Below are 112656 nucleotides of genomic sequence, written 5' to 3'. Positions count from 1 at the left end.
GACAGCCCCAGCCCCTCCGGCGCCGGGGCGACGAGCCGGCGGATCGCCGCGATCACCCGGGAGTAGTTGGCCAGCGGCTCGCCCATGCCCATGAAGACGACGTGCGACAGGCGGGGCGGTGATCCCGCCACCGCGCCGGAGGCGGCCACGCCGGCCAGGTAGACCGCCTGGTCGACGATCTCCGCGGTGGACAGGTTGCGGGTCAGCCCGGCCTGGCCGGTGGCGCAGAACGGGCAGGCCATGCCGCAGCCGGCCTGGCTGGAGATGCAGACGGTGACCCGGTCCGGGTAGCCCATCAGCACGCTCTCCACCAGCGAGCCGTCGTGCAGCCGCCAGAGCGCCTTGCGGGTCGCGCCGTCGTCGCAGGCCAGCTCGCGGACCGGGGTGAGCAGGCGCGGCAGGAGCTGGTCGGCGAGCCTGTCCCGGGCGGCGGCCGGAAGGTCTGTCATCTGCGCCGGATCGCGCACCAGGCGACCGAAGTAGTGGGTGGAGACCTGCTTGGCGCGGAACGCCGGCTCCCCCAGCTCGGCGACCAGCGCGCGGCGGCCGGCGAGGTCGAGGTCGGCGAGGTGACGGGGAGGCATCGCGGGCCGGCGCCCGGGGGCGTCGGGGTCTGCGGGGATCAGGGGCAGGCTCGTCATGGCGGGTCCAGTCTGTCACGCCGGACGGCCGACGCACCTGTCCGGAGGTGCCGAATCGACCCCCACCGCCCGGCCGGGGCCCGCGACGGCCGGTGATTCACGCCTCACTCCAGCACCGGGACGAAGACCGCCAGCAGCAGGTACGCGGTCGGCAGCGCGAAGAGGATCGAGTCGAGCCGGTCCATCAGGCCGCCGTGCCCGGGGAGCAGGTTGCTCATGTCCTTGACCCCGAGGTCCCGCTTGATCATGGATTCGGCGAGGTCGCCGAGGACGGCCGCGCCGGAGACCGCCAGCCCGAAGAGCGCGCCCCACCACGGGGCCACGTCGAAGAGCAGCCAGAGCAGCAGGGCGCTGCCCAGCGCCGCGGCGGTGACCGAGCCGGCGAAGCCCTCCCAGGACTTCTTCGGGCTCACCGAGGGGGCCATCGGGTGCTTGCCGAAGCTGACGCCGGCGGCGTACCCGCCGGTGTCGGAGAGCACCACCGCGACCAGGGTCACCAGCACCCGCAGGTGGCCGTCGTCCGGCGCCGCCGCCAGCAGCGCGGCGAACCCGCCGAGGAACGGCACGTACACGGCGATCAGGGTGGCCGCGGTCAGGTCGCGCTGGAAGCCGCGCGGCCCGTCGCCGAGCCGCCAGACCATCGTCCCGAGCACGGTGACCAGCAGGCCGAGGCTGAGCGCGTCGGGACCGGCGAACCAGGCCAGCCCGATGGTGAGCACCCCGCCGGCGATCAGGGGCACCAGCGGCGGGTGGGCACCGCTGCGGCGCACCGCCCGGGCCATCTCCCAGATACCGACCGCGACCGCGCCGGCCACCACCACCAGGAAGGCGGGCGGGTAGAAGAACAGCGGGACCACGATCAGGGCGCCGAGGGCCACGCCGACCGCGATGGCGGCCGGCAGGTTGCGCCCGGCCCGGCTCGATGCGGGCTGCTGCGTCGGGGGCCGGTCGGCGCTGGCCCGGCGTCGGCCGCGCTGCCGCCGGCCCGGGGCCCGCGCGGGCTCCGGCTCCGGGTCGCGCACCGGTTCCAGTTGGGTCGTCGGATACTCGGAGTCGTCCGGGTGGTGACCGTTCGTCCCGGCCGGGCTGTCGTACGGGGCACCGTCCGCGCTTCCCGGCTCGGAGTGGGCGTCGACCTGCGGGCGGAGGCGGGTGTGCGGCTCGGCGTACATGTCAGGGGCGACGCCGGGCCGGCGGTGCCACTGGCCGGGCTCCGTCTCGGGCTCCGGCCAGGGCAGGGCAGGGGCGGGACGGTCGGGGCGGTCCCAGCCGCGGGGCTCGGCGCTGCCGTAGGGGTCGAGGTGGGACATCACGCACCGAACGGGCCGGGCACGAGATCCACCGCATGACGCACAACCACAAACATTCCCCTACCCGCGCGACTGTTCCGTCCGGTTGACCCGCCCGACGGCCGGCCGATCCCCACGGTTCACCGCAGGGTGGCCGGGAATCGTGCCGAGCCTACTGCACCCGTCGTGTCCCCACGCCGGACCGTGTCCCGCGCCCGTCCCCGGGCGGCGGGCGCAACGACGGTGGCACCGGCCCCCGCCACCCGGGTGCGGGCGGCGGCGCCGGTGCCACGGTGTCGTCGTCGCCGGTGGTGACCGGCGTACGGCCTCAGACCTCGAGAAGCTCGTTCTCCTTGTGCTTCACCAGCTCGTCGACGGCGGCGACGTAGCGCTGGGTCAGGTCGTCGAGCTCCTTCTCCGCCCGCCGGCCGTCGTCCTCGCCGACCTCGCCGTCCTTGACGAGCCGGTCGAGCTCTTCCTTGCCCTTGCGGCGGATGTTGCGGATGGCCACCTTGGCCTCCTCGCCCTTGTGCCGGGCGACCTTGATCATGTCGCGGCGGCGCTCCTCGGTCATCTGCGGGAGCAGGATGCGGAGCTGGTTGCCCTCGTTGTTCGGGTTCGCGCCGAGGTCGGAGTCGCGGATCGCCTTCTCCATGGCGTTGATCTGCGAGTTGTCGTACGGCTTGATGATCACCATGCGCGGCTCGGGCACGCCGATGGACGCCATCTGGGGCAGCGGGGTGGGGCTGCCGTAGTAGTCGATGATGATCTTGGAGAACATGGCGGCGTTGGCGCGACCGGTGCGGATCGCGCCGAACTCCTCCTTGGCGTGCTCGATGGCACGCTCCATCTTCTCCTCGGCCTCGAGGAGGGTGTCGTCGATCACCGGTCTCCTCGCCTCCTTCTTGTGCTCGTCGTGGCTTGTGGTGTCGGAGGAACCGCTGAACGCGGTCGCGAGACCCGCTCAGGCGGTGATCAGGGTGCCGATCTTTTCGCCACCCACGGCCCGGATGATGGTGTCGTCGCCCTGCGCGCCGAAGACCAGCATCGGCAGGCCGTTCTCCATGCACAGGCTGAACGCGGCGGCGTCCGCGACCCGCAGGTTGCGGCGCAGCACCTCGGAGAAGGTGATCGAGTCGAACTTGCTGGCGGTCGGGTCGACCCGCGGGTCGGCGGTGTAGACGCCGTCCACGCCGTTCTTGCTCATCAGCACCACGTCGGCGCGGATCTCCAGGGCGCGCTGGGCGGCCACCGTGTCGGTGGAGAAGTACGGCATCCCGGCGCCCGCGCCGAAGATCACCACGCGCCCCTTCTCCAGGTGCCGGATGGCGCGCAGCGGGATGTAGGGCTCGGCGACCTGGGCCATCGTGATCGCGCTCTGCACGCGGGTCTCGACGCTCTCCTTCTCCAGGAAGTCCTGCAGCGCGAGGCAGTTCATCACGGTGCCGAGCATGCCCATGTAGTCGGCACGGGCCCGGTCCATGCCGCGCTTCTGCAGTTCGGCGCCCCGGAAGAAGTTGCCGCCGCCGACCACCACCGAGACCTGCACACCGCGGCGCACCACGGTGGCGATCTGCCGGGCGACGGCCTGCACCACGTCCGGGTCCACGCCGACCGCGCCCCCGCCGAACACCTCGCCGGAGAGCTTCAGCACCACCCGTCGGGCCCGGCCGGGGGGCGGGGCCGTCGGATCGTCCGCCGCCAGACTCCGGTTACTCACAACCTGCGTCATCCGCCCCGCCCTTCCCCATGCGCACGTCCCGTACGCCGCGTACCGCGAAACTGCCGTAGCCGACCCTATGTGACAAGGAGGCCGCGGTGCCTGTCACGTACACCGGCGGCCTCCTCGTCGACGTTTACCCTTCCCGCGGACGCACGACGCGCCCCGGGGCGGCTCAGGCCTGGCCGACCTCGAACCGCACGAAACGGGTGACCTCGATGCCGGCCTCGGTCAGCATCTGCTTCACCGTCTTCTTGTTGTCGGCGACCGACGCCTGCTCGACCAGGACGTAGTCCTTGAAGAAGGCGTTCACCCGACCCTCGACGATCTTCGGCAGGGCCGCCTCGGGCTTGTTCTCCTCGCGGGCGGTCTGCTCGGCGATGCGCCGCTCGGACTCGACGACGTCGGCCGGCACCTCGTCACGGGTGAGGTACTTCGGCCGCATCGCGGCGATCTGCATGGCGACGGCACGCGCGTCGGCGTCGCCGGCCTCGTCGGTCTTGCCCGCGTACTGCACGAGCACGCCGACCGCCGGGGGCAGGTCCTGGCTCTTGCGGTGCAGGTAGACGGCGGTGGTGCCGTCGAGCTTGGCGAACCGGTTGAGGACCAGCTTCTCGCCGATCTTGGCGGACTGCTCCTGGACCAGGTCGGCGACGGTCTTGCCGTCCAGCTCGGTGGCGAGCAGCTCCTCGGCGGTGCCGACGCCGCTGCGCTCGCCGTGCTCGACCAGCCGCTGGGCCAGCTCGATGAAGGCGTCGGTCTTGGCGACGAAGTCGGTCTCGCAGTTGAGCTCGAGCAGCGCCTGGCCGGAGTGGGCGATCAGACCGTTGGCGGCCGTGCGGCCGGCCCGCTTGCCGACGTCCTTGGCGCCCTTGACGCGCAGGATCTCGACGGCCTTGTCGAAGTCGCCCTCGGCCTCGGTCAGCGCCTTCTTGCAGTCCATCATGCCGGCGCCGGTCAGGTCGCGGAGCTTCTTGACGTCCGCGGCGGTGAAGTTGGACATGGCTCTCTCTTCGGTGTTGAGACTGCGGGTGGGTTGGTCCTGGTGCCGGTTACCCGGATCCGGGCGCGACGTGCCCGGCGTACCGGCCGCTTCCCCGCCGTCCGAAAAAACGGACGGCGGGGAAGCGGCGGCGCGTCACTCCGCGGCGGCGGTCGCCGGCTGCTCGGCCGGCTGCCCCTGCTGCTCGTCGGCCTTCTTCGGCTCCTCGAGCAGCTCGCGCTCCCACTCGGCCAGCGGCTCGTCGGAGGCCACACCCGGCTCCGGCTTCTCGTCGGTGCCCCGACGACGGCCGGAGCGGGCGATCAGGCCGTCGGCGACGGCGGCGGCCACGACCTTGGTCAGCAGCTCCGCCGAGCGGATCGCGTCGTCGTTGCCCGGGATCGGGAAGTCGACCTCGTCCGGGTCGCAGTTGGTGTCGAGCACCGCGATCACCGGGATGCCCAGCTTGCGGGCCTCGTCGACGGCGATGTGCTCCTTCTTGGTGTCGACCACCCAGATCGCGGCCGGGAGCTTCTGCATGTCCCGCAGACCGCCGAGGGTGCGGGTCAGCTTGTCCTTCTCGCGGGAGAGCTGCAGGGTCTCCTTCTTGGTGTACCCGGCGGCCGTGCCGCTCAGGTCACCCAGGGCCTCCAGCTCCTTCATCCGCTGCAGCCGCTTGTACACCGTCTGGAAGTTGGTCAGCATGCCGCCGAGCCAGCGGTGGTTGACGTACGGCTGGCCGACCCGGGTCGCCTGCTCGGCGATGGCCTCCTGGGCCTGCTTCTTGGTGCCGACGAAGAGGATGCTGCCACCCTCGGCGACGGTCCCGCGCACGAAGTCGTAGGCCTTCTCGATGTAGTCGAGGGTCTGGCGCAGGTCGATGATGTAGATACCGTTGCGCTCGGTGAAGATGAAGCGCTTCATCTTCGGGTTCCAGCGCCGGGTCTGGTGCCCGAAGTGGACACCGCTCTCCAGCAGCTGGCGCATGGTCACGACGGCCATGGTGGGGTACTCCTTGCGTCCCTGGTTGTCCCGCCCGGCCGGCGGCCGGGCGTCCTGGCGCCCGGTCGCCGGCCATGACGGGCCCGACCAAGATCGGGACCAGGGAGGCCGTCGCCCCACGACGACTCGTGGAGAGGGCGCGCGAGGTCGACCGCACGAGGCGGTCGCCAGTCGACCAGTGTACGCCCCTTTCCCGCCGCCACCGCCGCGGGTGGCGGGAAGGGGTCAGAACGCCCATTTCCGGCACCCTCATCGCCGGCGCTCGCCGGGCGACCGCGCTCGGGACGGCGGCAGGCCGTGGGGTGGCGGCCCGCCGTACTCGGCGAGACGCTCACCCACGACGGCGTGTCCCGGAGCGTGGATCGCCGGCTCGGGCCGGCGTCAGCCGACCGCGAGGGCGGCGGCGACGAACAGCACCAGGCCCACGGTCAGGTAGGCCGTCGGCGGGCGCAGCCAGCCCCGGCCCCCCTCCGCCAGCGACAACCCGCCGGTACGCAGCCCGTACAGGCCGATCGCGAAGATCGGCAGGCCGCAGACCAGGAAGGTGCCCGCCACGACGTCGGCGGCCGAGAGCGGGTCGCCGGTCACGCCGCTGAGCAGCACCCGCAGCGCGGGGACCTCGAACACCGCGACCAGCAGGGTGAAGAGCGCGGCCAGCGCGGGCCGGCGGGTCCGGTAGACCCCGTCGCCCGCCGGCGGGGACGGGTGCGGGCCGACCACCGGCGGATAGACCGGCACCTCCCCGGGCGGCATGTCGCCACGGGGGCCGATCGGCGGCATCGGGCCGGTCGGCATCTCCAGCGGGTTCGGCGTCCCGACCGCCGACTGGGGCGCGACGACCGGCGACTCCGGCGGGTTCGCGGACTCGGCACCCCGATGGGGCTCGACGATCGGATAGCCGCCCAGCGGGGCCGGGCGGGTCGGCTCGTCGGCCCGCTCGACCGGACCCGCACCGGCCAGCGCGTCGACGCCCGACGTCGAGACCGCCTCCCGCGACTCCCTCGCCTCCCGCGCCGCGCGCCGACCCGGCCGGTCGGCCGGCAGCTCGCCGGAGACCTCCGGGTCCGGCTCGGCGCGCCGGGCGCGGCTCGCCCGGTATCCCTCGGTCTCTGCCCGGTCGTCCCCGAGCGACGGCACCGCGACGAACCGCCCCAAGTCACTCTCGGCGCCGCCGAACCGCCCGGACGCCGGCTCGACCGCCGTGAAACGACCCGAGTCCGGCTCGACCGCCGCGAAGCGACCCGAGTCCGGCTCGACCGCCGCGAAGCGACCCGAATCCGGGTTGGTCACTGCGAAGCGACCCGAGTCCTCCGGGCCACCGAAGCGGGCCCGGTCGGCATCGACGGCGCCGAAGCGTCCGGAGGCGGGCTCATTCGTCGTACCGAAGCGGCCCGGCTCACCGCGCCGGCCGGTCGCGGCCTCGCCGTGGCGGCCGTCCTCCGCGGCGCGGCGCTGCTCGGGGGTGCTCAGGTCGTCGTCCCGGTGCCGGGTCTCGGCCGGTCCGCGCCAGTCCGGCTCCCCGTAGCCACGGTCGCGGTCTGCGGGATACCAGCGCGACTCCTGATCTTCGGCAAAGCTCCGTCGTCCGTCCACGTTCGGCACCGTATGCGACGGGCTCCACGGGCGCCATTCACCCCTCGGGCACCCGCGGCAGCCGAGCGGCCGGGCTCCGCAGGACGACGGTCCAGGGGGCAGTGCGACGGCGCTCAGGGGCGGGAACCCTCAAGCCGGTCCAGCTCCGCGGCGAGTTGCGCGCGCAGCTCGCCGTGTGAGGGCCCGAGGGCGTACGCCGGATCACGCCACACCTGCGTCGGATAGCGGTAGACCGGTCCCTGCCGCAGCTCGGCCGGCTCCCAGTCGTACCGGGGGCGCACGTGCGCGTGCAGGAAGGCGTCGAGGTTGCCGAGGATCTCGTAGTTGATCCGCCGGAAGCCCGGGTCCCGGCGGGCGCAGACCCGGGCCACCGCCTCGCCGAGCAGGTCCATGTCCGCCAGGAACGCCAGTCGCCGGCCCCTGGGCAGGTCGGTCAGCCGGTCGACCGACGGGTCGTCCGTGATCAGCACGCAGTATCCCGGGAGGTGCTGGTTGTCGCCGATCACGGCGAACCCGGCGGAGAGCCGGCGGAGGACGGTGGGATTCTCGCCACGCAGGGCCGCGCGGACCCGGTCACTCCGCCAGTCGACGCCCATCCGGCGCACACTAGCGGACGGCCGGGTGTCCGAGGGTCGGTCCACATAGCACAGCACGGGCATGATCGTCCGCTCGTCCACAACCCGTCCGCCTGTCCACAGGTCGGCGACGCGGGGCGGCGGAAGCCGCCCGGGCCGGGCACGGTGCCGGGCATGACGAAGCGGAACCAGGCGGTCGGCGCGTACGGCGAGCGGTGCGCCGTCCGGCACCTGATCGGGGCGGGGCTGCGCCCCGTCGCCCGGAATTGGCGCTGCCCGGCCGGGGAGATCGACATCATCGCCTGGGACGGGCCGGTGCTCGCCTTCTGCGAGGTGAAGACCCGCCGCTCGGACGAGTTCGGCCCGCCGGCCGAGGCCGTCGTACCGGCCAAGGCCCGCCGGTTGCGCGGGCTCGCCGCCCGGTGGCTGGCCGACACCGGCACCACCGCGGACGAGGTGCGCTTCGACGTGATCTCGGTACGCCTCACCGGCGCCGGCGCCGCCCGGGTCGAGCACCTCAAGGGCGCGTTCTGAGATGGCCGGGCGCAGCGGACGGATCTCCGATGGCCTGGGACGGGTGGCGGCGTGAGCTACGCGAAGGTGCTCTGCGTGGGCCTGGTCGGCGTCACCGGCCACCTGGTGGAGGTCGAGGCCGACCTGGCGGCCGGTCTGCCGGCCGTCGTCATCTCGGGGCTGCCGGACACCGCCCTGCACGAGGCCCGGGACCGGGTCCGCGCGGCGGTGGTCAACTCCGGGCAGCGGTGGCCCAACCGCCGGATCACGCTCAACCTGCTGCCCGCCGACCTGCCCAAGTTCGGCTCGGCGTTCGATCTGGCGATCGCGGTGGCCCTGATGGGCGGCTCGGGTGAGCTGCCGCTGCTGCCGCTGGAGCGCGTGGCGGTCCTCGGCGAGTTGGGCCTCGACGGCACCGTCCGACCGGTGCGCGGCGTACTGCCGATGGTCGCCGCGGCCGCCCGGGCCGGCGTCGAGCGGGTGATCGTCCCGGCCGACAACGCCGCCGAGGCGGCGGTCGTCCCCGGGGTCCGGGTCCGGGCGGTCGACACGCTGCACCGGCTGGTCAGCTTCGTCCGTGACGGCACGCCCCTGATCGAGCCGGAGGCGGGCGGCCCGGCACCGGCCGGCGACGGGCCCGACCTGGCCGAGGTCGCCGGGCAGGGACTGGGCCGGCGGGCGCTGGAGGTGGCCGCGGCGGGCGGGCACCACCTGGCGCTGCTCGGGCCGCCGGGCGCCGGCAAGACCATGCTCGCCGAGCGCCTCCCGTCGATCCTGCCCGAGCTGGACGACGAGGCCGCGCTGGAGGTCACCGCCCTGCACTCGATCGCCGGGCTGCTCCCTTCGGGCGGTCGGTTGCTGCGTCGCCCGCCGTTCCAGGCGCCGCACCACACGGCGACGGTGCCGTCCCTGGTCGGCGGCGGTTCGGGGTTGGCGCGTCCCGGCGCGATCTCGCTCGCCCACCGCGGGGTGCTTTTCCTCGACGAGGCGCCCGAGTTCAGCCGGGGCGCGCTGGAGGCGCTGCGCCAGCCGCTGGAGAACGGCCGGGTCCGGCTGGCCCGCAGCCGCGGCGGTGCCGAATACCCGGCCCGTACGCAACTCGTGCTTGCGGCCAACCCGTGCCCGTGCGCCAAACCGGCCGGGGACGCGTACTGCGAGTGCCCGCCGCAGGCCCGCCGGCGCTATCTCAGCCGGCTCTCCGGTCCCCTGCTGGACCGGATCGACGTGCAGGTGAAGCTGCCACCCGTCCGGGCGGCGGAGCTGATGGAGGCCACCGTGGACAGCGAGTCGTCGGCCACCGTCGCCCGGCGGGTGGCAGCCGCCCGGGAGGCCGCAGCCGCACGCTGGGCGGTCCTCGGCCGCCGGCTCAACGCGGAGATACCCGGGCCGTACCTGCGTCGACCGCCCTGGCGACTGCCCGGGCCCGACACCGCCGAGCTGCGGGCGCGACTGGACTCCGGGTCGCTCTCCGCCCGGGGCTTCGACCGGATCATCCGCCTGGCCTGGACGGTCGCGGACCTCGACGGCCGGGACCGGCCCGACCGGGAGGACGTCCGGGAAGCCATTCAACTGCGAACGGGGGACGGCACGTGAGCACCGACGAGGAGACGCTGGCCCGGGTGGCGCTGACCTGGCTCGCCGAGCCGGGCACCCGGTCGGTGCACCGACTGGTCGACCGGCTCGGCGCGGCGGCCACACTCGACCTGCTGCTCGACGGGGGCGCGCCGGACGAGACGTTGCGGGCGACGGTGGCGGCGCGCACCGCCGCCGGGGACGCCCGGGCGGTCGCGGCCGAGGCGCTGGCCCGCGGGGACCGGCTCGGGGCCCGGATCGTGGTCCCCGGCGACGACGAGTGGCCCGACCGGATCGACCAGTTGCGCGGGCTGCGGCTGCCCGGCGCGTACCGCCGGGTGGACACCGAGACCGCGCCGCCGCTCTGCTTCTGGGTACGCGGCTCGTGGCCGCTCGCGGAGGCGCTCGACCGCTCCGTCGCGGTCGTCGGCGCCCGGGCCGCCACCGGGTACGGCACGCACGTCGCCACCGAACTCGGCTACGGGCTCGCCGACCGGGACTGGACCGTCGTCTCCGGTGGCGCCTTCGGCATCGACGCGGCGGCCCACCGGGGCGCGCTCAACGCCGGGGGCATCACGGTGGCCGTGCTCGCCTGCGGCGTGGACCGCCCCTACCCGATGGGCAACGCGGCGCTGTTCGACCGGATCGCCGACACCGGGCTGCTGGTCAGCGAGTGGATCCCGGGGGCCGACCCGCTGCGTCCCCGGTTCCTCATCCGCAACCGGGTGATCGCGGCGGGGACCCTCGGCACCGTGCTGGTGGAGGCGGCGGCGCGCAGCGGCGCCACCCAGACCACGCACCGGGCACTCGCCCTGACGAAACCGGGGATGGTGGTGCCGGGCCCGGTCACGTCGGCGATGTCGGTGGGCACGCACGAGCTGCTGCGCGAGCACCCGAAGGCCCGGCTGGTGACCGGGGTCGCCCAGGTGCTGGAGGAGGTCGGGCGGATCGGCGAGCTGGCGCCGGTGCCGCGCGGCCCGCAGCGGCCGGTCGACCAGCTCGACGACGACGCCCGGTCGATCGTCGAGGCGCTGCCCCGCCGGGGCGCCGTGGGGGTGGACGTCCTCGCCGCCCGGGCCGGCGTCGCCGTCCGCACCGCCCTGCGGAAACTGTCGATGCTGGAGGAGCTGGCCCTGGTGGTCCACCGCGCGGACGGATACGCCCTCGCGCCGCCGGCCGGCGCGGGTCGGGCCGGCCAGGGGCGGCGCGGTAACGACCAGCCGCCGCGCGCAGGCGGGCGGACCGGCGAGGAGGCCCGACGCTGAGCGGGCCGCCAGCCGGTCAGTCCCCCTCGAAGCGGATCTCCATCTCGCGGTCCGGCCGGCAGTGCCGCGCCAACAGGTCCAGGCGGCGCACGTGCGTCACCTCGGGCGTCGTCCGGGCCACCTCGGCGAGGCAACGCAGTTCGGCGAGGAGCTGCGCTGCCTGGTCGGCGGGGACCACCAGCTGACCGACGGGGTCGACCCGGTCCAGCATCGGGGTACGCCCGGTGCCGCGGACCCGCTCGACGAGATCCAGCAGCACGTCGTCGGGATCGGGCAGCACCTCGGCCGGCACGAGGCGGCGCCGGCCCGAGCCCGCCCCGACCACCCGGTAGAGGACGACGTCGACCCCCATGCCCGGTCCCCCTTCGTCGAGCACCGTCCGTCGCGTCGCGACGACGACGTGCGCTCACCCGTTGGTACGCCAAGTCTGCGCGCACCGGCCGCGGTAATCCATCACCCCGCCCGAACGACTGGGACAGCAGCCGTCCGGCCGCTCGGCCACAGTCGTCATGAGGGCTCCCGTCGGGCCGCGCCGGCTTCCGCCCCGGCGTCGGAGCGGTCCCGGCCCGGTCGGTCCGGCCGGTCGCACACCCGCCTGCGGCCCAGCGCCCGGCCGGGGCGGGTGGCCCGGGCGCGTGGTCGCCGGGTCCCGCCGACCGTAGGCTGGCGCTGTGCCAGAGGATCCACCACCGGCGGCCTGCACGAGGGTCGCGCCCCGCCGCCCACGATGCCGGCGGCCGGCCACGGGGAGCGGAACTGTTCGCCGGGGGCGCCGACGGTGGCGGCGAAGCGGGGCGTCGCGGTGAGCCGAGAGCCGGCCGGCACCAGGGCGACGCACGAGGCGCTCCCGTCGGCGATGCGCGAGGCGGTGGACGAATTCGCCGGGCACCTGGCCGGGGTGCGCAACCGGTCCGCGCACACGGTCCGGGCGTACGTCGGCGACGTGGTGTCGCTGCTGGACCACGCGCGCCGGATGGGCTGCGCCGAACTTGCGGAACTCGACCTGACGGTGCTGCGCAGCTGGCTGGCGAAGCAACGGACGATGGGCGCCGCGCGGACGTCGCTCGCCCGCCGGGCGGCCTCGGCACGGACGTTCAGCGCCTGGGCGCACCGGTCCGGGCGGCTCCCCACCGACGTGGCGGGTGCGCTGGCCAGCCCCCGCGCCCACCGGGACCTGCCGTCCGTTCTCCGTGCCGACCAGGCCGCCGCGCTGGTCGAGGCGCCCGGCCGGTCCGCCCCGGGCGCGCCGACGACGCCGGACACCGTCGCCGGGTCACGGCCCCGAGTCCTGGCGCCGGGCGGACGCCTGACCGCTCCGGGCAGTGCTTCCGGGCCGACGGAGACGGACCCGGCGGACGGAGACGCGGCGGCGCACACGGCGGACGGCACCGCCAAGGCCGGCGCCGCGAGCGGGGCCACGGCGGAAGGTACCGCCGAGGCCGTGGTGCTGCGGGACAGAGCGCTGCTGGAGCTGCTCTACGGCACGGGCGTACGGATCAGCGAGGCGTGCGGCCTCGACATCGCCGACGTCGACCACGCGCGGCGGGTCGTGCGGGTGTTCGGCAAGGGCGGCCGGGAGCGCGCGGTCCCGTACGGGGTGCCGGCGCAGCGGGCGCTCGACGAGTGGCTGCGGCACGGCCGCCCCGCACTGGCCGGGCCGCACTCCCGGGAGGCGCTGCTGCTCGGCGCCCGCGGCGGGCGGCTCAACCCGACGACGGCCCGACGGATCGTCAGCGGGTACGCCGAGGCCGCCGGGCTGCCCCCGGTCAGCCCGCACGGGCTGCGGCACTCGGCGGCGACCCACCTGCTCGAGGGCGGTGCGGACCTGCGGGCGGTGCAGGAGCTGCTGGGGCACTCGTCCCTCGCGAGCACGCAGATCTACACCCACGTGTCGGTGGAGCGGCTCCGCGCCGCCTACCGCCAGGCCCACCCCCGCGCCTGACCGGTGGGAGGGAGCCGGACGGCCATGCCCGACCGTCGCGGTCATGGCCCGGCCGTTGGGGCCGCCGAGATGCTGGCCGGTGTGATCGCCTGGCGGATGCGGGTCGCCGGCGTCGACTCTCAGGAGCGGCGCGGCGACGAGCCCGGGCCGTCCGGGGCAGAGCCGCGGAGCAGCACATGCGGCGGCCGGCCCAGGTCCAGACACATCCGCACGTCGTCGTAGCGCTCGTCGCCCACCTCGATGACGTTCGGCAGCCGGCCCCATTCGCGGAACCCGAGCCGCTCGTAGAGCTCGATGGCTCCGTGGTTGTTGCCGCGTACGCCCAGCGCGAGGGTCTCGATGCCGGCCTTGCGGGCGTCGTCGACGAGCGCCCCGGTGACCAGCCTGCCGATGCCTCGGCCGCGGGCAGCCGGGTGCGCGGTGATCTTCTCCAGGTCGGCGTAGTGGGCGAAGATCGGCTTCGGGCCGCGCCGCCACAGCCCGGTGCCCACGACCCGGGAGTCGAGCACGGCGAGGACCAGCGCGGCGTCGCCGGCCCCGACCAGGCTCAGCACCCCGTCCAGCCAGGCGTCGGTCTCGGCGCGGCCGGGCGGGACCGCGTACCCGATCGCGCCACCATGCTCGGCCACCGCGTGCAGCACCCGGTGCACGTCGGCGCGGAGCTGTCGGTCGGCGGCGGTCGGCCAGCGCAGTTCGACGTGGGTGTCCACGATCCGCAATTCTGCGGGATCGAGCGGGGTCGACCGGCACGGGTACCCGGCGGAACGCCGGCCGGAGATCCACCGGCCGCTACGATCACCGGGTGAGCGTCCCGCAGCCGCCAGAGCCGATCGCGGCAGCCCGCCTGCTCTTCTCGCTGGACCCGGCGGTCAGCCACCTCAACCACGGGTCGTTCGGCGCGGTCCCGGTCCCGGTGCAGCGGGCCCAACAGCGGCTGCGCGACGAGATGGAGGCCAACCCACTGCGCTTCTTCACGCAGGGGCTGGTCGACCGGATCACGCACACCCGCCGCCACTTGGCCGGATTCCTGGGCGCCGACCCGGACGGCACCGCCCTGGTGCCGAATGCCACCACCGGCGTGGCGGTGGTGCTCCAGTCGCTCGGCCTACGCCCCGGCGGCGAGGTGCTCACGACCGACCACGGCTACGGCGCGGTCGGCCTCTCCATCGCCCGCGAGTGCCGCCGTACGGGGGCGGTCACCCGGGCGCTGCGGGTGCCGCTGGCCGCCACCGACGAGGAGGTCGTCGAGATCGTCCGCGCGGGGCTGCGCCCCGGCCGGACCCGGCTGCTCGTGGTGGACCAGCTCACCTCGGCCACCGCCCGGCTCTTCCCCGTCGCCGCGATCGTCGGGGTGGCCCGGGAGCACGGGATACCGGTCCTGGTCGACGCCGCGCACGCCCCGGGCATGCTGCCGACCCCGGTCGGTGGCATCGGCGCCGACTTCTGGGTGGGCAACCTGCACAAGTGGGCGTACGCGCCGCGCGGCAGCGCCGTGCTGGTGGTCGCGCCGCCGTGGCGGGAGCGCATCGAGCCGCTGGTCGTCTCGTGGGAGCAGGAGTCGGGGTTCCCTGGTCGGGTCGAGTGGGCGGCGACGCAGGACTACACCGGCTGGCTGGCCGCGCCGGTGGGCCTGTTCACGCTGCGCAGCCTCGACGTCGACCGGGTACGGGCGCACAACGCCGCGCTGGTGGCGTACGGCCAGCGGGTGGTCGGGGACGCGTTGGGGGTGGCCCCCGCCGACCTGCCGGGCCCCGGCGGGCCCGGGGTCGCCATGCGGATCATCCCGCTGCCGGCGGGCCTGGGCGCCACGTTCGACGCGGCGCGGGCGCTGCGGGAACGCATCGCCGAGCGGCTCGCCACGGAGGTGGCCGTCATGGCCTGGAACGGGCGGGGCTGGCTGCGGCTGTGCGCGCAGGTCTACAACACCGCCGACGAGTACGAGCGCCTCTCGGTGCGGCTTCCCCCGCTGCTCGCCCAGCGCTGAGCCACCGCCGTCCCACCGCTGCCCGCCCGACACCGGCTGTCCAGGTCCGCCGGTTGCCGGCGGGTCGGTGCTGGCGCCCGCGAGCGGCAGCAGCCGCACCGGGCCGAGGCCGAGCAGCGCCAGCGGGTCGAGGTAGTCCGTGCCGCGCCGCAGCCCCCAGTGCAGGCAGGCCGGGGCGGGGCAGCCGGGGTGGCCGGCGAGCAGCGCGCCCAGCGGCGCCCCGGCGGCGAGCCGGGCGCCCGGGCGGACCGCCGGTGACACCGGCTCGTAGGTGGTCCGTAGTCCGTCGGCGTGCCCGACACTGACGACCGGGCGGCCGGCGACCATGCCGGCGAAGAGGACCGTGCCGGCACCGGCGGACCGCACGGTGGCGCCCGGCGCGGCGGCCAGGTCGACGCCCCGGTGGCCGGGCAGCCACGGCTGCGGCGGCGGGTCGAACCGGCGGACCGGGCGGGGTAAGCCGTCGAGCGGCCACCGGAACCGCGCCGCCCCGGGTGCCGGGGCCTCGGGTGCCAGGGCCTCGGGTGCCAGGGCCTCGGGGGCCGGGGCCTCGGGTGCCGGGGCCTCGGGTGCCAGGGCCTCGGGTGCCGGGGCCTCGGACGACGGCGGAAGGTCGGGCGCCGCGGCCGCCGCCCCTACCGGCACCGGGCCCGGCCCCGTGGCGGGCACGGCGGCCGGCCCGAGGGACAGCAGGGCGGCGCAGAGCGCGGCGACGCCGGTACGGGTTGCTGGTCGCATGGGGCGCAGCCTGCTCGGCGCGCGTCCCGCCCCGCCACCCCGGACGCCCGCCCCTGTGGACAAGGGGTCCCCTGTGGATGGCCACCGAAACCTGACGTGATCTGCTATGTGCCGGCTCGACTGGCGCGTTCCTCCCCGTCACCACCGCCACGAGGCGTCCCGCGGCCGGCGGGGTCGACGCCTAGGCTGGGCCGGTGACGCGGGACTGGTACGCCTGGCACGACGACTATGAGGACGCGGGGTCGGCGCTGTCCCGCCGGCTCGCCGAGGTGCGGCTGCGGGTCGGGCAGGCGCTCGACGCGGCCCCGCCCGGCCCGCTGCGGGCGGTCAGCCTCTGCGCCGGGCAGGGACGCGACCTGATCCCCGTGCTGGCAGCGCACCCGCGCCGCGACGACGTGACAGCCCGGTTGGTGGAGATGGATCCCCGCAACGCGGAGGTGGCCCGGTCGGCCGCCCGGACGGCGGGCCTGTCGTCGGTGGAGGTGGTGGTCGGCGACGCGGCGCACACCGACATGTACGCGGATCTCGTCCCGGCCGACCTGGTGCTGGTCTGCGGGGTGTTCGGCAACGTCAGCGAGGCGGACGTCCGCGCCACCGTGCGGCACTGCGCGGCGCTCTGCGCGACCGGCGGCACGGTGTTCTGGACCCGGCACCGGCGCAGCCCCGACCTCGTGCCGACCATCTGCGAATGGTTCGCGCAGGAGGGCTTCGCGCAGGTGGCGGTGAGCAGCCCGGCTGACGGTGTGGGCGTGGGCGTGCACCGGCTCCTGGGCGAGCCCCGTCCCCTCCCGGTCGGGATGACGATGTTCGAGTTCGTCGACTGAGACCGGCCACATCGGACGGTCAGGTCGGTGCGAGTTCGAGGGCCGCGTGGCGGGTGGGGGCCGCCGACGGGCCGGGCACCCGGTGGTCGGGCCACCGGGCGGGACGTGGGCGGTGGGTCAGCCGCCGAAGCCGGAGTCGGCGGGGAGGGAGATGTCGGGCTTCTCCAACTCCTCGACGTTGACGTCCTTGAAGGTCATCACCCGCACGTTCTTCACGAACCGGGCGGGACGGTACATGTCCCACACCCAGGCGTCGTGCATCTCGACCTCGAAGTAGACCTCGCCGTCGGAGTTGCGCACGTGCAGGTCCACCTGGTTGGCCAGGTAGAACCGGCGCTCGGTCTCCACCACGTAGGAGAACTGGCGGACAATGTCGCGGTACTCCCGGTAGAGCTGCAGCTCCATCTCGGTCTCGTACTTCTCGAGATCTTCCGCGCTCATCGCACTCCGCCTTCCATGACCACATCTTCCCCCACCGGCGCCGGAGGCCGAGGCTGCTCGCCCAACGCCACGCCGACGGTACCCCCTGCCGGCCCGGAGCGCTCCATCGGCTCGTCCAGCCTTGCGCCCACCGGTCGGCGGGCCCGTGGCGGGGCGCCGTCCCGACCGGACACCGCCGCCACGTTGACGTACGAGAACCGGTGCTCCCGGCACGGCCCCCGCTCCCGCAGCGCCGTGCTGTGCTCCGGCGTGATGTAACCCTTGTGCTCGGCGAACCCGTAGCCGGGGAACGTCCCGTCCAGCTCGACCATGATCCGATCCCGGGTCACCTTGGCGAGCACACTGGCCGCCGCCACGCAGGCGGCCACCCGGTCGCCCTTCCACACCGCCAGCCCCGGCACGTCGAGGCCGTCCACCCCGAAGCCGTCGGTCAGCACGTACTCGGGGCGGGTGGCCAGCGAGGCGAGGGCGCGGCGCATCGCGGCCAGGTTGCACACGTGCAGGCCCCGCTCGTCGACCTCCTCCGCCGGGATGACCACCACGGAGTACGCCAGGGCGCGGGCGACGACCTCGTCGTAGACCCGCTCCCGGCTGGCCGGGGTGAGCAGCTTCGAGTCGGCCAGCCCGTCGATCTCGCCCCGGCGCCCCTCGGGCAGGATCGCGGCGGCGGCGACCAGTGGGCCGGCGCAGGCGCCGCGGCCTGCCTCGTCGGCCCCGGCGACGTGCCGGAAGCCGCGCCGCTGCAACGCCCGCTCCAGCGCGTAGAGCCCGCCCTCGCGGCGTACCACCGTGCGGGGCGGCGTCAGCACGGCACACCTCCGTCAGCCGCCGGCGCCTCGGCCAGCGCCCGGCTCAGCACTGCCGGCAGGTCCGGCGGGTAGTAGCGCTCGTCGGTGGCGGCCAGCTCGGCCAGCGGCCACCACCGGTGGGCGGCGACGCTGGCCCGCTCGATCTCGCTGAAGCCAGCGGTGTCGACCTCGTGATCCGCCACCCGCACCAGGAAGAACTCCTGCTCCTGCCGGTACCACACGCCGTCGAACGGGAACTCCGTGACGTCGCGGTGCACCGGCGCGCCGAACGCCGGGGCCGGCAGCCGCAGCCCGGTCTCCTCGGCCAGCTCCCGCGCGGCGCCCTCGGCGTACGTCTCGCCGGGGTCCAGGCCGCCACCGGGGGTGAACCACCAGCGGCCGTGCTCGGGACGGGCCGGGTCGGAGCCGCTGAAGAGCAGCACCCGACCCGCCGCGTCGACGAGCAGGACGCGGGCCGCGCGCCGCGGGGTGTAGTCGGTCACCGCACCAGCCTGCCAGACGCCGCCGACAACGCCCACGCCCGGCGGCCCCTACGGCTCGGGGATGCCCTCGAACTGCTTCGGGACACTCAGCCAGGTGGCCCGGTTGACCGGCCAGAAGACGGTGAACGCCCGCCCGACGACCTCGTCCTCGGGGATGGTGGCTGTCGTGATGTCCTGCCCGGACTGCTGCCAGTGCTCCAGCGAGTCGCCCGACGCCTCGCGGTGGTCGCCCATCACCCAGAGCCGTCCCTGCGGGACGGTGATGTCGAACTCCTCGGCCGTCTTGTCCCCCGGGTAGATGTACGGCTCGTCCAGCGGCTTGCCGTTGATCACCAGCCGCTCCTGCGGGTCGCAGCAGACCACGTGGTCGCCGCCGACGCCGATGACCCGCTTGATGAAGTCCTCGCCGTCGGGGTTGCTGCTCCACTCCAGGGGAGCCTTGAAGACGATCACCTCGCCCCGGCGCGGCGACCGGAAGTCGTAGACCAGCTTGTTGACCAGCACCCGATCGTCGATCTGGAGGGTGTTCTCCATGGACGGGGAGGGGATGAAGAAGGTCTGCAGCACGAAGGCTCGCACCAGCACCGCGACCAGGATCGCCACGCCCAGGAGGATGGGCAGCTCCTTCCAGAAGGAACTGCGGGGCTTGTCGGTCTGCTCGTCAATCACGGATGGAGCCTACGTTGCCCGGCTGGGCGCCACCGTCCGGAACGCGCGAGAACGGCCAGCACGGCCACGAACGGGGCGAGCGGCACCACCCCGCCGCCCGGCGTGGGACGCACCGGGGGCGGAGCCCCGGTGGAGGCGGCGGGCGGATCGGCGACGTCGTCGAAGGTGGCCGGCACCGACAGCGTGCTCCACCGCGACGACGGCCAGACCACCGCGAAGGCGCGGCCCACCACGTTGTCGATCGGCACCGGCCCCTGGCAGCGGGCGTCCTGGGAGACCAGCCGGTGGTCGCCCATCACGAAGATCTGCCCGGGCGGAACCAGGACCTCCTCGAAGCGCCGGGACCGGCACTCGCGGGGGTTCGGCGGGATGTCGAGCGGCGAGTCCCGGATGACGTACGACGACTCGTCGAGCGGCGTGCCGTTGACCAGCACCCGGCCCTGGGCGTCACAGCACCTGACGCGGTCACCGGGCAGCGCGATGACCCGCTTGATGAAGTCCTTCTCGCCGGGGCGGCTGACGCCGACCAGGTCGCCGACCGTCCGGCCGAGCTTGCCCACGAACCCGGGCTCCGGCTGCGCGTCGACCTGCGGGGCCCACCGGTCGGTGCCCCGGAAGACGACCACCTCGCCCCGCACCGGGTCGCGTACGTCGTAGACGACCTTGTTGACCAGGACCCGGTCGCCGACGAGAAGCGTGTCCTCCATCGAGCCGGAGGGGATGAAGAACGCCTGGAGCAGGAAGGTGCGGATCAGCACCGCGAGGCAGAACGCGACGACCAGTAGCAGCGGCAGCTCCTGCCAGAGCGGCATCTGGCGGCGGGGACGTCGCGCCCGACGGCGCCACGGGTCGACGCCGCCGTCCTCGTCGAGCGTCTGCACCACGCCACTCCCCGGTCAGCAGATATGACAACTACCGCCCGGGAGCCTCGTCGAGGCCCCCCGGGCGGTAGTGGACGTCTCCCCCGCCCTCGTGGCGGGGCGTCGCCCGGCTGCGCCCGTACGACCAGGGTAGTGCGGTCCGGTCGGTACGACACGCGCGCAGCTCGGGCGGCGTGGCGAGCGTGAGGTCAGCTCGGCTGCTTCTCGCGCTTCTCCTTGATCTTGGCCTTCTTGCCCCGCAGCTCGCGCAGGTAGTAGAGCTTGGCGCGACGCACGTCACCGCGGGTCACGACCTCGATCCGGTCGATGGCCGGGCTGTTAATCGGGTAGGTGCGCTCGACACCGACACCGAAGCTGATCTTGCGGACCGAGAAGGTCTCGCGCAGACCGTCACCCTGGCGGCGGATGACGACGCCCTGGAAGATCTGGACACGGGACCGGTTGCCCTCGACGACCCGGGCGTGCACCTTGACGGTGTCACCGGCACGGAAGTCGGGGAGGTCGGTCCGCTTCGACTGGGCGTCAAGGGCGTCCAGGATGTTCATCGCTGCGTCCTCGTGAGGCTCACGGCGCACCGTCAATCGGTGCGCGGGTGGGTGATTCTGATCCCCGGGTGTGGTCGATGGCCCGACCTCGGTCGAGGATCCTCGCAGCCGTCCGCGGCGCGGCCGGTTGCGGCAACCCCCCTACTTTGCCACATCCCCCGGGGGCACCTGAAATCCGGCCCCGTCCAGCGCGGCGATGTCCCGTTTGTCCAGGCGCTCCGGGTCGAGCGCAGCGAGCATGTCCGGGCGGCGCCGGGCGGTGCGGGTCAGCGCCTGGTCCCGCCGCCAGCGGGCGATCCGCCCGTGGTCGCCGGAGCGGAGCACCTCCGGCACCTCCAGCCCGCGCCAGGTCGCCGGCTTGGTGTACATGGGGGCCTCCAGCAGCCCGTGGGCGTGCGACTCCTCGTCCAGCGAGCCCGCGTTGCCGAGCACCCCGGGCAGCAGCCGGGTGACCGCCTCCAGGATCACCAGGACGGCCACCTCCCCGCCGAAGAGGACGTAGTCGCCGAGGGAGACCTCGGTCACCGGCATCCGGGTGGCGGCGTGGTCGAGCACCCGCTGGTCGATGCCCTCGTACCGGCCGCAGGCGAAGAGCAGGTGCGGCTCGGCCGCCAGCTCGTGCGCCATCGCCTGGGTGAAGGGGGTGCCCGTCGGCGCGGGCACCACCAGCCGGGGCGGGGCCACCTCCGCCGGGGCGAGGGCGTCGAGCGCCTCGCCCCACGGCTCCGGCCGCATCACCATGCCGGGCCCGCCGCCGTACGGCGTGTCGTCGACCGTGCGGTGCACGTCGTGGGTCCAGCTCCGCAGGTCGTGTACGGCCAGCCGCAGCGTGCCGTTCGCCCGCGCCCTGCCGATCAGCGACAGGTCCAGCGGGGCGAAGTACTCCGGGAAGATCGACACGATGTCGACGCGCATGCGGGGTGCTCCAGCGGCTCTAGAGGTCGAGCAGACCGGCCGGCGGGTCGACGACGACGCGACCGCCGGCGAGGTCAACCTCGGGGACGATCGCCTTGACGAACGGGATGAGCGCGGTGCGGCCCTCGGGGCGGCGCAGCACCAGCAGGTCGGAGGCGGGAGCGTGGTCGATCCGGGCCACCTCGCCCAGCCGCTCGCCGCCCGGGGTGACCACGGCCAGCCCGACGAGCTGGTGGTCGTGGAACTCCTCCGGATCCTCGGGCGGGGCGACGTCGGCGCTGTCGACCGCGACGAGGGTGCCGCGCAGCGCCTCGGCGACGTCCCGGTCCAGCACGCCCTCGAACGCCACCAGCAGCCGTCCCTGGTGCCAGCGGGCGGACTCCACGGTCAGCTCGGCGGGGACCCGGAACGGTTCCCCGTGCTCGGGCGCGGCCTGCTGCGGCGGCGCCGCTCCCGGCTCGGTACGCAGTACCGAACCGGGAGCGAAGCGCGCTTCGGGCTCGTCGGTCCGCACCTCCACGGTGACCTCACCGCGGATCCCGTGCGGCTTGCCGATCCTGCCGACGATGAGCAGCATCAGTACGAGTCGACGATGTCGACGCGTACGCCGCGCCCGCCGATGGAGCCGATCACCTGGCGCAGCGCCTTGGCGGTCCGGCCGGACCGCCCGATCACCGTGCCGAGGTCCTCCGGGTGCACGCGGACTTCGAGCCGCTTGCCCCGACGGGAGTCGACCAGCCGGACGCGCACGTCATCGGGGTGGTCGACGATGCCCTTGACCAGGTGCTCCAACGCCGGACGCAGTGCCATGTCAGGCCTGCTCGCCGGAGTCCGCACCGGCCTGCTCCTCGGTCTTCGGCGCCTCCTCGGCGGCCGGAGCCTCGGCCTTGGCGGCCTTCTTGGCCGGCTTGGCCGGGGTCTCGGCCAGCCCGGCGGCAGCCTTCGCCTCGGCCTCGTACGCGGCGGTGCGGTCGACCCGCTCCGCGGCGACCTTCAGCGGCGGCGGGGCCGGCAGGCCCTTGAACTTCTGCCAGTCACCGGTCAGCTCCAGCAGCCGCTGCACCGCCTCGCTCGGCTGGGCGCCGACGGACAGCCAGTACTGGACCCGCTCCGACTTGACCTCGATCACCGAAGGGTCTTCCTTCGGCTGGTAGACCCCGACGAACTCGATCGCCCGGCCGTCGCGCTTGGTGCGCGAGTCGGCGACGACGATGCGGTACTGCGGGTTGCGGATCTTGCCCATCCGCAGGAGCCGGATCTTTACGGCCACAGTTGTTTCGCTCCTGTTGCGATCTCACCAGCCCTGACGAGGGCGGTGCACGGGTGAGCGCCGACCGGCACAGTGGGGTTTGGGCCGGAGACTGCTCGGTGGACTGGCGCGGTGCCCGGGTTAGAGGGCGCCGGACACACGCCGGATACCAGCCAGCCATTCTGCCAGATCGGGCCCGGATCTCTCACACCGGACCGCCCGGGGTCACCCGTGCACCGACGGAAGTGACCGAAAACACACCTGCCGGGTCAGCGCACCGGGGCGCGGTCCCAGCCGGGCGGAAGCTCGTCGGGAGTGGTCCACTCCGGCGGCGGGGCGAAGTCGCACCAGGTGCCGTCGAAGGGGAACTCCCCCGCCTCGGCCAGCGCGATCACCCGCTTGCCCTCGGCCCGGACGGCGTCGGGGTCGGCGACCCAGTAGTGCTCGGGGAAGGCGAGCCGCTCGACGAACTCGTCCTCGTCCTTCCACTCCCAGCCCAGGTCCGGCCGGACGACCACGTCGAGGTCCTGGTCCACCATGTCGACCCCGGCGAGCGCGCCGTCGTCCCAGCGCACCCCCGGCTCCTCCAGGTTGACGTACCAGGCGGCGAAGCGGTCGTGCGCGTCGCGGAACCACCACACCGAGTGGCTTGCCCCGGCGGGCAGGAACTTCAGCACGGGCGGGCCGTTCCACCGGCCAGCGGCCAGGCGGTAGGACGAGGAGATCCACTCGGCGAACGGCACCGCCCGCATGCCCAGCCCGGCCTCGGTGACCTCGCTCGCCACCGGGGAGTTCCGGGCCACCCAGAGCACCAGGCCCCGGTCGTCGTCGCTGACCACCCGTGCGGTACGCACCCAGCCGATCCGGCCCCGGCGCACGTTGCGGTGCACGATCAGCCGCCCCGGTTCGAATCTCACGCCCCGACCCTACCGGCACCGACACCGGCCGCCGGCAACCCGCTCAGCGGGTGCGGAAGGGCCCTTCCCAGAACCGAAGTCGCCAGGAAGGGCCCTTCCGCACACCTCAGTAGGCGCGGGCCAGGATGGCGACGAGGTCCGGCTCGTCCTCGGTGTCGGGCACGGAGCCGTCGGCGCGCACCAGGCAGCGCACGGTGACGCCCTGCCCGTTGGCCTCCGCCTCGCCCTGGACGCCGACCGCCGACCACGGCACCCGGGCCCAGCCGGTGGCGGCCGCCTCGATCGCCTCGGCCAGGGTCGACACCTCGACGGTGCGGGACTGGCGGTGCGCCAGGGCCTGGTCGTGCAGCGCCTGCTGGTCGGCGTCGAGGGCGGCCAGCACGGTGGTGACCACGTCGGCCACGGCCGTCGGGGACTTCGAGCCGTCGGTGCGCCGCACCACGACGGCGTTGCCGGCGGCCAGGTCGCGGGGGCCGACCTCGACGCGTACCGGATAGCCGCGCAGCTCGGCGTCGACGGCCCGGCGGCCGAACGGGGTGTCGGTGCGGTCGTCGAGCGCGACCCGGACGCCGGCGTCGCGCAGCGCGTCGCGCAACTTGGTCGCCGCCTCTCCGACGCCCTCGCCGTCCTTGACCACCATGACGTACGCCTGCACCGGCGCCAGCTTCGGCGGCACCCGCAGGCCGTTGTCGTCGCCGTGGCACATGATCAGGCCGCCGAGCATCCGGGTCGAGGTGCCCCAGGAGGTCGTCCAGGCGTGCTCCCGGCCGCCCTCGGCCGACGAGTAGCTGATGTCGAACGCCTTGGCGAAGTTCTGCCCCAGCTCGTGGCTGGTGCCGAGCTGGAGGGCCTTGCCGTCACCCATCATGCCTTCGCAGGTGTAGGTGGCGGTCGCGCCGGCGAAGCGCTCGCGGGCCGTCTTCAGGCCGACGACCACCGGGATGCCGAGCACGTTGACCATCAGGTCCTCGTACGCCTCGTGCAGGATCCTGCGGGCGTAGGCCCGCGCGTCGGAGCGGGTGGCGTGCGCGGTGTGCCCCTCCTGCCACAGGAACTCGCTGGTGCGCAGGAATACCCGGGGGCGCAGCTCCCAGCGGACCACGTTGGCCCACTGGTTGAGCAGCAGCGGCAGGTCCCGGTAGGAGTCGATCCACTTGGCCATGAACTCGCCGATGACGGTCTCGCTGGTGGGGCGCACCACGACCGGCTCGGCGAGCTGCTTGCCGCCGCCGTGGGTGACCACCGCGAGCTCCGGCGAGAAGCCCTCGACGTGCTCGGCCTCCCGCTTGAGGTAGCTCTCGGGGATGAAGAGCGGGAAGTACGCGTTCTCCGCGCCCGCCGCCTTGATCCGGGCGTCCATCTCGGCCTGCATCCGTTCCCAGATGGCGTAGCCGGCCGGCCGGATGACCATGGTCCCCCGGACCGGGCCGTTGTCGGCCAGCTTCGCCTTGGCGATCAGGTCCTGGTACCAGCGGGGAAAGTCCTCCGCACGGGGAGTGAGCACGCGTGCCATGACCGCACATCCTATGCGTCGGCCGTCCGGACGGCGCGATCGGGCGCGGTGTCGTCGTCAGCTGCCGGGACGGCCGGGTGCGGCGGACCCGGGGCGTACGCCACCATGGCAGCGTGAACAACGGCAGCCGGTCCAGGGACGCGATCGTCGATGCCGCCCGGGAGCTGACGGTCGCGAGCGGCTGGGACGCCGTCCGGATGGGCGCCGTCGCGCGGGCGGCCGGGGTCAGCCGGCAGACGGTCTACAACGAGTTCGGCTGCAAGGCGGGGCTGGCCGAGGCGCTCGCCCGGCGGGAGGTCGACCGGTTCGTCGTCGCCGTGCGCGCCCTCCTGCGCGCGCACGGCGACGACGTCCGGGCGGCCGCGCACGCCACCATCTCGCACACCCTCACGCAGGCGGCCGGCGACCCGTTGATCAAGGCCGTCCTGACCAGCACCGGGGGTGGCTCCGACGAGTTGCTGCCCTACCTGACCACCCGGTCGGAGCTGGTCCTGACCGAGGCCACCGAGGTGCTCCTGGAGTGGGCCGACGGCGTGCTGCCGGACGCCGACCGGGCCGCGGTCGCCTTCGCCACGGACTCGGTCATCCGGTTGGTGATCAGCCACATCGTCCTGCCCGGCGCCCCGGTCGCACAGACCGCCGCCGCCCTCGCCGACCTGGCGGTGTACCTGCTCCTGCACGCGGTCACCCCGGGCGCCCGCACCGGCTGACCAGCACAGCACCGGGGCGGGAGCACCCACGCGCCGGCTCGCCGGCGGGCGGGCACGGCAAGGTCAGCGGACGACGCGACCGCGCAGCACGATGCGGGCGGGGCTGCGCACGGCGCGCAGGTCGGCGCGCGGGTCCTCGGGATAGACGACGAGGTCCGCCAGGCCGCCCTCGACCAGGCCGGGGAAGCCCAGCCACTCGCGTCCCCGCCAGGACGCGGCGGCGAGGACGTCCACCGCAGACATGCCGGCCTGCTCGTGCAGCAGCAGCATCTCCTCGGCAGCCAGGCCGTGGTCGATGCCGCCACCCGCGTCCGTCCCCACGTAGATCGGCACCCCCGCCTCGTACGCGGCCCGCACCACCTCGGGGAAGCGGTCACGCAGGGCGAGCATGTGGTCGGCGTACCCGGGGAACTTGGGCCGGGCCTGCTCGGCGATCCCGCCGAAGGTGCGGATGTTGATCATCGTGGGGACCAGGGCGGTGCCCTGCCGGGCCATCAGGTCGACCAGGTCGAGGCTCAGGCCCGTGCCGTGCTCGACCGAGTCCACCCCGGCCCGCACCATGATCTCCACGGCCGACTCGCTGAAGGTGTGCACCGCGGCGCGTACCCCGGCGGCGTGGGCGGCCGCGACGGCCGCGGTCATCGTGTCGGCGTCCCAGGACGGCGCCAGGTCCCCCACGCCCCGGTCGATCCAGTCGCCGACCAGCTTGACCCAGCCGTTGCCGGCGGCCGCCTGCGCGGCGACCGTGTCGGCGACCTCCGCCGCGCCGACCTCCACGCCGATGTCGCGCAGGTAGCGCTTCGGCGGCGCGACGTGCCGGCCGGCGCGGGCCAGGCGCGGCAGCCCCGGCTCGTCGTCGAGTTCCGGGTACGGGTACGGCGAGCCGGCGTCGCGGATGGCGAGCACCCCGGCGTCGACGTCGGTGCGGGCCAGCTCGCGGGCCTGGTCGAGGGAGGTGATCGGCGCCCCGCCCCGGGCGATGCCGATGTGGCAGTGCGCGTCGATCAGGCCGGGCAGCACGAAGCCGCCGTCGACGATCGTCTCCGCGCCGGGCACCGGTTCGAAGGTGACCCGGTCACCGACCAGCCAGAGGTCCCGGACCTCGTCGTCGGGCAGCAGCACGCCGCGTACGTGCCAGGCCATGCGTCCTCCGGTCTGTGGGCGAAAGAGCGGTCTGCGGCCATTCTTCCCGGTCGGCGTGGGCCGGTCCCGGCCGGGCCGTCCCCGGCGGGCGACCGGCCGCCGGGGCGACCCGGGCATCGGCGCTCCCACTCCGCCGTGAGGCCCGGCCGGGCCTGGTGTCCTGACCGGTCGCACGGAAGCGGGGCCCGGCCGTGACCGGCCGGGCCCCGCCCGTGTGGATCGGTGCGGTCAGCCGCCGTCGCGCGCGAGCAGCCCGGCCCGCCGCGTCGTCAGCGCGGGCAGGTCGACGGAGACCTTCCAGGGCCGCTCGGTGACGAAGAGGTCCTCGGTGTGGGTCACCACCTCGTACTCGCCGGTGGGGCCGAGCGTGTATTCCGTCAGGGTCATCCGCTCGTGCAGCGGGTCGACCACCCAGTACGTCCGCACCCCGGCGTGCGCGTAGACCTTCGCCTTGTCGTAGAGGTCGCGGAACGTGGAGGTCGGCGAGAGGACCTCGACGGCCAGCAGGGCGTCCTCGACGGGGACGGGCGACCGGTCGGCGTGTTCGCGGCGGATCGCGACCACGTCGGGGCGGGGTTCGTTGCGGCGGTCGATCCGCATCGACAGGTCGATGCTGACCAGGTAGTCGGCGGGGCAGTTGACCTCGAGAGCGAGCAGCAGTCGCACGCAGAGGTCCTGGTGCACGGCGGTGGGGGACGGCACGATCAACCTTCCGTTGACCAACTCGTACGGAAGGTCCTTCGGCAGGTCACCGAGGTCGTCAACCGTCCATTCCGACCGCTCGGGCAGGATCGGTGCCACGGTCATGACTCCTCCTTCCAGGGGCGACATCACCCTAGGCAAGGATGACGTCACCCGCCGCCAACGACACGCCTCAGCGGGGCCGGCCGTCGCCGCCCTTGCCGAGCTTGTTGAAGTCGATCTTCGGCAGCTTGAAGCCCGGGGGCAGGCCCTGGCCGGCGGCCAGGTCGTTCGGGTCCATCCCCGGCGGGAGCTGCGGCATGCCGCCCGGGAAGCCGCCCGGCAGCCCGGCGCCCGCCCCGGCGCGCGGCCGACCGCCGCCCTTGGTGCCCTTGCGCTTGTTCTTCGGCGACTTGGTCGCCTTGCGCCGACCGCCGGGCAGGCCCATCATGCCGCCCATCTGCTTCATCATCTTCTGCGCGTCGGCGAAGCGGTTGAGCAGCTGGTTGACGTCCATCACGGTGACGCCGGAGCCGTTGGCGATTCGGGCCCGGCGGGAGCCGTTGATGATCTTCGGGTTGGTGCGCTCGCCCGGCGTCATCGACCGGATGATCGCGGTGACCCGGTCGAAGTGCTTGTCGTCCAGCTCCGCGAGCTGGTCCTTCATCTGCCCCATGCCCGGCATCATGGCCAGCACGTTGGCGATCGGGCCCATCCGGCGGACCGCGATGAGCTGGTCGAGGAAGTCCTCCAGGGTGAACTGCTCGCCGCCCATCAGCTTGGCGGTCATCTTCTCCTTCTGATCGGCGTCGAAGGCCTGCTCGGCCTGCTCGATCAGAGTGAGGACGTCGCCCATGCCCAGGATCCGGCTGGCCATCCGGTCGGGGTGGAAGACGTCGAAGTCCTCCAGCTTCTCGCCGGTGGAGGCGAACAGGATCGGCTGCCCGGTGACCTCCCGGACCGACAGCGCGGCGCCGCCGCGGGCGTCGCCGTCGAGCTTGGAGAGGACCACACCGGTGATGCCGACCCCGTCGCGGAACGCCTCGGCGGTGCGCACGGCGTCCTGACCGACCATGGCGTCGATGACGAAGATGACCTCTTCGGGGTCGACCGCGTCGCGGATGTCGGCGGCCTGCTGCATCATCTCGGCGTCGATGCCCAGCCGGCCGGCGGTGTCGACGATGACGATGTCCCGGGCCGCCCGCTTCGCGTGCTCGATCGAGGCGCGGGCGACCTGCACCGGGTCGCCGACGCCGTTGCCGGGCTCGGGGGCGTACACCTCGACGCCGGCGCGGCCACCGAGCACCTGGAGCTGCCCGACGGCGTTGGGGCGCTGGAGGTCGGCGGCGACCAGCAGCGGCTGGTGCCCCTGGGCCTTCAGCCAGCGGGCCAGCTTGCCGGCGAGGGTGGTCTTGCCGGAACCCTGGAGACCGGCCAGCATGATCACGGTCGGCGGCTGCTTGGCGAACTGGAGCCGCCGCCCCTCGCCACCGAGCACGTTGACCAGCTCGTCGTTGACGATCTTGATGATCTGCTGGGCGGGGTTGAGCGCCTGGGAGACCTCGGCGCCGCGCGCCCGCTCCTTGACGTTCGCGATGAAGCCCTTGACCACCGGCAGCGCGACGTCCGCCTCCAGCAGCGCGAGGCGGATCTCGCGCGCGGTGGCGTCGATGTCGGCGTCGGTGAGCCGGCCCTTGCCGCGGAGCTTGGTGAAGATCCCGGACAGGCGGTCACTCAAGGTGTCAAACACGCGAACATCCCGTTTGTCAGTGTTTAGGCGGGCACAGGTCGGCCGGCACGCACAAGGCCGGCCACCCGCAAGGGTAACCGTCCCACCTCGCCATTGCTTCCGGGCGGCCCGACCACCCCGGCCCGCCCGGCGCCGTCACCCCGCGACCAGCCCCGACCGGTCCGCGGAGACGACCAGCCGGGCCCGGCCCCCGGGCGCCCACCTGCACCATCGCCCGACCCAGGTGGGTACGCGCGGTCGCCGGCCGCGGCGGGCGGGCGGCTCCCCGCACACGCGCTCGACGTGGTGCGGCCCGGGCGTCCGCGCTCAGACAGCGCCGAGGACGGCAGCCTCCAGGCGGGCGCGCGCGACGTCGTCCGGCCAGCCGCCGACGAGGTAGAACGCGTCCACCACGTCCCCGCCGAGGGTGGAGATGCGCGCCGCGCGCACCTGGGCGCCGGCCTCGTCGAGTGCGCAGGCGACCCGGTAGAGCAGGCCCGCCGCGTCGGCGGCGCGCAGCTCCAGCAACACGGCGTCCGTGGCCGCCTCCCGGTGCCAGACCACCCGCGGCGCGGCCCCCTCGGCCCGCGCCGCCAGGGCCCGGCCGCGCAGCCGCTGGGTGACCGAGACGTCGCCGCTCACCGCGCGGCGCAGGTCGGCGCCGAGGGCGATCGGGTCGGGGGCCAGGCCGTAGCGGGGCTGCACCCGGCACTCGACCAGAGCCCGGCCGTCGACCGTGGCGGCGTCGGCGGAGATCACCTCCAGCCGGTGCAGGGCCAGGCACCCGGCCACCGTCGCGAGCAGGCCGCGCCGGTCCGCCGCGGCCACCGCCACCCGGTCCCCGGTCAGCTGTACGACCGGCAGGGGCCCCGCCAGCAGCGCCGGGGCCGGGACGGGCGGGGCGGGCAGCGCGCCGGTGTCCAGCGCCGTGCGGACCCGGGCGACCAGCTCGGCGACCAGCCGGCCCTTCCAGTCCGACCAGGCGGCCGGCCCGGTGGCCGCGGCGTCGGCGCGGACCAGGACGTGCAGCAGGTCCAGGGTGGTGGTGTCGCCGACCCGCTCGGCCACCCCGGAGATGGTGACCGGGTCGGCGAGGTCCCGCCGGGTGGCGACGTCGGGCAGGAGCAGGTGCAGCCGGACCAGCGTGCCGATCAGCGCCACCTCGGGCTCGGGCAGGCCGATCCGGGCGGCCACCGCCTCGGCCAGCGGAGCCCCGACCGTGCTGTGGTCCCCCGGCAGCCCCTTGCCGACGTCGTGCAGGAGCGCGCCGAGCAGCAGCAGGTCGGGACGGTCCACCTCGCGGGTGTGCCGGCTGGCCTCGTACGCGGTCTGCACGAGGTGCCGGTCGAGGGTGAACCGGTGCACCGGGTTGTGCTGCGGGAGGCTGCGCAGCCGGGTCCACTCGGGCAGCCAGCCCTCGATCAGCCCGTACCGGTCGCAGGTCTCCCAGGCCGGCACCAGGCCGGGACCGGCGCCGAGCAGGGTGACGAGCGCGGCCCGGGCCTCGGCCGGCCACGGCGCCGGCAGCGGCGGACAGTACACGGCCAGCCACTCGCAGGTGGCCCGGGCGATCGGCAGCCGGGTGGTGGCTGCGGCGGCGGCGACCCGCAGCGACAGGCTCGGGTCGGGTCGCGCGCCGATCGCGGTGCGGGCCAGCACCAGCTCGCCGTCGTGCTCCACGACGTCCCGGGCCACCGGCCGGCGCACCGGGCGCCCGTCGGCCCCCCGGCGGCGGCCCGAGCGGAGCCGGTCGGCGGCGCGGAAGGCGTCGTCGAGGGCGTGGCTGACGGTCCGGGCGTCCCCGGCCACCCGGCGCAGCAGCGCGTCGCCGTCCTCGGCGACCGCTCCGGCCCCCAGCGCGGCGTCGGGCGGACCGAGCGGGGGTTGGCGCGGCCCGGCGTCGGGCGCGCCGGGTGCGGGCTGGCGCAGCCCGAGCAGCGCGGCGACGCCGTCGCGTTCCTGGGCTACCAGCCGGTCGACCCGGCGGCCGACCTGCACGTGCAGCGCGTCCCGGGTGTCCAGCAGCCGCCGGTGCGCGGCGCGGACGGCGGGGCGCAGCGCGTCGGTGATTCCGGCGGTGGCGATCGCCCGCAGGATCCCCACGTCGCGCAGCCCGCCGGCGGCCTCCTTCAGGTCGCCCTCCAGCAGGAAGGCCAGCTCGCCGTGGGCCGCCCAGCGGGCGGCGGTGACCTCCCGCAGCCTGGGAAGCTGCCGTACGGCGGTGCGCCGCCAGTGGTCGACGGCGGACCGGACGAGCGTGTCGGCGAGGCCGGCGTCCCCGGCGACCAGCCGCGCGTCGAGCAGCCCGAGGGCGACCTTCACGTCGTCCCGGGCGACCGACAGCGCCTCGGCGACGGTGCGGACGGAGTGGTCGAGCCGCAGCCCGGCGTCCCAGACGGGGTACCAGACCGCCGCGGCGAGCTCGTCCACGCCGGGCACCCCGGCGTGCAGCAGCACGAGGTCGAGGTCGCCGTGCGGGGCGCACTGCCGCCGTCCCAGCCCGCCGACGGCAACGAGCGCCACACCGGGCCGGTCCGGCAGCAGGGCGCGCAGCCACCGGTCGTGGGCGTCGGCGCGCGCGGCCCGGGCCGCCTCCCCCACGCCCGTGTCCGCGCCGACGAACCCGTCGGCCGGGATGGCCGGGCCGCCGTTGCCGGCGTGGCCCGGCGCGTTCCTCCCGGTCGACGAGGTCATGTCGGTCGTGGCCCGGTCAGAGCGCGTCGAGGCCGCGCTCGCCGGTGCGGACCCGGACGACCTCGTCGACCGAGGTCACCCAGACCTTCCCGTCGCCGATCTTGCCGGTCCGGGCGGCGACGACGACGGCGTCGACGATCTTCTCCAGGTCGATCTCGTCGGTGAGCACCTCCACCCGGATCTTGGGCAGGAACTCGACCGTGTACTCGGCACCCCGGTAGACCTCGGTGTGCCCCTTCTGCCGGCCGTAGCCCTGGACCTCGCTGACGGTCAGGCCGGCCACGCCGAGGGCGTGCAGGGCCTCCTTCACCGCGTCCAGTTGGTACGGCTTGATGACCGCGGTCACCAGCTTCATGTCCAACCCCTCCATCACAGGAACGTTAACCGGCGATCTTCTCGTCGACCGGCTCGGCGGCCGGCTCGGCGGGGGACGCGGCGGGTGCGGCCGGGGCCGCCGTCTGCTTGGCGCCGGTCAGGCCGGCCATGGCGAAGGCGCTGCCGCCGCCGCCCGTGGTCGGCGACAGGTCGTAGCCGCTCTCGGCGTGCTCGGCGATGTCGATGCCGCCGACCTCGTCCTCGGCGCGGAGCCGGAAGCCGATGGTCTTCTCGATCACGACGGCGAGCACCCAGGCCACCGCGAAGGACCAGACGGTGACGATCAGGCCGGCCAGGGCCTGCCGGCCGAGCTGGGTCACCCCACCACCGTAGAACAGGCCGTCCGAGGCGCCGACCACGTCGGTGATCGCGCCGTTGACCGAGTTGGTGGCGAACAGGCCGAGCCACAGCGACCCGATCCAGCCGCCGACGAAGTGCACGCCGACCACGTCGAGCGAGTCGTCGTAGCCGAGCCTGTACTTGAGGCTGATCGCCAGCGCGCAGACCGCCCCGGCGACGACGCCGAGCAGCACCGCCGCCCAGGGCGCGACGAAGCCGCAGGCCGGGGTGATGGCGACCAGGCCGGCGACGGCGCCGGACGAGGCACCGACCAGGGTCGGCTTCCTGTCCTTGATCCACTCGACGGCGATCCAGCCGAGCACCGCGGCGGCGGTGGCGAGCTGGGTGTTGATGAAGGCCAGGCCGGCGACCGAGTCGACGGTGAGCTCGGAACCGGCGTTGAAGCCGAACCAGCCGAACCAGAGCAGCCCGGCGCCGAGCGCGACGAGCGGGATGTTGTGCGGCTTCATGCCCTCCCGGGGCCAGCCGAGCCGCCTGCCGAGCACCAGGGCCAGGGCCAGGGCCGCCGCGCCGGCGTTGATGTGCACGGCGGTGCCGCCGGCGAAGTCGAGCGCGTGGATGTCGCCGCCGATGATGCCGCCGCCCCACACCCAGTGCGCGACCGGGAAGTAGACCAGCGTCGCCCAGCCGAACGCGAACAGCAGCCAGCCGGCGAACCTCGCCCGGTCGGAGATCGCACCGCTGATCAGCGCGACGGTGATCACGGCGAAGACCATCTGGAAGGCCATGAACACGTAGAGCGGGACACCGATGCCGCTCGGGTTCTCCGCCGTCGCGCCCCAGAGGTCGGTCTCGGCGAGGAAGGTCCTGGTGCCGAGGTAGGCGCCCGGGTCGCCCCAGAAGCCGTTGACATCGCTGCCGAACGCGATGCTGAAACCGTAGAGCCACCACAGAACGGAGATGAGCCCGATCGCGGAGAAGCTCATCATCATCATGTTCAGTACACCCTTGGCCCGGTTCAGGCCGCCGTAGAACAGCGCCAGTCCGGGCGTCATGAGCAGCACGAGCGCCGTCGACACCAGCAACCAGACGGTGTTGCCGGAATCGATCGTGGGTGCGTCAGGCACGCCGGCCTCCTAAAGGTGAAGTCCCTCCTTCCCGGCTTCCGGGGCAGCGTCGCCCGTACGCCGGATGCGCGGAAGCCTGCTCGCTCCCTGTTTCCCCCAGCGTCACCCGTCGATTTCCGGACGGTGACGCCTTGTTTCGGACGTGTGAAGACAACCTCACCGCCGGCGGAAACGGCCCTCGGCGGCACGGACCGGTCAGCGCAGCGCGTACTCGAGGGCGTTGCGCTCGTAGTCGAGCAGCCGCAGGTCCCGCATCGGCCGGCGCAGGTGCCCCTTGTGCACGATCCGGACGAAGGCCGGCTCACCGGCGGCGGCCATCCGGCGGATGCCCTCGACGTGGTCCACGATCCGCTTGCGGATGGTCCGGATCAGCCGGTGCCGGTCCCGCGGGATCAGCCCGTACGCGTCGGCGAAGAGGCGCAGCCGGCGCGGCCGGTCGGGGTGCTTCCAGCCGAGCGTGATCGAGTCCCGGTCGGAGAAGATCGGCACCCACGTCCAGGCCGCGTACGCCACGTCGTAGATCCGGGCGCCGGGCGAGGCGAGGTCGAAGTCGATCAGCCCGAGGGTGCCGTCGGGCCGCCAGATGACGTTGTGCGGGGCGGCGTCATGGTGGCAGATCACCTCGGTGTCCGGCGGCGGCGGGCCGAACGAGCGCCACACCGCCCCCGGCGGCGGCACGAAGCCGTACTGGGCGTCGTGGAACATCCGCAGCATGGTGGCGACGGTCACCAGGGCCTCGTCGGTGACCCAGTGCGGGGCCAGCGGGTACTCCCCGCACTCCCCCTCCAGGTACGACAGGACCTCCCGGTTGCGCTCGTCCATGCCGAGCGCGCGGGGGGCGCCGGTGAACCCGACGTACTCCAGGTGGCGCAGCAGGGCGTGCACCGCGGGCGTCCACGGCCCGGCGTTGCGCCGGACCGTGTCGCCCACCCGCACCACGGTGCTGACGTTCCCGCCGTGCAGCGGGATCTCCTGCGAAGTCACGTACGGTCTCCCGAGGCGCTGCGACGGGTGGCTGGGGTCGCGCCACCCGGCGTAGGCGCGATCGTTGCTCGTCACTGCGAGGTTACGCGTCCCGGGCGAGCGGCTCGGTACCGAGCAGCGCGTCGACGAACTGCGCGGGGTCGAACGGGGCGAGGTCGTCCTTGCCCTCGCCGAGCCCGACCAGCTTCACCGGGATGCCCAGCTTGCGCTGCACGGCGATCACGATGCCGCCCTTGGCGGTGCCGTCGAGCTTGGTGAGCACCACGCCGGTCACGTTGACCACCTCGGTGAAGACCCGGGCCTGCTCCAGCCCGTTCTGCCCGGTGGTGGCGTCCAGGATCAGGATCGTCTCGTCGATCGGGCCGTGCTTCTCCACCACCCGCTTGACCTTGCCCAGCTCGTCCATCAGGCCGACCTTGTTCTGCAGCCGGCCGGCCGTGTCGATCAGCACCGTGTCCACGCCGGTGTCGATGCCGCGCTTGACCGCGTCGAAGGCGACGCTGGCCGGGTCGGCCCTCTCCGGACCACGCACGGTCTCGGCCCCGACGCGGCCGGCCCAGGTCTCCAGCTGGTCGGCGGCGGCGGCCCGGAACGTGTCGGCCGCGCCGAGGATCACGCTCCGGCCGTCGGCGACCAGCACCCGGGCGATCTTGCCGCAGGTCGTGGTCTTGCCGGCGCCGTTGACGCCGACCACCATCAGCACCGCCGGCACGCCGTCCTTGGGCGCGGTGTGCAGCGAGCGGTCCAGCGTCGGGTCGAGGGCGTTGACCAGCTCGGCGGCGAGCAGGGCCCGCAACTCGGTGCCGGACCGGGTGCCGAGCACCCGGGTGCGCTCGCGCAACCGGTCGACGATCTCCCGGGTGGCGTCGATGCCGACGTCGGCGGTGATCAGGCTGTCCTCGATCTCCTCCCAGGTGTCCTCGTCCAGGTGGTCGCGGCTGAGCAGGCCGAGCAGGCTCTTGCCGAAGACGTTCTGCGAGCGGGACAGCCGGGAGCGCAGCCGGACCAGCCGCCCGGCGGTCGGCTCGGGCACCTCCAGCACCGGGGCCGGGGCCTCCACGACCGGCGGCTCCACCAGGATCCCGGTGGAGATCTCGGCCTCCGGGGCCGCCACCGGCGGGCCGGCGAGACCCTCCTCGGCCCGGGTCTCGACCTCCGTCTCGGGCAGCGGCGGCTCCGGGCGCCGGCGCAGCCGCGGCACGACCAGCCCGATGCCGCCAAGGATCAGCACGCCGAGCAGGGCGAGTGCGATGAGGAGGTATTCGGTCATGCCGGAATCCTGTCAGATGCCGGCGAAGCTGTCCCAGCCACCGCTCCCGGCGGGCCCGTCCGGGAGCCGGCGGTAGGCTCGGTCACAGCCAGCAGTGGTGCGACCGCCGGCCGGGTAGTAGAAGTGAAGTCCGCTTACCTGGAGGTCGACCATGCCCGCGGCACACCTGCTCATCGGCCCGTTGCTGCGGCGGGTGGTCGGCACGCGGGCCACCGTCTGGGTCGAGACCAGCGCGCCCGCCGTGGTCACCGTCCGCACGGCCGACGGCGCCCGCGGCACCGCGCCCACCTTCTCCGCGTACGACCACCACTACGCGCTCGTCGTGGTGGAGGGGCTCACGCCCGACAGCGCCACCAGCTACGAGGTGCTGATCGACGACGAGGTCGCGTGGCCGGTGTCGAGCAGCGGGTTCCCGCCCAGCGTCATCCGCACCCGGGCGGCCGACGACCTCGACCAGCCGGTCCGGTTGATCTTCGGATCGTGCCGGGAGACCACCCAGCACGCCACCACCCGCCGGCTGCCCCCGGACGCGCTCGACGCGTACGCCCGGCGGCTGGCGGCCGACCCCGACCCGGCCGGCCTGCCCGACCTGCTGGTGCTCCTCGGTGACCAGGTCTACGCGGACGTGACCTCCCCCACGGTGCGGCGGCTGCTGAAGCGGCGCCGCCGGCGGCCCAGGGGCGCGCCCAGCGACCAGGTGGTCAGCTTCGACGAGTACACCAAGCTCTACCTGGAGTCCTGGCGCGACCCGGAGATCCGCTGGCTGCTCTCCACCGTGCCGAGCGTGATGATCTTCGACGACCACGAGATCATCGACGACTGGAACACCTCGGCCGCCTGGCGGGCGGACATGCGCGACCAGCCCTGGTGGGCGGAGCGGATCGCCAGCGGCCTCGCCTCCTACTGGGTCTACCAGCACCTGGGCAACCTCTCCCCCGACGAGATCGCCGCCGACCCGGTCTTCGCGAAGGTCAGCGCGGCGGAGGACGCCACCGGCGTGCTGCGCGAGTTCGGCCAGCGGGTCGACACCGAGGCCGACCTCGCCCACGACACCGAGCGGTGGCGGGCCGTGCAGTACCAGTGGAGCTACGCGCTGGACCTGGGCCGGACCCGGCTGGTGATGCTGGACAACCGGTGCAGCCGGGTGCTGGAGCCCGGCCAGCGGGCGATGCTGCCCCCGGGCGAGTGGTCGTGGTTCCTCGACCGGGCCCACGGCGTCTACGACCACCTCGTGGTGGGCGCCTCGCTGCCCTGGCTGCTGCCGCCGGGCATCCACCACGTGGAGGCGTGGAACGAGAAGCTCGCCGACTCGCGGCGGCGCGGGGTCGGGCGCCTGTCGGAGAAGCTGCGCCGGGGGCTGGACCTGGAGCACTGGGCCGCGTTCCGCCGCTCGTTCGACGCGCTCGGCGCGCTGTTCGCCCGGATCGGCAGCGGCACCCCCGGCAAGCCCGGCGACCGGGTCGGGGCCGGGCCGGCGTACGCGCCGCCGGCGTCGATCAGCGTGCTCTCCGGTGACGTGCACCACTCGTACGTGGCGCGGGCCCGGTTCGACGACCGGAGCGTGGTCACCCCGGTGCACCAGCTCACCTGCTCGCCCATCCACAACCAGGTGCCCGCCGGGATGCGCCCGCTGATGCGGCTGGGCTGGTCGTCCGGGCCGGCCGGAGCCGCCCGGGCGCTCGCCCGCTCCGCCGGGGTACGCCGCCCGCCGTTCCGCTGGAAGCGGCTGGCCGGCCCCTACTTCGGCAACGCGGTCGCCACGCTGGTGCACACCGGGCGGGCGGCCGAGGTGACCATCGAGGGCACCACCAGCGACGGCCACCTGCGCGAGGTGATGCGGCAGCGGCTGGCGCCAGGCGCCTGACACCGTCCGCCGTACCCTGACCACGTGGACGATCACCTGCCGGAGACGATGCGGGCGGTGGAGCACGAGCTGACCGCCCTGCTGCGCCGGGGGCGGGCCGTCTCCTCGGAACTCGCCCGGGAGGTGCACCCCGGCCTGGAGCCCGACGCGTACGGGCTGCTGCTGTGGCTGCGCCGGTGCGGCTCGGTCCGGCTCACCGACCTGGCCGCCCGGCTCGGCGTCGGCAAGGGGACACTGAGCCGGCAGATCCACGGTCTGGAGGGCCTGGGCCTGGTCCGGCGCGACCCGGACCCGACCGACCGGCGCGCGGCGCGGCTCAGCCTGACCGAGGAGGGGCAGCGCCGGTTCGACGCCGCGCAGGGCGGCCGGCTCGAACGCTTCCGGCAGACCCTGGGCACCTGGTCGGCGGCGGACGTCGGGGACTTCGCCCGGCTGCTGCGCCGCTTCAACGAGGAGTACTTCTAGGCCGCCGGAATAGGGCCGCGCCCGGCCCGGTTGTTGCCTAGGGCAACCGGAGAGGACGGAGCTGGCATGAGCACGGACGCGCCGGAACGGGAGGAGTACGGCCCGCGCACCCGGCCGGGGCCCTACGAGCGCGGCACGGACGGGCCGAGGGTCGTGCTGGTCGGCGTGGACGGCACCCGCACCTCGGAGCGCGCCGGCTGGTACGCGGCCGGGCTGGCCCGCCGGCAGGGCTCCGCCCTGGTGGTGGTCCACGTCAGCCCCGCACCCGGGCTGACCACCCTCGTGCCGGGCCTGGACGCCGGGGAGGTGCAGCGCTGCCACGACGAGCTGACGGCGGAGCTGCGCCGGGAGTGCCGGCGCGGCGCCGAGGAACTCGGCCTGCCGGTCACCTTCCTGCGCCGGCGCGGGGACGCGTACGCCGAACTGCGCGCGGCGGCCGACGAGTTCCGGGCCGACCTGGTGGTCGTCGGCTCCTCCGAACAGGCCGGGCACCGGCTGGTCGGCTCGGTCGCCACCCGCCTCGTCCGGGCCGGCCGCTGGCCGGTCGTCGTGGTGCCCTGACCCGTGGCGGCGCGGCGGCGAGCCGCGGAGCCCGGACAAGTCCTGACGCCGGGACGGGTCGCGGCGGATATGCGGTCGCGGATTGTCGGGCGGGCCGGCGAGGATGGCCGGCATGACCTGGAGAGCACCGGAGATCACCCGGACCCCCGAGCCGTACGTCGGCGACGAGCGCACCATCCTGGAAGGCTGGCTGGACTACCACCGGCAGACGCTGCTGCTCAAGTGCGCCGGGCTGACCGCCGAGCAGCTGCGGACGCCGAGCGTCGAGCCCTCCGGGCTGACCCTGCTCGGGCTGGTCCGGCACCTGGCCGAGGTGGAGGCCTGGTGGTTCCGGGAGAACCTCGCCGGCGAGCGCGTCGACTACCCCTACTTCACCCCCGACAACCCGGACGCCGACCACGACGTCAGCGCCGCCGACGCGGAGGCCGACCTCGCCACGTTCCACCGGGAGGTGGAGCTGGCCCGGGCCGCCGCGGCGGGCCGCTCGCTCGACGACACCTTCACCGAGGTCGGCCCGAAGCGCCGGACGTTCAACCTGCGCTGGGTCTACGTGCACATGATCGAGGAGTACGCCCGGCACAACGGCCACGCCGACCTGATCCGCGAACGCATCGACGGCGTCACCGGCGACTGATTCCCTCCGGGGACCGGACCTGACCGGCCCGCCCGGCGCGGAGCAGCTGTTCGCCGAGCGGGGTGAGGGCGTGCCGCACCGCGGAGCCGGTCCGGTGCGTGGTGATCAGTCCGGCCGAGCGCAGGGTCGCGGTGTGCTGGCTCGCCGAGGCGACCGAGATGCCCAGCGTCCGGGCGACCTGCGAGGTGCTGGGGCCGCCGACGATCGCACCCAGCACCGCCGCCCGGGTCCGTCCCAGCAGGTCGGCCAGCGGCTGGCCGGAGGTCAGCTCGCGCCGGGCCGGCCGGATCGGATAGGCCAGCACGAGCGGCCCCGCCGGATCGTCGAGGACGCACGGTTGCGGCAGGAAGTAGGACGGCACGAGGGTGACGCCCCGGCCGTCCGGCACCACGTCCAGTTCGGTGCCGAAGGCGCACTCGTACGACAGCTGGTAGCTCGCGCCGGACGACGTCCAGCGCAGGTACGGGCTGAGATCGCGGAGCACCCGGTCGATCCCGACGTCCACCATGGTGTGGCTCCGCACGGCGCGGTCCGCGTGCACCGTCGCGAGGATCGTCCGCCAGTAGGGTGCCACCGCGACGGTGTGGAAGGCCGCCATCGCCGCGCGGAGCCGCTGCCGCGCCGTGGGGTCCCCGGCGGCGAGAGCGGCGACCCGCGGCGGAAGGTCGCCGGCCTCGATCCGGGGCCGGAGCTCGGCGTCCAGGGTCGCCGCCGGGATGGCGGCCACCTCGTCGAACGCGGCGGCGACGTCCGCGTCGTGACCGGGCGGGGTGAGGAAGTCCGGCAGCCAGTAGGGAAGCCGGCACAGGTCCAGCAGGGGCCGCATCCCGGGCCGCAGCGCCGCGCGAGTGCGGGCCCGCCAGGCGGCGAGATGCTCCGGAGCGCCGGCCAGGAACACCCGTTGCCCGGCCGCGGCCACCTCCAGCAGCACCGACGGCGCCGAGCGCACCACGGTGCGGCTGAGATCCGCCGCGTTCAGGTGCAGGGTCAGCATGCCGCCGACGCTAGCCACCCTTTGGCCGTACCCGAAAGGGGTGGAGCCGCGCCCGGCCGGCCCGGACGCTTCGCTCATGAAGACCATCGTCACGACGGCCGTCGCGGCCGTCACCGCCCTGGCCGCCATCGTCCCGCAGCCCGCGCCCGGGCAGCGGCGACCCGGGACGTACGTCGTCTCCCGCGACCCGGGAACACGGCCCGAGGGCATCGCCGTGGCCCGCGACGGCGCCATGTACGTCACCAGCGTCTCCGACGGCGCGGTCTACCGCGGCCACGTCCACGACCGGGAGCTGCGGCCCTTCCTCCCCGGTGGCGCGGACGGTCGGACCCGTGCCGCCGGCGTGCGCCTGGACCGGCACGGGCGGATCCTCGTCGCCGGCTGGGACACCGGCGCTCTCTTCGTGCACGCCCCGGACGGCCGGCTGCTGGCCCGCAGGGTGGCCGCCGGAGCGGCCCTGAACGACCTGGCGGTGACCGACGACGCCGTCTACGTCACCGACTCGGCCGGCGGCGGACTCTGGCGCGCGGAGGTGGCCGACGGGTGGGTCGGAGACCTGGTTCCCTGGGTTCCGGCCACGGCCTTCCCGGCGGCCCCCGGCTTTCTCAACGGGATCGTCGTCACCGACGACGGCCGGGTCGCGCTCGTCGCCGACCAGGGCACCGGTGAGCCGGGCAGCGAGCGGCTCTGGCGGGTCGACCTGGTCGGCCGGACGGCCAGCGTCGTGGAGGTGGCCGGCGGGCAGTTGGGCGCCGACGGGCTGCTGCTCGACGGCGACCGCCTCTACGGGGTGGTGAACTTTCCCGACGGCGCGGGCGGCTGGAGCTTCGCGGTCAACCTCGCGCTGCTGGACGCCGGCCGCCGGACCGCCCGGGTGGTCGCGCAGTCACGCCCGACGGGCCTGGACCAGTCGCCGACCACCATCGCCCGGGACGCCGGCCGGCTGCTCTGGGTCAACAGCCAGCTCAACGCCACCGCCCCGGCGCCGCCGTTCACGGTGACCGAGGTGCCGGGACTCCGCTGACCGGCCCGCCCGATCCGGCGGCCTCGCCGGCTGCCGCCGGATCGCCCACCCGGCCTCAGTACGCCAGCGCCGCCCGCAGGTAGCGCAGGTCCTCGGGGCGGCCGCTCCAGCGGAGCGCCGACAGCCCGGCGGCCCGGGCACCGCGCACCGACCAGTCCTCGTCGTCGACGAAGAGCACCCGGTCCGGCGGGGTGGCCACCGCCCGGCAGGCGGCCTGGAAGTACTCCTTGGCCGGCTTGTTCACCCCGAGCCGGTACGAGTTGACCACCGCGTCGAACTCGCCGACCAGGCCGAGCGCGGCCAGGTCGTCGTCGAGCAGGTCGGTGGCGTTGGTGGCGAGGCCGACCGGGAGGCCGCCGGCGCGTACCCCGCGGACGAAGTCGAGCACCTCGGTGTCCACCTCGCCCCGGTATCGCTGCCACTGCTCGACCGCGGCCCGGGCGCGCTCCGGCCCGCCGGCCGGCCCGGCCAGCGCGTCGGCCACGCTGGTCATCCAGTCGGCGTGGCTGACCTGGCCGGTCAGCACCGGCTGGAGCCGCCCCCACTGCATGGCGATCTCGGTGAGTACGCCCTCGGACAGGCCGTACTCCCGCTCCACGCCGGCGGCCACCGCCGGGTCCCAGCGTCGCAGGACGCCGTCGAAGTCCACCAGGAGCGCCGTGGCGCGTTCCCGACCCACTACTCGTTCTCCTCGCCGCGGCCGCGCCGCTCGTCGTCCCCGTCGGCCCGGTTGAGCCGTTGGCTGATCACCTGGGTCACCCCGTTGCGCATGGTCACGCCGTACAGGGCGTCGGCGACCTCCATCGTCCGCTTCTGGTGCGTGATGACGATGAGCTGGCTCTTCTCCCGCAACTGGGCCAGCAGCGTGATCAGCCGGCCCAGGTTGACGTCGTCGAGCGCCGCCTCCACCTCGTCCATGATGTAGAACGGGCTGGGCCGGGCGCGGAAGATCGCCACCAGCATCGCCACCGCGGTCAGCGACCGCTCGCCGCCGGAGAGCAGCGACAACCGCTTGATCTTCTTACCCGGCGGGCGGGCCTCCACCTCGACGCCGGTGGTGAGCAGGTCCTCCGGGTCGGTGAGCACGAGCCGGCCCTCGCCGCCGGGGAAGAGCACGGTGAAGACCTGCTGGAACTCCCGGGCCGTGTCCTCGAACGCGCTGGCGAAGACCTCCAGGATCCGGTCGTCGACGTCCTTGACCACGGTGAGCAGGTCGCGGCGGGTGGCCTTGAGGTCCTCCAGCTGCTCCGAGAGGAACTTGTAGCGCTCCTCCAGCGCGGCGAACTCCTCCAGCGCGAGCGGGTTGACCTTGCCGAGCAGGGTCAGTTCCCGTTCCGCCTTGGCGGCCCGCTTCTCCTGCACCGGCCGCTCGTAGCGCACCGGCTCGGGCACCGGCAGGCCGTCCCGCTCGGCCGCCGCCACGTCGGCCTGGGTGGGCGGGACGGGCTGGTGCGGGCCGTACTCGGCGACCAGGGTCTCCACGTCCAGCCCGAAGTCCTCCGCGGCCTTCGCCTCCAGCTGCTCGATGCGCAGCCGCTGCTCGGCGCGGGCCACCTCGTCCCGGTGCACCTGGCTGGTCAGCCGCTCCAGCTCCGCGCCGAGCCGCTTGGCCGCGCCGCGTACCTCCTGCAGCTCGGCCTCGCGGGAGGCGCGCTCGCGCGCCACGGCGTCGCGGTGCTCCTCCGCCGCGGCGATTGAGGTGGTCAGCCGGGTGAGGGCCTCGCGGGCACCGCCCGCCACGGCCCGGGCGATCCCCGCGCCGCGGGTCCGCGCCGCCCGCCGGGCCGCCGCGCGTTCCCGCGCGGCCCGCTCGGCGGTGGCCTGCCGGCGCAGCGAGTCGGCGCGACCGGCGATCGAGGAGACCCGCTCCTCGGCCGTACGCACCGCCAGCCGGACCTCCATCTCGTTCTGCCGCGCCTGCGGCACCATCGCGGCGAGCTGGTCGCGTTCCTCGGTGGAGGGTTCCGCGTCGACCGGGGTCTCCTCGGCCAGCCGCAGCCGTTCCTCCAGCTCGGCCAGGGTGAGCAGGTCCCGTTCCCGGGCCGCCTCGGCGCGGGAACGGGACTCGCCGAGCCGGTCGGTCTCGGCCTTCGCGGAGCGGGCGGCCGCGCCCAGCTCGGCCAGCCGCCGGGCGGCGGCGTTGCGGTGGCTCTCCGCCTCCCGCTTGGCGGCGGCGGCGTGCTGCACGGTCTCCTTCGCGGCGGCCACCTCGGCGCGGGCGTCGACGAGCTGTTCGCGCAGCTCCGCGCCGGTCCGCTCGGCCGCGAGCCGGTTCGACCGGGCTTCCTCGACCGCCGCCTGCACCTCGATGAAGCTGGGCGCCTTGGCCGACCCGCCGGCCGCCGCGTACGCGCCCACCACGTCGCCGTCCGGGGTGACCGCGCGCAACTCGGGATTGCCGGCGACCACCTCGGCCGCGGCGGCGAGGTCGTCGACCAGCACCACGTCGCGCAGCGCCCGGTGCACCGCCGGTCGAAGCTGCGGGGAGCACTCCACCAGGTCGGGCGCCCAGCGGGCGCCGTCGGGCAGCTTCGGCCGCAGCGCGTCGGGGTGGGCGTCCATGCCCGGGCCGGCGGGGCTGCCGACCAGCAGGCCGGCCCGGCCGGCGTCGGAGATCTTCAGCAGCCGCATCGCCTCTACGGCCTCGTCGACGCCGCTGACCGCGACCGCGTCGGCGAGCCCGCCGAGCGCGGCGGCGAGCGCGGCCTCCTGCCCAGGGGCGACGGTGAGCAGCCCGGCCAGGCTGCCCAGCAGGCCCGGGACCTCGTCGGCGCGGGCCAGCAGCGCCCCTGCCCCGTCCTTGCGGCGCAGGCCCAGGGCGAGCGCCTCCTCCCGGGCCTTCCAGGTGGCGGCGTCCTTCTCCGCCGACCGCTCGGCGTCGGTCAGCGACCGCACGGTGGCCTGCGCCCGCTCCAGGGCGGCGGCGGCCTCGGCGTGCCGGGCGTCGAGGTCGGCGTTGTCCCGGTCGGCCTCGGTGGACTGCTCGGCCACCGCGTCGAGCTCGGCCTGCGCCTGCTCTGCGCGGGCGAGCGCGTCGGCGTGCGCGGCGGCGAGCCGTTCGATCTCCTCGCCCGCGCTGGTGGTCCGGGCCCGGGCGGAGTTGACCTGGCCGGTCAGCCGGGCCAGCCCCTCCCGCCGGTCGGCGATCGCCTTCGCGGCGGCGACCAGCTCGCGTTCGGCCGCGGCGAGCTGCCGTTCCAGCTCCTGGCGGTGCTCCACCGCCTCGGCGAGCCGGATCTGGTCGTCGGTGAGCGCGGCGCGCAGCTCCTCCTCCTGCTCGCGGACCCGCTCGGCCTCGGCCTCCAACTGGTCCGGGTCGCGGCCGGGGCGCTCGTCGTCCGGGGTGGCGCTGAGGTGGCGCAGCCGCTCCCGGGCGAGCTGCTCGATGGAGCGGAACCGCTCGGAGAGGGCGGAGAGCTTGTACCAGGTGTCCTGCGCGGCGGCCAGCAGCGGCGCGTCCTCGGCGAGGGCCGCCTCCAGCTCGGCGAGGCGGGACTGCACCTCGGTGTGCTCGGCCTCGACCTGCTCACGCCGCTCGCGCACCGCCGTCTCGTCGGCGATCTCCCGGTCCAGGGTGGTGCGCAGGGTGGCCAGGTCGTCGGCGAGCAGCCGCAGCCGGGCGTCGCGCAGGTTGGCCTGGATCGCGGCGGCGCGCCGGGCCACCTCGGCCTGCCGGCCCAGCGGCTTGAGCTGGCGGCGCAGCTCGGCGGTCAGGTCGGTGAGCCGGTTGAGGTTGGTCTGCATCGCGTCGAGCTTCCGCAGCGCCTTCTCCTTGCGCTTGCGGTGCTTGAGGACGCCGGCCGCCTCCTCGATGAACGCCCGCCGGTCCTCCGGCTTGGCGTGCAGCATGCCGTCGAGCCGGCCCTGCCCGACGATGATGTGCATCTCCCGGCCGATGCCGGAATCCGACAGCAGCTCCTGGATGTCGAGCAGCCGGCAGGAGTCGCCGTTGATCTCGTACTCGCTCTCGCCGGAGCGGAACATCCGGCGGGTGATCGACACCTCGGTGTACTCGATCGGCAGCGCGCCGTCGGTGTTGTCGATCGTCAGGGTCACCTCGGCCCGGCCCAGCGGGGCCCGGCCGGCGGTGCCGGCGAAGATGACGTCCTCCATCTTGCCGCCGCGCAGCGCCTTGGCGCCCTGCTCGCCGAGCACCCAGGCGATGGCGTCGACGACGTTGGACTTGCCGGAGCCGTTCGGGCCGACCACGCAGGTGATCCCGGGCTCCAGCTTCAGCGTCGTCGCGGAGGCGAAGGACTTGAAGCCCTTCACCGTCAGGCTCTTGAGATACACCTTCTCGATCCTCGTCCGGTGGCCGCCGTACCGTCGCCGGCTGCGCGGACCTGGGTGAACCCGCAGACTAACCCGGGACCGACGGCCGCCCGGCACGCGACCCGCCTGCCGGAGCGCCCGGCCGCACCGCGCGGCGGCCCACCGGGGTACGCCGGGCGGCGTCGGGAGGACCGTTTCCGCCGGTCCCCGACAGATCCGCACAAGATCGCGAATTGGTGCCGGCGAAAAGGGGCGTGGACAGAACTGCGCGCCGGCACAGAAGTGTCGGCGCGCTTTTTTGCGTGGTGCGATTCAGTTTTCCGATGCCGGAGCTCAGGTCAGCGCGGGCTCGGCCAGACGGAGCAGATCGTCCGCCTCCGCCGCAGCCGCCGCGAGCCGATCGTTCTCGGCACGCAACCGCGTGATCTCGAACTCCAGTGCCCGAACCGTGGCACGCAGTCGGGTGACCTCGTCGAGCAGGCGCCGATCGGGCGCCGCACCTACGTGGCCGTACAGGGCCTTCGCCATGATGACTCCTTGATATGCGCTGCCGGAAAGGCCGGCCAACGCGCGCCCAATGTGCACGCGGCTGTCATTCCAGGCGATTCTGGGCATGACCGGGCGCGACTGGCGACACCTATATATTGAGCCGATACCCCCTCCTTCGTCAAGTTCTCGCAGGCCGTAGATCATTTCCACGTCGACCTGTCCACTTGTCGGGGGGCTGCCACAAGGCGCGGACACTCTCTGTCCGGACACCTTGACTCTACGCCCCGGATCCCGGGAAGTCCCTACCCGGCCGTCCGACTTCCCCTTAACTCTTCCTTAGCCACGTTGCCGCTGCTCAGGCCCCCCACGTAGCGTCACTTCGCCCGCACCCGACCCCTTGGAGGCAGAGGCGTGTACCGCTGGACCGACCCGAACGACCCGGACGGCGCCACCCGGCACCCCGAGCAGCCGCGCAGCGAGGAGCCGGGCTGGCTGACCGACCGTCCGGAGCCGAGGTCGGCCTACCTGTTCGGGGATGACCTGGACCGACCCGCCGACGAGTGGCGCCGCGACCAGCCGACCGCCCGCTGGCAGGCCGAGCCCGCCGAGCCGGCCGCACACCAGCAGGCCGAGCCCGCCGCGCACTGGCAGGCTGGACCCGCCGACGCCGCCGAGCCCACCGAGCGCTGGCGGGCCGAGCCCACCGAGCGCTGGTCGGCCGAGCCCACCGAGCGCTGGCAGGACGAGCCCACCGGGGCCTGGCCGGCCGGGCCCGCCGCGCCGGCCGCCACCTGGCTGGCCGAGCCGGGCGTCCGCTGGCACGCCGACGCCGACCTGCGGGACGGCGGGCCGTACGGGTCGGACGCGCCCCCGGCCGACGAGCGGGCGGCCGGCGGCTGGCCGGTCGACGCCCCAACCGCCCCGATCGACCTCGGGACGCACCAGGACACCGACGCCGGGACGACACCCGCCGAGGGCCGGCACCGCCGCCACCGCCGCTTCCCCCGCCCCGTGCTGATCGGTGGCGCCGCCGCAGCCGCCACGCTGATGGTGAGCCTCGGCGTCGGCGCGGTCGCGTTGGGCGGCGACGGCCCGGAGACCGACCCGACCGCCGCCGACGACACGATCGCCGCCGCCCCGGCGCTGCCGGTCACGCCTGGTGACGCGCTGACCGCCCCCACCCCGAGCACCGCGCCGGCCACCACCAGGCCCGCCCCGTCGCCCACGAAGGCCACCAGGCCCACGCCGGCGCCCTCGCGTTCCACCGCGCCCTCGCGGCGCACCGAGCGGAGCAGCGCGCCGTCCGGCGGCGGCACGAAGGCCCCCGTGAGCAGCGGGGTCAGCGCCCAGGCCCGCGAGGTGGTGAACCTGGTCAACGCCGAGCGCGCCAAGGCCGGCTGCGGGGCGCTGAGCATCGACGACAAGCTGATGACCGCCGCCCAGCGGCACAGCCAGGACCAGGCGGACCACCGGGATATGTCGCACACCGGCAGCGACGGCAGCGACGCCGGCGACCGGCTGGACCGGGTCGGCTACGCCTGGCGCACGTACGGCGAGAACGTCGCCTGGAACCAGAAGACGCCGGCCGCGGTGATGGACGCCTGGATGAACAGCTCCGGTCACCGGGCCAACATCCTGAACTGCGCCTTCACCGAGATCGGCGTCGGCGTGGCGAGCAGCAACGGGCCGTACTGGACGCAGGTCTTCGCCGCGCCGCGCTGAACGCGAGTCGTGGCCGGGTCCGCGCTCGTTTGACCGGGTGAGGTACGCCGCACCGGCGTACCCGCTCCGGGCGGCACTCCCGCCGCCCCGGTACCCGGGAGCTTGCCGATGCGGATCCGGCCGCGTACGCGCGCCGTCGGGCGGGGCCCACGCCACGTCCTGTCCGCCTGCGTCGTCCTCGCGCTGCTGGCCACGGTCGGCGGTTGCCGGGTCGCGCTCACCCCGCCCGGCGCCCCGACCACCTGGCCGGCGGAGTCGGCCGGCCGGTGGCGGTGGCAGTGGCAGCTCAGCGGCGTGCTCGACCCGACCGTCGACGCCGACGTCTTCCTGCTCGACCCGGTCGCCACCACCGCCGCGCAGACCGCCGAACTGCGGTCCCGCGACCGCCGGCTGGTCTGCCAGGTGCACGTCGGGTCGGTCCTGCCCACGGATCCGGACGCGAGCCGCTTCCCGGCCGCCGTGTGGGGCGCTGCGGCCCGTCGCCCGCAGAGCCGCTGGCTCGACGTACGGCAGTGGGACGCGCTGCGGCCGGTGCTGGCGGACCGGCTCCGGCTCTGCCGGGGCAAGGGCTTCGGCGCGGTCGCGCTCGCCGACGCCGACGGGTACGCCCACCGCGCCGGCTTCCCGCTCGGCTTCGACGACCAGTTGCTGTTCAACCGCCGGCTGGCCGAGCTGGCCCGGTCCCTGGACCTCTCCCCCGGCCTGGTCAACGACGTGCCCCAGGTGGCCGCCCTGGCGCCGGACTTCGACTTCGCCGTCAACGAGGAATGCGTGCGGCTGGGCCTGTGCGCCAAGCTGCTGCCGTTCGTCGAGGCGGGCAAGCCGGTGTTCCACGCCGAGTACACCGGCTCGACCACGGACTTCTGCGTCACCACGGTGGGCTACGGCTTCTCCTCGATCCGCAAGGACCGGGAGTTGGGCGCCTGGCGGGCCTCCTGCCCGGTGTTCTGACGCCGACCGTCACGCACCCGGGCCATGCCGGCGCCCCGCACACACCACGTGCCGGGCAGGCCGCCCCGCACGGAAGCCGGCCCGACGGCAGGGCCCACCGCGTACCGACGGACGGACGGCAGGGGCCGGACCGCGGGTGCGGTCCGGCCCCTGGTGTGGCGTGGGTCAGCGGGCGCCGACCAGCTCCGGGGTCGGGGCCGGCGGGTCCGTGGGGGCCTTCGCGGGGCGCCCCCGCAGGAACTTCGGGGCCCACCAGTTCGCGTCGCCGAGCATGGTCATCAGCGCCGGCAGCACCACCGCGCGGATGATCGTGGCGTCCAGCAGGATCGCCGCCGCCAGGCCGATGCCGAGCTGCTTCATGTCGATCGTGCTCAGCGTGGCGAAGATCGAGAAGACCCCGACCATCACGATCGCCGCGCTGGTCACCACGCCGGCCGACGAGGTGATGCCGTACGCCACCGCGTCCCGGTTCGACATGCCGGCCCGGACGCCCTCGCGGATCCGGCTGACCACGAAGACGTGGTAGTCCATCGAGAGCCCGAACAGCACCACGAAGAGGAACAGCGGCAGCCAGGTGACGATCGCGCCCATCGAGGTGAAGCCGAGCAGGCCCTCGGCCCAGTCGCCCTGGAAGACCAGCACCAGCAGCCCGTACGCGGCGCCGGCCGAGAGCAGGTTGAGCAGGATCGAGCTGAGCGCGATCACCACCGAGCGGAACGTCAGCACCATCACCACGAAGGTCAGCACCAGCACGAAGCCGATGACGACCGGCAGCTTGTCGCGGATGTGCTGCGAGTAGTCCTCGCTGTCGGCGATGTCCCCGCCGACCGCGTACTCCACGCCGGGCACCCCGCCGAGCGCGGCCGGGACGAGGTCGGCGCGCAGCCGCTCCAGGGAGCGGGCCGCCTCGGCGGTGCGGCTGGCGTGCGGGGTGGCGACCTCCAGCACCGACACCCGCTGGTCCGCCGACACCTTGAGCTTCGGGCCGTCCGCCTCGGTCGGCGCGAAGAGCGGGTCGGCCGACGCCGCGCCGGCCAGCGCGGTCAGCGCCGCCGCGACCCGGTCCGCCTCGGCCGCCGGGGCCCGCACCGCGACCGTGTGGCTGGTGCCGTTGCTCGGGAACGCCGCGGTGAGCCGGTCGTACGCCTGCATGGCCGGCGTGCTGCGCGGCAGGTCCTCCATGCCGGGGAACTTCATCTTCATGCCCAGCGCGGGCGTGGCCAGGGCGAGCAGCAGCCCGACCGAGATCACCAGGGTGGCCACCGGCGCCCGCAGCGCGGGCTTCAGCACGGCCGGCCAGAACCGCGGCTTCGCCTCGCCGTGCCGCCCGGTACGCGGGGCGGTGAGCCGCCACAGCAGCGGCACCCGGGGCCGGTCGACCCAGCGGCCGAGCTTGGCCAGCAGGGCCGGCAGCACGGTCAGCGAGCCGATCACCGCGACCGCGACCACCAGCATCGAGCCCACCGCGAGGGAGGAGAAGATGGCGTCGTTGGCGAGCAGCAGCCCGCCCATCGAGATCATCACGGCGAAGCCCGAGACCACGACGGCGTGACCGGAGGTCTCCGCGGCGATCTCCACCGCGTCGAGGCCGGAGCGCCCCTTGGCCCGCTCCTCCCGCTCGCGCCGCACGTAGAACAGCGAGTAGTCGACCCCGACCGCCATGCCGATCAGCAGGATGACGCTGGCCGTCGTGTCGGTCGCCGGCACCAGGTGCGAGGCGAGGGTGGAGAGCCCCATCGCCGCGGCGACCGAGGAGAGCGCCAGCAGCACCGGCACGCCGGCGGCGATCAGCGCCCCGAACGCGATGATCAGGATGAGCAGGGTCACCGGCAGGCTCAGCAGTTCGGCCCGCTTGAAGTCCTCGCCGAGCGTGTCGTTCAGCGCCTTGCTGATCGACGGGCCGCCGACCTGCTCGACGCGCAGCTGCGGATGCCCCTCCTGCACCCGGGCGGTGGCGTCCCGCAGCGGCTGCACCCGGTCGGACGCGGTCTCCGCGTCACCCGACATCGTGATCGGCACCAGCAGCGCGGAGCCGTCCCGTGCCGTCACCGGCTCCCCCACCGAGGCGACTCCGGTCACCGAGCGCAGTTCGGTCGCCGCGTCGGCGGCGGCGGCCTTCGCGGCGACGGGGTCCAGGGTGCCGCCGCGCGCCGTGATCAGGACGTTTTCCACCGCCGGGTCGGCGAAGTCGCCGGCGTCCACGATCAGCCCCGCCCGGCCCGACTCGCCGACGGCCTGGTCGGCGCCGGTCGCCTCCTTAAGTCCCGCGGCGTTCCCGCCGACGAAGCACACCGCCACGAACACGACCCACAGCGCGATGGCCCGCCACGGATGCTCCGCGCTCCACCGCGCCAGCCGCACCGTCACCGGTCTTGCCCCCATTCCGGGTCCCCCTGTCACGTCAACCCCTGTCAACGGGGTTGACGCTATGGACGGAACGGGCCCGGGACATCAGGGAACGGCCCCGGCCCTTCCCCGGAACCTGTACGCGGCCTGAACGGCGGTCCGGCCGGGCGAGCCGGGCCGATACCGGCGTGTCGGGAGGGCGATCCCCGACCGGCCGGGGCCGACGCGCCGACGGCGACCCGGAAAACGCCTCGGGGTCATCCCCGAAGGGCCCCCCGGGGGCGGGGCTGACAGCGCGGGCAACTGTACGACGAACGGTTCATGAACGCCTCCCGACGCACGGGCGCGCCGCAGCGGTGGCACGGCAGACCCTCCCGGCCGTAGACGTTCAGCGACCGGTCGAAGTAGCCGCTCTCCCCGTCGACGTTGACGTAGAGGGCGTCGAAGCTGGTGCCGCCGGACTTGATCGCCTCGGCCAGGACGTCCCGGACATGGCCCAGCAGCCGCAGCGCGGCCGGGCCGGTCAGCGCGTCGGTGGGGCGGGCGCCGTGCAGCCTCGCCCGCCACAGCGCCTCGTCGGCGTAGATGTTGCCCACCCCGGAGATCAGCGTCTGGTCCAGCAGGGCGCGCTTGACCTCCGTACGCCGCCGGCGCAGCGCGGCGGCGAACGCCGCGTCGGAGAACTCCGGGTCCATCGGGTCGCGGGCGATGTGCGCGATCTCCGCCGGCAGCTCCGCGCCGCCCGCGGAGACCGACAGCCCGCCGAACGTGCGCTGGTCGACGAAGCGCAGCTCCGGCCCGTCGTCGGCGAAGCGGAACCGGACGCGCAGGTGCGTCTCGTCGGGCGCGGCGGCCGGCTGCACCAGCAGCTGGCCCGACATGCCCAGGTGCCCGACGACGGCGTCCCCGCTGTCCAGCGGCAGCCACAGGTACTTGCCCCGCCGGCGCACGTCGCGCACCGTCCGGCCGGCCAGCACGTCGGCGAAGTGCCCGCCGCCGGGCGCGTGCCGGCGCACCGCGCGGGGGTGGTGCACCTCGACGGTGGCGATCCGCCGGCCGGTGACCCACCGGGCCAGCCCCTGCCGGACCGTCTCGACCTCCGGCAGCTCAGGCACGGCCCAGGCCCGCCTCGACCTCGGCGCCCGCCGCCCCGCCGGCCGCCTCGGCCCGCTCCCGCTCGGCCCGCTCCTGCTCGGCCTGCTCCTGCTCGGCCTGCTCCGTGAGCGTGCGCCAGGCCGCCTCGGCGGCCCGCTGCTCGGCCTCCTTCTTGCTCCGCCCGTCGGCCCCGCCGTAGCGGTTGCCGGCGACCACCACCCAGGCGGTGAAGGTCTTGAGGTGGTCCGGCCCGGTGCCCTCGATGCGGTACTCGGGCACACCGAGCCCCAGCGCCGCGGTCAGCTCCTGGAGGCTGGTCTTCCAGTCCAGGGCGGCGCCCCGCCCGGCCGACTCGGCCATCAGCGGGTCGAACAGCCGGTGGATGACGATCGCCGCGGTGTCCAGCCCGTACTGGAGGTAGATCGCGCCGAGCAGCGCCTCCAGGGTGTCGGCGAGGATGCTCGCCTTGTCCCGGCCGCCGGTGGTCTCCTCCCCCTTGCCGAGCAGCAGGTAGGCGCCGAGCCCGTCCGGGCCCAGGCCGCGCGCCACGTCGGCGAGGGCGCGCATGTTGACCACGCTGGCCCGGAGCTTGGCCAGCTGCCCCTCGGGCAGGTCGGGGTGGTTGTGGAACAGCGCGGTGGTGATCACCACGCCGAGCACCGAGTCGCCGAGGAACTCCAGCCGCTCGTTGGTGGGCAGGCCGCCGTTCTCGTACGCGTACGAGCGGTGGGTCAGCGCGCGCTCCAGCAGTTCCGGATCCAGGCTGACGCCGAACGCGGCTTCCAGGTGACCGACGGACGCCCGCCGCCGCTTGTCGTTGCTCATGATGTGGGTACCTCGGTATCGGTGGTGCGGTCGGTGCATTCCTCGCGGTCGCCCGCCTCGGCGCCGTCGAGCAGCGCGCGGACCTGGTCGGCGGCGCGCCGCCGCCAGAGATGGGCCGCCAGGGCGATGCCGGAGGCGACGTCCTCGGGACGGGCCGCGCCGTGGCAGACGACCACCGTGCCGGCCACCCCGAGCAGGGCGGCTGCCCGGGGGGCGCCACCGCCGGGCGGGGGCCCGCCGGCCATCGCGTACGCGCCCTCGATCGCCTTGAGCAGCACGTTACCGGTGAAGCCGTCGGTCACCACCACATCCGCGCGCGTGCCGAGGGAGACGTCGTACCCCTCGACGAGGCCGACGTAGCGACCACCGCAGGGCAGCGACGCGGCGGCGAGGACGGGATCGGCGAGCCGGCGGGCACGGTCGCCCTTGCCGGCCTCGGCGCCGACCGAGAGCAGCCCGACGCGCGGGGTCGCGACGGTGTGCGCCACCGCGGCGTAGGCCGCGCCGAGGACGGCGTGCCGGGCGAGGGTGGCCGGGCGCGGCTCGAGCGAGCCGCCGACGTCGAGCAGGACCACCGGGCCGGCGACGGCCGGCAGGGTGGCGACCAGCGCGGGACGGCGTACGTCCGGCCAACGGCCGAGACCGAGGGCGACGGCGGTGACGGTGGCGCCGGTCGAGCCGGCGGAGACGAGGGCGTCCGCGGCGCCGTCGCGCACGGCGTGCACGGCGGCGCGGACGGTGCTGTCGGAGCGGGCGGCCACGGGGTGGTCGGCCATGCTCACGGCGGTGCGGACCGGCCGGACGGCGACCCGCGCGCGCTGCGCCGGGTCGAGGGCGTGGACCACCTCGCCGGCGGCCTCGGCCGGGCCGACGAGCAGCAGGTGCAGGTCGGGATCGGCGCGCACGGCCCGCAGAGCGCCGTCAACCACGACGTCGGGAGCGTCGTCCCCGCCGAGGAGGTCAACGGCGATCCGCGCGGTGCCCGGCTCCGCCGCGACGCCGGCCGGACCAGGCCGGCCGGCGTCGGTGGGAGCCGGGGCACCGGGCGTTCGCCAGGGTGCGCGCGCCGCCCGACCTGCGGTCGGGGGCGTCACTCGGCGTCCAGGTCAGACCTCGAGGACCTGGCGGCCGTTGTAGGTGCCGCAGACGGAGCAGGCGGCGTGCGGCAGCTTGGCGGACTTGCACTGCGGGCAGGCCACGGTCGCGACCACGGCAGCCTTCCAGTTCGCCCGGCGGGCGCGGGTGTTGCTGCGCGACATCTTGCGCTTGGGGACGGCCACGGTTCCTACTCCTCTTTACGGGTCAGTTGCGACAGGCCCGCCCATCGCGGGTCGATCTGCTGGTGACTGTGGTCGGCCGGCAGATCGTCCCAGTGCACCCCGCAGTCGGGGCACAGGCCTGGGCAGTCCTCCCGGCAGAGCGGGTTGGTCGGCAGCGCGAGCACCACCGCATCCCGCAGCGCCGGCTCCAGGTCGATCAGGTCTCCCTGCATCCGGCCCACCTCGTCCTCGTCGGTCGTGGAGTCCGTGGTGCTGTTCTCGTACGCGTACAGCTCCTGGATCCGCACGGCCACCGAGTCGTTGATCTCGCGCAGGCAGCGGCCGCACTCGCCCCGCACGGGACCGGTGACGGTCCCCGAGACGAGCACGCCCTCGGACACCGACTCCAGCCTCAGGTCGAGGTCGAGGTCCGCGCCCTCCGGCACGCCGATCAACTCCACGCCGAGGTCCGCCGGTGCCGGCACCACCCGCTCGACCGTACGCAACGCACCAGGTCGGCGCGGCAGCTCCCTCGTGTCGAGGACCAGCGGCGACCTGGGGTTGAGTGGTGAAGGCGTGTGCTTGGGCATAGTCAGACTCCGGCCGGTGAGAGGCCGACAAAAAAGGTTACCTGGCGACCGCCGCACCGTCGAACCGGGGGCGACGCCCGCCCCGTCCGTCGGCTGGTGAGGTGCCGCTCAGAAGGGTAGCGGGCGTTCCGCCTCGTCCCCAGCGAAGGTGCCGATCTCCCGCAGCGCGTGCATCTTGTCCCGGCCGCGCTCTATCGAGGCCAGCGCCCTGGTGAGGAACTGCTCGAAGTTGGCCAGCGCGGTGTCGACGTAGTCGTCGACCTCCTCGCGCAGGCGCTGCGCCTCGGCCCGCGCCTCGGCGATGATCCGGGCGCCCTCGTGCTCGGCGGAGACGGTGATCTCGTTCACCGAGACCAGGCGGGCGTGTTCCGCCTCACCCTCGCTGATGATCCGGTCGGCCTCCCGCTTGCCGGCCTCCATGATCTTGTCCCGCTCCTCCAGCAGCGCGACGGCCTTGCGCACCTCCACCGGGAGTTCGGCGCGCAGCTCGTCGAGGGCCGCGATGAACTCGCCCCGGTCGACCATGCAGTTGTTACGCGACATCGGGACGGAACGCGCCTGCTCCACCATGGCGATCAGTTCGTCGATGCGATCGAGCGAGTCCACCGGTAGCTCACTCCTGTCGTTCGTCGGGCCGACCTACATGATGCGGGCTACGGCCGGGTTCCCGCTCCACACATCATGTCGCGCCACGGCCACACCGCGCCTCTCACCCCGGCCCGGCGCGTCGCGCCGGCCGTCCCGCCGACCCCGGCGGGACGGGCGGTGGGCAGGAGCCGGCGGACGGTCGGGCCGGCGCCCGACCGCCTGGTGGCGCGGCGGAGGTCAGTCGCGGGCCGGCGGCGCGAGGCGGGCCCGCAACTCCTCCCGGACCCGGTCGGGCACGTGGGCGGAGATGTCGCCACCCCACTTCGCCACGTCCTTGACCAGGCTGGAGGAGAGGAACGAGTAGAGCGGGTTGGTCGGCATGAACAACGTCTCGACGCCGGCCAGGCCGATGTTCATCTGCGCCATCTGCAGCTCGTAGTCGAAGTCGCTGACCGCCCGCAGGCCCTTGATCAGCACGCTCGCCTGCTGCGCCCGGCAGAAGTCGACCAGCAGGCCACGGAACGACTCGACCCGGACGTTGTCGTAGGAGGCGGTCACCTCGCGGAGCATGTCGATGCGCTCCTCGACGGTGAACAGGCCGCTCTTCGACTGGTTCACCAGCACGCCCACGATCACCTCGTCGAACAGGCGGCTCGCCCGGCCGATGATGTCGAGGTGTCCGTTGGTGACCGGATCGAACGAGCCGGGACACACCGCACGTCTCATGATCGGCGACCGTACCAAAGGGTGGTCTCGCCGTACCGGCGGCTGCGCTCCCCGGTGACACCGTCCACCCACCCGACCGGCCCGGTGCGGCTGGACCGCTCCACCACGACCAGGGCGTCGGGGGCCAGCCAGCCGCCGTCGACCAGCGCGGCGAGCATCGCGGTGACATCCGCGTCCGACACCGCGTAGGGCGGGTCGGCGAAGACCACGTCGTACGGGTCGCCGTCCGGGCCGGCCGCCAGCACCGTGGCCACCTTGCCGGTGACCAGCCGGGCGGCCGGGGCGGCGCGCAGCGCCGCGACGTTCTCCCGGATCACCCGGGCCGCGCGCGGGTCGGACTCCACCAGCAGCACGTGCGCGGCCCCCCGGGACAGCGCCTCCAGGCCGACCGCGCCGGACCCCGCGTAGAGGTCGGCGAAGCGGGCGCCCGCCAGGTCCACCTCGGCCTGCACCGCGCTGAACAGCGCCTCGCGGACCCGGTCCGAGGTGGGCCGGGTGCCCGCCCCGGGTGGGGCGGCGATCCGGCGCCCGCCGAGCGTCCCGGCCACGATCCGGGTCACGGTCTCCTCCTGCTCATGCGCACGACGCTACGCGACGCGCCGTCGGCCGACGCCCGGCCGGGCACGCCATCGGCCGCGACCTGCGCCTGCCGGCGCCGGCGCGGCAGGGGGTCAGCCCTTCTCCAGGTATTCCGCGCGTTCCTCGTCGACCAGCGCCGCCACCGACGCGGCCAGCGCCGGATGCCGCGCCAGCTCCGGATCCTCCTCGACCAGGGCGATCGCCTCGGCCCGGGCGTCCCGGATCAGGTCGGCGTCGCGCAGCAGCGACAGCAGCCGCAGGTGCGACCGCCGCCCCGACTGGGTGGCCCCCAGCACGTCGCCCTCGCGCCGCTGCTCCAGATCCAGCTCGGCGAGCTTGAACCCGTCCGTCGTGGAGGCGACCGCGTCGAGCCGCTCCCGCGCGGACGCGCCCTCCAGCGCCTCGGTGACCAGCAGGCAGAGCCCGGGCGCCGAGCCCCGGCCGACCCGGCCGCGAAGCTGGTGCAGCTGGGACACGCCGAACCGGTCGGCGTCGAGCACGATCATCACGGTGGCGTTCGGCACGTTGACGCCCACCTCGACCACGGTGGTGGCGACCAGCACGTCGACGTCGCCGGCAGCGAAGGAGCGCATCACCGCGTCCTTCTCGTCGGCCGGCAGCCGGCCGTGCAGCACGCCGATCCGCAGGCCGTGCAGCGGCCCCTCGGCGAGCAGCGGCGCCACCTCGGTGACCGCCATCGGCGGCCGCCGCCCGTTGTCGTCGACCGGCGGCGGCTCCTCCTCACTGGCCGGGCCCTCCCCGATGCGCGGGCAGACCACGTACGCCTGGTGGCCGGCGGCCACCTCCTCGCGCAGCCGCCGCCAGGCCCGGTCCAGGAAGGCCGGCTTCTCGGCGGCCGGGACCACGTGCGAGGCGATCGGCGAGCGGCCCTGCGGCAACTGGGAGAGGGTCGAGGTCTCCAGGTCGCCGTAGACCGTCATCGCCACCGTGCGCGGGATCGGGGTGGCCGTCATCACCAGCACGTGCGGCGGCTGGTCTGCCTTGGCGCGCAGGGCGTCGCGCTGCTCGACGCCGAACCGGTGCTGCTCGTCCACCACCACCAGGCCCAGGTCGGCGAAGTCGACGCCCTCGTAGAGCAGGGCGTGGGTGCCGAGCACGATGCCGGCCGCCCCGCTGGCCACCTCGGCCAGGGCGCGCCGGCGGGCCGCCGCGCCCAGCGAGCCGGTGACCAGCTCGACCCGGGTGGCGTCGTCGGCCGCGCCCAGCTCGCCGGCCCGGCCGAGCGGCCCGAGCAGGTCGAGGATGCCCCGGTGGTGCTGCGCGGCGAGCACCTCGGTCGGGGCCAGCAGCGCGGCCTGCCCGCCGGCGTCGACCACCTGGAGCATCGCGCGCAGCGCGACCACCGTCTTGCCGGAGCCGACCTCGCCCTGGAGCAGCCGGTGCATCGGGTGGGCGGTGGCCAGGTCCGCCGCGATCTCCACCCCCACGTCCCGCTGGCCGGGGGTCAGCTCGTACGGCAGCCGGGCGTCGAACGCGTCGAGCAGGCCGCCGGGCTTCGCCGGGCGGGGCCGGGCCGGCCACGCGGCGGCCCGGTGCTTGCGCTGCACCAGGGTGAGCTGCACGGCGAACGCCTCGTCCCACTTGAGCCGCCGGCGGGCCCGGTAGAGCGCCTCCTTGCTGGACGGCCGGTGGATCTCGCGCAGCGCGACGTCGATGCCGGCCAGCTTGCGGCTCGCCCGCAGGGTGGCGGGCAGCGGGTCCTCCGGCGGGGTGAAGGTGTCCAGCACCACCCGGACGCAACGCGCGATCACCCAGGTGGGCACCGCCGCAGCGGCCGGGTAGACCGGGATCAGCGCGCCGGCGAACTCCTCGATCTCCTCGCTGGCCGCCGCCTCGCCGTCGCCGCCCTCGCCGAGCAGGACGTACTCCGGGCCGTTGAGCTGCCGCTTGCCCCGGAACTCGGTGACCTTGCCGGCGAACAGCCCCCACCGGCCGGGGCGCAGCTCCCGCTCCCGCCACGCCTGGTTGCCGAAGAAGGTGAGGGTCAGGGTGCCGCCCGAGCCGTCGCCGACCGTCACCTCCAGCAGGTTGCCCCGACGCTGGCGCATCGGGCGTACGGCGGTGCGCTGCACCTGGGCCAGCACGGTGACCTGCTCGCCGACGTCGAGCGACCGGATGTCGGTGTGCTCGCCGCGCTCGTCGTAGCGGCGCGGGAAGTGGTAGACCAGGTCACCCGCGGTGTGCAGGTCGAGGTGGCTCGCGAGGGCCTTCGCGGTCTTCTCCCCGACCAGCTTCTTCAGCGGCGTGTCCACCGTGCACGGCTCGGACGTCATTCGACCCCCACCAGGAGCGGATAGTACGGCTGCCCGCCCGGGTACGCCTGCACCTCGACGAACGGCCAGCGCCGGGCGACGTGCTCGCGGACCGCCTCGGCCAGCCCGGCCGGGGCGTCCGCCCCGGAGAGCAGGGTGACCAGCTCGCCGCCGCCGCCCAGCATCCGGTCGACCACGGCGGCGCAGGTGTCGGCCAGGTCCGCCCCGATCAGGTGCACCTCGCCCTCGACCAGCGCCAGCACGTCACCGGGGCGGCAGGGGCCGGCGACGGTCAGCGCCTCGCGGCTGGCGTAGCAGACCTCGGCGTAGCGGCAGGCGCCGGCCGCCTCCGCCATCGCGATCACGTCGTCCTCGAAGCGGCGGGCCGGGTCGCGCACCGCGAGGGCGGCCAGCGCCTGCACCGGGGACCGGGTGGGCACCACGCTGACCTTGATGCCCAGCCGGTGCGCCTCCTTGGCGGCGGCGCTCGCCACCGCCTGCGTGTTGGGGTCGTTGGGCAGCACCACCACCCGGGCGGCGCCGGTCGCGCGGATCGCGTCCAGCAGCTCGCCCGTGGACGGGTTGCCGGGCACCACCGTGGCGCCCTCGCCGGCGACGAGCTCGGCGATGCCCGCGCCGGCGGCCACCACCACCGCCGCGCGGCCGTCGCGCGCCATCGGCGGGGCGGGGGCCGCCTGGTCGGCGAAGCGGGTCACCGAGATGCGGTGCGGCCGGCCGGCGACCACGCCCGCCTCGATCGCCGCGCCCACGTCGTTGACGTGCACGTGCACGTTCCAGGTGCCCGCACCGGCGCTCCCGTCGCCGACGACCACGAGCGAGTCGCCCAGTGCGGCCAGCTCGGCCCGCAACCGGCCCACCGCCTCGGGCGCGGCGTCGAGCAGGAACTGCACCTCGTAGGCGTACTCCTCGGAACCGGTCTCGCGGACGGCGGTGGCCGGCGGGCGGGCCGCACGCGGCGCGGGCACGGGATGCTCCGGGCTCTCCCCCGTGACGACCTCGACCAGGGCGTCGAGCAGCAGGCAGAGGCCCCGGCCGCCGGCGTCGACCACGCCGGCCCGGGCCAGCGCGGGGAGCTGCTGCGGGGTGCGCGCCAGCGCCCGCGCCGCCTCGCCCGCCGCCGCCCGGGAGACCGCCCGCAGGTCGTCGCTGTCCGCCCGCTCGGCGGCGCGGGCCGCGGCGGCGACGACGGTGAGCAGCGTGCCCTCGACGGGGCGGGCGACCGCGGCGTAGGCGGCCGTGGTCGCGTCGCGCAGCGCGGCGGCCAGCTCCCGCCCGCGCACCGCGGGCACGGCGGCGACCGCGTCGGCGAAGCCGCGAAGGATCTGCGACAGGATCACCCCGGAGTTGCCCCGGGCGCCGAGCAGCGCGCCCCGGGCCATCAGCCGCAGCGCGTGCCCGTGCGGGGTGGGCCCGTCCTCCGGGAGGGTGCCGAGGTCCATCGCCAGCGCCTGCTGCGCGGAGGTGAGGGTGAGCACCAGGTTGGTGCCGGTGTCGCCGTCGGGCACCGGGTAGACGTTCAGGTCGTCGATCTCGCCCTGGTGCCGCCTGAGCGCGGCCAGCCCGCCCGCGCACCAGCGGCGGACCGCGGCGGCGTCGAGGGTGTCCAGCACGGCGAGAAGCCTACTGGCGGGCACCGACGCGCGCCGGGGTCGTCGGCCGTCCTGCGTGTCCGGCCCGGCGCTCCCCGGCCGCCCGTCACGTCGGCGCCCCGCCGAGCCGGCGCGACCCCGGCCCGCTGGTCGGGGGCCGCCGGCTCCGGTGGCCCCGGCCGGACTACCCTCGTGGTCGCGTCCCTTCGTACGGTGCTGCCGGAAGGGACGGCGCCGACCGGGCGACCGCGCCGCGCCGAGCCGGCCCCGCTCCGGGCACCGCCCGGGGCCGGTTGGTCGGGTGCGCGGGTCATCGGGTAACCTGGCCAGGTTGCCCGGGCAGCGCCTGGCGGCGACCTCATGAACGTTTCAAACCCAGGAGTATCCCGTGGCTAGCGTGTGCGACGTCTGTGGCAAGGGACCGGGCTTCGGCCACAACGTGTCCCACTCGCACCGGCGGACCAACCGCCGCTGGAACCCGAACATCCAGTCGGTGCGTACCCCGGCCGGTGGCGGGAACACCAAGAAGATGCAGGTCTGCACCTCGTGCATCAAGGCTGGCAAGGTCACCCGCGCCTGACGCGGTAGTCCCCAGCTTCACACTCGTCATTGCCGGCGGGCCCTCGTGGGCCCGCCGGTTCTGTCGTGTCCGGGATCGCCGGCCTCGTGCCGGGTCCCGGCGCCCCCGCCTCGTGCCGGGTCCCGGCGGGCCCCGGGCCGGTTCGTGTCGGGTCCGGGCGGGTCGGCTGACGGGTACGCGACCGCCCTTCGAGGTGCGGCGCGAGCCCGGTTAGGGTCTGCGTGCGCGGCGAGTCCGGTTCGGGCCGGCGCGGGGAGCAACGGAGCGCGGAGGAACGACTGGTGCAGCTTGATCTAGGCCGGGACGAGATGGTCATCGTCGGTGCCTCCCTCGGGATGCTGCGCTGGTTCAGCGAGGAACTGCCCGCGGGCAGCGTCGTCCTCGTCGAGGAACCCGACGTCATCGAGCGCCGGGGGCTGGAGCGGTTCGCCCGCGAGATGCCCTTCATCTCCCGCGTGGTGCCCGCCGAGTACCAGCTCGGCTTCGACGCCGCCGCGCTGGTCGCCCGGGAACCCGGGCTGGCCGCCGCCCGGCTGGTCATGCCCGGCCTCGAGTACGCCGTCGGGGCCACCGCCCGGCTCGCCGAGGCGCTCGGCCTGCCCGGCGCCGGTCCGGCGGCGGCCGACGTCTTCTCCGACAAGCACCGGATGCGGCTGCTCGCCGCCGAGGCCGGCCTGGCCAACCCGGCCTTCGCGCTGGTCGACTCCGCCGCCGGGGCGACCGAGTTCGCCCGGCGGCACGGCGGCCGGTGCGTGCTGAAGCCCACCCGCCGCTCGGGCAGCCTGGGCGTGCAGATCATCGCCGACCCGGCGGAGGTCGCCGGGGCGTGGGCGGGCACCGCCTCGCCCGAGGACCCGCCGGAGGCGACCGGCCGGGGGCTGCCCACGGGCGTGCTCGTCGAGCAGGTCGTCGACGGGTGCGAGCACAGCGTCGAGCTGCTCGTCGCCGACGGCGAGGTGATCTTCGCCAACGTCACGGACAAGCGGGTGCTCCCGGGTCGCTCCCCGGTGGAGACCGGCCACACGGTGCCGACCGCGCTGCCCGACCCCACCCGCCGGGAGCTGGTCGAGGTGGCGACCCGGCTGGCCGCCGCCGCCGGCTTCCGCACCGGCACGCTGCACAGCGAGTGGATCGTCGCCGACGGGGTGCCGACGCTGGTCGAGTGCGCCGCCCGGCTGCCCGGCGACATGATCACCGCGCTGGTGTCGATCGCGTACGAGTGCGGGTTCATCGAGGCGTACCTGCGGACGCTCTGCGGGGAGCGGCCGGCCCTGCCGGCGCGGCCGACCGGCGCGGCGGCGGTCGAGTTCCTGCTGGCCGAGCCCGGCACCGTCACCGCCGTCGACGGGCTGCGCGCGGCCCGCCGGGTGCCCGGCGTGCTGGAGGTGCAGCTCGACGTGGCGGTCGGCGACACCGTGACGGAGGTGACGTCCTCGCTGCGGCGCAGCGGTCACCTGCTGGCCTGGGGCGCCGACCCGGCCGAGGCGACCGACGCGGCCGGCAAGGCCGCCGAGCAGATCCGGTTCACCACCGCCTGATCGTGCCGTAGCCGGCCCGGCGGGTTGCCCGGCCGGGCCGGGAGTCCCCGGGCCGGTGGCTCAGAGGGTGCGGCCGAACGAGAGGCAGCCCGGGGCGTCCTTGTAGAAGCCGAAGTTCGGGATCCGCTCGTAGCCGGCCGCGGTGTACATGGCGATGGCCTCGGGCTGCTTGTCGCCGCACTCCAGGACGATCCGCTTGCGCCCGTGCTCGCGGGCCGAGCGCTCCACGGCGGCCAGGACCGCCCGGGCCACGCCCCGGCCCCGGGCCGCCGGGGCGGTGTACATCCGCTTCAGCTCGGCCGTGTCGCCGTCGTCGCCGTGGCTGCGCCAGCCGCCGCAGCCGACCGGCTCGCCGCCGAGGTGGGCAACGAGGAAGGCGCCGGCCGGCGACACGAACTCGCCCGGGTCCACCGGGGTGTCGTCGCCGCTGCCGCCGTACCGGGCGCCGAGGTCGGCCAGCGCGGCGCGGATCAGCCGCTGCGCGACCGGCGAGTCGAAGCGCTCGGCGCGGATCTCGATCTCACTCACGGCGTAAAGGGTACGACCAGCGCCGGCCCTTACCGGAAGTGGTCCCAGCCGGCGGGTCCGTCGTACGGGCCGCCGTCGACCGTGACACCGGAGCCCGCCGTCACCCGCCCGATCGGGCGCCAGTCGGGCGGCAGCGCCACCGCCGGCGGGAAGGTCGCGGCCAGCGCGTGGTCGTCGCCCCCGGTGAGCAGCCAGGAGTACGGGTCGACGCCCAGGGCCTGGGCGGCGTCGCGCATCTGCCGGGGCACCTCGAAGGCGTCCCGGCGCACGTCGAGGGCCACGCCGCTGGCCTTGGCCACGTGCCCGAGGTCGGCGAGCAGCCCGTCCGACACGTCGATCATCGAGGTGGCGCCGAGTCGGGCCGCGTGCGGTCCGGCCCGGTACGGCACCTCCGGCCGCCGGTACGCCTCCACCAGCAGCCGCGGGGTGCGGAAGCCCCGGGAGAGCACCGTCAGCCCGGCCGCCGCGTACCCGGTCCGGCCGGCCAGGGCCAGCACGTCCCCGGGCCGCGCCCCGGAGCGCGTCACCGGCGGCCGGCCGCCGAGGTCGCCGAGGGCGGTGACCGCGATCGTCAACGTGGGGCTGGCGGACATGTCCCCGCCCACCACGCTCGCGCCGACCTTCGCCGCCTCGGCGCCGAGCCCGTCGGCGAGTTCCTCGGCCCACCCGGTCTCCAACTCCGGCGGCATGCAGAGCGCGACCAGCAGCGCGGTCGGCTCCGCCCCCATCGCGGCGATGTCGGCCAGGTTGGCCGCCGCCGCCCGGTGGCCGACGTCACGCGCGGCGGACCAGTCCCGCCGGAAGTGCCGCCCCTCCACCAGCACGTCCGTCGAGGCCGCGACCCGGGCGTCCGGGGCGGCCACCACCGCCGCGTCGTCCCCGGGACCGAGCAGAACGGTCGATCCGTACGACAACCGGGCGGTCACCCGGTCGATCAGGCCGAACTCGCCGACCCCCGCGACACTCATGCCGGCCCTCCGCCGTGCTCGCTCACCGCTTCTCCTTGACCACCGATAGGGATCAGACCTGGTCCGTAAGGTACTTTCTCCTCTCGGGCCGCCCCGCAGGCGGCGACGGACGGAGGTCGAGTCGTGGTACAGGCGTACATCCTCATCCAGACCGAGGTCGGCCGCGCGCGCGACGTGGCCGGTCACATCGGGGACCTTGCCGGCGTGGTGCGGGTCGACGCCGTCACCGGGCCGTACGACGTGGTCGTGCTCACCGAGGCGAACACCGTCGACGAGCTCGGCAAACTCATCGTCAGCAAGGTGCAGATGGTGCCCGGCATCACCCGCACCCTCACGTGTTCGGTGGTGCGCCTGTAAGTGGACAAGATCACTGACTCTCCCGTGACCGATTCCGCCCAGGCGGACGAGGCCGCCCCCGACCGCCCGGCCCGGGACCGGACGACCCGGAGCGCCGCGCTGATCGCCACGCTGGTCGCGCTGCCGATCACCGCGCTGGTCGGCGTGCTCGCCTTCGTCCAGCTTTCCCCGGACGAGCCGGCCGAGCCGGCCGCCGCGCCGAGCCCGACGGCAAGTGCTCCCCGCGCCCAGTCCACCGCTCCGGTCGAGATGGCCGCCCCGGCGCTGGCCGAACGGCCCGCCACGGTCTGCCGGGCGCTGCTCTCCCAGTTGCCGCCGACGGTCAACGACCTCGCCCAGCGTACGGTCACCGCCGGCCCGGAGCAGAACGCCGCGTACGGCGACCCGGCGCTCACGCTGGCCTGCGGCGGCGCCGAGCCGACCGTCGGCGAGACGGACGACGTGTGGACGGTCAACAAGGTCTGCTGGTACGCCCAGGAGGAGACGGACGCCACCGTGCTCACCACGCTGGACCGGGAGACCGCCGTGACGGTCCGCGTCCCGCGGTCGTACGGGCAGGCGTTGCAGTGGGTCTCCCCCATCTCGGAGACGATCGTGGCCTCCGTGCCCTCCGGCGGCGACATGCCGCGGGGCTGCCAGGGCTGACGGCCCACCACCGAAGAGTGGCCTCCCCATCGGGAGGCCACTCTTTTCCGCGTACGGGCGGACCGCGGGCTCAGTGCAGGCCGACGCCCCGGTGCAGGGCGGTGCGGATGAGGCGGTTGACCAGCTTCGGGTACTCCAGCCCGGACGCCGCCCACATCCGGGGGAACATCGACGTCGAGGTGAAGCCCGGCATCGTGTTGATCTCGTTGAGGTAGACGTCCAGCTCCGGGGTGACGAAGAAGTCGACCCGGGCCAGGCCGGCGCAGTCCAACGCGGTGAAGGCGCGGACGGCGTACTCCTGGACCTGCCGGGTCACCCGCTCGGGCAGGCCGGCGGGGATGTCGTACTCGCAGGCCTCCTCGGAGTCGATGTACTTCGCCTCGAAGTCGTAGAAGTCGTACTCGCCGACCACCCGCACCTCGGCGAGCACCGACGCCTCCGGCGCGCCGCCGGCCTCGCCCTCCAGCACGCCGCACTCGATCTCGCGGCCGACGATTGCCCCCTCGACCAGCACCTTCGGATCGATCTGACGGGCGGCGGCGACGGCGGCGTCCAGGTCCGCCCAGTCGGTGACCTTGGTGATGCCGAACGACGAACCGGCCCGGGAGGGCTTGACGAACACGGGCAGGCCGAGCCGCTCCTTGTCCGCCTCGCTCAGCGTCATCCCGTTGCGCAGCACCGCGTACGGGCCCACCGGGATGCCCTCGGCGGCGCAGAGCTTCTTGGTGAACTCCTTGTCCATCGCGGCGGCGGAGGCGAACACGTTCGCCCCGACGTACGGGATGCCGGCCATCTCCAGCATGCCCTGGATGGTGCCGTCCTCCCCGTACGCGCCGTGCAGCACCGGGAAGACCACGTCGACGTCGGCGAGCGCCCGGGGACCCTCGGTCGGGTCGAGCACCATCAGCCCGTTGCCGGTCGGGTCGGCGCGCAGCACGATGTCGGCGCCGGACTCGGCGGTGATCTCCGGCAGCCGGCGCGCGTTGATCGCCAACTGGGCCGGGTCGCCGCTGGTCAGCACCCACTGACCGGCCCGGGTGATGCCCACCGGCACCACCTCGAACTCGTCGGGGTCGAGGGCGCCGAGCACGCTGCCGGCGCTGACGCAGGAGATGCCGTGTTCCGGGCTGCGGCCGCCGAAGACGATCGCCACGCGGGTCCTGCCTGGGGTGGTCACTCCGGTCACCTCTTCGTACGCGACTGCTGCGCCGGTGGTGGCGCTCACCCGGTTGACCTTACTGTGCGTGGCGGGCCTCGGCTGCCGATACCCGGGGGACAGGCGACAGGACGCGGCAATCGGTCAACAAAGGATATACGTTGCGTAATCGCTCGCGCGGAGATCCGGGGCGGTGACGGCACCGGACGCCCACTACGCTGCTCGTCCTATGAGCGCTGATCCCCTCATCGAGTCCCTGACGGCGGCCCTGGACGCCCGCCCCGACGACCTGCCGCTGCGACTCCACCTGGCCTCGCTGCTGTTGGACGCCGGCCGGGCCGGGGAGGCGATCGCGCAGGTCGGTCAGGCGCTCGCCCGGGATCCGGGCAACGACCAGGCACAGGCCCTGATGCAGCGGGCGCTGGGCGGCTCCGTACCCCCGCCGCCGGCGCCGGCCCCGGCGGCCCCGCAGCCGCCGGCGCAGCGCCCGGCGCCGGCCGGGCCCGGCGGCCCCGCCGCGACCGCCGGCCACGACCCGCTGGCGGCCTACGAGCAGGAGCTGGCCGACGTCGTGCCGCCGCGCTTCGCCCGCGCCGGCGACGAGCCGGAGCCGGTGACCGGCGACTCCGACCGGGTGTACGACGTGGAGACCTCCGGCATCCGGCTGGCCGACGTGGGCGGCATGGCGGCGGTCAAGGAGCGGCTGGAGCTGGCCTTCCTCGGCCCGCTGCGCAACCCGCAACTGCGCAAGATGTACGGCAAGAGCCTGCGCGGCGGCCTGATGCTCTACGGCCCGCCCGGCTGCGGCAAGACCTTCCTGGCCCGCGCGGTCGCCGGGGAGATGGGCGCCAAGTTCATCTCGCTGTCGATCGTGGACGTGCTGGACATGTGGATGGGCAACTCGGAGCGCAACCTGCACGAGCTGTTCCAGGCGGCCCGCCGCAACGCCCCCTGCGTGCTCTTCCTCGACGAGGTCGACGCCCTCGGGCACAAGCGCTCGCAGGTCGGCTCCAGCTCGATGCGGACGCTGGGCAACCAACTGCTGGCCGAGCTGGACGGGATGGAGGGCAGCAACGAGGGCGTCTTCGTGCTGGCCGCCACCAACACCCCGTGGGACGTCGACCCGGCGCTGCGCCGCCCGGGCCGGCTCGACCGGGTGGTGCTGGTGCTGCCGCCGGACGCGGAGGCGCGCGCGTCCATCCTGGAGTACCACCTGCGGGAGCGGCCGATCGCCGGGATCGACCTGCGGAAGATCGTGGCGGCCACCGAGGACTACTCCGGCGCCGACCTGGCCCACCTCTGCGAGACCGCCGCCGAGTACGCGATGGCCGACTCCGTGCGCACCGGCGAGGTGCGGATGATCGAGCAGCGGGACCTGGAGCGGGCGGCGAAGGAGGTCCGGCCCTCGACGAAGCCGTGGATGGCCACCGCCCGCAACGTGGCGATGTTCGCCAACGAGGGGGGCGTCTACGACGACCTGGTGGCGTACCTGAAGCGGCGCCGGATGCTGTGACGCCGGACGGCCCGGCGGGGCGCCGGGCCGCGCCTCTCCGCCGGGCCGGGCCGCCGGCCGGGCGGGCCGTCCGCCCGGCGGGGCCGACTCCCGACCGCGCCGCCCGTGGCGGCGTCAGCCGCGCGCGTGCCGCCGGCCGATGGCGATCACCTTGACCCGCTGCCGGCCGGCCCGCACCATGCCCAGCGCCATGAACGCGCCGGCGATCCGGTCGGCCGCCTCGCGGCTGGTCGCGCCGACCACCTGGCGGCGCCGCTCGGGGCAGGTCCGCTCGTCGCGGCCGGCGCCGTCGACGGGGCGGACGTCGGTGAGAACCACGAGGAACCGTGTCATCGGAGGCCGCCGGCGCGGTCGGCGCGGGCCTGCTGACCAGTACTCACGTCGAATCCCTTCCGGCTGGCGGGCCACGGGGCGTGGCACGCGGCGATCGGGCTCGGGGGAGAAACCCGATCGCCGCGCGCCCCATCCCCTCCGGTCGCTCACCACCACCGTCGCCACGACAACCGGCGGTGAGGACGCGATGACAGATTGACATCTCTACAGCCATGAATGCAACTCTCATCGACGTTCTCTCATCTACACCTTCCCGGAAAGATGTGCGACGATCGATGCATGGCTCCCAAGACCGCCCGCGCCCGACGCCTGGGCATCGCGTTGCGCACCCACCGGGAAGCCGCCGGCCTCACGCTGGAGGCGGCGGCGGACGAGATCAGCAGCACCCGCAGCACCCTGTCCCGCTACGAGAACGCGCAGACGCTGGTCAGCCCGGCCACCGTACGCGCCCTGCTCACCCTCTACGGGGTCGGCGCGGACGAGGTGGCGGCGGCCGTCCAGTTGGCCAAGGACGCGCGCAAACCCGGCTGGTGGGTGTCGTACTCGTACCTGCTGGACCGGCGCACCATCGACTTCATCGCGCTGGAGGCCGAGGCGACCGGGATCGCCAACTTCGAGCCGTCCGTGGTGCCGGGGCTGTTGCAGACCGCCGACTACATCCGGGGCGTCATGCGGGGCGGCCCGCACACCCTCGGCGACGACGAGGTCGAGCAGCGGGTCCAGGTCCGGCTAGACCGACAGCAGCGGCTCACCGGCGACAAGCCGCCGATCCTGGACGCCATCATCGACGAGGGCGCGCTGCTGCGGCCGGTCGGCGACCGGTCGGTGATGGAGAGCCAACTGCACCACCTGCTGCGGATGGGCGAACTGCCCAACATCACGGTGCAGGTGATCCCCCTCGCCGCCGGCTACCACCGGGGCACCCGGGGCTCGCTGCACATCCTGGAGTTCGCCGACCCGGAGGACCCGATCATCGCCTCGGTGGAGACCGTGGCCGGGCAGATGGTCCTGGACCGGCCGGGCGACCTGCGTACCTGCACCAAGATCATGGAGCACCTGCGGACCGTCGCGCTCAGCCCGCCGGCCAGCCGAGACCAGCTCCTCCAACTCCTGAAGGGACGGTAGGACCATGACACCGACGACCAGCGCGACGCTCGCCGCGGCCCGGTGGCGCAAGAGCAGCCGCAGCGGCGACGAGGGGGCGTGCGTGGAGATGGCGCTGCTCCCGGAGACAGTCGCCGTCCGCGACTCCAAGGACCCGTCCGGCCCGGCGCTGCTCTTCCCGCCCGCCGCCTGGGCCGTCTTCGCCGGGGCGCCGCCGCGCCGCTGACCCCACCCCGGCGCCGGCGCCGCTTGCCCGCACGCGACGCCGGCGCCCCCGCGCCGTCGACGGTCCCGCCGTTGGGAGCCGGTGGGGCCGTCGACGGGCGGGTCACGGCGGGGCTGCCGCGCGGCGCCGCCACCTGTCGCGCGTCGCGAGCGGCGGCCCGCGCCGAGACGCGAAGCCCCGGTCAGGCGGGGCGGCGGGCGGTGACGGCGGTGGCGTCCCGGTCGTCGTCGCGGGTCACTGTGGGGTGCAGGCCGGCGGCGGTCAGCGCCGCGCAGAGCGCGTCCGCCTGCGCCTCGCTCGTCTCCACCACCAGGTGCCCGCCCGGGGCCAGCCAGCGCGCCGCGCCCACGCCGACCCGGCGCAGCACTGCCAGCCCGTCCGATCCGCCGTCCAGGGCCACCTGCGCCTCGTGCAGCCGGGCCTCCGGCGGCATCAGCGCCACCGCCGCCGTCGGCACGTACGGGGCGTTGGCCACCACCAGGTCCAGGCTCCCCCGCCAGCGCACCGGCAGCGGCTCGTACAGGTCGCCGTGGAAGACCGGCACCCCCAGCGGCGCCAGGTTGCGCCGGGCGCAGGCCACGGCGGCGGGGTCGACGTCGGCGGCGGCCAGCCAGCGCGGCGCGAGCCGGCGGGCCAGCGCGACGGTGGTGGCGCCGGAGCCGCAGCACAGGTCCACCACGGCCGCCGCCGGGCCGGTCACCGCGACGGCGGCGTCGACCAGCAGGGCGGTACGCGCGCGCGGCACGAACACGCCGGGATCGACGGCGATCCGCTCGCCGCAGAACTCGGCCCAGCCGAGCAGGTGTTCCAGCGGGAGCCCGGCGACCCGGCGGTCGGCCAGGTCGGAGAGCGCCTGCGGCGAGTCCGCGGCGGCGATCAGCAGGTCCGCCTCGTCCTCGGCGTAGACGCAGCCGGCGGCGCGCAGCCGGTGCACGAGGGCGGGTCGGTCGGGGCGGAAGGAAACGGTCATGGTGGACCTCCGGGAACGCTCGTCGACGCTCCCGGGCGCCGGGTCAACCGGCGTGGCGTCGGAGGGGAGCGTCGGTCCTGCCTGTCGGGTGGATCGGACTCACCTCCTCCGGTCGGGCCCGGCGCGGGCCGCGGACGGCCCCGCTCGGGGCCACGGTCACGATAGCCCGACATCCGACACCGGGTGCTCGACGGCCCGCGCCCGAGCGCTCAACGGCTGGCGTCGAGCGCGGCGGCCACGTCGGCGACCAGGTCGACGGCGTCCTCCACGCCGCAGGAGAGCCGGACGAAGCCGGGCGGGGTGTCGTCGCCCCACTGGGCCCGCCGGTCGGCGGTGGTGTGCAGGCCGCCGAAGGAGGTGGCCGCGGCGACCAGCCGGGCCGCGTCGAGGAACCGCGCCACCCGCGCGGCGTCGCCGAGGTCGAAGGAGAGCACGCCGGGGATCCGTCGCATCTGGACCGACGCCACCGGATGGGCCGGGTCGCCGGGCAGCCCGGGCCAGCGCAGCCCGGTCACGTCGGGCCGCCCGACGAGCAGCCCGGCGAGCGCCTCGGCGTTCGCCGTCTGCCGGCCCAGCCGCAGGTCGAGGGTGGCCAGCGACCGGTGCGCGAGCCAGGCGTCGAACGCGCCGGGCACCGCACCGGTGACGTTCCGCCAGGCGGTCACCGCGTCCAGCAGTTCGGTCGAGCGGGTGGCGACGTAGCCGAGCAGCAGGTCCGAGTGCCCGGTGAGCGCCTTGGTGCCGGAGGCCACCACGAGGTCGGCGCCGAGGTCGAGCGGGCGCTGCCCGAGCGGCGTGGCGGTGGTGTTGTCGACCGCGACCAGGGCGCCGGCCGCGTGCGCGCGGGCAGCCAGCGCCGACACGTCGGCGACGTCCAGGCCGGGGTTCGCCGGCGTCTCCAGCAGCACCAGGCGTACGCCGTCGAAGTCCGGGTGGGGGCCGGCGGTCGGGGTGAGGAGCACCCGCACCCCGATCCCCTCCAGCGTGTCCCGGGCGAAGGCCCGGACGGCGAAGTAGCCGTCCGACGGGAGCACCACGGTGTCCCCCGGCCTCAGCACCGTCAGCAGCAGCCCGGTGATCGCGGCCTGCCCGCTGGCGAAGACCCGGCAGTCGCCCCCCTCCAGCTCCCCGACGGCCGCCTCCAGCAACCGGCGGGTGGGGTTGTCCGGCCGGCCGTAGCCGTTCGGCGCCGCCGCCGGCCCCGCCCACGGGTCCAGGTGGTACGGCGCGGCGAAGACCGGCCCCGGCAGGAACGGCTGGCCGGGGGCCGGCTCGGGCAGGCCGGCGCGGACGCATCGGGTGCCGTCGTGCGGTGCGGTCACTCGCTCACTCCGGTTTCGTCGTCCGGCTCATCAGGGCGTCGACGGCGAGGCGCGGGTCGACACCCTCGTGGCAGACCAGCTCCACCTGCTCGGTGATCGGCATCTCCACCGCGTGCGCCCGGGCCAGGTCGCGGATGGCGAGGGCGCTCTTGACCCCCTCGGCGGTCTGCCGGGTGGCGACGCGGGCCTCCTCCAGGGTCGCGCCCCGGCCCAGGTGCTCGCCGAACGTGCGGTTGCGGGCCATCGGCGAGGAGCAGGAGGCGACCAGGTCACCCATCCCGGCCAGGCCGGCGAAGGTGAGCGGGTCGGCGCCCAGGGCCACCCCGAGCCGGGCGGTCTCGGCCAGCCCCCGGGTGACCAGCATGGCCCGGGTGTTGTCGCCGAAGCCCATCGCGACGGCAATGCCGTACGCCAGCGCGATCACGTTCTTCACCGCGCCGCCCAGCTCGCAGCCGATCACGTCGTCGTTGGTGTACGGGCGGAAGTAGGAGGTGGTGATCGACCGCTGCACCAGTGTGGCCCGGTCCGGGTCGGTGCAGGCGACCACGGTGGCGGCCGGCTGCTCGGCGGCGATCTCGGGGGCCAGGTTGGGCCCGGAGACCACCACCACCCGGTCCGCCGCCACCCCGGCGGTCTCCACGATCACCTCGCTCATCCGCCTGGTGGTGCCGAGCTCGATGCCCTTCATCAGCGAGACCAGGGTGGCGTCCGGATGCAGGTGCCCGCTCCACTCGGCGAGGTTGCCGCGCAGCGTCTGCGACGGCACGGCCAGCACCACCAGCTCGGCCCCGGTGATCGCCTCGGCGGCGTCCCCGGTCGCCGTGACCCGGGACGGCAGGAGCACGTCCGGCAGGTACTCCGGGTTGCGCCGCTCGGCGCGGATCGTGTCGGCGACCGGCCGGCGGCGCGCCCAGATGGTGACGTCCCGGCCGGCGTCGGCGAGGATCTTGGCGAAGGCCGTCCCCCACGAGCCGGCCCCCAGCACCGCGACGTGCCCGCTCACGCCGCCACCTCGCTCCGCTCGGCGACGGCGCGAGGCGCCACGCTGCCGTGCCTGATGGTTCGCTCGCTCCACTCGCTCACGCCGCCGCTCCCGGCCGGCGCTCGCCACCGGGGCGGCCCGGTCGTTCCCACAGGGGCGGCGGCGTGCCGCCCCGAACCTCCGCGAGCATGTCACGCAGCCGCAGCATGATGGTGTCGGTCATCTCCTCGAGGACAGCCTTCGTCGGGGTGGCTTCGGTCCACCGGCTCAGATCGACCGGCGGGCCGGCGACCACGGTCACCGGGATCCGGGGCCGCGGGTTGAGCCGGGCCCTGCGCGGGTCGAAGATGCGCTCCGGGCCCCACATGGCGACCGGGATCACCGGCGCGCCGGTGGCGAGCGCGAGCCGGGCCGCGCCGGTCTTGCCCTTCATCGGCCACAGGTCCGGTTCGCGGGTGGTGGTGCCCTCCGGGTAGATCACCACGGCGCCGCCCTCGTCGAGCGCGGCGACCAGGGCGTCCAGCGACTTCACCGCGTCCACGGTGCCCCGCTCGACCGGGATCTGCCGGCACCGGTGCAGGATCCAGCCGACCACCGGGACCCGGAACACGCTGGCCTTGCCGAGGAAGCGCGGCCAGCGGCCGGAGTCGTAGACGAAGTGCGCCGCGACCAGGGGGTCGGCGTGCGAGATGTGGTTCGGCACGATGATCACGCCACCGTCGCGGCGGAGGTGCTCCATGCCGCGCCAGGTGCGCCGGGTCCAGACCGTCATGACCGGCTTGACCAGCACCACGGCGAACCATTGCCAGAACCCCAGCCTCCGCCGTGTCACTGCGCCTCCTCGTCCCGCCCCGACCCGCACCGGTCCGCACCCGGTTACGCCCGCAGCGGAAATCATGCCTGCTCGCCCCGGGTCCGGCCAGAGAGGGTACCGCCGTCCGGCTGGCAGGATGGCGGGTGTGAGTCAGCCGAGGTGGACCGTCGTGGTGCCGGTGAAGCGCCTCGCCGCCGCGAAGAGCCGGCTGCGGGGGGCGCTGCCGGCCGTACCGCACGAGGCGCTGGCGCTGGCCCTGGCGGCCGACACGGTCGCCGCGGTGCGGGCCTGCCCGGCGGTGGCCGGGGTGCTGGTGGTCACCGACGACGCCCGGGTGGCCGCGGCGGCCCGCCGGGCGGGCGCCCGCGCGCTGCCGGACGCCCCGGACGCCGGCCTGAACGCCGCCTTCCGGCACGGCGCGTCGGCCGCCGGCGGCGGCTGGGTGGCCGGGCTCACCGCCGACCTGCCCGCGCTGCGCCCGACCGAGCTGGCGGCAGCGCTGCACGCGGCACAGGCCGGCCCGGCGGACGTACGCCGGTACGTGCCTGACGCCCCCGGCGACGGCACCGTGCTGCTGGCCGCGCCACCGGGCGTGCCCCTGGATCCCCGGTTCGGGGTCGGCTCGGCCGCCGCGCACGCCACAAGCGGGGCGCTGGCCCTGACCGGGGACTGGCCGAGCCTGCGCCGCGACGTGGACACCGCCGACGACCTGGCCGCGGCGGCCCGGCTCGGGCTGGGGCCGGAGACCGCCGCGCTCGCCGCCGCCGGCTGCCCCGCCTGACCCGCGCCGGCCGGCGTGGACGCGGCGGTGTGCGGGCGGGGTGCGGGGTGCGGGCGGTGTAGCGTGCGGGGCATGCAGGGCACGGTGGCCACCTACGACGCGGCGACCCGCAGCGGGATGCTGCTCCTCGACGACGGCACCGAGCTGGCCTTCCCGGCCCGGGCGTTCGACGCCTCCGGCCTGCGGCTGCTCCGCCTCGGCCAGCGGCTGCGCGTCGAGACCGACGCCGCCGGCGAGGTCGTCCGGGTGACGTTGCCGACGATGGCCTGAGCGACTGGTCGATGTTCATTTTGCGTTAACCCGGACCGGGTGATTATGGGCGGGTGAGCACCCCTCGCGAGCCCGCCAACCGACCGCCACGCGCCGCCGAGTCGGCCGCAGCCCGCAACGGCACCCGCTCCCGGGGCGCCGACGGCCGCTTCCGCCCGAGCGAGCCGCCCGGGGCCGCCCGGACCGACGACGGCCCCGACGCGGCGACCGCCTCCGCCGGCCTGGAGGAGGTGCTGGACCCGGTCACCGGGCCGTCCCCCGCCGCCCCGGCGGCCCCGGCCCCGGCGGCGCCCGGCGCCGACGACGAGCCGCCCGCCGTGGCGCCGCTGCCCGAGGACCGCTTCCTCAACCGGGAACTCTCCTGGCTCGACTTCAACGCCCGGGTGCTGGCGCTCGCCGAGGACCCGCGCACGCCGCTGCTGGAGCGGGCCAAGTTCCTGGCCATCTTCGCCAGCAACCTGGACGAGTTCTACATGGTGCGGGTGGCCGGGCTGAAGCGGCGGCTCCAGGCCGGCCTGCCGGTACGCGGCGGCGACCGGATGCCGCTGCGCACCCAGCTGGAGCTGGTCGCCGAGAAGGCCGCCACGCTGGTCACCCGGCACTCGGCCTGCTTCACCGACGACGTCCTGCCGAAGCTGGCCGCGGAGGACATCCGCATCCTGCGCTGGGCGGACCTGGACGACCCCGAACGGGAGCGGCTGCGCGCGTACTTCCGGGAGCAGATCTTCCCGGTGCTGACCCCGCTGGCGGTCGACCCGGCGCACCCGTTCCCGTACATCTCGGGGCGGTCGCTCAACCTGGCCGTGGCGGTGCGCGACCCGGACGGCGGCTCCGAGCTGTTCGCCCGGGTGAAGGTGCCGAACAACGTGCCCCGGTTCGTCCGGGTGCACCGGGACCTGCCGGGCGTGCGGATGCTGCCGGTGGAGGACCTGATCTCGGTGCACCTGGGACAGCTCTTCTCCGGCATGCAGGTGGTCGAGTGCCACCTGTTCCGGGTCACCCGCAACGCCGAGGTGGAGGTCGACGAGGACCGCGACGAGGACCTGCTCCAGGCCCTGGAACGGGAGCTGGCCCGGCGCCGGTTCGGCCCGCCCGTCCGGCTGGAGGTGGACGCCTCGATCTCCGACCACATGCTGGAGCTGCTCGTCCGCGAGCTGGACATGCACGACCAGGAGGTGCTGCGGGTGCCCGGCCTGCTGGACCTCTCCGCGCTGTGGCAGCTTTACAACGAGGCCGACCGGCCGGACCTGAAGGACCCCCCGTTCGTGCCGGCCACCCATCCCCGGCTCACCGAGGGCGAGGTGCCGCGCAGCGTCTTCGCCACCCTGCGCGACGGCGACATCCTGGTGCACCACCCGTACCACTCGTTCGCCACCAGCGTGCAGCGCTTCATCGAGCAGGCCGCCGCCGACCCCGACGTGCTGGCCATCAAGCAGACCCTCTACCGCACCAGCGGCGACTCGCCGATCGTCGACGCGCTGGTCGACGCGGCGGCCGCCGGCAAGCAGGTGGTGGTGCTGGTCGAGCTGAAGGCGCGCTTCGACGAGGTGGCCAACATCGGCTGGGCGCGCACCCTGGAGCGCGCCGGCTGCCACGTCGTCTACGGCCTGGTGGGCCTGAAGACGCACTGCAAGACCGCCCTGGTGGTACGCCAGGAGGGCAACCAGATCCGCCGCTACTGCCACATCGGCACCGGCAACTACCACCCGAAGACCGCCCGGCTCTACGAGGACTTCGGCATGCTCACCGCCGACCCGGAGATCGGCGCCGACCTGACCGACCTGTTCAACGTCCTCACCGGCTACAGCCGGCAGACCGCGTACCGGCGGCTGCTGGTCGCCCCGCAGGGCATCCGCAGCGGGCTGATCGAGCGCATCGAGCGGGAGATCTCGCACGTGCGGCTCGGCATGCCCGGGCTCGTGCAGATCAAGGTGAACTCGCTGGTCGACGAGGAGATCACCGACGCCCTCTACCGGGCCTCCCGGGCCGGCGTGCACGTCGACCTGGTCATCCGGGGCATGTGCACGCTGCGGCCGGGGGTGCCGGGCCTGTCGGAGAACATCCGGGTCCGCTCCATCCTGGGCCGGTTCCTGGAGCACTCCCGGATCTTCCGGTTCGGCAACAACGGCGACGCCGAGTTCTGGATGGGCTCGGCCGACCTGATGCACCGCAACCTGGACCGCCGCGTCGAGGCGCTGGTGCAGGTCAGCGACCCGGTCGCCCGGGCCGAGCTGGACCACGTCATGGCCGCCGCGATGAGCCCGGACGTGGAGGCGTTCGAGCTGGCGGCGGACGGCACCTGGAGCCGGCGTACCGGCACGGCCGAGGAGCCGCTGGTGCACCTGCAGGAACTGCTGCTGCGTCGCGTCGGTGGCACGGCGGGCTGACCGGCGCGCATAGGCTGACCGGATGCTGGATGAGCGGGACGCGGCCGGCCCGGGTCGGAGCTGGGCGGCCGACGTCCCCGACGGGACGACGCCGATCCGGGCGGCCGGCGGCGTCGTGTGGCGCCCCGCCGACGACCCCGGCCCCACCGCCGTGGGCCCGGGCGCGCGGCGCGCCGGGGTGCTGGTGTGCCTGGTGCACCGGCCCCGCTACGGCGACTGGTCGCTGCCGAAGGGCAAGCTGGAGCCGGACGAGCACCCCCTGCTCGCCGCCGTACGCGAGGTGGCCGAGGAGGCCGACGTCCGGGCGGTGCCGCAGACGCGGCTGCCCAGCGTGCGCTACCGCAGCGAGGGCCGGCCGAAGGTGGTCGACTACTGGTCGATGCGGGCGGTGGCCGACGGCGGCTTCCAGCCGGGCACGGAGGTCGACGAGGTGCGCTGGCTCGACGTCGACGAGGCCGTGCGGCTGGTCAGCTACCCGCACGACGCGGAGGTGCTGGCCGCGTTCGCGACCCTGCCGGCGGTGACCGGGACGATCGCGCTCGTCCGGCACGGGCACGCCGGCAAGCGGGGCACCTGGTCCGGCCCGGACACCGGCCGGCCGCTCGACGCCCGGGGCTGGGCGCAGGCGCAGGCGCTGGCCCCGCTGGTGGCGCTGGTCCGCCCGGCGCGGCTGCTGTCGGCATCGGCCCGCCGGTGCGTGCAGACCCTCGACCCGGCGGCGGCGCTGCTCGACCTGCCGATCGAGGTGAGCGGCGACCTGGACGAGCCGCGGCCGGGCCAGCAGCCCGACGAGTGCGCACTGGCCGTCGCCGCCCGCCTGACCGCGCTGGCGGCCTCCGGCGAGCAGGCGGGGGTGTGCAGCCAGGGCAAGGTGATTCCGGCCGCCCTGGAGCGGCTCAGCGGGCGGGCGGGCGACTTCACCACCCCGAAGGGCGGCGGCTGGCTGCTCGCCTTCGCCGGGGACCGCCTGCTCGCCGCCGACCGCCTCTGACCGGCCGCCCCCGCCGACCCGTCGACCCGGTGCGGTGCGGCCGCCCCGCCGACCCACCGACCGCCTCTGACCGGCCGCCCCCACCGGCCCGCCGGCCCGGTGCGGTGCGACCGCCCGCGCGCCCCGGCCGACACGGCTCGGCGGCGGGTCAGGCCGGTGGCAGGCTCAGGGTCACGGCGACCGGCAGGTGGTCGCTGGCCGTGCCGAGCGGGGCCACCGGATCGCCTACGCCCAGGTCGGGCGTGACGAAGACGTGGTCGATCTGCTGGCGCGGGTCGTCCGCCGGGCTGGTCGGCAGCGGGCGGGCCGCGGCCAACGCGTCGACCAGCCCGGCCCGGGTGAACTCGGCGAACGCCGGATCGCCCGGCTCGGTGTTCAGGTCGCCGGCGACCACCAGCGGGCGGCCGGCCGCGTACCGGAGGGCGAAGTCGGCGACCGCGCGGGCCTGGACCACCGGGCCCTGGCCGGGCGGCGGTTGCAGGTGGGTGGCGACCACCGCGAGGCGGACGCCGTCGCCGAGGTCGACCGTGACCCCGAGGGCCTGCGCGCCGGTGGGCGCGCCGACCGCCGGCAGCGGCCGGGTCCGGGCCCCGTCCAGGGGCCAGCGGCTCAGCACGGCGTCGCCCCAGAGCGGGTCGGCGGCCGGCGCGAAGACGTACGGCATGTCCAGCCGCTCCGCCAGCAGGTCGAGCGTGTCGTGGCCGCCGTTGAGCAGCCAGCCCCGGTCCACCTCGCTGAGCGCCACGACGTCGGCCCCGGCGACGGCCCGCGCCAGCGCGTCCGGGTCGAAGCGGCCGTCCGTCCCGAAACCCATCCGGACGTTGTACGCCGCCACCCGCACCGTGTCGGGCGGCCCGTCCCGGTTGCTCGCGGACAGCAGCTCGTCGCTGGCGATCGCGGCGACCAGCGCCAGCGCGGTGGCCACGGCGGCGGTCCGCACCGGCGGCGGCGACGACGGCACCGGGCCCACCGCGGGCCGGGCGGCCAGGGCGACCGCGGCGGCCAGCACCGCCACGGCCACGGGCACCCCGGCGTTGGGGTGGCCGAGGTCGTACGCCGCGTAGTAGAGCACCGCCGCGACGGCGAAGAGCAGCATCCCGGCGACCACCGCGTACGCGCGCCGGGATGCTGCCCGGCCCGGATCGGCGGTGTCGTCGACCACCGCGAACCCGGCGGCAGCGGTGGCCTCGGCCCCTTCGGTGGAGCCGGCGGCGGGGGCGTCCCGTCCGTCGGCCGCGCCGGCGGACGCCAGGCAGCCGCCGAGCCCCGCCGCGGCGAGCAGGACGGCCGGCAGCAGCAGTTCCCCGCGCTCGAGGGCGAAGAGGACGGCCCCGGCCACCAGGGCCGCCGGGGCGAGCCACCGCCACGCCCCCTGGCGCGGTGACGCCAGCGCGGCGAGCAGGAATCCGCCGACCGCCACGGCGACCGGGGCGGGGCCGAGGAGCGGCACGGTGGCGACCCCCACCTCGTCGCCGGGATGCGACCGCAGCAGACCGAACTGGTACGTCGTCGCCGTGCGGGCGACCGCCGGGGAGAGCGCCACCATGCCGGCGAGCAGCAGCGCCGGGCCGGCCAGCAGCCAGCTCCGTACGCCGCCCGGGCCGGCCGGCGGCGCGGGCCGCGTCTGCCCCGCCAGGAAGAGTCCGCCGACCAGGCCGGCCGCGAGCCACGACTGCCAGCTCCCGAGGAAGCCCAGGCGGTACGTGTCCAGCGCGGTGTGCAGGATCGCCCCGAAGGCCAGCCCGAGCGCCAGGCCGGGCACCGGCCGGTCGGTGGCGGCGGCGACACCGGCGAGCCAGACCAGCCCGGCGAGCAGCCCGGCCGTGGCGAGCCAGAGCTGGAGCCGCCCGCCCGGTTGGCCGGTGACGGCGAGCCGGGCGGCGACCAGCAGGACGGCGGCGACGAGCGTGACCGGGCGGGCGCCGACCCGGCGGACCAGCGCGGGCGCGGCCAGGGCGAGCACGAACCAGCCGAGCGCGAACGCCCCCAGCAGCTCGGCCGGGGTCGAGGCGGCCTGCCCGAAGATGGTGATGACCGCCGGCAGGAAGACACGCAGCACGTCGACCAGCAGCACGACGCCCAGGGCGAGGGTGAGGGTGGTGCGGTGGCGGTAGCGCACGGGGCTGCCTTTCGCCGACCGGAAGGGGTGCGGCGATTCTGCGTGCGGCGCACCGTTGCGGTCAACGCCCCGACGGCGGGCGCGTGGACGCGGCGAGGGCGCCCACCGTGCCGGTGGACGCCCTCGTACCGCTCGACATCAGCGCTTGGCCGCGGCCTTCTTCGCCGGGGCCTTCTTCGCCGGGGCCTTCTTGGCCGCGGTCGTCTTCTTGGCTGCGGTCGTCTTCTTGGCCGCGGTCGTCTTCGCCGCGGCGGTCTTCTTCGCCGGGGCGGCCTTGGCGGTCGTGGTCTTCTTCGCCGCGGTGGTCTTGGCCGCCTTCGCCGCCGTGGTCTTCTTGGCCGCGGCCGTCTTCTTCGCCGCGGTGGCCTTCGCCGCGGTGGTCTTCTTCGCCGCGGCCGTGGTGGCCTTGGCACCGGTCGCCTTGGCACCCGCCGCCTTGGCACCCGCCGCCTTGGCACCCGCCGCCTTGGCACCCGTGGCCTTGGCACCCGTGGCCTTGGCGGCGGCCGCGGCGGTCTTCTTCGCCGCCGCCGTGGCCTTCGGCACCTTGCCGCTGGCCACCATCTCTTTGAACCCGGCGCCCGGGCGGAAGGTCGGGACGGATGTCTTCTTGACCTTCACCGCCTCGCCGGTCCGTGGGTTGCGCGCTGTTCGGGCGCCCCGGACGCGCTTTTCGAACGCTCCGAATCCGGTGATCGCCACCTTCTCGCCCTTGGTGACCGCCGCCTGGACCTCAGCGAGGACCGCGTCAAGCGCGGCCGTCGCCGTCTTCCGGTCCCCCAGGCGAACGGCGAGCGCCTCGATGAGCTCGGCCTTGTTCACGACTTCCTCCCGATTGTGCAACTGACTCGACGCGAGCCATTCTGCGCGCACGGTATGCCCTGTGCTGCCGGGACACAAACATTCGGTGGAAAAAAGCCCTTGTGTCGTAACGGATTCGCCCCCACCGGTCAGACCGGCGGGGGCGGAAACCGCTACGGGATCGGGCGTACGGCTATGCGACCGAGGGCAGGAACGGCGGCCGGGTGGCCTCGAAGGCGCCGATCTCGGCCTCGTGCCGGAGGGTGAGTCCAATGTCGTCCAAGCCCTCCATCAGCCGCCAGCGGCTGAAGTCGTCGAGCGGGAACGACCAGGTGGCCTCACCGACCCGGACCTGCCGGGCGGTCAGGTCGACGGTGACCGGGGTGGTCGGGTCGGACTCGACGAGATCCCAGATCTCCTCGACCGCTTTCAATTCCAACTCGACCGGGAGCAACCCCTCCTTGAGCGCGTTGCCCCGGAAGATGTCGCCGAAGCGGGGGGAGATCACGGCACGGAAGCCCCAGTCGCGCAGCGCCCAGACGGCGTGCTCCCGGGAGGAGCCGGTGCCGAACTCCGGACCGGTCACGAGAATCGACGAACCGGAATACGCCGCATCGTTGAGCACGAATTCGGGGTCCTCGCGCCAGGCGCTGAACAAGCCGTCCGCGAAACCGGTCCGGGTCACCCGCTTGAGGTACACGGCGGGGATGATCTGATCGGTGTCCACGTTGGAACGGCGCAGCGGCACGGCGGTGCCGGTGTGGGTGGTGAACCTCTCCATCTGCGGTGTGCCCTTCTACAGGTCGGCGGGAGCGGCCAGCCGGCCCGCCACGGCGGTGGCGGCGGCGACCGGCGGGGAGACCAGGTGGGTGCGTCCGCCCCGGCCCTGGCGGCCCTCGAAGTTGCGGTTGGAGGTGGACGCGGAGCGCTGGCCCGGGGAGAGCGTGTCCGGGTTCATGCCCAGGCACATCGAGCAGCCGGCGAAGCGCCACTCGGCCCCGGCGTCGGTGAAGACCTTGTCCAGCCCCTCCGCCTCGGCCGCCTCGCGGACGGCGGCGGAGCCGGGCACGACGAGCATCCGCACCCCGTCGGCGACCCGGTGCCCGCGCAGCACGTCGGCGGCGGCCCGGAGGTCCTCCAGCCGGCCGTTGGTGCAGGAGCCGACGAAGACCACGTCGACCGCGAGGTCGCGCAGCGGGGTGCCGGGGCGCAGGTCCATGTACTCCAGCGCGCGGCGCGCGGCGGTCCGCTCGGCGTCGGTGACGAACTCCTCCGGGTCCGGCACCGACGCGCCCAGCGGCGCGCCCTGACCCGGGTTGGTGCCCCAGGTGACGAACGGGGTGACCGCGCTGGCGTCGAGGGTCACCTCGGCGTCGAAGGTCGCGCCCTCGTCGGTGGGCAGGCTCCGCCAGTAGGCGACCGCCGCGTCCCAGTCGGCGCCCTGCGGGGCGTTCGGCCGCCCCTTCAGGTACGCGAACGTGGTCTCGTCGGGCGCGATCATGCCGGCCTTGGCGCCCCACTCGATCGACATGTTGGCGATGGTCATCCGCCCCTCCATGGACAGCGACCGGATCGCCTCGCCGCGGTACTCGACGATGTGGCCGCGACCGCCGCCGGTGCCGACCTGGGCGATCAGCGCGAGCACCAGGTCCTTGGCGGTGACCCCGGGGGCGAGCTGCCCCGTCACGTTCACCGCCATCGTCTTCGGCCGGCTCTGCGGCAGCGTCTGGGTGGCCAGCACGTGCTCGACCTCGCTCGTGCCGATGCCGAACGCGAGCGCCCCGAACGCGCCGTGGGTGGCGGTGTGCGAATCGCCACACACGATGGTCATGCCGGGCTGGGTGACGCCGAGCTGCGGGCCGATGACGTGCACGATGCCCTGGTTGGCGTCGCCCAACGGGTGCAGCCGCACGCCGAACTCGGCGCAGTTGCGGCGCAGCGTCTCGATCTGTGTGCGCGAGGTGGGGTCGGCGATGGTGAGCAGGTCGCCACGCCGTTCCCGGAACGACGGGTCGGCGTACCCGGTCGGGGTGTTGTGGTCCTCTGTCGCGAGCGTGAGGTCGGTGCGGCGCACCCGGCGGCCGGCGAGGCGCAGCCCGTCGAAGGCCTGCGGGCTGGTCACCTCGTGCAGCAGGTGCAGGTCGATGAAGAGCAGGTCGGGCTCGCCCTCGGCGGCCCGTACGACGTGCGCGTCCCAGACCTTCTCGGCCAGGGTCCTCGGCTCGGTAGTAGTGACTCCCACCATCTGGACATCCTAAATTCTGGGAGGTAAATTTCGGCTTGTGGGACACAGTATGAGCGGTGTCGGCGTTCTCGACAAGGCGGTGGTCATCTTGGCCGCCTGCGTCGACGGCGCCAGCCTGGCCGAACTCGTTGAACGCACCAAGCTGCCCCGGGCGACCGCGCACCGGCTGGCGCAGGCGCTGGAGATCCACCGGATGCTCGTCCGGGACACCCAGGGCCGCTGGCGCCCCGGCCCGCGCCTGGGTGAGCTCGCCAACGCCGCGCCGGACGTGCTCCTGACGGCGGCGGAGCCGCTGCTGGCCGCCCTGCGCGACGCCACCGGCGAGAGCGCGCAGCTCTACCTGCGCCGCGCCGACGAGCGGATCTGCGTGGCCGCCGCCGAGCGGGCCAGCGGCCTGCGGGACACCGTGCCGGTCGGCTCGGTGCTGCCGATGACGGCCGGCTCGGCGGCCCAGATCCTGCTCGCGTGGGAGCCGCCGGAGGCGGTGATGCCGCTGCTGCCCAGGTCGAAGTTCACCGGCCGCACCCTCGCCGAGGTACGCCGCCGCGGCTGGGCGCAGAGTGTCGCCGAGCGGGAGGCCGGTGTGGCGAGCATCTCAGCGCCGATCCGCGACCGCACCGGTCGGGTCATCGCCGCGATCAGCGTCTCCGGCCCGATCGAGCGCCTCGGCCGCCGCCCCGGCGAACGCCACGCCATGGCCGTCGTCCGGGCCGGCCAACGCCTCTCCGGCCTCTGACCCACCCGCCGGCGGCCTTCCAGGCCGGGGTCCGGCAGGCGGGCGGGCCGCCGGCATTCGGCCGGGGAGCCGGAATCCGGGCGGTGCCGAGAGCCCGCGCGGGCCGCCGAGAGCCGGGCCAGGACGGCAGCCGAGAGCCGGGCCAGGACCGGTAGCCGGAAGCCGGAAGCCGGAAGCCGCGCCGGCTGGAAAGCGGGGTGGCTGGAACAGCGAAATGGTCCGCCTCGCTGGAGCGAGGCGGACCATTCGTGTTGTAGCCCCGACCGGATTCGAACCGGCGCTACCGCCTTGAGAGGGCGGCGTCCTGGGCCGCTAGACGACGGGGCCAAGACTTTCCCTGCTTCCACCGCCCTTGCGAACGGTGCCGCTGTAGTCTAGCGGCGTCCCCTGAGGGGGCCGGCACCGGGTCGGGCGGGCGCGCGGGCCTCCGCGACGCCAGGTGCCGGGCGGCCGGCACGCGGTCGCCGTAGGAAACGGGGCAGAGGCGGCCGGACGGGCAGGATCGGCGCAGACCGGGCGGGTGGCAACCGAACCGGGTCGGAAATGCGAAACGGCCCGCCTCACCAGGGTGAGACGGGCCGATGCTGTAGCCCCGACCGGATTCGAACCGGCGCTACCGCCTTGAGAGGGCGGCGTCCTGGGCCGCTAGACGACGGGGCCAGAACTTCCTTGCCACACCGCTCTCCCGAGCGGCGTTGCTGGACTCTATCAGAGAGAACCTCCGACTCCCTGACGGGAACCGGAGCTTCTCTCCACCGAGATCCAGCGCCCGAGGCTCTCTCGAACCTCGGCTGCGCTGGGGTACCAGGACTCGAACCTAGACTAACTGAACCAGAATCAGTCGGGCTGCCAATTACCCCATACCCCATTGGCCCCTTGCGGTGCCGGGAACAAACTTTACCCTCCCGGTGCCGACAGGCCAAATCGAGCCCCCGGAACCGCCTCTGAGCTGCGAAAACCGGGCCTCGACCCGGATCAGGCGACGGGCACCACCGGATTGGTCAGCTCCCCGATCCCCTCGATCCGCACGGTGACCGTATCCCCGTCCGTGAGCGGGCTAACCCCCGCCGGCGTGCCCGTGAGCACCACGTCGCCGGGGAGCAGCGTCATCACGTGCGAGACGTACGACACCAGGGCCGGCACGTCGAAGACCATGTCCCGCGTACGGCCGAGCTGGCGGACCTCCATCTCCTCGGGATTGCGACCCACCTCACACCGGACCTCCAGGTCCCGCACGTCGAGCCCGGTCGTGATCCACGGCCCGATCGGGCAGAACGAGTCGAAGCCCTTGGCGCGGGTCCACTGGCCGTCGGAGCGCTGGAGATCCCGGGCCGTGACGTCGTTGGCGCAGGTGTAGCCGAAGATGGCCCGCTCCGCGGCGGCCCGGTCGGCGCGCCGGGCGCCCGGCGCGCCGATCACCACCGCCAGCTCCGCCTCGTGCTCGACCTGCTTGGAGAAGATCGGCAGCCGGATCGCGTCGCGGGGCCCGATCACCGACGTGGACGGCTTGAGGAACAGCAGCGGCTCCTTCGGCACCTCGGTGCCGTGTTCGGCGGCGTGCTCGGCGTAGTTGCGCCCGACGCAGACGACCTTGCTGGGCAGGATCGGCGAGAGCAGCCGGACGTCGGAGAGCGCCCAGCGGGCGCCGGAGAACTGGATCTGGCCGAACGGGTGGCCCTCGATCTCGGCGACGGTCAGGCCCTGCGGGCCCGCCTCCGGCTCGCCCTCGACGACCCCGAACGACATTCCCTTGGCCTGAGCAAAACGAGCGATACGCACCAGGCCAATCTAGTCCCGGACGACCCGCGCCCCGGCCCAGGCCACGACCCGCCCCGGCGGATCCCGGCCGGCGGGCAGCAGCGCGGCGGCGCGCCGCCCGGCCCGAGGCGCCGTAGGCGCGCCCGTCCCGAGGCGCCGTAGGCGCGCCCGTCCCGCCCGCGCACCCTGGCACCGACCGGCCCGCGCAACCCCAGGCGCGCCCCCGGGCCGCGCACCCTACGCCACGTCCCGCGCCCCGGGGCGGACTTCGCGACTTCGTACCCGCCCGGCGTCGCCCCGCCCCTAGCGTCGGCTCCGGAGGTTCGTTCGTATGCCTGCATCGACACGACACCACAGGGCCCTCGCAGTGTTCGTCCACTGCCTCGGCATCCTCGCCGCCGCGCCGGCACTGCCCACGGCGGCACCACCCGCGGCGGCCGCGCAGCCACCACCGGCGGCGGCCGCGCCGACCCCGGCGCCGGCGATGCCGTCGGTGCCGCCGGCGGTGCCCACCCCGACCCGGGCCGCCCCGCCGGTGGCGAAGCCGCCGGTCACGGTGGCGGTGGCGCCGGAGAGCACGCCGGCGCCGCGCTACCGGATCCAGGTCCGCAACGCCGGCAACACGCCGGTGGACACCACCGTGCGGCAGGAGCTGCCGCCCGGCGCCTCGGCGACCGCCATCACCACCGGCGGCCGGGCCACCCGCGCCACCGGCCAGTCCGCCACCGCGGTGACCTGGCAGCTCAAGCTGCCCGCCCGCAGCACCACCACCCTGGGCACGACGCTGACCACCGCCGCCCCGGACCGGCCGCTGACCGCGCCGGCCTGCGCCTTCGCCCGCGACGGCAGCCGGCCGTACGACTGCGCGACGGCGACCTGGAACGCGGCCGCGCCGGCGGCGGCGGCGAAGGAGACCCCGGAGACGCCGGCGTGGCGTCGGACACCCGTGCTGCTGGCCGGGCTGGCCACGGTGGCGGTGCTCGCGCTCGGCGGGGTCTGGACGTGGCGGCGGCGGCGCCGCCGGCCCGTCGCCGCGGCCCTCGCGCCCGGCGGGCGGGGGACCGTCTACCCGCGGCCCGCCACGCCCCGGCCGGCGCAGACCCGCCGCACGCCGTCCGTCTGGCTGATCGTGCCGGTGGCCGCCGCGGTGCTGGCCGGCACGGTGGGCACCGCCGCCTGGACGGCCACCCGGGAGGTCGCGGCCATCGACACCGACAGCCAGCCGACCAGCGGCGCGTGGATCGGCCGGGGCACCAACGGCGCGATCGGCGAGCCGCTGCGCGAGTCGGCGTTCGAGTTCACCGTCTTCCGGGTCGCCTGCGAGCCGGGCCGCGGCGCGCGGCAGTGCCAGGCCACGGTCGGGGTGCGCAACCTCACCCCGGAGAAGCAGAGCTGGCACGGCCGCCTGCAACGGGCGTACCTGCCGGACGGCAACTTCGTCAGCACCGACGAGCAGGCCACCCGGGCCGCCAACCAGGGCCGCGACGTCTTCGCCCAGCCGATGGCGGGCGGCAGCCGGATGGTGCTGCCGCTGGTCTTCACGGTCGACGGGCAGGCGCCGCCGCAGCAGTTGGAGCTGCGCAGCGGGGTGTTCTCCGCCGGGGTCCGGGTGGACGTGCCCTGACCGGCGGCCGGGCGGCGGTCGTACCCTGGGTCCGTGACCGCCGCCCTCGCCCCGACCGCCGTGCTCGACGCGGCGTGCTGGCGGGCCCGGCGCCGGGCGCACGAGGAACGGGTCGACGCCTGGCTCACCCCGCACCTGGCGCGCCGCCGCCGGGGCGGGAAGCACCCGGTGGAGGACTTCCTCTTCACCTACTACTCGCACCGCCCGGCCCAGCTGCGCCGGTGGCACCCGGGGGCCGGGGTGGCGCTGCGCGACGCGGACCCGGCCGAGTTCGGCCGGGACTACCGCGCCACCGCCGCCGGGGTCACCCTCGACACCGAGGGGGTACGCGCGCGGCGCGCCGAGTCGGTCGAGTGGATCCGGGCGCTGCTGGTGGCGACCGCCGGCCGGCCGGCGCACCTCGGCTGTTTCGGGATGCACGAGTGGGCCATGGTCTACCGGCAGACCCAGGCGGAGGTACGCCACAACGCCTGGCCGCTGCGGCTGAGCCCGGAGCGGACCGCGGCCGTGGTGGAGGAGCGCGGGGTGCGGTGCAGCCACTTCGACGCGTACCGGTTCTTCACCACGCCGGCCCGGCCGTTGAACCTGCTCACCCCGACGCGGGAGACGCAGCACGCCCACGAGCAGCCGGGCTGTTTGCACGCCAACATGGACCTCTACAAGTGGGCGTACAAGCTGTCGCCACTCGTGCCCGCCGAACTCGTCGCGGACTGCTTCGAGCTGGCCAGGGAGATCCGCACCCTGGACATGCGGGCGTCCCCGTACGACCTGTCCGACCTGGGCTACCCGCCGGTGCGGGTGGAGACCCCGGAGGGGCGGGCCGAGTACGCCGCCGCGCAGCGGGGGTTCGCCGACCGGGCCGCCGTGCTGCGAGCCCGGCTGCTCGACGCCCTGCCGGCGTAGATCCGCCGGTAGCGGCCCTCCGGCCCGTCGGCCGCCCTGCCCGTCGGTCGCCGCGGTCGTCCGTCAGTCGCCGTCGACGCGGCGGTCGCGCTTGCGCTGCGACTGGCGCTTCTTCTCGGCCAGCCGGCGTTCCTTGGCCCCGCGCGAGGGCCGGGTCGGCCGGCGGGGCGGGGGCGGCGGGGCCGCCGCCTCGCGCAGCAGCGCGGCGAGCCGTTCCCGGGCCGCCTCCCGGTTGGCCAACTGCGCCCGGTGTTCACTGGCGGTGACGGTCAGCACGCCGTCGACGAGCCGCCCGGCGAGCCGGTCCAGCGCCCGCGCCCGCAGCGATTCAGGCACCCCGGGCGAGGTGCCCAGGTCGTAGCTCAGCTCGACGCGGGAGTCGGTGGTGTTGACGCCCTGGCCGCCGGGGCCGGACGAGCGGGAAAAGCGCTCCCGCAGCTCAGCGGCGGGGACGACCCACCGGTCGGTCACCCGCAGTCCGTCGTCCACACCCCGAGGCTAACGCCCCGGCGAGGTGCTCGGGGTGGCGGACGGGCTCGTGGTCGGGCCGGGTGGCGCGGGCTCGGCGTCGGAGTCGACGGCGGCGTACGCGACCGCCCCGACGAGCAGCAGGGCGATCACCCCGATCTTCGTGGTGGCGACCTTGATCAGCAGCCACGCGGTGCGCCGGGCACCGGGCACGGTCTTCTTGACGGTCTGGTAGTCGGCCCACCCGCGTCGCGCCCGGGCGTACGCCGACCCGACACCGGTTCCGATGATCAGGCCCACCAGCAGGAGGGCCACGATGACAGGACGCTCCACCCACGCCAGTATCCACACTCAGCGTAATATTTCCATTGTCCGATCATTCCGCGCCGGGTATCCGACAGTTCTCACGTTCCCACCCCGGTACGGGCGGGCATGAGGGCAGCTCAGCCGCCCTTTCCGATGATCGTGTCAGCGGTCTTCTGCACCTGTTCGATGGGGATGGCGAAGCCGATCCCGATGGAGCCGTTGCCGTCGATGGTGGCGATCGCGGTGTTCACCCCCACCACCTCGCCGCGCGCGTTGACCAGCGGGCCGCCCGAGTTGCCCGGGTTGATGGAGGCGTCGGTCTGCACCGCGGTGTGCCGGTTGTCGCCGAGGCGCACCTCCCGGTCCAGGGCGCTCACGATGCCGGCGGTGACGGTGCCGGCGAGCCCCAGCGGCGAGCCGACCGCCAGCACCGGCTCGCCGACCCGGGTCGACCCCGGCTTGGCCAGCGGCAGCGCCGCCAGGCCGGCCGACGGGGGCACCCGGAGCACCGCGAGGTCGCTGCGTGGCTCCCGGCCGACCACCTCGGCGGCGAACCGCCGCCCGTCCGGCAGCTCCACCGTCACCGAGCCGCCACCGCCCTTCGCCAGGATGTGGTCGTTGGTGATGATGTGCTGCTGGTCGTCGACGGCGAAGCCGGAGCCGGTCGCCGAGGCCCCGCCGCCGCCCCCCACGAGCACCGAGACGACCCCCGGCACGGTCTTCTCGGCCGCGGTCACCAGCTCCGCCGGGACCGGGGCCGCCGAGGCCGCCGCCGGGCCGGGCGCGCCGTCCCGGCTGGCCACCACGCCGCCGGCCACCGCGCCGGAGGCGGTGGACAGGGCCACCACCGCCAGCCCGGCCAGCAGCCGCCCGTGCCGGCGCCACCCGGCCGGGCCACGGTCCGACCCGGGCCCGTCCCACCGGGACCGCCCGTCCGGGTCCAGCTCCGGCGAGATGAACCATGGGCCGCGCGGCTCGCCCAACCCGGTCTGCACTGCCATGCGTACGCTCCTCACGTGTTCTTCTCGGCGGTGGCCGTACGGGTCAGGGCAGCCGGGAGAACCAGCGCATCGAGCCGGCCGCGGCGCCCATGGCGAACACCAGTCCCAGGCCGATGAAGCGGGCCGAGACGTCCTGCCGTTCGGTGCGGTAGCCCACCGAGGTGCCGATGTCGTCGTAGACGGCGCGCAGCTCGTCGCTGGTGTGGGCCTCGTGGAACCCGCCCCCGGTCTCCTCGGCGACCGCGCGCAGGGTCTGCCCGTCCACCGGCACCTGGATCGGCCGGCCGCCCCGGTCCACCGTGCCGCCCGGGGTGCCGAACGAGATGGTGTGCACCGGCACCTTCATGGTCACCGCGTCGGCCGCCGCCTCCATCGGGTCCATGCCGGAGGTGTTCGCGCCGTCGGAGAGCAGGATGATCCGGGCCGGCGGCGGGTCCTTGGCCGCCTGGCTGTCGAAGCCCTTCACCGCGCCGAGCGAGGTGCTGATGGCCTCGCCGATGGCCGTGCCCTGCACCCCGGTGGCCCCCTCGACCAGCCGCTCGACCCCCTCGTGCAGCGCCTCCCGGTCGGTGCTCGGCGGCACCAGCACCGCCGCGCTGCCCGCGAAGGCGACCAACCCGACGTTGAACTCGTCGGGCAGGCTGTCGACGAAGCGCCGGGCGGACTCCTTGGCGGCGCTGAGCCGGTCGGGTTCCACGTCGCCGGCGAGCATCGAGGTCGAGACGTCCACGGCCACCATCACCGTCGCCCGCTCACGGGGGACCCGCACCTCCGCCGTCGGCCGGGCGAAGCCGACCACCAGCAGCGCCAGCATGGCGAGGAAGAGCCCGGCCGGCAGGTGCCGCCGCCAGGTCGGCCGCTGCGGCGCGACCCGGTCGAGCAGCCGCAGGTTGGTGAAGCGGACCGCGTACCGACTGCGCCGGCGCTGCATCAGCAGGTAGCCGACGGCCAGGGCGAGCACCCCGAGCAGCAGCCAGAGCCGGACGGGTGACTGCCAGATCACGCCGCACCTCCCCGGGCCGCGCCGGCCGGGGCCGCCACGAGCCGCCGCTGGGCGTGCACGTGGCGCACGATGTCCGCGCTCCAGTCGCGGTCGGTGCGCAGCGGCAGGTGGGTCGCCCCGCTGCGGCGTAGCGCCTGGCCCACCTGGTCGCGCTGGGCGGCGGCGGCGACCGCGTACCGCTCGCGCAGGCGCGGGTCGCCGGTCCACACCTCCCGCGTCCGGCCGGTCTCCGGGTCGACCAGGGTGATCAGGCCGACGTCCGGCAGTTCCAGTTCGCGCGGGTCGGTGACCTGCACGGCGAGCACCTGGTGCCGCACGGCGAGCCGGCGCAGGGGCGCCTCCCAGGCCGGCGCGTGCCGGGGGTCGTCGGGCAGGCCGTCGAGGAAGTCCGAGACCACCACCACGAGGCCGCGCCGGAGCGCCACCCGGTGTACGGCGGCCAGCCCATCGGCCAGGTCGGGGCCGCCGGGCGGCGGGCGGCGCTCGTCGTACGCGCTGGCGCGCGGCGCGGTCAGCAGGGCCCGGAGCAGCCCGAGCAGGTGGGTACGCCCGCTGCGGGGCGGGAAGCGACGCAGCCCGGCCGGGCCGAGCACCTGCGCGCCGAGCCGGTTGCCGACCCCGGCGGTGAGGAAGCCGACCGCCGCCACGGCCGCCACCGCCAGTTCGCGTTTGTCCAGCTCGGCGGTGCCGTACTCCATGCTGGGGCTGGCGTCCACCAGCAGCCAGGTGGTCAGCTCCCGGTCGGCGTCGACCTCGCGGACGTGCGGGACCGTGGTCCGGGCGGTCACCGCCCAGTCCATCCGGCGCACCTCGTCCTCACCGGGGCGGTACTCCCGGCTGCCGGCCGGCTCGCTGCCCGGCCCGGGGAGCAGGCCGCGGTACCGGCCGTGCAGCAGGCCGTCGAGCCGCCGGGTGACGGTCAGTTCCAGGCGGCGCAGCCGCCGGTCCGGGGCGAGGTCGGCCAGCCCCGGGTCGGCCGGCACGGACGCCGGCGCGGTGGCCCCGCGCCACCTCATGCCGCCGCCAGGTCGGTCGCGAACTCGGGGTGGCCGGTGGCGACGCGGGGCGGCGGCACCGCCTCGACCAGCCGGCGCACCAGCGACTCGGCGGACACCCCGTCGGCGACCGCGTCGAAGGAGAGCACCAGCCGGTGGGCCAGCACGTCGACGGCCAGCTCGCGGATGTCCTCGGGCAGCACGTACTCCCGGCCGCGCAGCAGCGCCTGGGCCCGAGCGGCGGCGACCAGCCCGAGCGTGGCCCGGGGGCTCGCCCCGTACGCGAGCAGCGGGGCGATCTCCGGCAGGCCGAACCGGCCGGGGTCGCGGGTGGCGAGGATGAGCCGGACGACGTACTCGGCGAGGGCGTGGTGCACGAAGACGTGGGTGGCGCGGGCCTGGAGGTCGCGCAGCCGCTGCGGGTCGAGCACCCGCCGGGCGGTGGGCCGGTCGGCGCTCATCCGGTAGAGGATGGCCAGCTCGTCGGCGTCGCTCGGGTAGTCGACCACGATCTTCATCAGGAACCGGTCGCGCTGCGCCTCCGGCAGTTGGTAGACCCCCTCGGACTCGATCGGGTTCTGGGTGGCCAGCACCAGGAACGGGTCGGGCACGGCGTAGCTGCGCCCGCCGATGGAGACCTGGCGCTCCGCCATCGCCTCCAGCAGCGCGGACTGCACCTTGGCGGGGGCGCGGTTGATCTCGTCGGCGAGCACCAGGTTGGCCATGACCGGGCCCAGCTCGATGTCGAAGGTCTCCTTCGACGCCCGGTAGATCCGGGTGCCGACGATGTCCGACGGGACGAGGTCGGGGGTGAACTGGATCCGGGAGAAGGTGCCGCCGACCACGGTGGCGAGGGTCTGCGCGGCGAGGGTCTTGGCCACCCCGGGCACGCCCTCCAGGAGGCAGTGCCCGTCGGCGACGAGGGCGGTGAGCAGGCGCTCGACGAGCCGATCCTGCCCGACGATCACGCGTTTGACCTCGAAGAGGGTCTGTTCCAGCTCGGCGGAACTCGCGTCGGGATCGGCCGGGCTGGGCACGCTGGCCAGGGTGTCCGAGATGTCCGTCACGGTGCTTGCTTCCCGTGGCGACCCTCGGACAAACGTCGGATTATCAGCGCCGGGGCGGTCCTTACCTGCCCGAACCGGGACGAGCCTCCCGGGTTGGCAGCGACGACGCGGCCGGCCACACACCGGCGGGGGCACCCGCGTACCCGACTCGCCCGCCGGTGGTCCACCGCGTGGCGCCGGCCCCCACGGGCGGTGGGGGCCGGCGCGTCAGCGGGTGCGTCAGTTGGTGATGGTCAGGTGGAAGGGCCGGTCGGACGGGCTGCCGGACGAGTTGCGGGTCTGGACGAAGACCGCGTTCGGTGTCTGGAGCCGCGGCGCCACCGAGATCTCCCCGCCCGGCGGCACGTTGTACGGGTCGGTGGTGCCGATGGTGGCCTTGAAGCCCTTCAGCGTGACGTTGTAGGTGAACAGGACCTGGTACTGCCCGGGGCCGTACTTCGTGGCGGAGACCGCCTCGGGCGAGCCGCGGAGCAGCGTGCCGCCGCTGCTGACAACGGCGAAGGAGATGGTGCCCGGCGCGGTCGCCTGCGTGGACGGGCCCTGCGCCAGCGCGGCCCTGGCCCTGCGGGCCTCGGCGGGGGTCACCGCCGGCTGGCCGCCGTCGCCTGGCTGGCGGACGGACGGCGCGGCGACCTCGGCGGGCGCCTTCGCCGCCGGCTGGGCGACGGCGATGCCGCCCCCGGCCAGGGTGAGCGCCAGGGCGGCGAAGGCCACCGCCACCGCCTTGCGTCGGAAGAGTGTGGTCATGACAGGGTCTCCCTTTTGTTGACCGTGCGGATTCGGCCGTCCCCGCGTTGTCACGGGACGGCAGATTTCCATTCTGGAGCCGGGAAAATGAGCGACAACCGCCGGAAGCCCGCACTTCAGGCCGCACCATAGATGTTGCCGACTCGACGAATTCCACCGGCCTTGACCAGGTATTACTACTCAGAGTTTCGACGTCTCAACCCACTGGAACGTAGCATCGCAAAAAGCCGGACGTCAATAGTTGATCACGCTTCGCCAGGCCGTTCGACGGCCGTCGACAATTTATGAAATGCGAATGTCCCGGCATTCACGAATGGGCGTGACGGAGGCGACGGGGCCGCGGCGCGCGGGGGGCCGGGCTACTCTCCAGCCATGATCACGCAGGCGCTCCCATGATCACCGAGGCGCGGCCATGACCACCGGGGCGGCGGAACGGGTGACGGGCAGCCGGGCGGGACGATCGGGCACCGCGCTCTGCTGGGCGGCCGTCGCGCCCGGGGCCGCCTGGGCAGCCCTGCGGCTGGCCGGCCTCGACCATGGGCCGCTGGTCCAACTGCTGGCCTTCACCCCGTACGTGGCCGCCGGGAGCCTGCTGCCGCTGGTGCTCGCGCTCGCCCTGCGGCGCCGGTGGCCCGCGGTGGTCGCGGCGGTGGTCACGACGGCGCTGGTGGCCGTGGTCGCGCCCCGGGCCCTGCCCGCCGGGCAGCCCTCGGCCGCGGGGCCGACGGTGCGGGTGCTGACCGCCAACCTGCTCGCCGGGGCCGCCGACGCGCGGGCGCTGGTCGACCTGGTCGAGCGGCACCGCGTCGACGTGCTCACCGTGCAGGAGTTCACCCCCGGGGCCGCGGCGGAGCTGGACCGGCTCGGCCTGGACCGGCTGCTCCCCCACCGGCACCTCGACCCGCAGCCGGGCACGGTCGGCTCCGGGCTCTACGCCCGGTTCCCGGTCGACGAGGGCGGCGTCCGGCGCAATCGCGGCGGTTGGGGCTTCGACCAGGCGTACGGCACGGTGACGGTGCCCGGGGCACCGCCGGTGCGGGTCGAGTCGGCGCACCCGGCGGCGCCGTACGCGGTGGACCAGGTCGGCCACTGGCGCACCGACCTGGCCGCGCAGCCGCCCGCGACGCCGGACGGGCCGCTGCGGATCCTGGCCGGCGACTTCAACGCCACCCTCGACCACGCCCCGCTGCGCGCCCTGCTGGCCACCGGCTACGTCGACGCCGCCGACGAGGTCGGCGCCGGCCTCACCGGCACCTGGGGCCCCTACGACGGCGACCCGATCCCGCCGGTGACCATCGACCATGTGCTGGTCGACCGCCGGATCGCCGTACGGGCGGTGGCCGTGCACCGGGTGCCGGGCAGCGACCACCGCGCCGTCCTGGCCGAGCTACGCCTGCCGGCCGGCTGACCCGCCGGCCCGCCGCGTGGCCGGTGCCCGCGCGGTGTCCACCGGCGTCCGCGTGGCCGGCCGCACCGGACCGGGCCGCCTCAGACCCGGGCGCGGTCGAGGCCGTAGGTGAGGGCGTCGACGAGGGCGTGCCAGCTCGCCTCGACGACGTTGGGGTGCACGCCGACCGTGGTCCAGTCGCGGCCGTTGCGGTCGGCGGTCTCCAGCAGCACCCGCGTCACCGCTCCGGTGCCGCTGCTGCCCTCCAGGATCCGCACCTTGAAGTCGGCCAGCTCGAAGTCGCGCAGCTGCGGGTAGTGCCGGGCCAGCCCGGCCCGCAGCGCCTCGTCCAGGGCGTTGACCGGGCCGTTCCCCTCCGCGGTGGCGATCACCCGCTCCCCGCGTACGCGGATCTTGACGGTCGCCTCGGAGACCACCGCGCCGTCCTCCCGGTGCTCGACCAGCACCCGGTACGACTCCAGCGTGAACGGCCTCGGCGGCGCGGTGTCCAGCTCGGCGCGGACCAGCAGCTCGAACGAGGCGTCGGCGGCCTCGAACGACCAGCCGTCGGCCTCCAGTTCCTTGACCCGCCCGGTCACCCGGGACAGCGCCTCCGGATGGCCGGCCAGGTCCAGGCCGAGCTCGCGGCTCTTGAGCTCGACGCTGGCCCGGCCGGCCATCTCGGTGACGAGGATCCGCATGTCGTTGCCCACCACCTGTGGGTCCACGTGGTTGTAGAGCAGCGGATCCACCTTGATCGCGCTCGCGTGCAGCCCCGCCTTGTGGGCGAAGGCCGCGGCCCCGACGTAGGCCTGGTGGGTGTCGGGGGCGATGTTGGCGATCTCGGCGATGGCGTGGGAGACCCGCACCATCTGCCCCAGGCAGCCGTCCGGTAGGACGGGCAGCCCGAGCTTGAGCTGGAGGTTGGCGACCACGGCGAAGATGTCGGCGTTGCCGGGGCGTTCGCCGTAGCCGTTCGCGGTGCCCTGGAAGTGCCGCACCCCCGCCTCGACGGCGGCGATCGTGTTCGCCACGGCGCAGGCCGTGTCGTTCTGGCAGTGGATGCCGAGCAGCTCCGGGCCCACGCCCAGCCGGGCGGTCAGGTCGGCGATGGCGGCGCTCACCTGGGAGGGCAGCATGCCGCCGTTGGTGTCGCAGAGCACGAACCGCTCGGCGCCGGCGGCGAGCGCGGTCTCCACCACGGAGGCCGTGTACGCCGGGTCGGACCGGTAGCCGTCGAAGAAGTGCTCGCCGTCGACGAAGACCCGGCGACCCTCCGCCACCAGGTGCGCCACGGTGTCGTGGACCATCGCCAGGTTCTCCCCGGCGGTGGTGCGCAGCGCCCGCTCGACGTGCCGCAGGTCGGCCTTGGCGACCAGGGCGACCGCCGGGGTCTGCGCGTCGAGCAGACCGCGCACCTGCGGGTCGTCGGCGACCTGCACCCCGGCCCGGCGGGTGGCCCCGAACGCCACCAGCAGCGCGTGTCTCAGGTCCAGCTCGCTGCGCGCCCGGCGGAAGAACTCCGTGTCCTTCGGCACCGCGCCCGGCCAGCCGCCCTCGATGAAGCCGACCCCGAGCTCGTCGAGCAGCCGGGCCACCGCGAGCTTGTCGACCACCGAATAGCTGAGCCCCTCGCGCTGGGCACCGTCGCGCAGCGTCGTGTCGTACACCTGGAAGGTCATCAGGGATCCTTTCGAGAGCAACAAAAAGACCCCCCGCGGATGCGGGAGGTCTGCGCGCTCGGCGGAGGGGAGGCCGGCGCGCTAGGTGCGAATAATCAGGTAGGTGCTGGTCACGATCGCCACTCTGCCACCCGAGCACTGGTTTTGGGAGGCATAGTCCACATGACGGGACGGTGACGGAGGGTCGCGATACCCCGGCCGGCGCCCGTACGCGGGCGGAACCGGAAGCTGGTGATCCACTTCACAAGTAACCCGGCCGCCGCCAGGCGGAAACAGCGCTGAGGAAGTATCTGGAACCGATCCAGTTTTACCGGCCTCGTGCCACTGTCAAGGAGGACCTGTGCTCACTGTCGGTGACCGCTTCCCCGAGTACGAACTCACCGCCTGCGTGTCGCTGGACGCCGAGAAGGCGTTCGAGACGATCAACCACAAGTCCCACGAGGGCAAGTGGCGGGTCGTCTTCTTCTGGCCGAAGGACTTCACCTTCGTCTGCCCGACGGAGATCGCCGAGTTCGGGCGGCTGAACGACGAGTTCGCCGACCGGGACGCCCAGGTCCTCGGCGTGTCGGTCGACAACGAGTTCGTCCACTACGCGTGGCGCAAGGACCACCCGGACCTGCGCGAGCTGCCGTTCCCGATGCTCAGCGACATCAAGCGCGAGCTGACCGCCGCCTGCGGCGTGCTCGGCGAGGACGGCGTGGCACAGCGGGCGACCTTCATCGTCGACCCGAACAACGAGATCCAGTTCGTCATGGTGACCGCCGGTTCGGTCGGCCGGAACGTCTCCGAGGTGCTGCGGGTGCTCGACGCCCTGCAGACCGACGAGCTCTGCCCGTGCAACTGGAACAAGGGCGGCGAGACCCTGGACGCCACCAAGCTGCTCGCCGGCGCCGGGGCCTGACCGTGGGTCTGGACGCGGTCAAGGCAGCTCTGCCGGAGTATGCCAAGGACATCAAGCTCAACCTCGGCTCCACCATCGGCACCAGCACGCTGAAGCCGGAGCAGGCGTGGGGCACCGCCCTGGCCTGCGCCGTCGCCGCGCGCAACCCGGTGGTGCTGCGGGAGATCGCCGACGAGGCGGCCACCCACCTCGGGCCGGAAGCGATCGAGGCGGCCAAGGGCGCCGCCGCGATCATGGCGATGAACAACGTCTACTACCGGGCCAAGCACCTGATCGGCGACGAGCAGTACCAGTCGATCCCGGCGCGGCTGCGGATGCAGATCATCGCCAAGCCGGGCGTGGAGAAGGCCGACTTCGAGCTCTGGTGCCTGGCCGTCTCGGCCATCACCGGCTGCGGCGTGTGCCTGGAGTCGCACGAGAAGACCCTGCGCGGCGCGGGCTTCAGCCGCGAGCAGGTGCACGAGGGGCTGCGCATCGCCGCCGTCGTGCACGCCGCCGCGGTCACCCTGGACGCCCAGGCCGCGCTCGCCTGACGCGTACGCCCCGGTGGGCCGGAGCCGCACGACGGCGCCGGCCCACCGCCGTCTCCAGCGCCGGCCCACCGCCGGTCCCCCGCCGTTTCCGGCGGCGACCGCCCGGGTAGCTCCTCCCAGGACGAGGACTCGATCCGGCGAGACGACTGGCGACAGTCGGGGCAGGAGTTGTCACATGGACAGGCTCGACCCGCACAGCACGCACGGCAGCCCGGACCCGGTGCGCCACGGCGGCCAGGGCGAGTTCGCCGGCGGCGCGCCCGCCGGCACGTTCGACCCGTGGCGCTACCGGGACACGGCGCGGGTGGCCGACGCCGACCTTGTCGGCTACAAGGTCGAGGCCAGCGACGGCGGCATCGGCAAGATCGACAACGCCAGCCACGAGGTCAACGACAGCTACCTGGTGGTGGACACCGGCCCGTGGATCTTCGGCCGGAAGGTCATGATCCCGGCCGGCACGGTGAACCACGTCGACCACGACGAGCGCAAGGTCCACGTCGACCGGAGCAAGGACCAGATCAAGGCCGCCCCGGAGTACGACGAGACCGCCGACACCGACCCCACCTACCGGGACCGGCTCGGCGGCTACTACGGCGAGACGTACTCGGCGATCCCGCCCGGCACCGCCCGGTAGTCACCGGCGCACGACGGTCTCCCGCCACCCGCGGGAGACCGTTACCGTGTCAACGTGGACGCCACCGAGGTCAACCGCAGGATCCCGTTCGCCACGATGTTCAACTTCCGCGACGTCGGCGGCCACTCCGGCCACGACGGGCGCACCGTCCGCCGGGGCCGGCTCTACCGCTCCGACTCGCCACACCGCATCGACGACGCCGACCGGGAGGCGTTCGCCGCCCTCGACGTGCGCACGGTCATCGACCTGCGCCGCCCCTACGAGGTGGAACGCGACGGCCGGATCCCCCACTTCGACGGCCTGACCTGGCGCAACATCCACCCGGAGCACGCCGAGTGGGGCGAGCGGCCCTACCAGCCGGGCACCGACCTGGCCCGCTACCTGGCCGACCGGTACGCCGACCTCGCGGCGACCGGCACGGCCGGGCTCGCCGAGGCCGTCGGGCTGATCGCCGACAGCGCCAACGCGCCCGTGGTGGTGCACTGCGTCGCCGGCAAGGACCGCACCGGCATCGTCTGCGGGCTCACCCTCGCGGTGCTCGGCGTCGACGACGACGAGATCGCCGCCGACTACGCGCTGAGCACCGAGGCCGGCGAGCGGTACCGCGCCTGGTTCGAGGCCACCGGGCAGCAGGAGGGGCACACCCTGCCGGTGCTGACCTGCCCCGCCGAGGCCATGACGCTCTTCCTCGCCGAGCTGCGGGCGGCCCACGGCTCGGTCGAGGGCTACCTGCGCCACGCCGGCGTCACCGACGCCCAGCTCGCCGCCCTCCGCGACCACCTGCTCGACTGACGCGGGCGCGGCCGACGGCGACGCCGCCCCCGCGCCGGGACGGCGCGGGGGCGGCACGCTCGCGCGTACGGGTCAGAGGATGCGCCGGACCCAGCCGTGCGGGTCGTCGGCCATGCCCCGCTGGAGGTCGACGAGCTGCTGGCGCAGGGCCATGGTGACCCGGCCGGGCCCGCCGTCGCCGACCAGGAACTCGCCGTCGGGGAAGCGCACCTGCCCGATCGGGGTGATCACGGCGGCGGTGCCGCAGGCGAACACCTCGCGGAGCCGGCCGCTGGCCGCGTCGGCCTGCCAGTCGGCGAAGCTCACCGGCCGCTCCTCGATCCGGTGCCCCGCGCCGGCGGCCAGCTCGAGCACCGACTCCCGGGTGATGCCGGGCAGGATCGTGCCGGTCAGCGGTGGGGTGGCCACGGTGCCGTCGTCGTAGACGAAGAACACGTTCATGCCGCCCAGCTCGTCGACGTAGCGGCGCTCCACCGCGTCGAGGAAGACCACCTGGTCGCAGCCGTGCTCGATCGCCTCGGCCTGGGCCACCAGCGAGGCGGCGTAGTTGCCGCCGCACTTCGCCGCGCCGGTGCCCCCGGGGGCGGCCCGGGTGTAGTCCGGGGAGACCCAGACCGTCACCGGCTTGACCCCGCCGGAGAAGTACGCGCCGACCGGCGAGGCGATCACCACGTAGAGGTATTCGTTGGCCGGGCGGACGCCGAGGAACACCTCGCTGGCGAACATGAACGGACGCAGGTAGAGGCTGCCGTCCTCGCCCTCGGGAATCCAGTCCCGGTCGATCTCGACGAGCAGGCGCAGCGAGTCGACGAACGCCTCCTCGGGCAGCGGCGGCATCGCCATCCGCCGGGCGGAGGCGGCGAACCGGGCGGCGTTGGCCTCCGGCCGGAACATGGTGACCCCGCCGTCGGGCGTCCGGTACGCCTTCAGGCCCTCGAAGATCTCCTGCGCGTAGTGCAGGACCGCGGCGGCCGGGTCCATCGGGATCGGCGCGCGCGCCTCGACCCGGGCGTCGTACCAGCCCTTGCCGTCGGCGTAGCGGATGGTGACCATGTGGTCGGTGAAGACCCGGCCGAACCCGGGGTTGGCCAGCAGGGCGGCCCGGTCGGCGACGGATACCGGCGCGGGATTCGGACGGATCTCGAAGTCGAGCTTGTCACCACCGCTCATCGCGCTGACCTCCCTGGGGACGGACGGCACACGGGTCCGCATGCCGAGAAAGATGGTGCGAGAAACTTACCCCGAACGGTCGTTCAGGGGGTAGCTACGCCCGGCGCATCGACGGCGCCGGACGGGTGACCCGCCGCGGCGCCCGTGGCGTCGGAGGGGCGGCGGGCCTGGGGGGAGGCGCCCCGGTGGGGCGGGCCCGCCGGCCTCAGGAGGCGGCGTACCCGGCCAGCCGGTCGCCGACCTCCTCGGTGCGCAGCGGTACGCCCGGGGCCCGGCCGGCCAGCTCCGTGCCGACCGCGGCGGTGACCCGGGCCGCGGCGTCGGCGTGCCCGAGCTGGTCGAGCAGCAGCGCGGCCGAGAGCACGGCCGCCACCGGATCGGCCACGCCGCGCCCGGCGATGTCCGGCGCGGAGCCGTGCACCGGCTCGAACATCGAGGGGTAGGCCCCCTCGGGGTTGATGCTGCCGCTGGCCGCCAGCCCGATCCCGCCGGTGACCGCCGCGGCGATGTCGGTGAGGATGTCGCCGAACAGGTTGTCGGTGACCACCACGTCGTAGCGCTGCGGCTGGGTGACCAGGAACATCGCGGCGGCGTCGACGTGCTGGTACTCCGTGGTCACGTCGGGGTGCTCGGCGGCGACGGCCTCGAACGCGCGCGCCCACAGCGAGCCGGCGTGGGTGAGCACGTTGGTCTTGTGCACCAGGGTGACCTTGCGCCGCTCGCGGCGCGCGGCGCGGGCGAAGGCGTCGCGGATCACCCGCTCCACCCCGTGCCGCGTGTTCAGGCTCTCCTCGGTGGCGACCTCGGCGGGGGTGCCGCGGTGCAGCGCGCCACCGGCGCCCGCGTACAGGCCCTCGGTGCCCTCGCGCACCACCACCAGGTCGACCTCGCCGGGCTTGACGCTGGCCAGCGGCCCGGCCACGCCGGGCCAGAGCCGCGCCGGCCGCAGGTTGACGTACTGGTCGAAGGCGAACCGCAGCTTGAGCAGCAGGCCCCGCTCCAGCACGCCCGGCGGCACGGTGGGGTCGCCGACCGCACCGAGCAGGATGGCGTCGTGCCCGGCCAGCTCGCCCAGCACCGAGTCGGGCAGCACCTCGCCGGTGCGGTGCCAGCGGGCGGCGCCGAGGTCGTACTCGGTAGTCTCCACCCCCGGGAGCACGGCGTCGATGACCTTGCGGGCCTGCGCGACCACCTCGGGTCCGATCCCGTCCCCGGCCACCACCGCGATCCGTGCCACGTCCTGCGCTCCTTCGCCTCGCCGTTGGGTCCGACCGTACGCCGCTGTCCCGCCTCCCGGTACGAAGGTTCCATCATTCGGGAAACCGAGATGCACAGGAGGCTCTCAGGTGACATTCATGGTGGGGTCATCTCCGCTGCCTAGCGTGGTGACGAGCGGGTCACGGGGGCCCGCGACGGCACCGCGACGACGCGGCCCGCCGGCAGCGAGGGAGCACTGTCATGCGGATCGACCAGCAGCAACGGACCCGCTGGGTGGACCAGCCGGCCTTCCAGCCCCGCCGGCCGGACCTGCGGCTCGGCGCCCGTAGCCACCGCGTCGACCGCCCCGGCGCGGCCACCGACGACCGGATCGCCGTCCAGCACACCGTGCGGACCTCGACGGCGGAATACTCGCTGCTGCTCAACGCGCCCGAGTGGCTGGGCCGCCGGGGCGTCGGGGACGCGCTGCGCGACGCGGTGGCGGAACTGCGGGCCATCGACCTCACCTACGGCCCGAGCCGGCCCGAGAGCCTGGTCTCCCGGCTGCGCCGCGGCGAGATCAGCCCCGAGTCGTACCCCCCGCTGGCCGACCTGGTCGACCGCTGCGCGGCGATGCGGGCGGCCACCGACGGCTGGTTCGACGCCTGGGCGGTGCCCGGCGGCTTCGACCCGGGCGGCCTGCTCGGCGGGTGGGCGGTCGAGCGCGCCGCCGCCCGGCTGCGCGCCGCCGGCATCCACGACTACGCCGTGCTCACCGGCGCCGACCTGGTCGTACGCGGGCACGCGGCGCACGGCGGCCCGTGGCGGGTGGCGGTGCACCACCCGACGGATCGGCGCCGCGCGCCGCTGGTGCTGGAGATGACGGCGGGCGCGGTCGGCACGTCCGGGGTGAGCGGCCGGCAGGGGCACGTGGTGGACCCGCACACGGGCGAGCCGGCCGAGCAGTTGGTCGCCGCGACGGTGGTCGGCCCCGACCTCGCCGTCGCCGACGCCTACGCCACCGCGCTCTACGCCGCCGGTCCGGCCGGCCTCGTCTGGTTCCGCAACGGGTCGGACTACCGCGCGCTCTTCGCCCACCGCCGCTGAGCCGCCGCCCGGTGCCGTGCGGTCGGCCGGGTGCCGTGCGGTCGGCCGGGTGCCGCCCGGTCGCGCCGAGCCGCCCGGCGGCGGGCGATGCGGAGGCCCGGTAAGCGCGATCGGCCCCCACGGTCTCGGCAACGACCGTGAGGGCCGGTCAGCGACGAATGCGCGTGGCTCGCGCAATCGAGGGGTGCGGGCCGGTCGGCCGGACGTCGACCTCGCCACCCGAAGACGGGCCTACGCCGCGAGCTCGGCCAGTGACCGCACCGGTACGCTAGCGAATCGACGTAACTCGACGCAAGGGTCTCCACACCGGACCGTCGCGGCACGGAAAGGCCCATCGGCGGGGTGATTTCGACGGGGTGAACGGCGGATGGCACGCTGTCCGCCGTGAGTTTCGATCTGAGCGTGTGGGCCCTGGCGGACGGGGCGACACCCGAGGACGTGCGGGCCGCGGTGCGGCGCTGCCGGCAGGGGCAGCACGTCGAGCGCCACCCGGATCCGCGGGTGGTGGCGTTCTACCGGGCGATCACCACCAGCTATCCGGACCGGCCCGCCGGGCGGGACACCCCGTGGGCGGTGGCGCCGCTGCACGCGGCGAACGACCACGTCGAGCTGAACCTGCACCCGACCTGTCCGGACCAGGTGCTGCTCGACATCGAGCGGCTGGCCGGCGAGCACGACCTGATGCTCTTCGACGCCCAGGACGGCTCGGTCTACCCGCCACCGGCGCGCCTGCCCGGCTGACGCCCGGCGGACGACGAAGGGCCCGGCGGAATCGCCGGGCCCCCGTTGTCGTGCGTCAGCTCACTCGTCGCGCAGGTCGGCGGCGCTGGCCGCGACCGCCCCGATCGAGTCCGCCGCGGAGGTGAGCAGGTCCGCGCCGAGCGCCTGGTCCACCGTGAGGGTCATCAGCGTCTCGCCGCCGGCCTCCCGGCGGGCCACCTGCATCGCCGCGATGTTGATGCCGGCCTCGCCGAGCAGGGTGCCGACGGTGCCCACGACGCCCGGCCGGTCGACGTAGCGGAGGAAGACGAGGATGCCCTCCGCGCCGATCTCCACGTCGAAACCGTCCACCTCGGTCAGCTTGAGGACGTCCCGCGTGCCCGCCTGGGTGACCGTGCCGGAGACGCTGACCGTACGCCCGTCGGGCAGCGCGCCCCGGACGGTGACCAGGTCGGGGTGGTCGACCGTCTCGGCCTGGGTGACCAGGCTGACCTCGACGCCTCGCTCGGCCGCCAGGTGCGGGGCGTTGACGTAGGTCACCTGCTCCTCGACCACCGAGCTGAACAGCCCCTTGGTGGCGGCGAGCTTGAGCACCGACACGTCGTGGTTGGCGATCTCGCCGCGCACCTCGACGGTGACGCTGGCGGCGACCCCGCCCGCGACGGCGGTGAAGGCCCGGCCGAGCTTCTCGGCCAGCGGCAGCAGCGGCCGGACGTCCTCGGCGACGACGCCGCCGGCCTGCACGTTCACCGCGTCCGGCACGAACTCGCCCTGGAGCGCCAGCTTGACGCTCTTGGCCACGGCCAGACCGGCCTTGTCCTGCGCCTCGGCGGTGGAGGCGCCCAGGTGCGGGGTCGCCACCACGTTGTCGAAGGCGAACAGCGGCGAGGAGGTGCAGGGCTCCTTGGCGTAGACGTCCACGCCCGCGCCGGCGACCCGGCCCTCGGCGATGGCGTCGGCCAGGGCCTGCTCGTCGACCAGCCCGCCGCGGGCGGCGTTGACGATCCGGACGCCGGGCTTGACGACGGCCAGCTCCTTCTCACCGATCAGGCCGACGGTCTCCGGGGTCTTCGGCAGGTGGATGGAGATGAAGTCGCTCTCCCGCAGCAGCTCGTCCAGGCCCACCAGGCGGACGCCGAGCTGGGCGGCGCGCGCCGGCTGGATGTACGGGTCGTACGCGATCAGCCGGGTGCCGAAGGCGGCGATCCGCTGCGCGAAGAGCACGCCGATGCGGCCGAGCCCGACCACGCCGACGGTCTTGCCCTGGATCTCCACGCCGGTGTACTTCGACCGCTTCCACTCCCCCGCCTTCAGCGCGGCGCTGGCGCTGGCGGTGTTGCGGGCCACGGCCAGCAGGAGCGCGACGGCCTGCTCGGCGGCGGAGACGATGTTGGAGGTGGGGGCGTTGACGACCATGACGCCCCGCGCGGTGGCGGCCGGTACCTCGACGTTGTCCAGGCCCACACCCGCCCGGGCGACGACCTTCAGCCGCGGCGCGGCGGCGATCGCCTCGGCGTCGATCTGGGTGGCGCTGCGCACGATGACGGCGTCGGCCTCGGAGAGCGCCGAGAGCAGGGCCGGACGGTCGGTGCCGTCGACGTGGCGGACGTCGAAGTCGTGGGCGAGCACCTCGATGGCGGCGGGAGCGAGTTCTTCGGCGATCAGTACGACAGGGGTCATTGGTCCTCGTAGTTGTCGTCAGAGCGGGTAGGCCGGGCTGCGGGACGCCGCGCTGCGCCCTGCACTGATCCGTGCCATGGCCGTCAGGTGCCGGCTACGCACCTACCCGCGATCGTAGGGGGCCGGCCGGCCGGCATGTCCCGGACCGTGGGGTGAGTGCCCTCACAACAGGTGACGACCTGCCGGTGAACGGCGCACGACGGGGCGCCCGCGCCGCCTCGGCGAGGCGGGCGAGGTCCGTTCGGGGCGGGTGGCTCCGGCTCGGATCGGCCGGGTGGCGCCGGCGCGGCGAGCGGTGTCGGTGGGTGGCGTCGGCACGGCGAGCGGTGTCGGTGGGTGGCGGAAAGGAGGCGGCCCGGCCGGGCGCCGGGGAGAGCGCCCGGGCCGGGCCGCCGGGGGTGTTCGTCAGGCGGTCTCGGTGATCGGGCGGTCGACCCAGCTCATCATGCCGCGCAGCTTGCGGCCGGTCTCCTCGATCGGGTGCGCCGCGCCCTCGGCCTGCCACTTGCTGAAGTTCGGCCGGCCGGCCTCGTCCTCGGCGACCCACTCCCGGGCGAACTCGCCGGACTGGACCTCGCTGAGGATCTTGCGCATCTCCTCCTTGACCCGGGCGTCGATGACGCGCGGCCCGCGGGAGAGGTCGCCGTACTCGGCCGTGTCCGAGATGCTGTAGCGCATCTTGGCGATGCCGCCCTCGTACATGAGGTCGACGATGAGCTTCAGCTCGTGCAGGCACTCGAAGTACGCCACCTCGGGGGCGTAGCCCGCCTCGGTGAGCACCTCGAAGCCGGTCTGCACGAGCGCCGCCGCACCGCCGCAGAGCACCGCCTGCTCGCCGAAGAGGTCGGTCTCGGTCTCCTCGGTGAAGGTGGTCTTGATCGCGCCGGCCCGGGTGCCGCCGATGCCCTTGGCGTACGACAGGGCCAGGGCGAGCGCGTTGCCGCTGGAGTCCTGCTCGACGGCGACCAGGCAGGGCACGCCCTTGCCGTCGGCGTACTGGCGGCGCACGAGGTGACCGGGGCCCTTCGGGGCGACCATCGCCACGTCGACGTCGGCCGGCGGCTTGATCAGGCCGTAGCGGATGTTGAAGCCGTGGCCGAAGAAGAGGGCCTTGCCCGGCTTCAGGTTCGGCGCGATCGAGTCGGCGTAGAGGCGGCGCTGGGCCGTGTCCGGCGCCAGGATCATGATGACGTCGGCCTCGGCCGCCGCCTCGGCCGGCGTGACCACCCGCAGGCCCTGCTCCTCCGCCTTGGCCCGGCTCTTGGAGCCCTCCGGCAGACCGATCACCACGTCGACGCCGGAGTCGCGCAGCGACAGCGCGTGCGCGTGGCCCTGGCTGCCGTAGCCGATCACGGCGACCTTCCGGCCCTGGATCAGGCCCAGGTCGGCGTCGTCGTCGTAGTACACCTCAACGCTCATGATTTTCCCTTTCGTACGGCGGCCCGGGCGGCCCGTCGTGGATCTGTGCGAATGGCGGTTTCCGGCGGCGCGCCGCGCCGGCCAGGTGGGCGGGTCGGGCGGCGCGTCGCGTGGGCGGCCGGGGTCAGGCGGCCCGGAGCGAGGGCCCGGCGGTGATGGAACGCGAGCCGCGCCCGATCGCCACCAGCCCCGACTGGACCATCTCCTTGATGCCGAAGGGCTCGAGGTCGCGCAGCAGCGCGTCGAGCTTGTCCGGCGTGCCGGTGGCCTCGATGGTCAGCGTGTCCGGTGCCACGTCGACCACCCGGGCCCGGAACAGGCCGACCGTCTCCAGGACCTGGGCCCGGGCCGCGCGGTCGGCGCGCACCTTGACCAGGAGCAGTTCCCGGGCGACCGAGACCTGCGGGTCCAGCTCGACGATCTTGAGCACGTTGACCAGCTTGTTGAGCTGTTTCGTCACCTGCTCCAGCGGGGACGACTCGGCGTTGACCACGATGGTGATCCGGGAGACGTCCGGGTTCTCGGTCTCGCCGACGGCGAGGCTGTCGATGTTGAAGCCACGCCGGGAGAACAGGCCGGAGACGCGGGCCAGGACGCCCGGCTTGTTCTCCACCAGCACGGACAGGGTGTGCATCGTCATGCCACGACCTCGCTGCGCACGGTCGCGTCCTGACGCGGGTGGGGGCGGAACCGGATGATTCGCTCGCTCATGGTCAGAGTTCGTCCTCGTCGAAGGCGGGGCGGACGCCCCGGGCGAACATGATCTCGTCGTTGCTGGTGCCGGCGGCGACCATCGGCCACACCATGGCGTCCTTGCCGACCACGAAGTCGATGACCACCGGGGCGTCGTTGATGGCCATCGCGGCCTCGATGGTCTTGTCGACGTCCTCCGCGTTCTCGCAGCGCAGGCCGACGCAGCCGAGCGCCTCGGCGAGCTTCACGAAGTCGGGGATGCGGTGCTTGTGGGTGCCGAGGTCGGTGTTGGAGTAGCGCTCCCCGTAGAAGAGGGTCTGCCACTGCCGCACCATGCCGAGGTTGCCGTTGTTGATCAGGGCGATCTTGACCGGGATGCCCTCCAGCGCGCAGGTGGCCAACTCCTGGTTGGTCATCTGGAAGCAGCCGTCGCCGTCGACCGCCCAGACCACCGTGTCCGGCTTGCCGACCTTGGCGCCCATCGCCGCCGGCACCGCGTAGCCCATCGTGCCGAGGCCGCCGGAGTTCAACCAGGTGTACGGCTTCTCGTACGAGATGAACTGGGAGGCCCACATCTGGTGCTGCCCGACCCCGGCGACGTAGATCGCGTCCGGGCCGGCGATCTCGCCGAGCCGCTTGATCACGTACTGCGGGGAGAGGGTGCCGTCGGCCGGCTCCTCGTAGCCCAGCGGGTAGCGCCGGCGCAGGTCGTCGAGCTGGGTCCACCAGTCGGCGGTGTCGGCGCGGTGGCCGGCCGACTGCTCGGTGGTCACCGCCGCGATCAGCTCGTCGATGACGTGCCGGGCGTCCCCGACGATCGGGACGTCGGCGTGCCGGTTCTTCCCGATCTCGGCCGGGTCGATGTCGGCGTGCACCACCGTCGCGTCCGGGGCGAACGAGTCCAGCTTGCCGGTGACCCGGTCGTCGAAGCGCGCGCCCAGGGCCACGATCAGGTCGGCCTTCTGCAACCCGTAGACGGCGGCGACCGTGCCGTGCATGCCGGGCATGCCCAGGTGCTGCGGGTGCGAGTCGGGGAACGCGCCCAGCGCCATCAGCGTGGTGACCACCGGGATCCCGGTCAGCTCGGCCAGCCGGCGCAGCCCCTCGGTGGCGCCGGCCTTGAGCACGCCGCCGCCGACGTAGAGCACCGGGCGGCGGGCGGAGGTCATCAGGCGGGCCGCCTCGCGGATCTGCTTGCCGTGCGGGTGCAGGGTCGGCCGGTAGCCCGGCAGGTCCAGCGTCGGCGGCCAGGTGAAGGTGGTGGGCGCCTGGAGGACGTCCTTGGGGATGTCGACCAGGACCGGCCCGGGCCGGCCGGTGGCGGCCAGGTGGAACGCCTCGGCCAGCACCCGCGGGATCTCCTCGGCGTTCTGCACGAGGAAGTTGTGCTTGGTGATCGGCAGCGTGATGCCCTGGATGTCCGCCTCCTGGAAGGCGTCCGTGCCGATCGCCGGCCGCGCGACCTGGCCGGTGATCGCCACCATCGGCACCGAGTCCATGTACGCGTCGGCGATCGGGGTGACCAGGTTCGTCGCGCCGGGGCCGGAGGTGGCCATGCACACGCCGACCCGGCCGGTCGCCTGGGCGTAGCCGGTCGCCGCGTGCCCGGCGCCCTGCTCGTGACGGACCAGGATGTGCCGGACCGTGGAGTCGTAGAGCGGGTCGTACGCCGGCAGGATCGCGCCGCCCGGAATGCCGAAGACGACGTCGACGCCGAGCGCCTCGAGGGACCGCACGAGCGAGCCGGCTCCGGAGACCTGGGCCGTGGCGGGCGTGCGTACCCCCGGGACGGCCGGGGTGGCCGCGGCGCGGGTGGCGCCGGCGTGGTCGGCGTCGGTCGCCGGCTCGGCGGCCGGGCGGGCGCGCCGGGCGGAGTGGGCGAGTGTCTCTGGCGTGGGTCTCGTCATTGCGGTTCAGCCCCTCGGCTGGAGTGGGTGCGGCTGTTCGAGCGGTGTGACGCGGGGCACGGGGCCCCCGTCGATGGGTTCGACGGCAACAAAAAAGCCCTCGTGCAGGTTGCACGGGGCCGGCGCACTCTCGACAGGGAGAGTGCGCTCAGGTAAGTACTCGCAGCGACCGGTACGACGACATGCGGTCAAGCCTGACGCATCTCACGCGATGAGTCAACTGATCCCACATGCTGGTTAACGGAGGGCGGAGATTCACCCGTCCGAGGGGCCTGCGCACCCCGCTCCACCTGCCCGGACTCGGGCTCGGGCAGGCGCGGGGCGGGCACCGTCGGCAGCCGCCGCGGCGGCGGGACCGGCGAGCCGGAGGTGGGGGCCGTCGGCAGCCGCCGGGGCGGCGACACGGGCGGGGCCGGGGCGGGGGCCGGCCGGGCGCCAGGGGACGTGGCCGCCTTCAGCATCGCCCCCAGGTGCTCGGCCGGTACGCCCCAGCCGGACAGCGCGCCCTGGCCGAAGCGGCAGCCGGCGGCGACCACGGCGGCCAGCTCGGTGCGGGTGGTCACCCCCTCGGCGATGACCTCCAGGCCGAGCTGGTGACCGAGCCGCATGACGATGTCGACCATCGGCGCGAAGGCCGGGCCGTCCCGGCCCACCGGCCGCACCGGCTCGTGCTCGGCGACCAGGCTGTGGTCGATCTTGAGGATGTCGATCGGCAGGCGCCGTAGCTGCCCCAGCGAGGAATAGCCGGCACCGAAGTCGTCCAGCGCGATCCGGACGCCGGTCAGCCGCAGCGCGGTCAGCCGCCGGATCAGCTCGTCCAGGTCGGTCGCGACGGCGTGCTCGGTGACCTCCAGCACCAGCCGCTGCGGCGGCACGTGGTGAGCGCGCAGCGCCTCGGCGACCTGGACCACGTACTCCGGGGCGTGCAGCTCGCGCGGCGAGACGTTGACGGAGACCCAGACGTCGTGGCCGTCGGCCAGCCAGCGGGAGAGCTGGTAGCAGGCCTGGTGCAGCACCCAGGCGCCCAGCTTGGCGATCATCCCGCACTCCTCGGCCAGCGGGATGAACTCGTCGGGGCGGACGTTGCCCAGCGCCGGGTGGCGCCAGCGCAGCAGCGCCTCCGCGCCGACCGGGCGCACCGAGGGCAGCGAGGCCACCGGCTGGAACACCAGCCGCAGCTCGTCGCGCTCGATCGCGCCGCGCAGCTCGTGTTCGAGCGTGGTGCGCCGGCGCAGCAACTGGTCGTACTCGGCGTCGTAGCGCTCGATCCGGTTCTTGCCGCGCTGCTTGGCGTAGCGCAGCGCCAGGTCGGCGTGGCGCTGCAGCAGCTCCACGTCGGGCTCCCCGGCCCAGCCCGCCAACCCGATGCTCACCGAGAGGAAGACCGGCCCCTCGGGCTGGTCGTAGGCGCGGCCGAGCACGCCGAGCAGGCGCTCGGCGACCCGGTCCGCGTCGGCCGGGCAGCCGTGCATCAGCACCGCGAACTCGTCGCCGCCGAGCCGGGCCGCCACGTCGCCCGGGCGCAGGTTGCCGCGCAGCCGCCGGCCCACCTCGGCCAGCACCGCGTCGCCGACGTCGTGACCACGCATGTCGTTGACGTTCTTGAAGCCGTCGAGGTCGAGGCCGAGCAGCACGCAGGGCGTGCCGGCCTCGGCGCAGCGGTGCAGCGCCCGCAGCAGCCCCCGCCGGTTGGCCAGGCCGGTCAGCGGATCGGTGTGCGCCAACTCACGGAAGTGCGCCTCGCGCTCCACGAGCCGCCGGGCGTAGCCGCGCACGTCGTGCAGCGTCAGGTACTGCCGGGCCACCAGGGCGAAGCCCTCGACGCTGCCGGCGACGATGCCGAGCGCGTCGAACCGGCCGTCCTGGAGGAGGTGGTACATCGCCGAGGCGGCCATCGCGAACATCGGGACGAACGCGTGGTCGCCGTCGCGGCGGATCAGGTCGAGGTCGGCCTGGCCGGCCGCGTCCACCCGCCGGGCGGCCAGCGCGGCGGCGCCCAGGCCGGCGGCGAGCGCCCCCGCCCCGGCCAGCGCCACTTCCGGCCCGGCCTGGCAGAGGCCGGTGGCGACGCCGAGCCCGCCGCAGGTCACCATGGTGGCCCCGGCGCCGAGACCGGCGAGGAACCGGCGCGGGGGCGGGGCGCGGAACGCCACGACGAGGGCGGTCCCGGCGGTCAGGGCCGCGCTGACCGTGGCCAGCAGGATCGGCGGGCAGGCCAGCGGGGTGACGTCGCCGAGCAGCCGGGTGGGCTCGGAGAACAGCACCCAGCCGACGAACCAGAACGCGGCCGCCATCACCACGCCGTCGAGCGCCAGGCGCACCGTGGCCGCCCCCGACGCGGCCACGCCGGGCAGCCGGAGCAGCCCTGCGGCGAAGAGCAGCCCGCTGACCGCCGTGCCGACCGCGACGACGCTGGCCCAGCCCGTACGCGGGTCCGGCCCGTGCGCCCCGTGCCCGGCGGCGGCGAACGCCACGGCGAGCCCGACCAGCAGGCCGGCCAGCGCGACCGCGGACGCCGCGGCGAGCAGCGCGTGCGCCTGCCGGTGCGGCCCGGACCGCCGCCGGGCGTCGGCGGCCGACAGCGCGCTGGCCGCCGCCGCGACCAGCCCGCACAGCACCGCTGCCGCGACCATGCCCGGGGGGAGATGCACGTCC

At 74.6% G+C, this 112656-nt stretch carries 107 protein-coding genes, 3 tRNA genes and 2 pseudogenes (1 of these 112 cut by a window edge); 35 read left to right on the top strand and 77 right to left on the bottom strand.

Going from position 1 to position 112656, the window contains the following annotated elements:
* The 8 genes from rlmN to ABT006_RS10265 all read right to left on the bottom strand — a co-directional run.
* Window positions 1–641 carry the 5' portion of a dual-specificity RNA methyltransferase RlmN gene (gene rlmN, locus ABT006_RS10300; protein WP_350704902.1) on the bottom strand. It extends 508 nt beyond the left edge of the window, so 641 of the gene's 1149 nt are visible here — the first part of the coding sequence; its start codon is at window positions 639–641; its stop codon lies beyond the left edge, outside the window.
* Between the two features lie 104 nt (window positions 642–745).
* On the bottom strand, window positions 746–1951 hold the full coding sequence (locus ABT006_RS10295) for a phosphatidate cytidylyltransferase (RefSeq protein WP_350704900.1): 1206 nt from the start codon (window positions 1949–1951) through the stop codon (window positions 746–748).
* Window positions 1952–2258: 307 nt separating this feature from the next.
* Entirely contained in the window at window positions 2259–2816 is a 558-nt protein-coding gene (gene frr, locus ABT006_RS10290; protein ID WP_091096739.1) for a ribosome recycling factor, read from the bottom strand.
* 78 nt (window positions 2817–2894) lie between these two features.
* Entirely contained in the window at window positions 2895–3662 is a 768-nt protein-coding gene (pyrH, locus tag ABT006_RS10285) for a UMP kinase (RefSeq protein ID WP_350704898.1), read from the bottom strand.
* 163 nt (window positions 3663–3825) lie between these two features.
* Window positions 3826–4653: a translation elongation factor Ts gene (tsf, locus tag ABT006_RS10280; RefSeq protein ID WP_350704896.1), complete on the bottom strand. Its 828-nt coding sequence runs from the start codon at window positions 4651–4653 to the stop codon at window positions 3826–3828.
* 135 nt (window positions 4654–4788) lie between these two features.
* Window positions 4789–5634, bottom strand: a complete 846-nt coding sequence (rpsB, locus tag ABT006_RS10275) for a 30S ribosomal protein S2 (RefSeq protein WP_350704894.1) — start codon at window positions 5632–5634, stop codon at window positions 4789–4791.
* Between the two features lie 381 nt (window positions 5635–6015).
* Complete coding sequence (locus ABT006_RS10270; protein WP_350704892.1) at window positions 6016–7236, bottom strand: hypothetical protein; 1221 nt, start codon at window positions 7234–7236, stop codon at window positions 6016–6018.
* A gap of 104 nt (window positions 7237–7340) precedes the next feature.
* On the bottom strand, window positions 7341–7823 hold the full coding sequence (locus tag ABT006_RS10265; protein ID WP_350704890.1) for an HIT family protein: 483 nt from the start codon (window positions 7821–7823) through the stop codon (window positions 7341–7343).
* A gap of 153 nt (window positions 7824–7976) precedes the next feature.
* Between ABT006_RS10265 and ABT006_RS10260 the strand changes: the two genes are divergently transcribed.
* Genes ABT006_RS10260 through ABT006_RS10250 form a run of 3 tightly spaced genes read left to right on the top strand, consistent with a single transcriptional unit; the run spans window position 7977 to window position 11152 of the window.
* Complete coding sequence (locus tag ABT006_RS10260) at window positions 7977–8336, top strand: YraN family protein (protein WP_350704888.1); 360 nt, start codon at window positions 7977–7979, stop codon at window positions 8334–8336.
* Between the two features lie 51 nt (window positions 8337–8387).
* Window positions 8388–9908 (top strand): YifB family Mg chelatase-like AAA ATPase, encoded by a 1521-nt coding sequence (locus ABT006_RS10255; RefSeq protein WP_350704886.1) that lies wholly within the window; start codon window positions 8388–8390, stop codon window positions 9906–9908.
* On the top strand, window positions 9905–11152 hold the full coding sequence (locus ABT006_RS10250; protein ID WP_350704884.1) for a DNA-processing protein DprA: 1248 nt from the start codon (window positions 9905–9907) through the stop codon (window positions 11150–11152). The genes ABT006_RS10255 and ABT006_RS10250 overlap by 4 nt, the downstream gene beginning before the upstream one ends.
* 16 nt (window positions 11153–11168) lie before the next feature.
* Here ABT006_RS10250 and ABT006_RS10245 read toward each other — a convergent pair whose 3' ends face one another.
* Window positions 11169–11504: a hypothetical protein gene (locus tag ABT006_RS10245; RefSeq protein WP_350704882.1), complete on the bottom strand. Its 336-nt coding sequence runs from the start codon at window positions 11502–11504 to the stop codon at window positions 11169–11171.
* 504 nt (window positions 11505–12008) lie between these two features.
* On the opposite strand from ABT006_RS10245, the gene ABT006_RS10240 reads away from it, so the two are divergent.
* Entirely contained in the window at window positions 12009–13094 is a 1086-nt protein-coding gene (locus tag ABT006_RS10240; RefSeq protein WP_350705127.1) for a tyrosine-type recombinase/integrase, read from the top strand.
* Between the two features lie 119 nt (window positions 13095–13213).
* Here the strand turns inward: ABT006_RS10240 and ABT006_RS10235 are convergent, their stop codons facing one another.
* A complete protein-coding gene (locus tag ABT006_RS10235; RefSeq protein ID WP_350704880.1) occupies window positions 13214–13804 on the bottom strand; it encodes a GNAT family N-acetyltransferase in 591 nt (196 codons plus the stop codon).
* Window positions 13805–13896: 92 nt separating this feature from the next.
* Between ABT006_RS10235 and ABT006_RS10230 the strand changes: the two genes are divergently transcribed.
* Complete coding sequence (locus ABT006_RS10230; protein WP_350704878.1) at window positions 13897–15078, top strand: aminotransferase class V-fold PLP-dependent enzyme; 1182 nt, start codon at window positions 13897–13899, stop codon at window positions 15076–15078.
* 72 nt (window positions 15079–15150) lie between these two features.
* Here the strand turns inward: ABT006_RS10230 and ABT006_RS10225 are convergent.
* Window positions 15151–15768, bottom strand: a pseudogene (locus tag ABT006_RS10225) (murein hydrolase activator EnvC family protein); the annotation flags it as partial.
* Window positions 15769–16010: 242 nt separating this feature from the next.
* Here ABT006_RS10225 and ABT006_RS10220 point away from each other — a divergent pair.
* A complete protein-coding gene (locus ABT006_RS10220) occupies window positions 16011–16640 on the top strand; it encodes a methyltransferase domain-containing protein (RefSeq protein ID WP_350704876.1) in 630 nt (209 codons plus the stop codon).
* 117 nt (window positions 16641–16757) lie between these two features.
* Here the strand turns inward: ABT006_RS10220 and ABT006_RS10215 are convergent, their stop codons facing one another.
* The 12 genes and pseudogenes from ABT006_RS10215 to proS all read right to left on the bottom strand — a co-directional run bounded on the left by ABT006_RS10215 (window position 16758) and on the right by proS (window position 25061).
* The gene (locus ABT006_RS10215) at window positions 16758–17081 is read right to left on the bottom strand and encodes a DUF2469 domain-containing protein (RefSeq protein WP_007075222.1); all 324 of its coding nucleotides are present in this window, start codon (window positions 17079–17081) and stop codon (window positions 16758–16760) included.
* Window positions 17078–17890 (bottom strand): ribonuclease HII, encoded by an 813-nt coding sequence (locus tag ABT006_RS10210; RefSeq protein ID WP_350704874.1) that lies wholly within the window; start codon window positions 17888–17890, stop codon window positions 17078–17080. The genes ABT006_RS10215 and ABT006_RS10210 overlap by 4 nt, the downstream gene beginning before the upstream one ends.
* The gene (locus ABT006_RS10205; protein WP_350704872.1) at window positions 17884–18372 is read right to left on the bottom strand and encodes an NUDIX hydrolase; all 489 of its coding nucleotides are present in this window, start codon (window positions 18370–18372) and stop codon (window positions 17884–17886) included. Before ABT006_RS10205 ends, ABT006_RS10210 begins: the two co-directional genes overlap by 7 nt.
* Before the next feature lie 48 nt (window positions 18373–18420).
* Window positions 18421–19041 (bottom strand): signal peptidase I, encoded by a 621-nt coding sequence (gene lepB / locus ABT006_RS10200; protein WP_350704870.1) that lies wholly within the window; start codon window positions 19039–19041, stop codon window positions 18421–18423.
* Window positions 19042–19050: 9 nt separating this feature from the next.
* Window positions 19051–19925 (bottom strand): annotated as a pseudogene (lepB, locus tag ABT006_RS10195) (signal peptidase I).
* A gap of 185 nt (window positions 19926–20110) precedes the next feature.
* On the bottom strand, window positions 20111–20467 hold the full coding sequence (rplS, locus tag ABT006_RS10190) for a 50S ribosomal protein L19 (RefSeq protein ID WP_089001547.1): 357 nt from the start codon (window positions 20465–20467) through the stop codon (window positions 20111–20113).
* 141 nt (window positions 20468–20608) lie between these two features.
* Window positions 20609–21382, bottom strand: coding sequence for a tRNA (guanosine(37)-N1)-methyltransferase TrmD (gene trmD, locus ABT006_RS10185; RefSeq protein ID WP_350704866.1), 774 nt, complete (start codon window positions 21380–21382; stop codon window positions 20609–20611).
* Between the two features lie 19 nt (window positions 21383–21401).
* On the bottom strand, window positions 21402–21956 hold the full coding sequence (gene rimM / locus ABT006_RS10180; RefSeq protein ID WP_350680457.1) for a ribosome maturation factor RimM: 555 nt from the start codon (window positions 21954–21956) through the stop codon (window positions 21402–21404).
* 2 nt (window positions 21957–21958) lie between these two features.
* Window positions 21959–22219 (bottom strand): RNA-binding protein, encoded by a 261-nt coding sequence (locus ABT006_RS10175; protein WP_350680397.1) that lies wholly within the window; start codon window positions 22217–22219, stop codon window positions 21959–21961.
* Entirely contained in the window at window positions 22194–22652 is a 459-nt protein-coding gene (gene rpsP, locus ABT006_RS10170) for a 30S ribosomal protein S16 (RefSeq protein ID WP_350704864.1), read from the bottom strand. The genes ABT006_RS10175 and rpsP overlap by 26 nt, the downstream gene beginning before the upstream one ends.
* A gap of 248 nt (window positions 22653–22900) precedes the next feature.
* Window positions 22901–23548: a ribonuclease FAU-1 family protein gene (locus tag ABT006_RS10165; protein ID WP_350704862.1), complete on the bottom strand. Its 648-nt coding sequence runs from the start codon at window positions 23546–23548 to the stop codon at window positions 22901–22903.
* A 106-nt stretch (window positions 23549–23654) separates the two neighbouring features.
* Window positions 23655–25061, bottom strand: coding sequence for a proline--tRNA ligase (proS, locus tag ABT006_RS10160; RefSeq protein ID WP_350704860.1), 1407 nt, complete (start codon window positions 25059–25061; stop codon window positions 23655–23657).
* A 113-nt stretch (window positions 25062–25174) separates the two neighbouring features.
* On the opposite strand from proS, the gene ABT006_RS10155 reads away from it, so the two are divergent.
* Window positions 25175–25771: a TetR/AcrR family transcriptional regulator gene (locus ABT006_RS10155; RefSeq protein WP_350704858.1), complete on the top strand. Its 597-nt coding sequence runs from the start codon at window positions 25175–25177 to the stop codon at window positions 25769–25771.
* A gap of 63 nt (window positions 25772–25834) precedes the next feature.
* On the opposite strand, the gene ABT006_RS10150 is transcribed toward ABT006_RS10155, so the two are convergent.
* From ABT006_RS10150 to ftsY, 8 genes are all read right to left on the bottom strand, one after another.
* Window positions 25835–26914, bottom strand: a complete 1080-nt coding sequence (locus ABT006_RS10150) for an amidohydrolase family protein (RefSeq protein WP_350704856.1) — start codon at window positions 26912–26914, stop codon at window positions 25835–25837.
* A 228-nt stretch (window positions 26915–27142) separates the two neighbouring features.
* A complete protein-coding gene (locus tag ABT006_RS10145; RefSeq protein WP_350704854.1) occupies window positions 27143–27721 on the bottom strand; it encodes a Uma2 family endonuclease in 579 nt (192 codons plus the stop codon).
* Window positions 27722–27788: 67 nt separating this feature from the next.
* Entirely contained in the window at window positions 27789–29345 is a 1557-nt protein-coding gene (ffh, locus tag ABT006_RS10140; protein ID WP_350704852.1) for a signal recognition particle protein, read from the bottom strand.
* A gap of 306 nt (window positions 29346–29651) precedes the next feature.
* Window positions 29652–32018 (bottom strand): [protein-PII] uridylyltransferase, encoded by a 2367-nt coding sequence (locus ABT006_RS10135; RefSeq protein ID WP_350704850.1) that lies wholly within the window; start codon window positions 32016–32018, stop codon window positions 29652–29654.
* A gap of 16 nt (window positions 32019–32034) precedes the next feature.
* Window positions 32035–32373 carry a P-II family nitrogen regulator gene (locus ABT006_RS10130; protein ID WP_350705125.1) on the bottom strand — a complete coding sequence of 113 codons (339 nt, stop codon included), beginning with the start codon at window positions 32371–32373 and terminating at the stop codon, window positions 32035–32037.
* A gap of 25 nt (window positions 32374–32398) precedes the next feature.
* Window positions 32399–33820 carry an ammonium transporter gene (locus ABT006_RS10125; protein ID WP_350704848.1) on the bottom strand — a complete coding sequence of 474 codons (1422 nt, stop codon included), beginning with the start codon at window positions 33818–33820 and terminating at the stop codon, window positions 32399–32401.
* A 195-nt stretch (window positions 33821–34015) separates the two neighbouring features.
* Window positions 34016–34879: an aminoglycoside phosphotransferase family protein gene (locus ABT006_RS10120; RefSeq protein WP_350704846.1), complete on the bottom strand. Its 864-nt coding sequence runs from the start codon at window positions 34877–34879 to the stop codon at window positions 34016–34018.
* Between the two features lie 7 nt (window positions 34880–34886).
* Window positions 34887–36074, bottom strand: a complete 1188-nt coding sequence (ftsY, locus tag ABT006_RS10115; RefSeq protein ID WP_350704844.1) for a signal recognition particle-docking protein FtsY — start codon at window positions 36072–36074, stop codon at window positions 34887–34889.
* 151 nt (window positions 36075–36225) lie between these two features.
* Here ftsY and ABT006_RS10110 point away from each other — a divergent pair, with 151 nt between their 5' ends.
* The 4 genes from ABT006_RS10110 (at window position 36226) to ABT006_RS10095 (ending at window position 39598) form a co-directional block, all read left to right on the top strand.
* On the top strand, window positions 36226–37938 hold the full coding sequence (locus tag ABT006_RS10110) for an alkaline phosphatase D family protein (protein ID WP_350704842.1): 1713 nt from the start codon (window positions 36226–36228) through the stop codon (window positions 37936–37938).
* A 24-nt stretch (window positions 37939–37962) separates the two neighbouring features.
* Complete coding sequence (locus ABT006_RS10105; protein ID WP_350704840.1) at window positions 37963–38403, top strand: MarR family winged helix-turn-helix transcriptional regulator; 441 nt, start codon at window positions 37963–37965, stop codon at window positions 38401–38403.
* 66 nt (window positions 38404–38469) lie between these two features.
* A complete protein-coding gene (locus ABT006_RS10100) occupies window positions 38470–38964 on the top strand; it encodes a universal stress protein (protein ID WP_350704838.1) in 495 nt (164 codons plus the stop codon).
* Between the two features lie 112 nt (window positions 38965–39076).
* On the top strand, window positions 39077–39598 hold the full coding sequence (locus ABT006_RS10095; protein ID WP_350704836.1) for a DinB family protein: 522 nt from the start codon (window positions 39077–39079) through the stop codon (window positions 39596–39598).
* Here the strand turns inward: ABT006_RS10095 and ABT006_RS10090 are convergent.
* Window positions 39585–40592 (bottom strand): ArsR/SmtB family transcription factor, encoded by a 1008-nt coding sequence (locus ABT006_RS10090; protein ID WP_350704834.1) that lies wholly within the window; start codon window positions 40590–40592, stop codon window positions 39585–39587. The two genes, ABT006_RS10095 and ABT006_RS10090, sit on opposite strands and share 14 nt — an antisense overlap.
* Before the next feature lie 76 nt (window positions 40593–40668).
* Between ABT006_RS10090 and ABT006_RS10085 the strand changes: the two genes are divergently transcribed.
* Window positions 40669–41616 carry an SMP-30/gluconolactonase/LRE family protein gene (locus ABT006_RS10085; RefSeq protein ID WP_350704832.1) on the top strand — a complete coding sequence of 316 codons (948 nt, stop codon included), beginning with the start codon at window positions 40669–40671 and terminating at the stop codon, window positions 41614–41616.
* 55 nt (window positions 41617–41671) lie between these two features.
* Here the strand turns inward: ABT006_RS10085 and ABT006_RS10080 are convergent, their stop codons facing one another.
* From ABT006_RS10080 to ABT006_RS10070, 3 genes are all read right to left on the bottom strand, one after another.
* Window positions 41672–42295: an HAD family hydrolase gene (locus tag ABT006_RS10080; RefSeq protein ID WP_350704830.1), complete on the bottom strand. Its 624-nt coding sequence runs from the start codon at window positions 42293–42295 to the stop codon at window positions 41672–41674.
* Complete coding sequence (smc, locus tag ABT006_RS10075; protein ID WP_350704828.1) at window positions 42295–45909, bottom strand: chromosome segregation protein SMC; 3615 nt, start codon at window positions 45907–45909, stop codon at window positions 42295–42297. Before smc ends, ABT006_RS10080 begins: the two co-directional genes overlap by 1 nt.
* Window positions 45910–46221: 312 nt before the next feature.
* The gene (locus ABT006_RS10070; protein ID WP_091096806.1) at window positions 46222–46416 is read right to left on the bottom strand and encodes a hypothetical protein; all 195 of its coding nucleotides are present in this window, start codon (window positions 46414–46416) and stop codon (window positions 46222–46224) included.
* Between the two features lie 372 nt (window positions 46417–46788).
* Here ABT006_RS10070 and ABT006_RS10065 point away from each other — a divergent pair, with 372 nt between their 5' ends.
* Complete coding sequence (locus ABT006_RS10065) at window positions 46789–48099, top strand: CAP domain-containing protein (RefSeq protein ID WP_350704826.1); 1311 nt, start codon at window positions 46789–46791, stop codon at window positions 48097–48099.
* A 108-nt stretch (window positions 48100–48207) separates the two neighbouring features.
* On the top strand, window positions 48208–49050 hold the full coding sequence (locus tag ABT006_RS10060; RefSeq protein ID WP_350704824.1) for an endo alpha-1,4 polygalactosaminidase: 843 nt from the start codon (window positions 48208–48210) through the stop codon (window positions 49048–49050).
* A 165-nt stretch (window positions 49051–49215) separates the two neighbouring features.
* Here the strand turns inward: ABT006_RS10060 and ABT006_RS10055 are convergent, their stop codons facing one another.
* The 11 genes from ABT006_RS10055 to ABT006_RS10005 form a co-directional block, all read right to left on the bottom strand.
* Complete coding sequence (locus ABT006_RS10055; protein ID WP_350704823.1) at window positions 49216–51432, bottom strand: MMPL family transporter; 2217 nt, start codon at window positions 51430–51432, stop codon at window positions 49216–49218.
* A 221-nt stretch (window positions 51433–51653) separates the two neighbouring features.
* Window positions 51654–52511 (bottom strand): bifunctional DNA-formamidopyrimidine glycosylase/DNA-(apurinic or apyrimidinic site) lyase, encoded by an 858-nt coding sequence (gene mutM / locus ABT006_RS10050; RefSeq protein WP_350704821.1) that lies wholly within the window; start codon window positions 52509–52511, stop codon window positions 51654–51656.
* Window positions 52504–53316, bottom strand: coding sequence for a ribonuclease III (gene rnc, locus ABT006_RS10045; protein WP_350704820.1), 813 nt, complete (start codon window positions 53314–53316; stop codon window positions 52504–52506). The genes mutM and rnc overlap by 8 nt, the downstream gene beginning before the upstream one ends.
* Complete coding sequence (locus tag ABT006_RS10040) at window positions 53313–54287, bottom strand: phosphate acyltransferase PlsX (protein WP_350705123.1); 975 nt, start codon at window positions 54285–54287, stop codon at window positions 53313–53315. The genes rnc and ABT006_RS10040 overlap by 4 nt, the downstream gene beginning before the upstream one ends.
* A 135-nt stretch (window positions 54288–54422) precedes the next feature.
* Entirely contained in the window at window positions 54423–54596 is a 174-nt protein-coding gene (rpmF, locus tag ABT006_RS10035; protein WP_091096818.1) for a 50S ribosomal protein L32, read from the bottom strand.
* A gap of 5 nt (window positions 54597–54601) precedes the next feature.
* Window positions 54602–55165, bottom strand: coding sequence for a YceD family protein (locus tag ABT006_RS10030; RefSeq protein WP_350704818.1), 564 nt, complete (start codon window positions 55163–55165; stop codon window positions 54602–54604).
* Between the two features lie 108 nt (window positions 55166–55273).
* Entirely contained in the window at window positions 55274–55771 is a 498-nt protein-coding gene (locus ABT006_RS10025; protein ID WP_350680447.1) for an SPFH domain-containing protein, read from the bottom strand.
* 219 nt (window positions 55772–55990) lie between these two features.
* Window positions 55991–56479, bottom strand: a complete 489-nt coding sequence (gene coaD / locus ABT006_RS10020) for a pantetheine-phosphate adenylyltransferase (RefSeq protein WP_350704816.1) — start codon at window positions 56477–56479, stop codon at window positions 55991–55993.
* A complete protein-coding gene (gene rsmD / locus ABT006_RS10015; protein WP_350704814.1) occupies window positions 56476–57039 on the bottom strand; it encodes a 16S rRNA (guanine(966)-N(2))-methyltransferase RsmD in 564 nt (187 codons plus the stop codon). The genes coaD and rsmD overlap by 4 nt, the downstream gene beginning before the upstream one ends.
* A 111-nt stretch (window positions 57040–57150) precedes the next feature.
* Window positions 57151–59352 carry an ATP-dependent DNA helicase RecG gene (recG, locus tag ABT006_RS10010; RefSeq protein ID WP_350704813.1) on the bottom strand — a complete coding sequence of 734 codons (2202 nt, stop codon included), beginning with the start codon at window positions 59350–59352 and terminating at the stop codon, window positions 57151–57153.
* On the bottom strand, window positions 59349–60962 hold the full coding sequence (locus ABT006_RS10005) for a DAK2 domain-containing protein (protein WP_350704812.1): 1614 nt from the start codon (window positions 60960–60962) through the stop codon (window positions 59349–59351). The genes recG and ABT006_RS10005 overlap by 4 nt, the downstream gene beginning before the upstream one ends.
* Window positions 60963–61329: 367 nt before the next feature.
* Between ABT006_RS10005 and rpmB the strand changes: the two genes are divergently transcribed.
* Both rpmB and ABT006_RS09995 read left to right on the top strand, forming a co-directional pair.
* On the top strand, window positions 61330–61521 hold the full coding sequence (gene rpmB, locus ABT006_RS10000) for a 50S ribosomal protein L28 (RefSeq protein ID WP_088963534.1): 192 nt from the start codon (window positions 61330–61332) through the stop codon (window positions 61519–61521).
* 281 nt (window positions 61522–61802) lie between these two features.
* Entirely contained in the window at window positions 61803–63059 is a 1257-nt protein-coding gene (locus ABT006_RS09995; protein ID WP_350704810.1) for an ATP-grasp domain-containing protein, read from the top strand.
* Window positions 63060–63119: 60 nt separating this feature from the next.
* On the opposite strand, the gene ABT006_RS09990 is transcribed toward ABT006_RS09995, so the two are convergent.
* Complete coding sequence (locus ABT006_RS09990; protein ID WP_350704808.1) at window positions 63120–63587, bottom strand: GNAT family N-acetyltransferase; 468 nt, start codon at window positions 63585–63587, stop codon at window positions 63120–63122.
* A gap of 29 nt (window positions 63588–63616) precedes the next feature.
* Window positions 63617–64555 carry a thiamine-phosphate kinase gene (locus tag ABT006_RS09985; protein WP_350704806.1) on the bottom strand — a complete coding sequence of 313 codons (939 nt, stop codon included), beginning with the start codon at window positions 64553–64555 and terminating at the stop codon, window positions 63617–63619.
* 123 nt (window positions 64556–64678) lie between these two features.
* Between ABT006_RS09985 and ABT006_RS09980 the strand changes: the two genes are divergently transcribed.
* Entirely contained in the window at window positions 64679–64912 is a 234-nt protein-coding gene (locus tag ABT006_RS09980) for an Lrp/AsnC ligand binding domain-containing protein (RefSeq protein WP_350686149.1), read from the top strand.
* The gene (locus tag ABT006_RS09975; RefSeq protein ID WP_350704804.1) at window positions 64913–65557 is read left to right on the top strand and encodes a DUF3515 family protein; all 645 of its coding nucleotides are present in this window, start codon (window positions 64913–64915) and stop codon (window positions 65555–65557) included.
* 70 nt (window positions 65558–65627) lie between these two features.
* Here ABT006_RS09975 and ABT006_RS09970 read toward each other — a convergent pair whose 3' ends face one another.
* On the bottom strand, window positions 65628–66734 hold the full coding sequence (locus ABT006_RS09970; RefSeq protein WP_350705121.1) for a D-alanine--D-alanine ligase family protein: 1107 nt from the start codon (window positions 66732–66734) through the stop codon (window positions 65628–65630).
* A gap of 208 nt (window positions 66735–66942) precedes the next feature.
* Here ABT006_RS09970 and ABT006_RS09965 point away from each other — a divergent pair, with 208 nt between their 5' ends.
* Complete coding sequence (locus tag ABT006_RS09965) at window positions 66943–68226, top strand: ATP-binding protein (RefSeq protein ID WP_350704802.1); 1284 nt, start codon at window positions 66943–66945, stop codon at window positions 68224–68226.
* Window positions 68227–68340: 114 nt separating this feature from the next.
* On the opposite strand, the gene ABT006_RS09960 is transcribed toward ABT006_RS09965, so the two are convergent.
* A complete protein-coding gene (locus tag ABT006_RS09960) occupies window positions 68341–68559 on the bottom strand; it encodes a hypothetical protein (protein ID WP_350704800.1) in 219 nt (72 codons plus the stop codon).
* Between the two features lie 279 nt (window positions 68560–68838).
* On the opposite strand from ABT006_RS09960, the gene ABT006_RS09955 reads away from it, so the two are divergent.
* Together ABT006_RS09955 and ABT006_RS09950 are read left to right on the top strand one after the other, a co-directional pair.
* Window positions 68839–69684, top strand: coding sequence for a helix-turn-helix domain-containing protein (locus tag ABT006_RS09955; protein ID WP_350704798.1), 846 nt, complete (start codon window positions 68839–68841; stop codon window positions 69682–69684).
* Between the two features lie 4 nt (window positions 69685–69688).
* Entirely contained in the window at window positions 69689–69889 is a 201-nt protein-coding gene (locus ABT006_RS09950) for a DUF397 domain-containing protein (RefSeq protein WP_350704797.1), read from the top strand.
* Between the two features lie 181 nt (window positions 69890–70070).
* Here ABT006_RS09950 and ABT006_RS09945 read toward each other — a convergent pair whose 3' ends face one another.
* The 4 genes from ABT006_RS09945 to ABT006_RS09930 form a co-directional block, all read right to left on the bottom strand.
* Window positions 70071–70859 (bottom strand): putative protein N(5)-glutamine methyltransferase, encoded by a 789-nt coding sequence (locus ABT006_RS09945; protein WP_350704795.1) that lies wholly within the window; start codon window positions 70857–70859, stop codon window positions 70071–70073.
* A gap of 209 nt (window positions 70860–71068) precedes the next feature.
* Window positions 71069–72181 (bottom strand): cystathionine gamma-lyase, encoded by a 1113-nt coding sequence (locus ABT006_RS09940; RefSeq protein ID WP_350704793.1) that lies wholly within the window; start codon window positions 72179–72181, stop codon window positions 71069–71071.
* A gap of 4 nt (window positions 72182–72185) precedes the next feature.
* Entirely contained in the window at window positions 72186–73184 is a 999-nt protein-coding gene (locus tag ABT006_RS09935; protein WP_350704791.1) for an NAD(P)H-dependent glycerol-3-phosphate dehydrogenase, read from the bottom strand.
* 76 nt (window positions 73185–73260) lie between these two features.
* Window positions 73261–73995 (bottom strand): lysophospholipid acyltransferase family protein, encoded by a 735-nt coding sequence (locus tag ABT006_RS09930; RefSeq protein ID WP_350704789.1) that lies wholly within the window; start codon window positions 73993–73995, stop codon window positions 73261–73263.
* A 118-nt stretch (window positions 73996–74113) separates the two neighbouring features.
* On the opposite strand from ABT006_RS09930, the gene cofC reads away from it, so the two are divergent.
* The 4 genes from cofC to ABT006_RS09910 all read left to right on the top strand — a co-directional run bounded on the left by cofC (window position 74114) and on the right by ABT006_RS09910 (window position 78406).
* Entirely contained in the window at window positions 74114–74758 is a 645-nt protein-coding gene (cofC, locus tag ABT006_RS09925) for a 2-phospho-L-lactate guanylyltransferase (protein ID WP_350704787.1), read from the top strand.
* Window positions 74759–74830: 72 nt separating this feature from the next.
* Window positions 74831–75028, top strand: a complete 198-nt coding sequence (locus ABT006_RS09920; protein WP_350684722.1) for a cold-shock protein — start codon at window positions 74831–74833, stop codon at window positions 75026–75028.
* Window positions 75029–75249: 221 nt separating this feature from the next.
* The gene (locus ABT006_RS09915; RefSeq protein ID WP_502890904.1) at window positions 75250–77415 is read left to right on the top strand and encodes an RNA degradosome polyphosphate kinase; all 2166 of its coding nucleotides are present in this window, start codon (window positions 75250–75252) and stop codon (window positions 77413–77415) included.
* Between the two features lie 22 nt (window positions 77416–77437).
* On the top strand, window positions 77438–78406 hold the full coding sequence (locus ABT006_RS09910; protein ID WP_350704784.1) for an NUDIX hydrolase: 969 nt from the start codon (window positions 77438–77440) through the stop codon (window positions 78404–78406).
* Window positions 78407–78554: 148 nt separating this feature from the next.
* On the opposite strand, the gene ABT006_RS09905 is transcribed toward ABT006_RS09910, so the two are convergent.
* The 4 genes from ABT006_RS09905 to leuC form a co-directional block, all read right to left on the bottom strand.
* Complete coding sequence (locus ABT006_RS09905; RefSeq protein ID WP_350704782.1) at window positions 78555–80525, bottom strand: endonuclease/exonuclease/phosphatase family protein; 1971 nt, start codon at window positions 80523–80525, stop codon at window positions 78555–78557.
* 138 nt (window positions 80526–80663) lie between these two features.
* Window positions 80664–81347 carry an HU family DNA-binding protein gene (locus tag ABT006_RS09900; RefSeq protein ID WP_350705119.1) on the bottom strand — a complete coding sequence of 228 codons (684 nt, stop codon included), beginning with the start codon at window positions 81345–81347 and terminating at the stop codon, window positions 80664–80666.
* A 172-nt stretch (window positions 81348–81519) separates the two neighbouring features.
* The gene (gene leuD / locus ABT006_RS09895) at window positions 81520–82107 is read right to left on the bottom strand and encodes a 3-isopropylmalate dehydratase small subunit (RefSeq protein WP_350704780.1); all 588 of its coding nucleotides are present in this window, start codon (window positions 82105–82107) and stop codon (window positions 81520–81522) included.
* A gap of 15 nt (window positions 82108–82122) precedes the next feature.
* Window positions 82123–83571 carry a 3-isopropylmalate dehydratase large subunit gene (leuC, locus tag ABT006_RS09890; protein WP_350704778.1) on the bottom strand — a complete coding sequence of 483 codons (1449 nt, stop codon included), beginning with the start codon at window positions 83569–83571 and terminating at the stop codon, window positions 82123–82125.
* A 49-nt stretch (window positions 83572–83620) separates the two neighbouring features.
* Here leuC and ABT006_RS09885 point away from each other — a divergent pair, with 49 nt between their 5' ends.
* Window positions 83621–84307 (top strand): IclR family transcriptional regulator, encoded by a 687-nt coding sequence (locus ABT006_RS09885; protein WP_350684716.1) that lies wholly within the window; start codon window positions 83621–83623, stop codon window positions 84305–84307.
* Window positions 84308–84561: 254 nt separating this feature from the next.
* Here the strand turns inward: ABT006_RS09885 and ABT006_RS09880 are convergent.
* The 4 genes from ABT006_RS09880 to ABT006_RS09865 all read right to left on the bottom strand — a co-directional run bounded on the left by ABT006_RS09880 (window position 84562) and on the right by ABT006_RS09865 (window position 86086).
* A tRNA-Glu gene (locus tag ABT006_RS09880) sits at window positions 84562–84634 on the bottom strand.
* A gap of 260 nt (window positions 84635–84894) precedes the next feature.
* A tRNA-Glu gene (locus tag ABT006_RS09875) sits at window positions 84895–84967 on the bottom strand.
* Between the two features lie 136 nt (window positions 84968–85103).
* Window positions 85104–85175: transfer RNA gene (locus tag ABT006_RS09870), tRNA-Gln, on the bottom strand.
* Between the two features lie 107 nt (window positions 85176–85282).
* Window positions 85283–86086 (bottom strand): fumarylacetoacetate hydrolase family protein, encoded by an 804-nt coding sequence (locus ABT006_RS09865; RefSeq protein WP_350704776.1) that lies wholly within the window; start codon window positions 86084–86086, stop codon window positions 85283–85285.
* Window positions 86087–86396: 310 nt separating this feature from the next.
* Between ABT006_RS09865 and ABT006_RS09860 the strand changes: the two genes are divergently transcribed.
* Together ABT006_RS09860 and ABT006_RS09855 are read left to right on the top strand one after the other, a co-directional pair.
* Entirely contained in the window at window positions 86397–87689 is a 1293-nt protein-coding gene (locus ABT006_RS09860) for a hypothetical protein (protein WP_350704774.1), read from the top strand.
* Between the two features lie 33 nt (window positions 87690–87722).
* Window positions 87723–88592 (top strand): 3-methyladenine DNA glycosylase, encoded by an 870-nt coding sequence (locus tag ABT006_RS09855; RefSeq protein ID WP_350704772.1) that lies wholly within the window; start codon window positions 87723–87725, stop codon window positions 88590–88592.
* A gap of 63 nt (window positions 88593–88655) precedes the next feature.
* On the opposite strand, the gene arfB is transcribed toward ABT006_RS09855, so the two are convergent.
* The 7 genes from arfB to ABT006_RS09820 all read right to left on the bottom strand — a co-directional run bounded on the left by arfB (window position 88656) and on the right by ABT006_RS09820 (window position 94179).
* Complete coding sequence (gene arfB / locus ABT006_RS09850) at window positions 88656–89081, bottom strand: alternative ribosome rescue aminoacyl-tRNA hydrolase ArfB (RefSeq protein WP_350704770.1); 426 nt, start codon at window positions 89079–89081, stop codon at window positions 88656–88658.
* A gap of 9 nt (window positions 89082–89090) precedes the next feature.
* Window positions 89091–89393: a hypothetical protein gene (locus tag ABT006_RS09845; protein ID WP_350704768.1), complete on the bottom strand. Its 303-nt coding sequence runs from the start codon at window positions 89391–89393 to the stop codon at window positions 89091–89093.
* 110 nt (window positions 89394–89503) lie between these two features.
* Window positions 89504–90367: a S1C family serine protease gene (locus tag ABT006_RS09840; RefSeq protein WP_350704766.1), complete on the bottom strand. Its 864-nt coding sequence runs from the start codon at window positions 90365–90367 to the stop codon at window positions 89504–89506.
* Between the two features lie 43 nt (window positions 90368–90410).
* Window positions 90411–91370, bottom strand: coding sequence for a VWA domain-containing protein (locus ABT006_RS09835; RefSeq protein WP_350704764.1), 960 nt, complete (start codon window positions 91368–91370; stop codon window positions 90411–90413).
* Complete coding sequence (locus tag ABT006_RS09830) at window positions 91367–92353, bottom strand: DUF58 domain-containing protein (protein ID WP_350705117.1); 987 nt, start codon at window positions 92351–92353, stop codon at window positions 91367–91369. The genes ABT006_RS09835 and ABT006_RS09830 overlap by 4 nt, the downstream gene beginning before the upstream one ends.
* Window positions 92354–92382: 29 nt before the next feature.
* Entirely contained in the window at window positions 92383–93432 is a 1050-nt protein-coding gene (locus tag ABT006_RS09825) for an AAA family ATPase (RefSeq protein WP_350704762.1), read from the bottom strand.
* Window positions 93433–93651: 219 nt separating this feature from the next.
* The gene (locus tag ABT006_RS09820) at window positions 93652–94179 is read right to left on the bottom strand and encodes a hypothetical protein (RefSeq protein WP_350704760.1); all 528 of its coding nucleotides are present in this window, start codon (window positions 94177–94179) and stop codon (window positions 93652–93654) included.
* 412 nt (window positions 94180–94591) lie between these two features.
* Between ABT006_RS09820 and ABT006_RS09815 the strand changes: the two genes are divergently transcribed.
* On the top strand, window positions 94592–95587 hold the full coding sequence (locus tag ABT006_RS09815) for an endonuclease/exonuclease/phosphatase family protein (RefSeq protein ID WP_350704758.1): 996 nt from the start codon (window positions 94592–94594) through the stop codon (window positions 95585–95587).
* 80 nt (window positions 95588–95667) lie between these two features.
* Here ABT006_RS09815 and cimA read toward each other — a convergent pair whose 3' ends face one another.
* Complete coding sequence (gene cimA, locus ABT006_RS09810) at window positions 95668–97248, bottom strand: citramalate synthase (RefSeq protein WP_350704757.1); 1581 nt, start codon at window positions 97246–97248, stop codon at window positions 95668–95670.
* A gap of 340 nt (window positions 97249–97588) precedes the next feature.
* On the opposite strand from cimA, the gene ABT006_RS09805 reads away from it, so the two are divergent.
* The 4 genes from ABT006_RS09805 to ABT006_RS09790 all read left to right on the top strand — a co-directional run bounded on the left by ABT006_RS09805 (window position 97589) and on the right by ABT006_RS09790 (window position 100108).
* Entirely contained in the window at window positions 97589–98149 is a 561-nt protein-coding gene (locus tag ABT006_RS09805; protein ID WP_350704756.1) for a peroxiredoxin, read from the top strand.
* Window positions 98150–98151: 2 nt separating this feature from the next.
* A complete protein-coding gene (gene ahpD / locus ABT006_RS09800; RefSeq protein WP_350704754.1) occupies window positions 98152–98682 on the top strand; it encodes an alkylhydroperoxidase, AhpD family in 531 nt (176 codons plus the stop codon).
* A gap of 175 nt (window positions 98683–98857) precedes the next feature.
* On the top strand, window positions 98858–99316 hold the full coding sequence (locus tag ABT006_RS09795) for a PRC-barrel domain-containing protein (RefSeq protein WP_350704752.1): 459 nt from the start codon (window positions 98858–98860) through the stop codon (window positions 99314–99316).
* 54 nt (window positions 99317–99370) lie between these two features.
* Window positions 99371–100108 carry a tyrosine-protein phosphatase gene (locus tag ABT006_RS09790; protein WP_350704751.1) on the top strand — a complete coding sequence of 246 codons (738 nt, stop codon included), beginning with the start codon at window positions 99371–99373 and terminating at the stop codon, window positions 100106–100108.
* A gap of 72 nt (window positions 100109–100180) precedes the next feature.
* Here ABT006_RS09790 and ABT006_RS09785 read toward each other — a convergent pair whose 3' ends face one another.
* Window positions 100181–101278 carry a branched-chain amino acid aminotransferase gene (locus ABT006_RS09785; protein ID WP_350705115.1) on the bottom strand — a complete coding sequence of 366 codons (1098 nt, stop codon included), beginning with the start codon at window positions 101276–101278 and terminating at the stop codon, window positions 100181–100183.
* Between the two features lie 205 nt (window positions 101279–101483).
* Entirely contained in the window at window positions 101484–102515 is a 1032-nt protein-coding gene (locus ABT006_RS09780; protein ID WP_350704749.1) for a 3-isopropylmalate dehydrogenase, read from the bottom strand.
* A gap of 221 nt (window positions 102516–102736) precedes the next feature.
* Here ABT006_RS09780 and ABT006_RS09775 point away from each other — a divergent pair, with 221 nt between their 5' ends.
* Both ABT006_RS09775 and ABT006_RS09770 read left to right on the top strand, forming a co-directional pair.
* Window positions 102737–103582 (top strand): FAD:protein FMN transferase, encoded by an 846-nt coding sequence (locus ABT006_RS09775; protein ID WP_350704747.1) that lies wholly within the window; start codon window positions 102737–102739, stop codon window positions 103580–103582.
* 384 nt (window positions 103583–103966) lie between these two features.
* Complete coding sequence (locus ABT006_RS09770) at window positions 103967–104323, top strand: hypothetical protein (RefSeq protein WP_350704745.1); 357 nt, start codon at window positions 103967–103969, stop codon at window positions 104321–104323.
* Window positions 104324–104383: 60 nt separating this feature from the next.
* Here ABT006_RS09770 and serA read toward each other — a convergent pair whose 3' ends face one another.
* From serA to ABT006_RS09745, 5 genes are all read right to left on the bottom strand, one after another.
* A complete protein-coding gene (gene serA, locus ABT006_RS09765; protein ID WP_350704744.1) occupies window positions 104384–105982 on the bottom strand; it encodes a phosphoglycerate dehydrogenase in 1599 nt (532 codons plus the stop codon).
* Between the two features lie 405 nt (window positions 105983–106387).
* Window positions 106388–107401 carry a ketol-acid reductoisomerase gene (ilvC, locus tag ABT006_RS09760; RefSeq protein ID WP_350704743.1) on the bottom strand — a complete coding sequence of 338 codons (1014 nt, stop codon included), beginning with the start codon at window positions 107399–107401 and terminating at the stop codon, window positions 106388–106390.
* Window positions 107402–107525: 124 nt separating this feature from the next.
* Window positions 107526–108041: an acetolactate synthase small subunit gene (gene ilvN, locus ABT006_RS09755; protein WP_089001623.1), complete on the bottom strand. Its 516-nt coding sequence runs from the start codon at window positions 108039–108041 to the stop codon at window positions 107526–107528.
* 73 nt (window positions 108042–108114) lie between these two features.
* A complete protein-coding gene (locus ABT006_RS09750) occupies window positions 108115–110001 on the bottom strand; it encodes an acetolactate synthase large subunit (RefSeq protein WP_350704741.1) in 1887 nt (628 codons plus the stop codon).
* 188 nt (window positions 110002–110189) lie between these two features.
* Window positions 110190–112634, bottom strand: coding sequence for a putative bifunctional diguanylate cyclase/phosphodiesterase (locus tag ABT006_RS09745; RefSeq protein WP_502890903.1), 2445 nt, complete (start codon window positions 112632–112634; stop codon window positions 110190–110192).
* Window positions 112635–112656: the final 22 nt, after the last annotated feature.

Source organism: Micromonospora sp. NPDC002717, from assembly GCF_040295705.1.
In the GTDB taxonomy this organism is placed as follows: Bacteria; Actinomycetota; Actinomycetes; order Mycobacteriales; family Micromonosporaceae; genus Micromonospora.
This window is presented reverse-complemented; position numbering and strand designations above follow the sequence as displayed.

What these genes read in the sequence shown, in the direction of transcription:
- ABT006_RS10295 (WP_350704900.1), bottom strand. Translation starts at nt 1,951, where the DNA reads ATGTCCCACCTCGACCCCTACGGCAGCGCCGAGCCCCGCGGCTGGGAC.
- pyrH (WP_350704898.1), bottom strand. Translation starts at nt 3,662, where the DNA reads ATGACGCAGGTTGTGAGTAACCGGAGTCTGGCGGCGGACGATCCGACG.
- tsf (WP_350704896.1), bottom strand. Translation starts at nt 4,653, where the DNA reads ATGTCCAACTTCACCGCCGCGGACGTCAAGAAGCTCCGCGACCTGACC.
- rpsB (WP_350704894.1), bottom strand. Translation starts at nt 5,634, where the DNA reads ATGGCCGTCGTGACCATGCGCCAGCTGCTGGAGAGCGGTGTCCACTTC.
- ABT006_RS10265 (WP_350704890.1), bottom strand. Translation starts at nt 7,823, where the DNA reads ATGGGCGTCGACTGGCGGAGTGACCGGGTCCGCGCGGCCCTGCGTGGC.
- ABT006_RS10260 (WP_350704888.1), top strand. Translation starts at nt 7,977, where the DNA reads ATGACGAAGCGGAACCAGGCGGTCGGCGCGTACGGCGAGCGGTGCGCC.
- ABT006_RS10245 (WP_350704882.1), bottom strand. Translation starts at nt 11,504, where the DNA reads ATGGGGGTCGACGTCGTCCTCTACCGGGTGGTCGGGGCGGGCTCGGGC.
- ABT006_RS10240 (WP_350705127.1), top strand. Translation starts at nt 12,009, where the DNA reads ATGCGCGAGGCGGTGGACGAATTCGCCGGGCACCTGGCCGGGGTGCGC.
- ABT006_RS10215 (WP_007075222.1), bottom strand. Translation starts at nt 17,081, where the DNA reads ATGAGCGCGGAAGATCTCGAGAAGTACGAGACCGAGATGGAGCTGCAG.
- rplS (WP_089001547.1), bottom strand. Translation starts at nt 20,467, where the DNA reads ATGAACATCCTGGACGCCCTTGACGCCCAGTCGAAGCGGACCGACCTC.
- trmD (WP_350704866.1), bottom strand. Translation starts at nt 21,382, where the DNA reads ATGCGCGTCGACATCGTGTCGATCTTCCCGGAGTACTTCGCCCCGCTG.
- proS (WP_350704860.1), bottom strand. Translation starts at nt 25,061, where the DNA reads ATGGCACGCGTGCTCACTCCCCGTGCGGAGGACTTTCCCCGCTGGTAC.
- ABT006_RS10150 (WP_350704856.1), bottom strand. Translation starts at nt 26,914, where the DNA reads ATGGCCTGGCACGTACGCGGCGTGCTGCTGCCCGACGACGAGGTCCGG.
- ABT006_RS10145 (WP_350704854.1), bottom strand. Translation starts at nt 27,721, where the DNA reads ATGACCGTGGCACCGATCCTGCCCGAGCGGTCGGAATGGACGGTTGAC.
- ABT006_RS10135 (WP_350704850.1), bottom strand. Translation starts at nt 32,018, where the DNA reads ATGACCTCGTCGACCGGGAGGAACGCGCCGGGCCACGCCGGCAACGGC.
- ABT006_RS10130 (WP_350705125.1), bottom strand. Translation starts at nt 32,373, where the DNA reads ATGAAGCTGGTGACCGCGGTCATCAAGCCGTACCAACTGGACGCGGTG.
- ftsY (WP_350704844.1), bottom strand. Translation starts at nt 36,074, where the DNA reads ATGACCGAATACCTCCTCATCGCACTCGCCCTGCTCGGCGTGCTGATC.
- ABT006_RS10110 (WP_350704842.1), top strand. Translation starts at nt 36,226, where the DNA reads ATGCCCGCGGCACACCTGCTCATCGGCCCGTTGCTGCGGCGGGTGGTC.
- ABT006_RS10100 (WP_350704838.1), top strand. Translation starts at nt 38,470, where the DNA reads ATGAGCACGGACGCGCCGGAACGGGAGGAGTACGGCCCGCGCACCCGG.
- ABT006_RS10095 (WP_350704836.1), top strand. Translation starts at nt 39,077, where the DNA reads ATGACCTGGAGAGCACCGGAGATCACCCGGACCCCCGAGCCGTACGTC.
- ABT006_RS10090 (WP_350704834.1), bottom strand. Translation starts at nt 40,592, where the DNA reads ATGCTGACCCTGCACCTGAACGCGGCGGATCTCAGCCGCACCGTGGTG.
- ABT006_RS10085 (WP_350704832.1), top strand. Translation starts at nt 40,669, where the DNA reads ATGAAGACCATCGTCACGACGGCCGTCGCGGCCGTCACCGCCCTGGCC.
- ABT006_RS10070 (WP_091096806.1), bottom strand. Translation starts at nt 46,416, where the DNA reads ATGGCGAAGGCCCTGTACGGCCACGTAGGTGCGGCGCCCGATCGGCGC.
- ABT006_RS10060 (WP_350704824.1), top strand. Translation starts at nt 48,208, where the DNA reads ATGCGGATCCGGCCGCGTACGCGCGCCGTCGGGCGGGGCCCACGCCAC.
- ABT006_RS10055 (WP_350704823.1), bottom strand. Translation starts at nt 51,432, where the DNA reads ATGGGGGCAAGACCGGTGACGGTGCGGCTGGCGCGGTGGAGCGCGGAG.
- rnc (WP_350704820.1), bottom strand. Translation starts at nt 53,316, where the DNA reads ATGAGCAACGACAAGCGGCGGCGGGCGTCCGTCGGTCACCTGGAAGCC.
- ABT006_RS10030 (WP_350704818.1), bottom strand. Translation starts at nt 55,165, where the DNA reads ATGCCCAAGCACACGCCTTCACCACTCAACCCCAGGTCGCCGCTGGTC.
- coaD (WP_350704816.1), bottom strand. Translation starts at nt 56,479, where the DNA reads ATGAGACGTGCGGTGTGTCCCGGCTCGTTCGATCCGGTCACCAACGGA.
- recG (WP_350704813.1), bottom strand. Translation starts at nt 59,352, where the DNA reads ATGACGTCCGAGCCGTGCACGGTGGACACGCCGCTGAAGAAGCTGGTC.
- ABT006_RS09985 (WP_350704806.1), bottom strand. Translation starts at nt 64,555, where the DNA reads ATGAGTGTCGCGGGGGTCGGCGAGTTCGGCCTGATCGACCGGGTGACC.
- ABT006_RS09965 (WP_350704802.1), top strand. Translation starts at nt 66,943, where the DNA reads ATGAGCGCTGATCCCCTCATCGAGTCCCTGACGGCGGCCCTGGACGCC.
- ABT006_RS09960 (WP_350704800.1), bottom strand. Translation starts at nt 68,559, where the DNA reads ATGACACGGTTCCTCGTGGTTCTCACCGACGTCCGCCCCGTCGACGGC.
- ABT006_RS09955 (WP_350704798.1), top strand. Translation starts at nt 68,839, where the DNA reads ATGGCTCCCAAGACCGCCCGCGCCCGACGCCTGGGCATCGCGTTGCGC.
- ABT006_RS09950 (WP_350704797.1), top strand. Translation starts at nt 69,689, where the DNA reads ATGACACCGACGACCAGCGCGACGCTCGCCGCGGCCCGGTGGCGCAAG.
- ABT006_RS09945 (WP_350704795.1), bottom strand. Translation starts at nt 70,859, where the DNA reads ATGACCGTTTCCTTCCGCCCCGACCGACCCGCCCTCGTGCACCGGCTG.
- cofC (WP_350704787.1), top strand. Translation starts at nt 74,114, where the DNA reads ATGGCGGGTGTGAGTCAGCCGAGGTGGACCGTCGTGGTGCCGGTGAAG.
- ABT006_RS09920 (WP_350684722.1), top strand. Translation starts at nt 74,831, where the DNA reads ATGCAGGGCACGGTGGCCACCTACGACGCGGCGACCCGCAGCGGGATG.
- ABT006_RS09910 (WP_350704784.1), top strand. Translation starts at nt 77,438, where the DNA reads ATGCTGGATGAGCGGGACGCGGCCGGCCCGGGTCGGAGCTGGGCGGCC.
- leuD (WP_350704780.1), bottom strand. Translation starts at nt 82,107, where the DNA reads ATGGAGAGGTTCACCACCCACACCGGCACCGCCGTGCCGCTGCGCCGT.
- leuC (WP_350704778.1), bottom strand. Translation starts at nt 83,571, where the DNA reads ATGGTGGGAGTCACTACTACCGAGCCGAGGACCCTGGCCGAGAAGGTC.
- ABT006_RS09885 (WP_350684716.1), top strand. Translation starts at nt 83,621, where the DNA reads ATGAGCGGTGTCGGCGTTCTCGACAAGGCGGTGGTCATCTTGGCCGCC.
- ABT006_RS09860 (WP_350704774.1), top strand. Translation starts at nt 86,397, where the DNA reads ATGCCTGCATCGACACGACACCACAGGGCCCTCGCAGTGTTCGTCCAC.
- ABT006_RS09840 (WP_350704766.1), bottom strand. Translation starts at nt 90,367, where the DNA reads ATGGCAGTGCAGACCGGGTTGGGCGAGCCGCGCGGCCCATGGTTCATC.
- ABT006_RS09820 (WP_350704760.1), bottom strand. Translation starts at nt 94,179, where the DNA reads ATGACCACACTCTTCCGACGCAAGGCGGTGGCGGTGGCCTTCGCCGCC.
- ABT006_RS09815 (WP_350704758.1), top strand. Translation starts at nt 94,592, where the DNA reads ATGACCACCGGGGCGGCGGAACGGGTGACGGGCAGCCGGGCGGGACGA.
- cimA (WP_350704757.1), bottom strand. Translation starts at nt 97,248, where the DNA reads ATGACCTTCCAGGTGTACGACACGACGCTGCGCGACGGTGCCCAGCGC.
- ABT006_RS09795 (WP_350704752.1), top strand. Translation starts at nt 98,858, where the DNA reads ATGGACAGGCTCGACCCGCACAGCACGCACGGCAGCCCGGACCCGGTG.
- ABT006_RS09785 (WP_350705115.1), bottom strand. Translation starts at nt 101,278, where the DNA reads ATGAGCGGTGGTGACAAGCTCGACTTCGAGATCCGTCCGAATCCCGCG.
- ABT006_RS09775 (WP_350704747.1), top strand. Translation starts at nt 102,737, where the DNA reads ATGCGGATCGACCAGCAGCAACGGACCCGCTGGGTGGACCAGCCGGCC.
- serA (WP_350704744.1), bottom strand. Translation starts at nt 105,982, where the DNA reads ATGACCCCTGTCGTACTGATCGCCGAAGAACTCGCTCCCGCCGCCATC.
- ilvC (WP_350704743.1), bottom strand. Translation starts at nt 107,401, where the DNA reads ATGAGCGTTGAGGTGTACTACGACGACGACGCCGACCTGGGCCTGATC.
- ilvN (WP_089001623.1), bottom strand. Translation starts at nt 108,041, where the DNA reads ATGACGATGCACACCCTGTCCGTGCTGGTGGAGAACAAGCCGGGCGTC.
- ABT006_RS09750 (WP_350704741.1), bottom strand. Translation starts at nt 110,001, where the DNA reads ATGACGAGACCCACGCCAGAGACACTCGCCCACTCCGCCCGGCGCGCC.
- ABT006_RS09745 (WP_502890903.1), bottom strand. Translation starts at nt 112,634, where the DNA reads ATGGTCGCGGCAGCGGTGCTGTGCGGGCTGGTCGCGGCGGCGGCCAGC.